The sequence below is a fragment of the Micromonospora sp. NPDC048887 genome, assembly GCF_040649715.1.
In the GTDB taxonomy this organism is placed as follows: domain Bacteria; phylum Actinomycetota; class Actinomycetes; order Mycobacteriales; family Micromonosporaceae; genus Micromonospora.
In genome coordinates, this window is the sequence record NZ_JBEZGA010000010.1 from 1 (window position 1) to 114192 (window position 114192).

Here is a 114192-nt window from a genome sequence, read left to right on the forward strand (position 1 = left end):
AGCTAAGCCCTCCAGCGCCGATGGTACTGCACTCGGGAGGGTGTGGGAGAGTAGGACACCGCCGGACAATCTTTCAATTCAGGGCCACCCCGCACAGGGTGGCCCTGAATTGCGTACTCCCCCGGAATCACCACGCCGGGCCGCCTCCGTCTCGTACCGTCGAGCCGGGACCGCCGACACACGTCGGCCCGCCCGCCGGCTCGGCGGCGCGAAACGTGACGTGCCGTACGCCGGGGCCGTGATGAGGTCCGACCGTACGGGGTACAGGAGTGGGCATGGAGATCGGAATCATCGGGTCAGGGCACATCGGGGGCACCCTCACCCGTCGTCTGCGTTCACTCGGTCACGACGTCGCGGTGGCCAACTCCCGCGGCCCACAGAGCCTGACCGACCTCGCCGCCGAGACCGGCGCCCGGGCCGTCTCCGTGGAGGAGGCCGTGCGGGATGCGGAACTGGTCGTCGTCGCGATCCCGCTGAAGGCGGTGCCGCAGCTCCCGGCGGCGCTTTTCGACGGCAAGCTGGTGGTCGACGCCAACAACTACTACCCCCAGCGCGACGGGGACATCCCCGAGCTGCTGGACCGCAGCCTCAGCTCCAGCCGCTGGACCGCCGACCACCTCAAGGGCGCGCGGGTGGTGAAGGTGTTCAACAACATCCAGGCCGCGCACCTGATGGACGAGGGCAAGCCGGCGGGTACGGCGGGCCGGATCGCGCTGCCGGTGGCCGGTGACGAGGCCGACGCCAAGCGGATCGTCATGGGGCTTGTGGACGAGCTGGGCTTCGACCCGGTCGACGCGGGCACTCTCGACGAGAGCTGGCGGCAGCAGCCGGACACGCCCGTCTACGGCACCGACCGCGACGCGGACGGCGTACGCGAAGGGCTGGCCGCGGCGCGGCCCTGAGAAGCATGAGAAGGCCCCGCCGGCGACATGCCGGCGGGGCCTTCTGCGTGAGCGGATCAGTCGTCGCCCGGCTTGGGGGCGCAGATGAAGCGGGGCTCGGCGTCGTAGCGCCAGCTGAACTTCTCCCGCTTGACCACCTTGCCGTCCTTCTTGATGACCCGGTACGCGTCCTGGGCGAACCCGACACTGCCGGCGGCGGCGATGCAGGTCGGCCCGGGCGTCAGGTAGACCGTCTTCGGCTGGGTGATGTCGCGGCGGGGGCCGTACTCGGTCTTCACACTGTCGTAGATCTTCGTGCTCCAGATCGAGACGGTGATCGAGCTGGACGTGTACGAGGTGTCGATCAGCACCCCGTAGGGCGTGTTGTTGCGGAACTTGAAGTCGAGCTGCGGCCAGTAGATGGTCGACTCGATCACCGCCGGGTAGCGGCTGAAGTAGAACGAGTGCGGCTTGTGCTCGACGTCCTCCAGCCCGGCGTAGTAGGTGGCGTTGAACAGCGTGGTGGTGAACTGGGAGACACCACCGCCGACACCCGGCACGAGTTTCCCGCCGACGATCGTCGGCGCGTCCTTGTATCCCTGGTCGTAGCCGCGTTCGCCGGTGTGCCCGTTGAGCGAGAACGTCTCGCCCGGCTTCACCAGCGCACCGTCCACGTCCTTCGCGGCCCGCACGATGTTCTGGCTGCGCGGCGAGGAGAGACCGCCGGTGAACTGGGTGGTGAAGCTCGACACCCGTTCCTTGATGCCGAGCTTCGCCAGTTCCGCCTCGGTCAGCTCGGGGGCGGCAGGCTTCAGCTCGGCGGTGACCGTACGGCCCTCGGTCTTCGGAAGCACCGCGAGCAGGGCCGGGCCGAGCGCGGCGGCGTCGACCTGGCGCCCGGCCTTGCTGGGCACCACCTTCGGCTTGCCGCCGCTGATGGTCAGGCCGGCGTCCTTCGGCTCCACCTCGAGCTTCGTGAGCCGGTCGCCGAGCGCGGCACGCAGCCGCTTGACGTCGACCTTCGGGGTGAGCGTGCCCGCGTCGTCGGCGGAGAAGCGCAGCGACCGGGCGATGGCGGCGGGCGGGATGGTGACCGAGCCGCCGTCGGTGGTGAGCGTGACAGGCGCGGCCACCGCGGGCCGGGCCAGCTCGGCGACGAGGCGATCCACCTCCTCGCGGGTGGTGGCCGGCCACTTCTCGACCAGCGGCACGGTGACCGGCTCGGCGGCCAGCCAGCCGGCCTTCACCACGGCGGTGGCCCCGTCCGTGTCGATCGTCAGCGCCGGCTTCGGGTAGACCGGCTTCGGTGTGGTGCCGGTCCAGATGATCGCCGGCATGGTCATCTCACGCCCCTGCGGGCCCATCACCTTGCGCAGGGCCGCCCCCAGCTTGGCCTGGTCGACGGTGACCACCGGCTCGACCGTACGGGAGCCGACGAGCCGGCTCACCGCGTGCGCGTCGGCCTCGGCCGCCGCTGCCACTGTCGCGTCCACGTCGATGGCGAGCCCCACGTCGGAGGGCTTCAGTTCGGCCTTGTTCTCACCCACAGTGACCGCGAGCGGGGCGTTGAGCTTCTCGGCCCGGCGTTCCAGCTCGGCGCGCAGCGTCTGGGCCGCCTCCGCGCGGCTGCGCCCGCCCAGCTCGGTGCCGAGCACCGTGGTGCCGCGGGGCACGTCACCGGCGTACGCGTAGGCGCCAAGGCCGACGCCGCCCGCCAGGACGGCCGCGACGATCCCCCCGGCCAGCAGCAGCCGGGTCCGTCGCGAGCGTGTGGGCTTGGCCGCGTCGCCCCCGGGCGGTGTGGCGACCGGCTCGATCTCGACGCCGGGCCAGCTCACCGCCGCCACCTTGATGGTGGGTCGGTCGTCGGCAGCCGGCATCTTCTCGCCGTACATCGTCACTGCAACCTCGATCGGAAGTACACGCGGGGACCGCTTCCCCCACGGGAGACACCTACGGTAACCAACGCTCGGGCCCACCGGGAGTGTCCGGCCCGGAGGTCGTGTCGGGTGACCGCCGGTGTCGCACCGATCACCCGTTTCGGGGTCGCGCCGCGGTGGGCAGCGTCGCACGGACAGCGGCGGGCGGAGGTCCGGCCGTGCGCCGGCGCGCCGGTACGGCCATCAGCGCCGTGGTGACCGCGGCAGTGACGAGGGCCGCGACGACCAGGCCGCCGACGGTGCGCGGGCGCACGGCGGCGGCGACAGTCACCAGCGCGGCGGTGCCCAACCACAGCGGTGCCGCCGCCCACCTGACGCCCCCGGCGAGACGGTCGTTGAGCAGCACGAACGTGACCGCGTAGAGCGCGCCGACGGCGGCGAACAGCGGCGCGTACCGGCCCAGCGCCGTGTAGTCGGGTCCGCCGACGAGCCGGAAGGCCAGCCCGCCGGCCATCGCCGACGCGCCCACCAGGACCAGACCGCAGGCGCCGGTCACCGCGAGCGCGACGGTGCGGCTGCGGCGGTCCCCTCGGGCCAGGCGCGGCAGGGCCAGGACGGCGGCGACCTGCGGCGCCCAGAGCGCGCCCTTGGTCAGGACAGTCCCCACCGAGTACGCGCCGGAGCCCGAGGGCGGCAACAGCTGGCGGGCCAGCAGCAGGTCGGCGTAGGAGACGACGAGCATCGCCAGCGTCGCCCCGCATCCGGCGGTCACCTGCGCGACGGTCAGGCGCGGGGCGGCAGAGGGACGCCGGGGCGTGCCGGTGAGCCAGGCCAGCGCCGGGGGCGCCAGCGCGGCGGTGAGCGCCCCGGCGCCGAGCGCGCCGGTCAGGCCCGCGCCGAGCAGCAGCCCGACGATCACCCCGCCGTAGCGGGCGGCGGCGAGCAGCGCCATCGCGGTGGCGAGCCGCAGGAAGCGCTGGCCGCCCTGCAGCTCGCCGAGCGAGCGCGACGAGAGCACCACCGAGGCCGTGGTGACGGCCAGCAGCGCGGGCACCACGACCGGCAGGTCCAGCGCGGCGACCAGCACCGGCGTCGCCAGCACCAGCGCGCCCGCGCACAGGGCGGCGGTCAGCACGGTGAGCCGCCGGGTGTCGGACGGGCCGTGCCGGGCGTGGTGCACGGCAACGGCGAGTTGCAGGCCGAGCCCGGGCACACCGGCGATGGCGACCAGCCCGAGGGCGGTGGCGAGCGCGCCGAGGTCGTCCGCGTCGAGCTTGCGGGCGGCGAGGACCGGCACCAGGTAGGCCAGGCCGTTCACCAGGACACCGGCGAGGGTGACGGCGACGCCCGCCGCGCCCAGCCCGCTCCGGCGGCCGTCCGCCGGCTCGGGCGCGGGGTCCGGCCGCCCGTCGCTCACGTGATCTCCGAGACGCGGGACACCGGGGCGGCGTCCGGCGCCGGTCGCCCGTCCGGCTCGGCGCGATCGTCGCGGTCCGCCTCCCGATCCGGAACCGGCGCGGCGTCGTGTTCCGGCTCGCGGGGTGCCGGCACGGCCGGGGTCGCCGCCGGGCGGATCCGGCGTACGGGCCGCCGCCGGGCGGTGGTGGAGAGCCAGAGCGCGCCGAGGGCGGCGACCGTCACGAGCTGCGGCAGCGCGTCGGTGTGCCGGTCGGCCGACTCCAGGTAGATCCATCCGGCGAGCACCACGAGCGCCCCGGGAAGCCACGTCTCGGCGGCCCGGACGAGCCGCCTGACCCGCCGGGGGTCGCTGCCCCAGGGCAGGCGACGCGGTCCGGGTACGGCGAGCATGAAGCCCGCCGCGACCAGCAGGCCGCCGAGCAGGCCGCTGTGGAGCACGAGCGCGGCGGCGCCGACGGCGAGCAGCGGCAGCGAGCGGGTGAGCCGGCGCCGGGTAGCCGGCACGGCGGCGACCGCGCGATCCCCGGCGGGGCGGCGATCAGGCAGCACCGCGAGCAGGACCACCACCACCAGCAGGACGCCGCCGAGCAGCAGGCCCATCCGGTACGGGGTGTCCGGCGTGAAGCGCAGCACCACCTCCCCGGAGACACCCGCGGGCAGGATCCAGCCCTGCTGCCAGCCGTCCACCACGAGCGGGGTGAGCGTCTTCCCGCCGATGGTGGCCTGCCAGCCGGTGTTCGTGTTCTCCCGGACCGCGAGCACCCGGTCGCCGGAGTGCTCGGCCACGCGTACCCGCCGCTCGGTGGCCGACCAGGAACGCACCTCGATGTCGCCGGCGGTGGCCGCCGCGGCGGGCGTCGCGGTCCGTGGCGTCAGCGCGACCCGGGTGGCGGTGGCGAGCGTGCTCGCGGTGGTGACGACGCGGTGCTCCCCGCTGCCCAGGTCGAGCTGCTTGGGCGTGGTCCGGCCGCAGGCCGTCACCGGCATCTCGCGTAGTTCCAGCAGGTCACGGACCGTGCCGGTGAGCGTGGTGGTGATCCGGGACGGGCCGACCTGAAGCGTCGGACCCGAGCCGCAGGCCAGCTTCAGCGGCGTTTCCGGACGGGGTGCGACTGTGGTGCCGAGGGGCAGCACCGTCACCTCGCCGACGGCGATGGGCAGTGGCTCGGGCAGCCGCAGGCCGTACGGGTCGGTGCTGGTGGCGGACGGCTTGTCCAGGAACTGGATGGTGATCGAGTCGGTTCGCATCGGCGGGTCGAGCGTGAGCACACCGTCGTTCGTGAGCAGGTTGCTGCGGAACCCGTCGTTGCCGACCACCCGTACGCTGCCGAGCCGGGTGGCGGCGGTCCCCTCCTCGACGGTGAACCGGATCCGGCTGATGACCTGCGGTTCGAGCCAGGTGAGGCGCAGGATCGGCGCCTCGTCGTTGAGCGCCGGTGACCAGCTCGTGGCCGGGTTGCCGTCGAGGACCGCGCCGGGCCGGCCGGCCGGGTCGGGTACCGCCGTCGACGACGCGGTGACCTGCGGCGCGAGGCGCAGCGGCTGGGCCTCGGCGACCAGCTTGTCCAGGGCGGCGTTCAGTTCGGGGCCGGGTGTCGGCCGCGCCCACAGCTTCGCGTCGTACGTCCCGGCAACCGGCAGGGTGAAGGTGCGGTCGATGGTGGAGGCGTCCTCCGAGCCGCGGACCGCGTCGGTGGAGCAGCGCGGGCGGCCGTCGACGGTGAAGCAGGCGGGCGTGGTCGGGGCCGCCGACACGACGACGCCGGCCGGCTGGTCGGTGGCGGGTGCGGCGGGCAGTTGGAGGGTCCGGCTGGTCTGGATGCCGGGGATCTTGATCTCGGTGATGCCGACCGTCTTGTCGCCGAACGGGCGCAGGTCGAACGCGGCGTCGACGGAGACCTCGACCTTGCGGGTGGCGTGCACGCCCTGCAGCTCGAAGACCATGTGGTCGCCGAACTGCTCGACGGTGCGGCTCTCGTACCCGGCGGTCACGGTGACCGTGGTGGGCAGGGCGTCGGCCTTCAGGTCGAACCACACCTCCACCCGGGTGACCCGGGTCGGGTTCGCCAGGTTCACCTCGATCCACTGCCTGTCGCTGCGGGAGTGCGGCGCCGACCGCCAGGACGTGGTGGTGTTCCCGTCCATCGCCGCGTACGGCTGGTATTCGGGCCGGGTGCCGCCGGTGGCGTCGATCTGGGAGCGGGCGGTCGAGGCGCGGATCCCGCTGATGCCCTCGAAGCGGGCGACAGTCGACCACTCCGGCCCCCAGTCGGGCAGGTAGTCGTGCGCGGGCGCGGACACCGCGAAGGTGTCGTCGGCGGTGAGTGTCTGCGAGGAGTTGTCGCGCAGCCGGCCGAACGACACGTCGCGCCGGCGCAGCCCGTCGGTCAGCACGACCCGCCCGGTGGACTCGCCGGCCTTCGCGTCGCCGGCCAGGACCGTGGGCGCGGGGCCGAGCTGGCCCGAGGCGGCCAGGTCGAGCAGCGACTCGGGACCGCCGACGACAGTGGTCACGTCGTCGCGGTCGTACGCGACCACCGGCTGGACGGGCCGGTCCACCCGGTACACCTCAAGTGCCCGTCCGGGCACGTCCAGGCCCTGGTCGCGGAACTCGTCGGGGGTGTCGGAGCCGCCGCGTACCGGGCCGAAGGACGCGACGCGGCTCAGGCCGGGCGAGCGTTCCAGCGCCTGCCGGACGACCGCCGGGCGGGCCGTGTCCGAGCGGCCGTGGTCGAGGTCGGCGCGGAACAGGACGTGGCTGATCCCGGAGCGGGCGAGCAGGTCGGCCAGGCCGGCCGAACCGGCGCCGGTGGCGAGCGTCGACTCGATCGCGTCCAGCAGCCGGATCGTGGCGGGCGGGGTGAACGGGATGGCGTTGCGCACCGCCCACCGACTGTCCAGCAGCGGCTGGGCGATCTCGTCGGTGGTGCTGCCCCAGTCGTACGCGGGGAAGCGCGCGCCGGGGACGACGAGCACCCGCCCACGGCCGGTGTTCGCGTCCAGCCAGTCGGTGGCCTCGTGCCAGTAGCCGGGCACGTCCTTCACCGCGCCCGGCGTGGCGAGGCCACCGGCGAGCGCCGGTGAGGCGACGCCCGCGACCGCGACCATGGCTGTGCCGGCGGTGAGCCAGGCGCGGGCCGTGGCCCGGCCACGGCGTTGCTCGGGGGCGGTCCGGGCGGCGCGTACCGCGAGGCTGACCAGGTGGGCCAGGCCGAGCGCCAGCGGCAGGCGGAGCAGCACGTCGAACTTGTGCACGTTGCGCAGCGGGGCGCCGATGCCGTCGAGGAACTGCTGCTGCGGCCCGGCGAGGATGTTCGGCAGGTCGCCAGTGTGCCCGAGGCCGACGAGCGCGACGCCGAGCAGCAGGCCGGTGATGAGGAACCGGCGGTGCGGCATTCCGCGCCGGGACAGGCCGAGCACCCCGAGCGCGGCGACCGCCAGGGTGGCCACGACGAGCAGCGTGTCGTTCGCCAGCCGGGCGCCGGCCGGGATGGTCGCGCCGAACGGGGAGGCCAGGTAGGCGACCCAGTAGGACGTGCCGCGCAGCGTGGTCACCCCGTCGGTGACGCTCGTGGTGTTGCGGGCGGTCTCGATGTAGTCCAGGAAGGGCGGGCTGTAGCGGCCGAGCACCAGCAGCGGGATCAGCCACCACGCGGTGGCCAGGGCGACCGCCCCGCACCAGGCCGCGAGGGCGGTGACGCGGCGGCGCAGCGGTTTGAGCGTGGCGAGCCAGAGCAGGGCGAGCGGCACCACGGCGGCGACGGCGGTGGCGTTGACACCGCCCGCGCAGGCGACGGCCACCGCCGATCCGGCGACCGCGCGGCGCAGCCGGGCGCCCCGGGCGAGGCCCACGAGCGGGATGAGCACCCACGGCGCGACGGCGCTGGGCCAGGACTCCACCGACGACCAGCCGAGCTGGGTGAGGATGCGCGGGGACAACGCGAACGCGACACCGGCGATCATCCGGCCGGCGGGGCTGCCGATGCCGAGCCGGCCCGCCAGCCGCACCACACCGAGGTACGCGACGCAGAACAGCAGCGCCCACCAGAGCCGCTGGACGATCCACGGCGCGACACCCAGTTCCGTCCCGAGCAGGAAGAACGGGCCCATCGGCCAGAGATATCCGTACGCCTGGTTCTGGAGCTGCCCGAACGTGCCGGTGGGATCCCACAGGTGCAGCGAGCGCAGCAGCCACCCGGCCGGATTGACGTTCAGGTCGACCTTGGTGTCCGGGACCACCTGCCCGGGCGCCTGCTGGAAGGCGAGGGCGGTGAGTGCGAGACAGATCGTCAGGTGCCGGAACCGCCGTGCCGTCTGCCGGGCACGGCCGGTCTCCCGGACGGGGGCATCCGTCCCCGTCGGCGGCGTTGTCGTCCCGTCCGCCCGCATTTTCGGCTCCTGTCTCCGCCGGCCGTACGCGTACCCGCACATGACGCGTGTCGCGCGACGTTATCCGGAACCGGCCCGCAGCGGCGACCGGGGGCCGGTGCTGGGCGTTATCGGCGGAACGGCCGTCCCCACGGCAGGTAAGCGTGTGGCAGGCTGCCGACCATGTCAATGCCACAAGCAGCGGCCGAGACGCGTCCGGCAGCCGTCGGCGCGGAGGACGACGGACCCGGACCGATCGGTCGCTGGATAGCCGCCGACCGCGTCCGCGCGGTCGCGATCGCCCTCATCGTCGTGTCCGTCGCGTCGCGCGCCGGGCTGGCCGCCCGTGGCTGGTTCTCGCAGGACGAGTTCGTCATCGCCGCGCAGGTGCTGGACACCCGGCTGGACCCGGACTACCTCCTGGGCACCTTCAACAACCACCTCATGCCGGCCGGGCTGGCGGTCGCGTGGCTGATGGTCCGGGCGGCCGGTTTCGCCGGGTGGCCGTGGATCCTGCTGCTGGCGGCCGGGCAGGCGGCGGTCGGGATCGCCCTGTACCGGCTGCTCCGTGACCTGCTGCGGCCCGGCTGGGGGCTGCTGGTCCCGCTGAGCCTGTTCCTGTTCAGCCCGCTGACGCTCGAGGTGTCGTCGCTGTGGCTGGTCGGGCTGCTCGTGCTGCCGCCGCAGCTGGCGCTTGTCCTGGCGGTGGCGGCCCAGGTCCGGTACGTGCGCACCGGGCGGAAGCGGCACCTCGTCCTGGTCGCGCTCTGGGTCGTGTTCGGCCTGCTCTTCGACACCAAGGCGCTGCTGATCGTGCCGCTGCTGTTCCTGCTGACCGCGTTCCTGTTCACCAAGGGACGCGCGTGGCGCAGCCTCGTGAACACTGTCGTGCGGTTCTGGCCGGCGTGGCTGATGCTCACCGCGCTGTCCGGTGCGTACCTGGCGTACTACCTGACCCGCCCGGCCCGGGGGCTGGACGAGCCCACCTCGGTCGGGCAGGTCTTCACCTTCCTCGGCGACCTGATCGGCGACACGGTGGTGCCGGGCCTGCTCGGCGGGCCGTGGCGCTGGACGTACGCCGGTGACGGGCCGCCGCTGTCCGACCCGTACGACATCGCGAAGTGGCTGTCCTGGGCGGTGCTCGCGGCGCTGATCGTGGTCACCGTGCGGCGGCGGCCGTCCGCCGGGCGGGCCTGGCTGCTGCTCGCCTGCTACCTGGGCCTGGTCGCGGCGCTGTTCGCGGTGACCCGGCTCGGCGGGCCGCTCGGGCCGCTGGTCGGCGTCGTCCCCCGGTACGTCGCGGACGTGGTGCTGGTGGCCGCGATCTGCGTCGGGGTGGCGCTGCTCGGGATGAAGGACAGCGACGAGGACGACGTCTCCGCGTGGCCGCTGCCGACGGTGCTGCGGGAGCCGGGGGCCTTCGCGGTCGGTCTGGTCTCCATGGTGGTGCTGCTGGCCACCATCGGCGTGGGCACGCTGTGGAGCACCGCGCGCTTCGGCGACAACTGGAGCACCAAGCACGGGCGGGACTACCTGGCCACGACGCAGGCCGAGCTGGCCGCAGCGCCGCCGGGCACCGTCTTCTTCGACACCACCGTGCCGGACCGGGTGGTGGCCGGGTACTTCTGGCCGGACAATCTCCAGTCCCACTTCTTCCGGCCGGCGCCGCGCAAGCCGACGTTCGTGACGATGAGCGAGAAGCCGTCGACGTTCGACGAGAACGGCCGGATCCGTCCGGTCGTGGTCGAGGGGCGCAAGGTCGCGCCCGGGCCCGTGGAGGGCTGCGGGCACCTGGCCGAGGGCGGCCGGACCGTCCGGATCCCGATGGACGGCTACCTGGTGGAGTGGCCGTACGTGGTGCACTTCGGCTACGTCGGCTCCGGCGACTCGACAGCGGTGTTCAACCTCGGCGACGCCACCCGCGAGATCACGCTGAAGAGCGGGCTGAACGACGTGTTCTTCATGCTGGAGGGCGCCGGGTCCGCCGTCGAGCTGACGGTGAACACCCCCGGGGTCAGGTTGTGCACCAACCTCATCACCATCGGCAAGGCGGTGCCGAAGCCGCAATGACCGGACGTACCGCCGAGGGCGGCGGCCCCGCGGTCCGGCGGTGGCGGGAGTCGCTTCCGCTGTACCTCGTGGCGGTCGCCGCCACCGCGTTGATCCTGGCCCCGCTCGCGGCGCCGGGCTACGCGCTGCGGTACGACATGGTGTTCGTGCCCCGGCAGCCGCTGAGCTGGGATCTGGTGGCCCCGGCGCAGAGCCTGCCCCGGGCGGTGCCGATGGACGCGCTGGTCTCGCTGGTGACCCAGCTCGTGCCGGGCTGGGTGGTGCAGCGGGTGGCGCTGGCCGGGGCGGTCCTGTTCGCCGCGGTGGGCGCCGGACGGCTGGTGCCGACCGAGCGGCGTGCGGTGCGACTCGTCGCCGCCGTGGCGTACGCGTGGACGCCGTACCTGGCCGAGCGGCTGCTGATCGGCCAGTGGGGGCTGCTGCTGGCGTACGCCGCACTGCCCTGGCTGGCGCGGGCGGCGCTGAACCTGCGGGCGGGCCGCGACGGCGCGCTCGCCCGGGTGGTGCTGCTCGCCGCGCCCGCCGCGATCACCCCGACCGGCGGCCTGATCGCGCTGGCGACGGTGCTGGTGCTGGCGGCGGATCGCCGGCTCCGGCGGTCGGCGCTTGCGGTGGGCGGTGTCGCGCTGCTGAACGCTCCGTGGATCGTGGCGGCCCTGGTCACCGGCGCGGGCGGCACGTCCGATCCGGCCGGCGTGGCGGCGTTCGCGGCGCGCGCGGAGAACTGGGCCGGCCCGCTGGTGGCGCTCGCGGGCACCGGCGGCATCTGGAGCGCGCAGGCCACCCCGTCCAGCCGGTCCGCCGCGCTGGCTCCGCTGGCGACAGTGGTGCTCGTGGTCCTGGCCGTGGTGGGCGCCGGCCTGTTGCGACGCCGGCTGCCGGCGGGCGCGGCGGTACGGCTGGGTGTGCTGGCCGGTGGCGGGTACCTGCTGGCCGCCCTCGCCGTGCTGCCCGGTGGGCAGGGCGCGTTGAGCTGGGCGGTGGCGCACGTGCCGGGGGCGGGGCTGCTCCGCGACGGGCAGAAGTTCCTCGCGCCGTACGCCCTCGTGCTGGTGGTGTGCGCGGCGCTGGGCGCCGAGCGACTGGTGGCCCGGATCGACCGGGAGGTCGGCGGGATCGTGCTGGCCGGGCTGCTGCTCCTGCCGGTGGCCGCGATGCCGGACCTGGCGTTCGGCGGGGCCGGCCGGATCAGTCCGGTGCGTTACCCGGCGGACTGGCGGGCGGTCGCCGAGCGCCTGCCCGACGACCCGGGTGAGGTCCTCGCGCTGCCGCTGACCGCCTACCGGGCCTATCCGTGGAACCCGGGCCGGGTGGTGCTGGACCCGGCGCCCCGCTACCTGCCCGGAACCGTGCTCACCGACGACACGCTGGTGGTCGACGACGTCGCGGTGGCCGGGGAGAATCCGCGGCTGCGCGAGGTGCGCCGGATGCTCGCCGAGGGGCGGCCGGTCTCGGCCACCGGGGTGGGCTGGGTGGTGGTGCAGCACGGCACGCCGAGCACAGTGGACCCGGCCGTGCTGGCCGGTCTCGACCTCCGGTACGAGGGGGAGTCGCTGAGCCTCTACCGGAACCCGGCCGCGTCGGGCGCGCCGCAGCGGGCCGGGGCGGGCCGCTGGCTTGTCGTGTTCGTGTGCGGAACTGCCGTTCTGGCGGTCATGGCTGCCGCCTTTTCGACCCTACGCCGGCGAGCTACTGCGTGGTAACGTCCGCTCGCACGTCTCACCACTGGAGGAATGGCATGCGTAGAGCTTTGACCCTTGTCGTGTCCGGCCTGGTGGCGGCGTTGCTGGGGATCCTGGCCCTCGGCGGGATCTCGGCCGCCGCGACCGCCACGGCGGAGGAGGCCGCGTCCGAGGCTCGCAGCGCCTCGGAGGCGGCCAAGCGGGCCGGGAAGCAGGACCCGTACGCCCCTGAGGTCTACGGCAACAGGTAGGACGGATCGCCCCGCCGCTGCACCCGGCGGGGCGAGTCCGCGGTCTCCAGCAGGGTCGCGAAGCGTTCCCCCGCCACCGGCCACGTGAAGTTCGCCGCGTGCCGCCGGGCCTGGGCGCCCATCTCCTGACGCATCTCGTCGTCGTGCAGCAGCGTGCGCACCTTGGCCAGGTAGTCGTCGATGTCGTCGGCCAGCAGGCCGGTACGCCCGTCGACCACCGCCTCCGCGACGCCGCCCGCCTCCCGGAACGCCACTGTCGGCGTGCCCGCCGCGCCGGCCTCCACGATCGTCAGCCCCCAGCCCTCCTTCAGCGACGGCGTCAGGGCGACCCAGGCCGAGGCGAGCAGCGCGGCCTTCTCCTCCTCCGTGACGAAGCCCCGGAAGTCGACCCGGTCGGTGATGTCCAGCTCGGCGGCGACCTCGCGCAGGTGCGACTCCCACCAGCCCTGCCCGGCGACCACCAGCCGCAGCTGGGGCAGCTCGTCGGCGAGCGCCGCGACCGCGCGCAGCGCCACCTCCACCCGCTTGTGCGGCACCAGGCGGTTGAGCGTCACGAGCAGCGGGAACGGGGCGCGCTCGGCGTCGGTGCGGGGCATCTCCGGCGTGCCGTTGTAGACCACCGAGACCTGCTCCGGCGGTACGCCGAGGGTGCCGAGTTCACGCCGGGTCGCCTCGGACACGGTGACGTACCGGCACCGCCGGTAGACGCGTACCGCGAGCGACGACTCGACCCACCAGCCGAACCGGGCGGCCCATTTCGGCAGGACCACCGGCCACTGCTCGCGGTGCACGTGGTGGATCAGCTTGACCACCGGGCGCCGGGCCCAGAGGGGCGCGAGGAACGGCAGGCCGTTGCAGACGTCGACCAGGATGTCCGGCCGGCCGCCCCGGCGTGCGGCGAGCGGGCCCAGGCCGACTGCTCCGGCCAGGTAGCAGAGCGCCGCCCACAGGTAGACGGTGTGCCGGCCGCCGCGCCGGATGAATCGGATGCCCGCCTCGTTGACCTCGTCGGCGGGAGCCTCGCGGTGCGCCGCGCAGAACAGGGTGGCGCGGAATCCGCGCGACACCAGCTCGGCGGCGATCCGTTCCACGTACACCTCGGAACCGCCGCCCTCGGGGTTGCGAGTGTCTCGCCAGTTGAGGAACAGCACGTGTCCGGGCATGCCGAAGCGACGCTCCACGCGAACCCTACTCTCAAGTAATTTAGCGGTGCGCGTCACATTAAGGGCTGGGCTCCCCGCCCGGCAATGCCCCGACCGGCGGCGTTGGGCCGACGGCCGTCGTCAGGTCACCTGACGTGATCGAGGAGTTACTGTCAGGCCGGTGCCGCGACGTCCGGATTGGTGGCGGCGACGGCTGGCGTCTCCGGTGCCGGCCCGCGTCCGGCCGGCCGGCGGCGGCGCTGCGTGCCGAGCGTCTGGAGAGGGCGCTCGACGCCGTAGTAGCTGAGCGCGGCGTACACCAGGCCGAAGAGCATGGTCAGGGCGAAGGTGCTGAGGAACCCGCCGGTGAACAGCGGTCGGTCGTCGAGCAGGTAGATCAGCTCGATGACCAGCGGGTGCCACAGGAACAGCCCGTACGACACGAGGCCCATCCACCGTGCCGACCCGCTGCTGAAGACCTCCTTGGCCCGGGTCCGCCCGCCGAACGCCACCGGGATCGTGATGAGGACGGCGATCAGGAGGTAGAGCGCCATCTTGGTGCCGAACTCGACGGCGGTCGGGCTGGTCAGGTCGCGCGGCCCGGCGATCGGCGTCGTCGCGATCGCCATCACCGCGACCGCCGCCCCCCAGCAGGCGAGCGGCGCCGAGGCGAGGTCGTCGAGCAGGCGGAAGGCGGCCGGCGCGGTGCCGGTACGCAGGGCCACGTGCGCCGCGGCCAGCGCCATGCCGCCGCCGAACCAGGCGCCGTACGACGGGAACCACATCGTGTGCAGCGCCCCGTCGAGCCAGCCGGCGCCCATCATGGCGACCCACGCGACGGTCAGCAGCGCGCCGGAGGAGGCGAGCAGGACGGTGCGGACGGGACGCCAGGTCCGGCCCACGGCGAGCACCGCGAGCAGCGGCAGGAGCAGGTAGAACACGACCTCGGTGGCGAGGCTCCAGGTCTGGCTGAGGCCGTGCCGGAGCTGGCCCGGGCCGTAGATCTGGGTGAGCGTGAGATGGCGCAGCCAGTCACCGGCCGACACCGGGTGGTTGCCGGGCAGGACGACGAAGCAGACCACCACCGCAAGCCAGTACGCGGGCAGGATCCGCCACGCGCGGCGCCAGAAGTACCGCTTGGTGCGGGGCCGGGGGCGCCCGGTCGCGACGGTGAGCGCCCACGGGCGGAACAGCAGGAAACCGGAGAGCACGAAGAAGATCGCGACGCCCACGTCCAGGCGCGCCAACCAGCCGCCCCACGCGGTGTTCATGGTGACGGCGGTCTGGAAGCCGACGTGGTGGCCGACGACCGCCACCGCGCCGATCGCTCGCAGCGCGTCGAGGGCGGGAAGGCGGCCGGTCACCGCAGGCTCCGGCGTTGTTGGCGTGGTGGCTGTGGACATCTGGACATCCAGGGGGTCGCTTTTGCAGGTGACTGGGGAGTAACCTCCCGCCAATGCTAAGGATCGGGTGCCCCGGACGACAGACCGTAGGGCGGCAGGTTACAGGAGGATGAGTGAAGCTTCGCGTGGGCGCCGCGCTCTTCGGGCTAGGTGTCTTGTTGCTGGTCTTCGCGGCTGGGCTGCCGTTCTACGTGGCCCCCGCCGTGACCAAGCTGCCCTATGACCTGGAACCAACGACGTCCGTCGCCGAGGCGAAGGGCGCGAAGTTCCTACAGATCAAGTCGGAGAACGGCGCGGTAAGCATCGACGTGCCGCAGGCCGATCTCGTGTCCAGCATCGAGGTCATCCCGCAGCCGGAGGACACCAAGGACCGCGTGCCCAAGGAGCTGAAGGGCGACGCGGTCATCTGGAACGTCTACCAGACGGTCAAGCGCAGCGACAACCAGGACGTGATCAGCCAGTACAGCACCGAGCTGGCGCTGTACCGGATCTCGGGTGCGGCGGCGCCGTGGGACGAGCAGTGGCTCAACGAGTCCGGGGCGGAGCAGGCCCCGGTCGGCAACGTGCGTTACTCCGGCCAGATCTACAAGTTCCCGTTCGGCACCGGCAAGCGTGACTACCAGGTGTTCGACCGCGACCTGAAGAAGACGTACCCGGCGCGGTTCACCGGTACGGAGAAGATCAAGGGCGTCGAGACGTACCGCTTCGTGCAGCGGATCGAGAACGAGCCGCTGAACACCCCGGCGGACAGCGTCAAGACCCTGCTGGGCAAGTTCGCGCCCAGCGCGACCAGTGGGCAGGTCGTCTACAGCAACACCCGGACGCTCTGGGTCGACCCGGTGACCGGCGCCTACATCAAGGTGCGTGAGCAGCAGTACAAGGAGCTGCGCCCGGACACCGGCACCCCGACCGTGCTGCTGGACGCGGACTTCAACTACAACGACGCCACGATCAGCCGCAGCGTCGAGACGGTGAAGGACAACCGTTTCAAGATCGGCATGATCAGCCTCTGGGGCCCGATCATCGCCGGTGTGCTCGGCCTGATCGCCCTCATCGCGGGCGTGTGGCTGGTGACGCGGCCCAAGAGCGACGGCAGCGCCCGGCACCGGGCGGACCCGCCGACCTCCGACCCGACGGCGACGCGGGTGGACCAGCAGCCCGTGGGTGGCCCGCTCGACGACGAGATCCCGCCGGCGTCGACGAACTGGCGGTCCGACGAGGTGCCGGCCCAGCGTTCGGGCGCCGGCGACGTGGAGCGCCGCTGACCGGTACGCCGGAAGCACGACGGAGGGGTGGGCCGCACAGCGGCCCACCCCTCCGTCGTGGAGATCTCCCATGCGGGCGAAGCTACTTTACATTTGTTACTCGATTGTAACTGGCGGATGTCCGGTAACTTTCCGTCGCTTTCACCATCATCTATGCCGGTTTTGAGACGAGATGCCGCCCTGGGCATCCCGCCTGGGCTGGCGTTTCGTGACACCGGGTCACCTCGCACTCCCGCCCTCGTATTACCGCCCGGTAATCGGGGGGTTGTGAGCTACACCGCATCGGGTGCACGATCAGGCTCGATCGTTACCCGTCGGTAACAGAGGGGCGGGTCCAGCGCGTGCCACCGGTTCCCCACCGGCCGCCGCGCACATTCGTTCGAGGAGGAACCCGTGCAGAATCGGCTCGACAACCAGGGTCGTACCCGGTGGCGGCGCTTCGCCGCCATGATCGTGCCCACCACGGCCGCCGCCGGTGCCATCCTGTTCGGCATGTCGACCGGCGCCATCGCCTCCGACATCACCGTGTCCGGGCAGACGTTCAAGATCGGCGCCGACCGCCTGGAGGGTGAGGGCTTCAAGCAGTACGGCGGCATCGTCCGCGAGAAGGGCGAGAACGGCAAGGCCGGCGCGACGCACCCGGTCGCGATGGCCGAGATCAGCAGCGCCGAGCTGTACAAGCTCTGCCAGTCCGTCCGCGCCGACCTGCCCGGCCTGCCGGTGGTGCTCACCATCAACGCCGGTGACGGCAAGGACCCGGCCCGGGCCAAGGACCTCGTGATCGCGATGGACTCGCTCGAGGGCAACGCGACCTTCACGAACATCCAGATCGGCCGCGACGCCAGCGACCTCAACCCGACGGCGCAGCGGGGCTCCTTCGGCCAGAACTCCGACCGGGTGACCATCCGCGACCTGAAGCAGGTCTCCCGCTACACCACCTCCTCGACGTTCAACCTGGTCGGGCTCCGGCTCAAGGTCAACGTGGGTGACGACGCCAAGGGCAAGGAGTGCTTCTGAGCTGAGCACGGCCCGCGGTGGCCGACCACCGCGGGCCCGCCCCACCGTTCCCGTTCCCGCTCCGCCAGGAGGAGTACGTGACAACCGTCGACCCGTCCCACACCCGGACCGGCACCGCGGCCCGGGCGTGGCGGACCTTCCGCCGCTGGCAGCGGAGCCGGCCGTTCTGGGGTGGCCTGTTCATCATCCTGGCCGGGGTGGAGATGCTCGCCTCAACCCGGTTGACCCTCAACGGCCTGAGCTTCAGCAGCGGAGCCACCGGCCTGCTCGCCCTGCTGATCCCGGCCATCCTGGTGACCTGCGGCGTGCTGCTCTGGCTCAGCCCGGCGCAGCGGCTGTTCTACTCGATCGTCGCCGCGATCACCACCATCTACTCGCTGATCGGGCTCAACCTCGGCGGCTTCTTCCTCGGCCTGCTGTTCGGCATCGTGGGCAGCGCCCTCGCCTTCGCCTGGGTGCCGGCCCGTCCGGCCGCCCCCGGCGCGGAGGAGTCCGCCGCCAGCGCGGAGGAGTCCGCCGCCGAGACCGACGCCGAGCGCGCCGCCGGAACCGACGCCGAGCCCGACACCGTCGTGGACGCGCAGCCGGTGGACGAACCAGCCGCGGACGAGCGGCCGACAGTCGAGGTGCCGGCCGGAGTGCGACCGGCCGTCGAGCAGCCGACTGCCGAGTGGCCGGGCGGGGAGCGGCCGGTCCCTCGGCAGTCGGTGAACGGGAAGCCCGCCGGATCCGACGGCGGTCCGCCGGAGTGGGCGGGCCGCTCTGCGGACCCGCGCGCCTTCGGCATCGTCCTCGTGGTGCTCGGCCTCGCCACCGCCGGCCTGGCCGTACAGCCGAGGGCGGTGCAGGCCGCCCCGAACAAGCCCGCCGCGAGCGCCTGCCCGTCGAAGCCCGCCACGCCGGCGCCCGGCGCGAGCGCGCCCACGGCGACGCCCACCCCGTCGCCGAGCGCGAGCCCGACGCGGGAGGGCAACATCATCACCGACTTCTTCGACGGGATCGGTGACCTGTTCAAGGGCAGCAAGAAGAGCGAGACGCCCTCGCCCACACCGACCGCGAACGGATCGGCGGCCCCGACGAGCAAGCCGTCGACCCGGCCCGGATCGGCCGACTGCCCGGCGCCGGACAAGCCCGGCAAGGTGGACCCGGCGAAGCCCGGCAAAGTGGAACCGGGCAAGCCGCTGCCGCGGATCGCCGCCGACCCGAGCCTGCCGAAGGTGGCCCAGACGCCGTCGAAGCTCACCGGCACCAAGGTGACGATGACCGGGCTGCGGTTCGAGGGGATCACCGACCTGCAGACCGAGCGGGGCGCGCTCAAGGTGCTGAAGTTCAGCATGAAGGAAGCCGTGACCGACGACTTCCTGCTGGTCGCCGACGGCCCGCGCGGCCGCACCCAGCGGTACGCGACCGACCGGCTCACGGTCCGCGACGACGTCGCGTTCTACTGCACCCGGTTCGTCGGCAAGCTCGCCGGCATCAAGCTGACGCTCACCCCGGACCTGCCGCTCCCGGACGGCCTGCCGGTCACGCTGCCCATCCCGGTGACGTTCACCGACCCGGTCATCGACCTGGCGTACGTCACCAGCGACACGCTCACCGGCCGGCCCACGCTGCGGCTGACGCTCGGCGCCTGACCGGACGGGTGCCGGCGAAAGTCATCGCCGGCACCCGCCACCGGCTCAGAGCCGGGCCAGCGCCTTGCGCAGCGGGTCCAGCCCCAGCGAGCCCAGGTCGAGCGCCTGGCGGTGGAACTCCTTGAGATCGAAGTCGGCGCCCTTGCGCGCCTTCGCGTCCTCCCGGGCCTGCAACCAGATCCGCTCGCCCACCTTGTACGACGGCGCCTGACCGGGCCAGCCCAGGTAGCGGTTCAGCTCGAAGCGCAGGTTCTCGTCCGGCACCCGGCAGTGCGCCCGCATGAACTCCCAGCCCAGTTCCGGCGTCCACCGCTCGCCCGGGTGGAAGCCGAACGGGTTGTCCTTCGGGATCTCCAGCTCCAGGTGCATGCCGATGTCCACGATGACCCGGGCCGCGCGCAGCGCCTGCCCGTCGAGCATGCCGAGCCGGTCACCGGGGTCGGCGAGGTAGCCCAGCTCGTCCATCAGCCGCTCGGAGTAGAGCGCCCAGCCCTCGCCGTGCCCGGAGACCCAGCACAGCAGCCGCTGCCAGCGGTTGAGCAGGTCGGCCCGGACGGCCGTCTGGGCGACCTGGAGGTGGTGACCCGGCACGCCCTCGTGGTAGACGGTGGTCACCTCGCGCCAGGTGGAGAAGTCGGTGATGCCCTGCGGCACCGCCCACCACATCCGCCCCGGCCGGGAGAAGTCCTCGCTCGGCCCGGTGTAGTAGATCGCGCCGTCGCTCGTCGGCGCGAGGCAGCACTCGATCCGGCGTACCTGCTCGGGGATGTCGAAGTGGGTGCCGTTCAGGTCGTTGACCGCCTGGTCGGCGAGCGCCTGCATCCAGTCCCGGAACGCCTCCTTGCCGCGTACCGTCCGCGCCGGGTCGGCGTCGAGCACGCGTACCGCGTCGTCGATCGACGCGCCGCGACCGGCGATGCGCGCGGCCACCGCCCGCATCTCGGCCTCCAGCCGGGCCAGCTCCGCGAAGCCCCAGGCGTACGTCTCGTCCAGATCGACCTTCGCGCCGAGGAAGTACTGCGAGGCCAGTTCGTAGCGTTCCCGCCCGGCGGCCTGCTTCTCCCGCCCGGCCGGCGCCAGCTCGGTGCGCAGGAACTGCCCGAACTCGGCGGTGGCGGCGGTCGCGGCGGCGGCGCCCTTGCGCAGCTCCGCGCCGAGCGCGCCGTCGGCGTCGAGCCGCTCGACCAGCCCGTGGAAGAAGTTGTCGCCCTCCGGGTCGACCCACACGTCGCACTGCTTGGCGACCTCGACGAGCTGCACCTGTGAGCTGACCCGGCCCGCGGCGGCGGCCTCGCGCAGCGTGCGCTTGTAGCCGTCCAGTGCGGACGCGAAGCGGTTGAGCCGGGCGGCCACGTTCGCCCGGGCCTCCTCGCCGTCGGTCGGCATGAGGTCGAAGACCATCCGGATCTCGTGCAGGCCGCTGGAGATCACGTTGACCTCGCTGCCGGTCTCGCCCGCGTCGTGGCGGGCCAGCTCCAGGCCGAGGCGCTCCTGCATGGCCTCCTGGGCGGTCCGCTCCGCCTCGGTCTCCGGCTCGGTCACGTCGAGTTCGCCGAGCGTACGGCGGGCCAGCTCGGCGCGCGCCGCGTAGCCCTCGGGCGACAGGTCGTCGAGCTGGTCGTCGTAGCCGGCGATGCCGACGTAGGTGGCACCGGTCGGGCTCAGCGGGGCCCACTCGGCCACGTACCGGTTGGCGAGGTCATCGATTCGTCCCACGAGGCGACCCTACGTGACCGCGCATCCGGAATACCGCGCGACTTCGTCGTACCCCTGCGGCAGAGTGTCAGGGGTGAACGTCGAGATCACTCCTGACCGGGCACCGGTGCGGGCCTGGTTGCCCGGCTTCGTCGCGCTCGCCGCCATCTGGGGTTCCAGTTTCCTGTTCATCAAGGTCGGCGTGACCGAGCTGCACCCCGTGCACCTCACCCTCTACCGGGTGGCCACCGGCGCGCTGACGCTGCTCGTGGTGCTGGCCATGCTGCGCGACCGGCTGCCCCGCGACCTCCGGGTCTGGGCGCACATGCTCGTGGTGGCCGCGTTCGGCGTCGCCGTGCCGTTCACGCTGTTCGGCTACGGCGAGCAGCGGGTCGAGTCGATGCTCGCCGGCATCTGGAACGCCACCACACCGCTGATCGTGCTGCCGCTGGCGGTGCTGGTGTTCCGCACCGAGCGGCTCACCACCCGGCGGGCGGTCGGGCTGGGGCTGGGCTTCGCCGGTGTGCTCGTGGTGCTCGGCGTCTGGGAGGGCGTCGGCGGCGCCCACTTCGTCGGCCAGCTCATGTGCTTCGGCGCGGCGGCCTGTTACGGGCTGGCCATTCCTTACCAGAAGAGGTTCGTCGCGGGTAGTGCGTACTCCGGGCTGTCGCTGTCGGCGGCCCAGCTGCTGGTGGCTACCGCGCAGCTCGCGCTGGTCGCGCCGTTCGCCGGGACGCCGCCGTCACCGACCGGCCTCTCCCCGCGCGTGGTCGCGAGCGTGCTGGCGCTCGGCGCGCTCGGCACCGGCCTCGCCTTCGTCATCAACATGCGCAACATCCGGCTGGCCGGGGCGAGCACGGCGTCCACAGTGACATACCTGGTCCCGGTGTTCGCGGTGCTCGTCGGCGCGGTGGTGCTGGGCGAGCGGATGAACTGGCACCAGCCTGTGGGCGCGTTCGTGGTGCTCGTCGGCGTGGCTGTCGCGCAGGGCCTGTTCGGGCGGCGCCGCCGTCGCCCGGAGGCGGTGGCGCCCGCCGTCCCCGCCGCCGAACCGGCCACCCGGGGCTGACCCTCAGCTCCGGCCGGCGGTCCACTTCACCAGGCGGTCGGCGGTCCAGGTGTTCACCACCCGCTTCGCCGGTACGCCGCACAGCGCGGCCCGCTCGCAGCCGAAACGCTGCCAGTCGAGCTGACCCGGGGCGTGCGCGTCGGTGTCGATGGCGAACCGGCACCCGGCCTCCAGCGCGAGGCGGATCAGCCGCTTCGGCGGGTCCTGCCGCTCCGGCCGGGAGTTGATCTCGACGGCCACGTCGTGCTCTGCGCAGGCGGCGAAGACGGCGTCCGCGTCGAAGTCGCTCTCCTTGCGGGTACGCGCCCGGTGCCCCCGGTCGCCGGGCCCGGTCACCCCGGCGGGCCGGGAGGAGACCATCCGGCCGGTGCAGTGACCGAGGATGTCCAGGTGCGGGTTCGCGATCGCGGTCAGCATCCGGCGGGTCATCTTCGCCCGGTCGTCGTTCAGGCCGCTGTGCACCGAGCCGACCACCACGTCCAGGCGGGCCAGCAGCTCCTCGTCCTGGTCGAGCGAGCCGTCGGCGAGGATGTCCACCTCGATGCCGGTGAGGATGCGGAAGCCCTTCGGCAGCGCCTCGTTGACGGCGGCGACGTGGTCGAGCTGCTTGCGCAGCCGCTCGGCGGTCAGGCCCCGGGCCACTGTGAGCCGGGGCGAGTGGTCGGTGAGCACCATGTACTCGTGGCCCAGCTCGACCGCGGCCAGCGCCATCTCCTCGATCGGTGAGCCGCCGTCGGACCAGTCCGAGTGGGTGTGGCAGTCGCCGCGCAGCGCGTCCCGCAGCTTCGCCGCCGCCTCGTCCAGGTCGGTGCCCTCGGTCGCCATCAGCCGGCGCAGATAGACCGGTTCCTCGCCGGCCAGCGACTCGGCCACGCAGCGGGCGGTGACGTCACCGACGCCGGACAGCTCGGTCAGCTTGCCGGTGCGGGCCCGCTCGGCCACCTCCGTGGCGGGCAGCGCGCCGAGCGTCTTGGCCGCCGACCGGAACGCCCGGACCCGGTATGTGGCCTCGTTGGCCCGTTCCAGCAGGAACGCGATCCGGCGCAGGTCGGCGAGGGGATCCCGGGCAGTCATGTCCTGGAACCTACGCGCTCACGCCGTCCGGCGGGTGGCCCCGCATCGTCAGCCGCCGCTGGTGGGCCGGCCGGGCGCGGCCGGGCAGCCGTGCTTGCGCTGCCAGGCGGTGATCTCGGCGACCGGCGAGCGGTTGCCGCCCTTGCGCCAGGAGTTCAGGTACGGCGCCGGCCAGACCACGCCCCGGCGGATCCACCAGTCGTCGGCGCCGGTGCACTTCGGGGAGAGCCCGAAGTGCAGGTGGCAGACGTTGTTCGCGTTGCCCGTACGGCCCACCTCGCCGAGCTGCTGCCCGGCACGCACCCGCACCCCGGCGTCCACGCCGACGGTGATCGCGCTCAGGTGCGAGCCGTAGTAGCGCACGCCGTCGTCGCCGAGCAGCGACACGGAGAGCCCGCCGTTGTTCGGGCCCAGCGGCCCGCGCCTGTCGAACCGGTCGACGCGGCTCACCTCCAGCACCACGCCGTCGGTGACCGCCACCACCGGTTCCCCGCAGTCGGCGAACACGTCGGTGCCCGGGTAGCCGCCGTGCGTCGGGTGGTAGTCGACGTCGCCGGCCCGTACCGGGAAGACCCGCTTCACGTCGGCGCGCGACGGCGACGGCGCGGCGGACGAGGAGCCGACCGGCGGCGCCGTCGGGTCGGCGGGCTGCGCGGCGGTCACCACCGGGCTCGGCTCCTGCCACCTGTCGGCACGCCCGGCCGGGGTGCCGCACCCGGCGGCGAGCGCCGCCACGAGCAGCACTACCGGGTACGCCGGCAGCGTGCGGCGTCCGATCGATGGCGAGCGCATCCGGTCATCCTGACAGACCACTACCGTAGGGACGAAAGCCGAACGCGGGACCGATGGTCCGGAGAGGGGGCGGCGGTGACGCACGGATGGCACGGCGGACCCGAGGGGACCGGTCCGGGGGCGTTCCCGCCACCGCGTACGCCCTCGGGGCTGTTCCCGTCGCACACGTCGATGCGGCCCAGCTACCGCGAGCCGTACCCGGTCACCGGCACCGGCGTGGCGGTCGGCGCGCTCGTCGCGTTCGCCTGGCTGCTGCTGTTCGGGCTGTTCGGCGGCGGCGTGGCCGGCTACGCCTGGTGGACGCTGCTGGCCGGCGGTCTGGCGTGGGTGGCCGCCGCGGTGCTGGTCCGTCACGGCGACCGGGGGGTGGCGACCGGCGTGGCGATCGTCACCGCGGGTGGCTGGAGCATCGCCGCGGCGATAGTCGTGACCAGGTGGGCGCAGACCGGAGACTGGCCGCTCTGGTGACCTTCGGTGCCGGTCTCGCTGCGTAGCGAAGGCCACCTTGACGTACGCACGAGGACGGTCCACCCTCGCGGTATGGCCTGGACCACACCGCCGCGGCTCGACCCCGATCGGAGCCGCCGTCGCCTGCAACTCCTCGCCGAGTTGGCCGGTGCCCGTGCGGTACAGCAGCGCCAGCGGCCGCAGCGGGCCCGCACCGAGCGGCTGCGCCAACTCATCGCCACCCGCCGGCGCGTCGTCGGCTGACCAGCTTTCTCTCTCAGAACGGCCGGTTCATCCGGGGCGTTGACCGCTCGCCCGCCGACCCGACCGGTTAACGTGCATCGCGTGACGTGTCGGCATGCTGCTGAGCCAATTTGGGGGGACCGTGTCGTACTTCGCTGCTGCCGTGGCGCGCGTCGACGGCGGCTGGACCGCCGGTGAGGTGAGCCTGCGGGGCGTCACCGACATCGAGGAGGTCGCCGACCGGCTGCGCGACGTCGAGCCGGACGCCGACCTGTCGCTGCTGTTCGTCGAGGCCGACGACACGTACCTGGTCCTCCTGCGCCTGGACGAGGGAGAGGACCTGCGGGTCTTCGGCTCGGACTCGGCGTACGCGGAGGAGTCCCGGCTGGGCGCGCTGCTCGTCGGTGACCTGAAGACCTCGGTGACCGGGCTGGAGGAGGTCGACGAGCCGCGCGCCTCCGGCGGCGACGACGAGACCGAACAACCCGCTGTGGACCCGGAGGCCGACCCGGTGGGCGACGCGGACCTCCTCGCCGACCTGGGCATCCCGGCGCAGAAGCTGCTGGCGCTCTGCGCGCACGAGGGCTCCATGCCGGCCGATGTGACATCCGAGATCTGCCAGGTACTGGGCTGTGTGGACGAGGTCGAGGAGCTGCGTGAGGTCTGAGCCCGGGGAGTCCCTGACGCCCGGCGCCGCCGAACCGGCCGACGCGACCGATCCGGCGCTGGAGACCGTACGCCCGGGGCAGCCCACCCCCGGCCGGGCCGGGCGTGCCGGTCCCGGCGCGGACGAGGCGCTCGCCGACCCGGGCGCGATCGGCCGCCGGCAGCGGCACGAGCTGTGGATGCGCCGTGCCCTTGAGATCGCGGTGACCGGCCCGGCGGCCGACCGCGACGCCGACGACGTGCCGGTCGGCGCGGTGCTCTACGGCCCCGACGGCGCCGAACTGGCGGTCGGCCGCAACGAGCGGGAGCTGACCGGCGACCCGACGGCGCACGCCGAGGTGCTGGCGTTGCGCCGGGCCGCGCGGCGGCTGGGCCGCTGGCGGCTGGACGACTGCACGCTCGTGGTGACGCTCGAACCGTGCACCATGTGCGCCGGGGCGATCGCGCTGGCCCGCGTCTCGACAGTGGTGTTCGGCGCCTGGGAACCCAAGACGGGCGCCGTCGGGTCGCTCTGGGACGTGTTGCGCGACCGCCGCGTCACGCACCGCCCCGAGGTGTACGGCGGCGTGCTGGAACGCGAGAGCGCGGCGTTGTTGCGCGCGTTCTTCCGCTGAGAGTTCTCGGCTCAGGCGCTTGCCGGCGCGGGGCGCAGCAGCGTCGCGGCCACCCCCTGGGCGACCTCGGTCCAGGCGGTCGGGCGCAGCGTGGCGGGGTCGAGCCGGACGATCGACCGGGTGCCGGTGGCGTGCACTGTGGCGCCGTCGGTCGAGCGGAACTCGAAGGCGTAGCGGGCGCTGCTGGCGCCGAAGTGCTCCAGCCAGAAGTGCACAGCCACCGCGCCGACGCCGATGACCGGCGCCCGATAGGTGATGGTGAACTCCCGGACGGCGTGGAACACGTCGGGTGTCGCGTGCACGTCGCCCCGGAAGGCGACGCCCCGCTCCGCCCAGTAGGGCGTCAGCGCGCGTTCCAGCAGCACGGCGTAGCGCGCGTTGTGCAGGATGCCCATCGCGTCCAGATCGTCGAAGTGCACCGGCACGTGCTCGACGTGCCCGAACTCGGCGACCGGCAGGTCGGCGGTGGTGTGGCTCATGACTGGCCTTCCGGTAGCAGGGCCGGATCCGGGCAGAGCGCCCGCAACCGGTTCAGCAGGCCCTGGCGGGCGTGCCGGTAGGAGGCGTCCGGGTCGAGCAGCCGGGACCGCATCACCGCGCTGATCCCCAGCGCGTCGATCTCGTACGCGAGCAGCGGCACGTCCAGGTCGGCGGGGAGCTCGCCGAGGTCGACCGCCTCCTGGACGAGGCGCTCCAGCAGTGCGGTCCACCGGGACAACGCGTCGGCGAGCCGGTCCCGGACCGGGCCGGGGCGGGCGTTGTACTCGAACTCGGTGTTGGCGAAGAAGCAGCCGCCGGGCAGCACCCGGGCGGCGTAGAACTCGATCCGGGCCTCGTGCAGCGCGTGCAGCCGGCGTACGCCCCGGGGTGCCCGCAGGGCGGGGGCGACGATCATCTCCTGCCACTGCGCCACGGCCCGGTCGACTGTGGCGAGTTGCAGCGCCTCCTTGGAGCGCCAGTGCGCGAAGAGGCCGGACTTGCTCACCTCCAGCCGGTCGGCGAGCTGGGCCAGGGACAGACCGTGCAGGCCGACCTCGGTCGCCAGCGCCACCGCGGTGTCCAGCACCGCGGTGCGGGTGCGGTCGCCACGGGCGACGCGGCCGTCGGAGGTCATGCGATCAGCCTAGAGGAAACAAGCACGACCGGTCGTATTTATTTTTGTGACGACGGTAACGCGCGACCGCCCCGCCACCTTGCGGCGACGGGGCGGTCCGGGGTCGATCAGGTCAGGCGATGATGGTGTCCAGCGCGATCTCGACCATCTGGCCGAACGTCTGCTCGCGCTCCTGCGACGTGGTCTTCTCGCCGGTCTTGATGTGGTCGCTGACGGTCAGGATGGTCAGCGCGCGGGCCTTGTAGCGCGCCGCGATCGTGTAGAGCGCCGCCGACTCCATCTCCACCGCCAGCACGCCGTAGTCGGCGAGCCGGTCGTACAGGTCCGGCCGGTCCGTGTAGAAGGCGTCCGCCGCCAGGATCGGCCCCACCCGCATGCTGATGCCGCGCCGCTCGGCCACCTCGACCGAGGTACGCAGCAACCCGAAGTCGGCCACCGGGGCGTAGTCGATCAGCCCGTCGAAGCGCATCCGGTTCATGTTCGAGTCGGTCGACGACCCGATCGCCGCCACCACGTCCCGCAGCTGCAGATCCTCGGTCAGGGCGCCACAGGAGCCGACCCGGATCAGCGACTTCACGCCGTACTCGTTTACCAGCTCGTGCGCGTAGATCGAGGCGGACGGCATGCCCATGCCGGAACCCTGGACGGACACGTCGACACCGTTCCACCGGCCGGTGAAGCCCAGCATGCCGCGCACCGTCGTGTAGCAGCGGGCCCCCTCCAGGTAGGTCTCCGCGATCCACTTGGCCCGCAGCGGGTCGCCCGGCATCAGGACCCGCTCGGCGATCTCTCCCGGCTCAGCGCCGATGTGCGTACTCATGGCAAAGATCCTGCCAGGCCGGGCCGAGGGATACCGGTTCGGCGTCCAACCCGGCGGTCCTGTACCCTCGTCGGCGGTGGCGTGTCCGAGTGGCCTAAGGAGCACGCCTCGAAAGCGTGTGAGGGTTTACGCCCTCCGCGGGTTCAAATCCCGCCGCCACCGCTCGTGAACAGCGAGAAAGCCCGGTCGATCCGCGAGGATCGCACCGGGCTTTCCGCGTTCCGGGTCAACTCCCGGTGAAGTCGTCGCCGAGCAACGCGCGGATCCGGCCCAACGCCCGGGCGTCGCGCATCTTCACCGCCGACGCGGAGATGCCGAGGATCTTGGCGACGGTGGCGACGCTCTGGTCCTCCCAGTGCCGCAGCACCACTATCGCCTGGTCCCGGATCGGCAGCGTCGCCAGTGCAGTCATCAACGCGACGTGCAGGTCCGTCGTCGCCGCCGGTTCCGGCCGCTCGGGCAGGTCGGCGCAGACCACCTCGGTGCCGCTGCGCCGGCTCCGCTGGTCGAAGACGGCGTTCATGAGCACCCGGCGGCTGTACGCGTCGAGGTTCGCGGTGTGCCGGATCCGGGTCCACGAGGCGTACATCCGGGTGAACGTGATCTGGGTCAGATCCTGGGCGAGGTGCCAGTCCCGGCACATGAGGTAGGCGATGCGTCTCAGCCGGGGTGCGGTCGCCGCGACGAACGCGCTGAAGTCGTCGTCCCGGGTGCTGCGCTCACGCCTGCGGGCGGCGCTCCACCGGGCCAGCGGACCGGCCGGGCGTTCGACGGACGGTGTCGCGCGTACGTCGATCTGCCCGCTGGTCACTCACCCTCCCCGGACCCGGAGCGCGCCGGGCACGGACCGCCCAGGATCTGATCGACGCCGTCCCGGTCGTGGAAGTTCGCCACCAGGCGGGAGTAGTCCCTCGCCCTCGTCACTGTGACCTCGAAGGACTCGGGCATCTGTTCCGGTGTGACCGCGTCGACCAGGTCCGGGCTGTTCCGGTACATCTCCTTGAATCTGGCGTACGCCTCGTCCCGGCTCTGGAACGTCACGCTCCGCACGATCGGATCCGATCGGAGCGCGTCACGCAGGTCGAGGCGCTGCCGATCGGTGATCTCCCGCCGCAGGAAGACGCGGATGTCGACCGGCTCGTCACCCCACTGCCGCTCACAGGTGGAGCCGGCGGAGGGCATCAGTGCGCCGGCCGCCACCACCGGCGGTGCCGGTTCCCTCGGTGCCGGCGTCAGGTTCAGCCCGACCACGACGGCGGCGACCGCGAGGAGACCGGTCGCCGCGCCTCCCGTGACCAGCCGGCGCCTGCGCCGCAGCGCGGTGCCCCCGGCCCTGGCCTCCCGGGCCAGTTCCCCGGTCAGGGGTGCGGGTTCCACCCCGAGTGCCCGCTCGAAGAGCACATGCAGTTTCTGGTCCACAGCTCGCTCCCGGTGTCCGACGACGTCCTCTCCAAGAGACCGGTCGAGTCGCCGTATCGGTCACACCGGAGTCCCGGCGGGTCGGGTCAGCAGGGGCCGTAGCCCTCGTCGAAGAGGCGGCGGGCCCAGTCCGCGTACCCGGCGATGATCTCCCGGACGGTGACGCCGTCGTGCAGGAACAGGTACGCGCGGTCGCCGTCGCGGGCGAGCAGCCCGGCGAAGCGGTGACTGCCGGGCGGCGCCGGCAGGTCGACGGCGCCGGGGTACGCGGCGCGGGCCTCGCCCACCGGGGAGCCGGCGCTGATGCCCTCGGGTGTGCTCATTGGGTCGTCGAGCCAGAGCAGGACGAGACGGTCGTCGACGAAGATCGGGCTGACCGAACCGTGCCCGACCAGCGCGGGCCCGCAGGCCGCCTCGTCGGCGCGCAGCACACCGCGCCGGGTCAGGTCCGCCTCGGTGTCGCCGAACCCGGCGTTGCGCAGTCCGTCCAGGCCGACCACCTGGGCCGCGCCGACCGGGCGGGTGGCCCACTGTGGATGAACGCCGCTGCCGGCTGCGGACGCGGCAACAAGCAGTGCGGCAATAAAGCCGAATTGTCGTAGTTTCATGCAATCCCCCAGTCACCAACGGGACCGGGGCGATGAGGTTGCTGGTGCTGGTCGGATTGGCGTAGTTCCCACTCCTCGGCCAGCTCGTCCCAGTAGTCGGCGGACAGTCCGCGGCGGCCGTGCGCCAGCCAGCCGTCCGTGTCACGCTCCAGATGCAGGCCCAGCTCGGCGAACGGGTCGATCCACGCGCCCGGCTCCGCGCCCAGCCGGGCCAGCGCGGTGTTGATCGGCCACTCGGTACGCGGCCGGTCCAGCGCGGCGTCGTATCGCGGACCCCAGCTCACCTCGCCACCCAGCCAGACCACCGCCGACTGGTGGCCGAGCCCGCCCGCGAACTCCGCCTCCAGGTACGCCACCGGGCCGCTCCTCGACCAGCGCGCAAGCACCTCCGCCAGTGGCGGCGAGAGCACCAGACGGAACGGACGCTCGGCGTGCGGCTCGTCGGTGGCGTAGTCCGGCAGGCCGCCGGTCAGTTCCTGCACCAGTTGCGGGGTGACAGGCAGCAGCGCGAAGTCCTGGCGGAGCGCGGCGAGCACCGCGTGGTCCAGGTCGGCGGTCTGCTCGCGCAGCAACTCGACGTCGGCGACCACGGCGCTGAGCTGGTAACTCATCCGGTCCTCTCGGCGTCCACAGGCTGTGGATGGAACATGTGTACGACGGCTTCAGGTGATTCCGTTGGTCAGGTACCTCGGGCGTCCGTCGCTCAGCGCGGCCACCGCGTGACGCAGCCGATGCCAAACGTACGGGCGAAGCAACGCCTGCGCATCAGCGAGCGCAACGAATCGAGCGTCGGCCAGTTCGCCGTCAGCCGGTTTCAACGGCTCGGCGGGCGGCAGTGCGCCGCCGTCGAAGATGAACATCAGGCTGTCGTCCCACGGGCCGTGCGGTGCCACCCAGTCCACCACCAGCAACGGTCCGACGCGCAGTTCGAGACCCAACTCCTCGCGTACCTCCCGCTCGGCGGCCAGGTGCGGCGGCTCGTTCGCCTCCGCCATGCCGCCCGGCAGGTCCCAGTCCGGCTTGTAGCGCGGATCCACCAACAGGACGTCGCCGTCACCGTTGCGCAGCAGTACGTCGGCTCCCACCCGCTTCCGGGGCTGCCGCGCGTTGCCCTCGGCGAGGTGGGCCTGCCAGGCTGCCGGATCTCGCTCGTACAGGGGACGCTCGTCGGCCATACCGACGATTGTCAGCCGTCCTCACCCCGTCGGCAGCGGCAGCGCCACCCATCTCCGCTCCCAGATGGCGTCGCGAAGCCGGTCCAGAAGCTGTGGCACGTCCGGGCACCGGACGGCATGCGACCGCAAAAGCAGTGCGAGATGTCTGAGCTGGTCGAGGACGACGGCCGAGCCCAGACCATGGGTGAGATCGACGGTCTGATGTGTCAGGTCGCACGCCTCCTCGATCCGGGCCTGCCCGACGAGCGCGGTGGCCAGGAGCATCCGGGCGAGCGCCTGACTCCGCACCCGGCCGCCCGGCCGCTCGGCGACGCTGCCGTTGAGGATGCGAAGAGCGGCCGTGACGTCACCGAGGCGAAGCAGGCAACGTGCCGACTCGATATCGAACGAGGTGCGGTCGAATGGACTCAGCCATTCGGTGGGTGCAGGTGCCGCCTCCGCGAAGGCGGACTCGGCCCGCTGAAGGGAAGCGTGGCAGTCGGCGGTGAGACCCGCTGCGGCGAGACCGCGCGCCTGCAAGGCAAGAAGACGGCGCGTATCAGAGCACCGGCGTCCTCTTGGGCGACGGCCGCGAGCCCGTCGCTGGCATGTGAGATCGCGGCCCCCGCGTTTCCACCGTGGCAGGCGAGGTGGCTCAGGCTTCCGTGCACCTGCGCCACCAGCAGCGCATCTCTGCTGTCGACGGCGAGCGCCAAGGCGTCAAGGAAGTGCCGTCTACTCGTCGTGCTGTCACGGAATCGTGTGCCATCCAACCGGCCATCTCGTGCAGGGCAGCGGTCGCCATGAGCACCTGCGAGGACATGGCAGGAGGACGACCTGTCGGCCTGGAGAAGGTGGCGAGGTGCGCCAGCACAGTGCTGTAGAGGTTCTTGCCGCCAACCTGACGATCTGCGGACCGGAGTGCGCGGATCAGTTGAGGACCCACCTCCACGACATCGGCTGGCACGGAGGTGTCGCCTGGCGCGGCCGGTAGTCGGAACCACAAGGTATGCGCGGGTATCCGCAGCACGCGGACCCAGTGCGCCAGTCGGTCGAGGTGCACCACCGCCGGTCCGTTCTCGATGCGGCTCAGTTGCGCCTGCGTAATCCCGAACCAGCCGGCGACCGTGGCCTGCGGCAGCGGCTGTCGCCCGTGATAGGGATGGTGACGGTAGGCGCGGACAACGCGACCGAGGTGCCGATCCGCAAGCGCATGGCGAAGCGGTTCATGGGACCAGAAGCTGGGTGGAACGTCGGGAGCAGCGACGATGCGGTCCCGCTCCGCTCGCTGACAGGGAGCGCACCGTCCCGAGTCGTTGTCGGCAGCCAGGTTGGCGCCGCAACGCGCACACCTGCTCGGCCTCGATGCCGCGATCATTCACTTATTCAACCCGCTCAGTGACTGTCGGTTATACATGCAACGCATAACCGGTTATGACTACGACGAAAGCTCTGACGTCCGCGTACGAGAATTGCGTGATCGACCTCGTCGGAGGCTGTCGGATCGGGGTGGCGGCGTTCGTAGCCGGGGTGACGGCGGCCCGGTCGGCGGCCGACCAGAGCGAAAGAGGAACCGATGGCGCAGTACCTGATCTCCGTACTCGACGACACGACCGGCTCGGCCACCGACGCGGAGATGGCCGCGATCGGTGAGTTCAACGAGCGGTTGCGAGCCGACGGCCACTGGGTCTTCGCCGGTGGGCTCGCGGCGCCGGAGACGGCCACCGTCGTTGATGCGCGGGGCGGGAGTCCGCTGCTCACCGACGGGCCGTACCTGGAGACGAAGGAGTACGTCGGCGGGTTCTGGATCATCGAGGCGCCGGACTTCGACGTGGCGCTGCCGCTCGCCGCGCTGGCCTCGGAGCGGTGCAACAGGCGGGTCGAGCTGCGGCCGTTCCTGGGCGCGTGACAGACGTCGGCGAGGCGCTCACCCGGGTCCACCGCGAGGAGTGGGCCCGGGTCGTCGCCACGCTCGCCCGGCGCATCGGTGACCTCGACGTCGCGGAGGAGATGACAGCCGAGGCGTTCGCCGCCGCCGTCGAGCGCTGGTCGGCCGACGGCGTACCGCCGAACCCCGGCGCGTGGCTCACCACCACCGCGTACCGGCGGGCCGTCGACCGGATCCGGCGCGAGAGCCGGCGGGAGGACAAGCACCGGGAGGCGCTGATGCTGGCCGACGCCCCGGAACCGCTCGGTGTGATCGACGACGACCGGCTCCGTCTGATCTTCACCTGCTGCCACCCGGCGCTGGCCATGGAGGCGCGGGTGGCGTTGACGCTGCGCCTGGTCGGCGGGCTGACAGTGCCGGAGATCGCGCGGGCCTATCTGGTCCAGGAGGCCGCCATGAGCAGGCGGATCACCAGGGCCAAGACGAAGATCAAGGCGGCCGGGATCCCGTACCGTGTGCCGTCGCGTGAGGACCTGCCGGCCCGGGTCACCGGCGTGCTCGCCGTGCTCTACCTGATCTTCAACGAGGGCTACCTCGCCTCCGACCCGGGCGAGGAGGCGGTGCGCGCCGACCTGACCGCCGAGGCGATCCGGCTCGCCCGGCTCGTCCGTACGCTGCTGCCCGACGACCACGAGGCCACCGGCCTCCTGGCGCTGATGCTGCTCACCGAGGCCCGCCGGCCCGCCCGGGTGTCCGCGACAGGCGAACTCGTCGTCCTCGCCGAGCAGGACCGCAGCGCGTGGGACCGCGACCTCATCGCCGAGGGCCACGCCCTGGTCCGCGCGTGCATCGCCGCCGGACGGCCGCCGGGCCGCTACCAGATCCTCGCCGCGATAAACGCCGTCCACACCGACGCCCGCGACACGCGGGACACCGACTGGGCGCAGGTCGCCGCGCTCTACGACCATTTGGTACGCGTCGACCCGTCACCGATCGTGCGGCTCAACCGGGCCGTGGCGATCGCCGAACTGGACGGGCCGCAGGTGGCGCTGGCGGAGGTGGACGGGCTTCCGCTGGACGGTTATCACGCGTACCACGCCACGCGCGCCGAGCTGCTGCGCCGGCTCGGCCGTGGCACCGAGGCGCGGGTGGCGTACGACCGGGCGATCGAGTCGGCGGGGAACAGCGCGGAGACGGCGTACCTGAGGCGGCGACGGGACCAGTTGGGCGGCAGCTGAGGCGCGCCGACGAGCTCCGGAAGGGCGGGACCACCCTGTCGTTGATCTTCACGGTTAGCGTCGTGTGCATCGGTGCGACCCGAGCCCGCCACCATGCCTACTTTAGGAGCTGATATGTCTCAGGGAGCTGCCGCGCCCCAGCCGGTACTCGTGCAGGTTCGCCAGAAGTCGCTGGGCCTCGCCTACCTGTTCTGGCTGCTGCTGGGCGTCTTCGGCGTTCACCAGTTCTACCTCGGAAAGACGGGCCGGGGCCTGCTCTACCTGTTCACCGGTGGCCTCCTGTTCGTCGGAGTGCTGGTTGACCTGTTCACGCTGCCGAGTCAGGTGCGTCAGGTCAACACGCAGCTCGCCGTCGGAATCCGCTGAAACGAAATCGATCGCAGACAGAACGGAAGGGCCGGTCCCTGACGGGACCGGCCCTTCCGTTCGTGCTGCTCAAGAGAGCGGAGGATACGAGATTCGAACTCGTGAGGGTGTGAACCCAACACGCTTTCCAAGCGTGCGCCCTAGGCCTCTAGGCGAATCCTCCGCGAGCCAGGATACAGGTCCCGCGACGACGGGCCACCCCACCCTCCCGGAAGATCCACAACCCTTCGGGTAGGCTTGGCGTCACCTCCCGTGCGGCGGTACCTCGTGAACCTCCCCAGGGCCGGAAGGCAGCAAGGATAAGCGAGCTCTGCCGGGTGCACGGGAGGCCTTTCTGTCTCCCGGGCCGGGTAACGTCGCTGCGGGTCGGGTCACGGGGTGGTGGGTGGTCACCCGGGGCCGACCGGCGCAGAATGGCTCGGTCGAGAGGAGGCGGGACGGGTGGCACTGGCCCTTTACCGCAAGTACCGGCCGCGGACGTTCGCCGAGATGATCGGCCAGGAGCAGGTCACCGAGCCGCTGTCGCAGGCGCTGCGCAGCGGGCGGCTCAACCACGCCTACCTCTTCTCCGGTCCGCGGGGCTGCGGCAAGACCTCCAGCGCCCGGATCCTGGCCCGCTCCCTCAACTGCGAGCAGGGCCCCACCCCCGAGCCGTGCGGGCAGTGTGACTCGTGCCGCGGGCTGGCTCCCGACGGTGGCGGCTCGATCGACGTGATCGAGATCGACGCGGCCAGCCACGGTGGTGTGGACGACGCCCGTGAGCTACGCGAGAAGGCGTTCTTCGCCCCGGCCCGCAGTCGCTTCAAGATCTACATCATCGACGAGGCGCACATGGTCTCGTCGGCCGGCTTCAACGCGCTGCTCAAGCTGGTCGAGGAGCCCCCGGAATACGTCAAGTTCATCTTCGCCACCACCGAACCGGAGAAGGTCCTCGGCACGATCAAGTCGCGGACCCACCACTACCCGTTCCGGCTGTTCCCGCCGAAGGTGGTCCGCCCCTATCTGGAGCAGCTCTGCGAGGCGGAGGGCGTCAAGGTCGAGCCGGCGGTCTTCCCGCTGGTGGTGCGCGCCGGCGGGGGCAGCATGCGCGACAGCCTCTCCGTGCTCGACCAGCTCATCGCGGGCGCCGGCCCGGAGGGCGTCGACTACGCCCGGGCCGCCGCGCTGCTCGGGGTCACCGACGCCGCGCTGATCGACGAGATGTGCGACGCGCTCGCCGCCGGTGACGGCGCCGCCGCGTACGCCACCGTCGACCGGGTCGCCGAGGCCGGGCACGACTCGCGCCGCTTCGCCTCCGACCTGCTGGAACGCCTCCGCGACCTGATCGTCCTGCAGCAGGTGCCGGACGCCGCCGCCAGGGGCCTCATCGACGGCCCGGCCGACCAGATCGAGCGGATGGCCGCCCAGGCGCAGCGCCTCGGCCCGGCGACGCTGTCCCGTTGCGCCGACATCGTGCACAACGGCCTGGTCGAGATGCGCGGCACCACGGCGCCCCGGCTGCTGCTGGAGCTGATCTGCGCGCGAATGCTCCTGCCCGGCGCTGACGACTCCTCCGGCGGCCTGCTCCAGCGCCTGGAACGGATGGAGCGTCGGCTGACGCTCGGGGGCGTCGAGCTGCCACCGGCCGCCGCCGACTCCGCGCACCCCACCCAGACCCCTGGGGTACGCCAAGCGGCTCCCGCCCCGGGCGCGGCTGCCGCCGCGATCCAGCCGGACACCGCCGGCACGCCGGCGGCTGCCGGTGCCCCGACCGGGGCCGCCGCCGCACGGGCCGCCGCCGCGGCTGCGGTAGGCGCCCGGAGCACCGCACCCGGTTCCCGCCCCGGCTCTGCCGCCGGGGCTACCGGCTCCCGTCCCGCCCCGGCCGGTGCGACAGCCGACTCCGGCACGGCCGCTGCCGGGTCCGGCCCGCGTCCCGCCCAGGCGACCGAAGCGCCCGCCGGAGTTCACCCCGGCACGGACGCCGGATTCCCGGCGCCGGCCGCCGCCGGCTCGACGACCTCCGGTCCGGCCGCTGCCCGACGCCCGGTACCGCCGTCCGCGGTGATGCCCGACCCGGCCACGCCCGAACCGCCCCGCCCCGGCGCGGCGAATCCCGGCGCGCTCGACGCGGTCGCCGTGCGCCGGGTCTGGTCCGAGGTGGTCGGCAAGGTCAACCGGAGCAACAAGCGGATCGCCGCGCTGATGCGTGACGCGGTGGTACGCGACCTGGACGGCGACACGCTGGTGCTGACCGTGAAGTCGACGGTGCTGGCGAAGATGATGGCCGACCACGCCGCAGTGCTGACCGACGCGCTCTACGAGGAGCTGGGCGGGCGCTGGCAGATCCGCTGCGAGGTGGCCGGCGAGCGCGGCGCGGCCTCGCTCGGTGGCCCGTCCCGCCCGTCCGGAGCGAGTCGCGCGCAGGCCGACGCCGCACCGGCCCGCAGCGCGTCCGACAGCGCCCCGACCCGCCCGGCGTCCGACACCGCGTCCGGTCGCCCGGACTCCGGGGCGGCAGGCACCGCTGACGGCCGCTCGGCCGTAGCCGACGCGGGACCGAACCGTCCCGGCTCCGACACCGGCCCGGGCCGCCCGGGTTCGGTCCACGCCGCGCCCGGTCGCCCGGACTCCAGCGTCGCCGGACGTGATGCGGCCGGTGGCGCCCCGGGACAGCCGGTGTCCGGCCCGGGCAGCACCACCGGTAGCCGAGACACAGGCGACCCGGCCACCGGCAACCGAGGTGCGGGAAGCCAGGCCGGGGGAGCGGCGGGTCGTGCCGGCGCGGGATCGCCTGATGCCTCGCCCCGGCCGATGGCGACCCCTGCCGTGGACCATGCCGGCGAGGACGACTGGCCGGAGCCGGCCCGCCCCGGCGGCACGGCCTCGACCACCGGCACCGCCTCGGCGAGCACCGGCGACGGGGGGGACTGGCCGGCGGCGGCCCGTCCGGGCGGGGGCACGGCGACCGCCACCGCGCCTGTCGTCGTACCCGAGCCGGCGGCACCCGCGACGGTGCCGGCACCCGCCGGTGGGCCGCGATCCGCGGGCGGTGGGGCGAAGAACAGCGCCATCGCGGCGGCGCGTGCGGCAGCGGCGGCGGCCGCCGCGGGCGGTGGTCCCGGCAAGGGACCGCGCGCGGCGCAGCCGGCGCGGAAGACGGCCGATGCCGAGTGGGCGGGCGAGCCGCCCTACGACCCGGACTTCGACGGCCCGGTGCGGGGCGGTGGCGCGGCGGTGGCGGCGCCCGCCTACGAGGGTTTCGATCCGGGTGACGAGCCGCTTGACGAAGTGATCGACGAGCGGACGGCACGGCAGTCGAGCGAGGAGCAGGCGGTGCAGCTGCTGCGCGAGACGTTCGGCGCGGAGAAGATCGACGAGGTGGACGCGCGCTGAGCGCGCGTCGACCGCGATTCAGCGGTGCCGTGGCCCGACTAGGCTGGGCGCGGCCGAGCAGACGAGTGGAAGAAGGAGCGGTCCGTGCGCCCAGGTGGACAGCCGAACATGCAGCAGATGCTGAAGCAGGCGCAGAAGATGCAGCAGCAGATCGCCAAGGCCCAGGCCGAGCTGGCCGAGGCGGAGCTGACCGGCACCGCCGGCGGCGGCCTGGTCACCGCGACGGTCGCCGGCACCGGTGAGCTGAAGGCGATCAGGATCGACCCGAAGGCGGTCGACCCGGAGGACGTCGAGACGCTGGAGGACCTGGTGGTCGCCGCGGTGCACAACGCCGCCGAGGCGGCCCGCGAGCTGACCGAGAAGAAGATGGGCCCGGTCGCGGGCGGCATGGGCGGCCTCGGCCTGTCCGGGTTCTGAGCCGGCAGATGTACGAGGGTGCCATCCAGGATCTGATCGACGAGCTGGGCCGGCTTCCGGGCGTGGGCCCGAAGAGTGCCCAGCGGATCGCGTTCCACGTGCTGTCGGCGGATCCGGCCGACGTCAACCGTCTGGCCGGCGCGCTGCGCAAGGTCAAGGACCTGGTCCGGTTCTGCACGACCTGCTACAACGTGGCGGAGTCGGAGCAGTGCCGGATCTGCCGCGACCCACGGCGCTCCGACGAGGTGCTCTGCGTGGTCGAGGAACCGAAGGACGTGGTGGCGATCGAGCGGACCGGCGAGTTCCGCGGGCGCTACCACGTGCTCGGCGGCGCGATCAATCCGCTGGAGGGCATCGGGCCGGACAACCTGCGGATCCGTGAGCTGATGACCCGCCTCGGCAGCGGGACGGTCCGCGAGCTGATCCTCGCCACCGACCCGAACACCGAGGGCGAGGCGACCGCCACCTACCTGGCGCTGATGGTCAAGCCGATGGGGATTGCGGTGACCCGGCTCGCGAGTGGACTGCCGGTCGGCGGCGATCTGGAGTACGCCGACGAGATCACGTTGGGCCGGGCCTTCGAGGGGCGCCGCGCGGTCTGATGCCGTGGCCTGGTGGTGGGCGGCGTCTCCTCCCACCACCGGGCTACCGCTCCCGTGCCGATGAGCGCCGGTCGATACCCCGCACCGTCCGGTGAGGAAACCATGCGAAGGTGTCGGCTTGATAGCGATTGCCCCTCGCCCGTTCCTCTTCTCTGTGACATGCCATAACCTCCCGCACACGGACTGAGTCACAGCTCGGCGTGTACACATGCGCATACACAGAGGTGAGAGATGCAGGCGAGCAGGCTGAAAACGGCCGTGGCCCTCGCGGCCGCGGCCGCCCTGGCGGTCGGTGCGTCCGGCTGCGCCAAGAGCGACCGGGAAGAAGGCGGTGGGGAGGCCAAGAGCGGCGGCACCTTCGTCTTCGCCGGTGCCGGGGACCCGAAGAACTTCGACCCGATCTTCAACGACGACGGCGAGACCTTCCGGCCGATCCGCCAGATGTACGACACCCTCGTGCAGAACAAGCCCGGCACCGCCGATCTGCAGGGTGCCCTGGCGGAGAGCTGGGAACACGACCCGGAGGGCAAGGTCTGGACCTTCAAGCTCCGCAAGGGAGTGAAGTTCCACGACGGCACCGACTTCAACGCCGCGGCGGTCTGCTTCAACTTCGACCGCTGGTTCAACATGAAGGGCGCTGCCGCCCAGTCGCAGATGATCTACTACTCGGACGTCTTCGGCGGCTTCGCCAAGAACGAGGCCGAGGGTACCGGCGACCCGATCTACAACAAGTGCGAGGCGAAGGACGAGGGCACCGCCGTCGTCACGATGAACAAGTACAAGGGTGCCTTCCCGGGCGCCTTCGCGCTCACCGCGCTCTCGATCGCCAGCCCTGACGCGCTGAAGAAGTACGACGCCGACACGGTCAAGCAGAACGGCGACTCCTTCGAGTACAGCGCGTTCGCCAGCGAGCACCCGGTCGGTACCGGCCCGTTCAAGTTCGTGGGCTGGGACAAGAGCAAGGGTGAGATCACCCTGGAGCGCAACGCCGACTACTGGGGCGAGAAGGCCAAGGTCGACAAGCTGATCATCAAGGTCATCAAGGACGAGAACACCCGCAAGCAGGAACTGCGGGCGGGCACCGTCCAGGGCATCGACTTCCCGGCCCCGGCCGACCGCAAGGCGCTGGCCGGCGAGGGCTTCCAGGTCCTCGACCGCCCGGCGTTCAACATCCTCTACCTCGGCTTCAACCAGAAGAACCCGAAGCTGAAGGACCTGCGGGTGCGGCAGGCGATCGCCCACGCCCTCAACCGTCAGCAGCTCGTCCAGACCAAGGGCCCGGGTGGCACCAAGGTCGCCGACGAGTTCATGCCGGAGAGCGTGCTCGGCTACGCGCCGGACGTGCAGAAGTACGACTACAACCCGGAGAAGGCCAAGCAGCTGCTCAAGGAGGCCGGCGCGGAGAAGTTGACGCTCAACTTCTACTACCCGACCGACGTGTCCCGGCCGTACATGCCGAACCCGCAGGAGATCTTCACCGTGCTCGCCAACGACCTGAAGGCCGTCGGCATCACGGTCAACGGTGTGGCCCGCCCGTGGAACGGTGGCTACAAGGACGACGTGCAGCAGTTCGGCAAGCACGACCTGCACCTGCTCGGCTGGACCGGTGACTACAACGACCCGGGCAACTTCGTCGGCACGTTCTTCGGCCGCGCGAAGGTCGAGTTCGGCGCCGCGGGCATGACCGACATGTTCGAGGCCATCGCCAAGGCCGACGGCACGGTCGACGAGACCGCCAAGAAGGCGGCCTGGGAGCAGGTCAACCGCGACATCGCCGCCAAGTGGCTGCCGGCCGTGCCGGTCTGGCACGCCCCGCCGGCCATCGTGGTCACCAAGGACGTCAAGGGTCTCGTCGCCAGCCCGCTGACCGACGAGCGGTTCAACACCGTCAGCGTCGGCTGACGCGACATCCACCGCTGACGTTCCACGCGGAATCGGCCCGGGCCGGGCGCTCGCTCCCGGCCCGGGCCGACCCGCTGTTCAACCGAGAATCTGGTGTGTGAGAGATGTTGCGAGTCATAGTTCGCCGCCTGCTCCAGCTGGTGGTGACCCTGATAGGGCTGTCCGCTCTGGTCTTCGTCTGGCTGCGGAATCTGCCCGGTGGCCCGGTCGAGGCGCTGCTCGGTGAGCGGGCCACGCCGGAGCGCCGCGCGCTGCTGATCAAGGCGCTGGGCTACGACCAGCCGGTCCTGGTGCAGTACGCGAAGTTCATGCAGCGGTTGATCACCGGCGACTTCGGCAACTCGATCCGGAGCGGTGACCCGGTCACCGAGGTGATCGGCCGTGCCTTCCCGGCGACCGTCGAGCTGGCCGCCGCCGCCATGATCATCGCGATCGGGCTCGGTGTGCCGCTCGGCTACCTCGCCGCCCGCCACCGCGGCCGGCTGCTCGACAACCTGAGCATCGGCGGCACCCTGCTCGGCATCTCGATCCCGATCTTCTTCCTGGGCTATCTGCTCAAGGACGTGTTCACCCAGAACATGCACATGTTCCCGCCGTCGGGCCGGATCAGCACCGGGTTGGACAACACCGACGTGACCGGCTTCTTCGTGCTGGACGGCCTGCTCACCCGGGAGTTCGACGCCGCCGGCGACGCGCTGTGGCACCTGATCCTGCCGGCGATCACGCTGGCCACCATCCCGCTCGCGGTCGTCGTCCGGATCACCCGGGCCAGCGTGCTCGACGTGCTCAACGAGGACTTCGTCCGCACCGCCGAGGCGAAGGGTCTGCGGCACCGTACGATCCGGGGCCGGCACATCCTGCGCAACGCGCTGCTGCCGGTGGTCACCACCATCGGCCTGCAGACCGGTGCGCTGCTCTCCGGCGCGGTGCTCACCGAGCGGGTCTACAACTGGGGCGGGCTCGGCACGCTGATCTACGACTCGATCAGCGGCGGCCGCGACTACCCGGTGCTGCAGGCGCTGATCCTGCTGGCCGCGCTGGTATTCGTGCTGGTCAACCTCCTGGTCGACCTCTCCTACGCCTTCATCGACCCCAGGGTGCGTGTGCGATGAGCGATCCGATCACCCGGCCCGTCGTGGGCACCCCGCGCGAGAGCGTGGACCCGTCGGCCGTCACCGAGAAGCCCGAGGGCAGCCTGCCCCGCGGCTTGGACCGGCTCGGCGAGCGCAAGCGCGCCCGGCTGGAGCAGCTGGCTCAGGCCACCGCCGAGAAGGGCGGGGTGAGCCTGGTCCGGGACGCGCTCCGCCGGCTGCGCCGCAACCCGACCGCGATGGTCGGCGCGGCGATCGTGGCGCTCTTCGTGCTCGTCGCGATCTTCGCGCCGCTGCTCGCACCACACGACCCGGCGCAGCGCTTCGACGAGCTGACCAAGAACCTGACCGTCGACAACATCCCCGGGGCCAGCAGCGATTTCCCGCTCGGCTCCGACCCGCTCGGCCGGGACTTCCTGTCCCGGATGATCCACGGCAGCCGGCAGACACTGTTCGTCGGCGTGCTCGCCACGCTGATCGGGCTGATCCTGGGTGTGCTGGTGGGTGCGATCGCCGGCGCGTTCGGCGGCTGGGTCGACAACATCCTCATGCGCTTCACCGACGTGATGCTGGCCCTGCCCGCCCTGCTGCTGGCGATCAGCCTGGTGGCCCTGGCCAGCCGGTCCAGCCAATGGACTGTCATCCTCGCGGTGGCCATCGTCAACGTGCCGATCTTCGCCCGGCTGCTACGCGGCTCGATGCTCGCCCAGCGGGAGAGCGACCACGTGCTGGCTGCCCGGGCACTGGGCGTCAAGCGTGGGGCGATCGTGCTGCGGCACATGCTGCCGAACGCGATGACGGCGGTGATCGTGCAGGCGACGCTGACGCTCTCCACCGCGATCCTGGAAGCCGCGTCGCTGTCCTTCCTCGGCCTCGGTGACCCCGACATCAACCGCGCGGAGTGGGGCCTGATGCTCGGTGTGGACGGTCAGCGCTACTTCGAGGTCCGGCCCGAGCTGGCCTACTTCCCGGCCGCCGCGATCATCGTGGTGGCGCTCGGCTTCACCCTGTTGGGCGAGGGCATGCGCGAGGCGATCGACCCGAAGAGCCGGCGGTGACGGCGATGTGGACATATGTGCGGCACGGTGAGGAAGTGACCCGATGAGCCTGCTCGACGTACGCGACCTGAGCGTCGTGTTCCAGCGCAAGGGTGAGCGGCCGTTCACCGCCGTCGACGAGGTCAGCTTCAGCGTGGAGCCGGGGCAGACGGTCGGCCTGGTGGGCGAGTCCGGCTGCGGCAAGAGCGTCACCAGCCTGGCGATCATGGGCCTGCTGCCGAAGCGCGGCAACAAGGTCACCGGCGAGGTCAACTTCGACGGCGCCGACCTGCTGAAGCTGCGGCCGGAGGACCTGCGGGACCGGCGTGGCCGGGACATCGGCATGATCTTCCAGGATCCGCTCTCCTCACTGAACCCGGTGATCCCGATCGGCATCCAGGTGGCCGAGGTGCTCGAACGGCACCGTGGCATGGACCACAAGGTGGCGCTCAAGGAGGCCCGGGAACTGCTCGACGCGGTCGGCATCCCGGACCCGATGCGGCGACTGAAGGAATACCCGCACCAGATCTCCGGCGGCATGCGCCAGCGCGCGCTGATCGCCATCGCGCTGGCCTGCAAGCCACGGCTGCTGATCGCGGACGAGCCGACCACCGCGCTGGACGTGACGATCCAGGCGCAGATCCTCACGTTGCTCAAGCAGCTGGTCGACGAGACCGGCACCGCGCTGATCATGATCACGCACGACCTGGGCGTGGTGGCCGGCCTCTGCGACACGGTGAACGTCCTCTACGGCGGCAAGATCGTCGAGCGGGCGGAGCGGCACGAGTTGTTCGCCCGGCCGCGGCACCCGTACACCCACGGGCTGCTCAACTCCGTGCCGAGGCTCGACTCGCCCCGCGGCGAGCGGCTGCACGCCATCCGTGGTTCGGTGGCCGACAACATTCCGTGGGTCGAGGGCTGCGCGTTCGCTCCCCGGTGCGACAACGTGGTGGACGCCTGCCTGGACGGGACCCCGCCGCTGGAGCCCACCGCGAACGGCGGCGACCTGCGCTGCAACAACCCCGTTTCCGAGGAGGTGGCGGTTCCGTGACCGAGCCGACCGAGTCGACCGGACCTCTGGTCGAACTGCGCGACGTCAAGGTCCACTTCCCGATCAAGAGCGGTGTCCTGTTCGACCGCACGATCGGGCAGGTCTACGCCGTCGACGGAGTCTCGCTCACCATCAACCGGGGCGAGACCTACGGGCTGGTGGGCGAGTCGGGTTGCGGCAAGTCCACGCTCGGCCGGGGCCTGCTGCGGCTGGTCGAGCCGACCGACGGCGAGATCGTCTTCGACGGTACGGACCTCCGCTCACTCAAGGACGAGCCGATGCGCCGGATCCGCCGCCGGATCCAGATGATCTTCCAGGATCCGCTGTCCAGCCTCGATCCCCGACAGTCGGTGGAGTCGCTGCTGGTCGAAGGGCTCAAGGCGCACGGCCTGGCGAAGGACAAGGCGGCCGTCGGCAAGCGGCTCCGCGAGGCGCTCTCCGCTGTCGGTCTGCCGGCGTCGGCGCTGAGCAAGTATCCGCACGAGTTCTCCGGCGGCCAGCGCCAGCGCATCGGTATCGCCCGCGCGCTCGTGCTCGAACCGGACCTGATCGTCGCCGACGAGCCGGTCTCCGCGCTGGACGTGTCGATTCAGGCCCAGGTGCTCAACCTGCTCGACGAGTTGCAGGAGGAGCGCGGTCTCACGTACCTGATCATCGCGCACGACCTGGCGGTGGTCCGGCACATCGCGGACACGGTCGGGGTGATGTACCTCGGCGGCCTGGTCGAGGAGGCGTCCAGCGACGACCTCTACCGGGCGCCGATGCACCCGTACACCCGGGCGCTCATGTCGGCGGTGCCGGTGCCCGACCCGCAGGTGGAGGACCGCCGGGAACGGATCCTGCTCGCCGGCGACCTCCCGTCACCGGCGAACCCGCCGGCCGGCTGCCGGTTCCACACCCGCTGCCCGTGGGCCCAGCCCACCCGCTGCGCCGAGGAGCGGCCCGCGCTGCGCGAGGTGCTCGACGGGCACCGGGTCGCCTGCCACTACGCGGAGGACATCGCCGACGGCCGGATCCGGCCGCACGAGGTCGAGCCGGAACTGGTCCGGCCGGACGACGGGGCGGCACCGGGCGAGACCGGCGAACTCATCCCCACCCCGTGACGCGTGGACGCGTCGGCCCATTCGATCGGAGGGCCGACGCGTCCGCCGGACTCAGCCCTCGGGGCGGTCGAGCAGACCCACCGCGATCGTGTGCACCGCGTCCAGCGCGGCCGGGTCGGCCAGCGGCGCTGACCCGCCGGTGACCGCGTACCACTCGTCGGCGTCCTTGTACTGCACCCGCAGCGTCACCCGGCCGTCGGCGTGCTCGGTGCGCAGCGTCAACTCGCCGGTCACCACGCCGACCTCGTCGGTCATCACCCCGCCCGGACCGGGGGTGATGTCAGTGGTGCGTTCCGCCGGTCCGCCCGGCGCGCCGCCGGCCGGCGCACCAGGCACCGCGTCGGCGGCCATGCCCGCCCCGGAGACGTCGGCGGGTTCGGGCTGCCTGCCGTCCGCCGTCATCCCGGCCGAGGCCGGGCCGGCGGGTTCCGTACCCGTCTGCGGGGTCGGTGTGGCGTCCGGCCCCGTCACGGCTTGCTCGCCCATGTGCAGCCCTCCAGCATGTCGGTGAGAGCGGCCTTCTCGGCGCTTGTCACAGTCAGCTTCCAGTAGTGCTTGACCGTCACCCAGTCCGCCGCGTACTGACACCAGGACGACCTGTTCGGCGGCTTCCACTGGGACGGATCCTGGTCACCCTTTGCCCGGTTGGACCGCGCCGAAACCGCGATGAGCTGTGGCCGGGTCAGGTCGTTCGCGAAGTCGCCGCGCTTCGAGTCGTCCCACTCGTCCGCGCCGGAGCGCCACGCGGCGGCCAGCGGCACGGTGTGGTCGATGTCCACGCCCGACGGATCGTTCAGGACCACACCGTCGTAGACGCTCTCCCACCGGCCACCCACCACGTTGCAGCCGGACAGCTTGATGCCCTCGCCGTCGCGTTGCAGCACGCTGTCGCGTACGTCGCAGTTCTTGCCGGTGTTCCGCCAGTGCGGGAAGCGGGAGCGACTGTAGCCCTTCATCGACCCGGCGGTGGCCACTGTCAGCTCACCGAGCTGCTTGTTCACGTTCCCGGAGGCGCTCGGCGGCGCCTCCGGCTCGCTGACCGACACGTCGCAGCCGGCCACGCCGAGGGCGAGCACCGCGCTCAGCGCGGCGGCCAGTCCGGCTCGGGCTCCTGATCTCGTACGCACAGACGACACCTCTCCAGCTTGCGTGCTCCGGGCGAGTCCGCACAGTACCCGGCGGCGGTTTCCGCGATTCGTGGCGTCGACGGTGGGCGGCGGGCAGAGTGGTGAGACGTGACAGCACCCGCTCCCGCGTTGCGTACCGGCACCACCGCCGGACGCGGCACGCTGCTCGCCGCGATCCTCGCCTCCGGCATGGTGTTCCTGGACAGCACTGTCGTCAACGTCGCGCTGCCGCGCCTCGGCGCCGAGCTGGACGCCACGGTCGCCGGTCTGCAGTGGACCGTGAACGGCTATCTGCTCATGCTCGCCGCGTTCGTGCTGCTCGGCGGCGCGCTCGGGGACCGGTTCGGGCGGCGGCGGGTCTTCCTGCTCGGCGTGGTCTGGTTCGCGGCGGCGTCGGTGCTCTGCGGGCTGGCGCAGGACACCGGCTGGCTCGTCGCCGCCCGGTTCCTCCAGGGCGCCAGCGGGGCGCTGCTCACCCCCGGGTCGCTGTCGGTGCTCCAGGCCAGCTTCCACCCGGACGACAGGGGCCGGGCCATCGGCACCTGGTCCGGTCTGTCCGGAGTGTCCACCGCGCTCGGTCCGCTGCTCGGCGGCTGGCTCATCGACACCCTCTCCTGGCGATGGATCTTCTTCGTCAACCTGCCGCTGGCCGTCGGCGTGGTGCTCGCCGCGCTGCGCTGGGTGCCGGAGAGCCGCGACGAGCAGGTGTCGCGTACCGGAGGCGGGCGACGGTTCGACGTGGCGGGCGCGCTGCTCGGCGCGCTGGCGCTCGGCGGTGTCACGTACGCGCTGATCGACGCCCCGGCGCGCGGCCTGGACTCCCCGGCGGTGCTGGTCTCGGCGGTGCTCGGAGTGGTCGCCGTGGTGGTCTTCGTGCTGGTCGAGCGGCGGCGCGGGGACACCGCGATGCTGCCCACCGGGCTGTTCTCCAGCCGGCTGTTCTCCGTACTGAACGTCTTCACGGTGGTGGTGTACGCCGCGCTCGGCGGGTTCACCTTCTTCCTCGCCGTCTACCTGCAGAACGTGGTCGGCTGGTCGGCGCTTCTCACCGGCCTGGCCACAGTGCCGATGACGGTGCTGCTGCTCGTCGGCTCGCCACGCGCGGGCGCGCTGTCGGCCCGCATCGGCCCCCGGCTGCCGCTCACCGTCGGCCCGGTGATCGCCGCTGTGGGCCTGCTGCTGCTGCGCCGGGTCGGGCCGGGTGCGTCGTACTGGGTGGACGTGCTGCCGGGCGTGGCGCTGTTCGGCGCCGGGCTCACGCTCGTGGTGGCGCCGCTGACCACGTCGGTGCTGGGCGCGGTCTCGGACCGGTTCGCCGGGGTGGCGAGCGGCTTCAACAACGCCGCCTCCCGGGCCGGTGGGCTGCTCGCGGTGGCCGCGCTGCCGCTGCTGGTCGGGCTCTCGGGCACCGGGTACGAGCAGAAGGGGGCGCTCGCTGGCGCGTACCGGGGGGCGTTGGCGTGGTGCGCGGGGCTGCTGCTCGCCGGCGCGGTGCTCGCCGCCGTGCTGATCCACCGCCCCCGGCGGGGGGAAGGAAGGGCCCCTTCTTAACGCCTCAGGCAGAGGAAGGGCCCCTTGTTAACACTCGGGCCATTCGGGCGCGGGCGTTAAGAAGGGCCCCCTCCTATGCAGAATGCGTTAAGAAGGGGCCCTTCCTTACACCTCAAGCACCTCAGGCGCGGGTGCGGTTCACCGCGCTCGTGACCGCCTTGATCGAGGCGGTGACGATGTTGGCGTCCACTCCGACGCCCCACACCGTGCGGCCGTCCACCTCGCACTCCACGTACGCGGCGGCCTGCGCGTCCCCACCGGAGGACAGCGCGTGCTCGTGGTAGTCGAGCACCCGTACCGCCACGCCCAGGGACTGCAACGCGTTGACGTACGCGTCGATCGGGCCGTTGCCGACGGCGGTGAGCGCGCGGGTCTCGCCGCCGAAGCCGACGCGGGCGTCGATCTCGACCTTGCCGTCGACGGTGCCGATCGTGTAGTCGGCCAGCTTCACGGCCGGGTCGACCTGGTGGTCGACCAGGTAGTTGCGGGCGAAGATGTCCCACATCGCGCCCGGCTCGACCTCGCCGCCGTCGTGGTCGGTGACGTGCTGCACCACGCCGGAGAACTCGATCTGGAGGCGGCGCGGCAGGTCGAGCTGGTGCTCGGTCTTCATGATGTACGCGACGCCGCCCTTGCCGGACTGCGAGTTGACCCGGATGACCGCCTCGTACGTGCGGCCCAGGTCCTTCGGGTCGATCGGCAGGTAGGGCACGGCCCAGGTGAAGTCGTCCACCGGCACCCCGGCCGCCGCCGCGTCGGCGTTCAGCGCGGCGAAGCCCTTGTTGATCGCGTCCTGGTGGGAGCCGGAGAACGCGGTGTAGACCAGGTCGCCCGCGTACGGGTGGCGCTCGTGCACCGGCAGCTGGTTGCAGTACTCGACGGCGCGCTTGATCTCGTCGATGTTCGAGAAGTCGATCATCGGGTCGATGCCCTGGGAGAACAGGTTCAGGCCCAGCGTCACCAGGTCGACGTTGCCGGTGCGCTCACCGTTGCCGAACAGGCAGCCCTCGATCCGGTCGGCGCCGGCCAGCAGGCCCAGCTCGGCGGCGGCCACGCCGGTGCCCCGGTCGTTGTGCGGGTGCAGGCTCAGCACCAGGCTGTCCCGCCGGGGCAGGCGCCGGTGCATCCACTCGATCGAGTCGGCGTAGACGTTCGGCATCGCCATCTCGACGGTGGCCGGCAGGTTGATGATCAGCTTGCGGTCCGGGGTCGGGTCGATCACGTCGATGACCGCCGAGCAGACCTCCAGCGCGTACTCCAGCTCGGTGCCCGTGTACGACTCCGGCGAGTACTCGTAGTGGATGTCGGTGTCCGGGGTGTGGATCTCCGCGTACTTCTGGCACAGCCGCGCGCCCTGGGTGGCGATGTCGGTGATGCCGTCGCGGTCCAGCCCGAAGACCACCCGGCGCTGCAGCGTCGAGGTGGAGTTGTAGAAGTGCACGATGGCCCGGCGGGCGCCGCGCAGGGACTCGAAGGTGCGCTCGATCAGGTGCTCCCGGCACTGCGTCAGCACCTGGATGGTGACGTCCTCGGGGATCAGATCCTGCTCGATCAGCTGCCGTACGAAGTCGTAGTCGGTCTGGCTCGCCGACGGGAAGCCGACCTCGATCTCCTTGTAGCCCATCTGCACCAGGAGCTGGAACATCCGCCGCTTACGCTCGGGCGACATCGGGTCGATCAGGGCCTGGTTGCCGTCGCGGAGGTCGACCGCGCACCAGCGGGGCGCGGCCTCGACGCGGCGGGTGGGCCAGGAGCGGTCCGGCAGGTCGACGCCGAACTCCCTGTCGTACGGGACGTAGCGGTGGACCGGCATCCGGCTGGGGCGCTGGCGGGCGAACGGATCGGTGGCGGTGACAGGTTGAGCCATCTCGGAGTGCTCCCTGGAACATGTGGCGTCAGCAGATCGGAAAGGTGTCGGCGGGATGCCGGGCGACGGTGCGCGGCGGTGCCGAGGAGAAGATCGGATGTGCTGGACGGCGCGTAGCGACTCCGCGACGAGGTGCCGGCCGGTCAGGCCTCGTCGCGGCAGCCAAGGAGAAGGTACGCGCGCCACATGACAAGGTCACCCTACGTGGTGGGACGGGTCGTGGGAAGGCTGGTCCGGACTATGGGATCAGAGTCACGGAGCCGGTGGACCTCGGCACGCCCGGTAGCCGGGGGGTCCGCTCCGCCCGGGTCACCGCCGGCACGATCACCAGCCCGACCAGGACGAACAGCGTCGCCGCCGGATACCAGCCCCAGCCGCCGGTGCTCACGCCGAGCGCGGTCAGCCCGGCCGGAGCGACCAGGAACTGCACCTGCGAGCCGAGCCCGAAAGCGCCGACGTACGCGCCGCGCCGGTCGGCGGGCGGCAGCGTGGCGGTGAGTCCCCAGGCGCCCGCCGCCTCGGTCAGCTCCGCCAGGATGAGCAGCATCGCGGCGGCCACCAGCGCCGCCACGGTGAGCCAGCCCCGGGTGACGCCGGAGACCGGCAGGACCACGCAGAACAGGGCGATCAGCAGCGCGCCCCGGCGGGACGCCCGGGCCGCGCCCGGCGCGGTGTCCGCGCCCCGGCTGGCCCGCACCTGGAGCAGCACGATCAGCACGGTGTTGAGCAGGACCAGCGCCGCGATGATCGTCTTCGGCGCATCGGTACGGGTGAGGATCCACAGCGGCAGCACCGTCAGGTAGAGCGTCTGGTGCGCGGTGAGCAGCCCGGACAGCAGCGCGACGGTCATGAACGGCCGGTCCCGCAGCACCGCGAGCCGGCTCGTCGGCTCCGCCGGGCGGGTCACCTCCGGCAGTCGCGGCAGCCGGTGCACGAAGACGGCTGTCACCAGGAAGACCACGGCGATGAACCAGACCATCCCGCGGTACGCCCAGATCGTGTCGACGGCCAGCACCAGGCCGCTGATCAGCGCGCCGAGGCCGAAGCCGACGTTCATCGAGGAGCGCTGGTAGGCCAGCGCGGTGACCCGTTCCTCCGGCCGCAGCACATTGATCGAGTAGACCTGGCGGGCGCTGCCGAGAGCGGTGCCGGCCACGCCCAGCGCGATCACCACGGCGAGGAACCCGGCGAAGCCGCCGACGAGCGGGTACGCCGCGAAGAGAGCCGCGTCGAGCAGCAGGCAGACGATCCACACCCGCTGCGGGCCGTACCGGTCGGTGAGCCCGCCGAGCGGGACGCTGCCGAGCAGGGACACCCCGGCGGCGAGCGACAGGCCGAGTCCCACCTGGGCCGGGCCGAGTCCCAGCGCCCGGGTGAAGAACACCGCGCTGCCGGCCTTGAACAGGCCGTTGCCGACGGCGTAGACCATGGCCTGTACGGCCAGGGCGCGGGTCAGCCCGGCCGGCGGTACGACGTCGCGGACGGCGGTGCGGATGCTCTCTCGTGCCCCCATGGCCGGTGAGCAGATCGCGCCCCCCACGCATCGGTCGAGCCTTTTAGGCTGGACCGAATCCGGGGGTGCGCATGTCCGAGTTGCGGTTCACTCCGGCCGATGTAGCCGGCGTGCGGTTCGGCGTGTCGCCGGCCAACGAGACGGTCATGAGCATGTGGGCGCTCGCCGACCCGGCCCGCTACCCGGTGCACCTGCGGTGGATCGACAGCGCCCGGACGACGTTGCGCCGCCCGGAGGTGGCCGAGCGGGTCCGTCCGCTCGTCGAGTTGACCCGGCCGCGGCGCTGGCTGCCCGACTTCCTCACCCCGGCGGCCCGGCCCGGGGCGGAGATGGACGGCCAGCTCGACCAGATCGCGTCGACGCCGCCCGACGTGGTGGTCCGGGACCTGCTGGCCACCACCCCGAGGCGGCCGCTGAACCCGTTCGGGCGGGCGTTGCTCGCCGATCCGGCGGGGCTGCTGCCGCAGCTCGTCGAGGCGGTACGGGTCTGGCACGAGGAGGCGATCGCCGCCGACTGGCCGCGGATGCGGGCACTGCTCGACGCCGACGTCGCGTACCGGGCGGCCCAGCTCGCCGAGGGCGGCGCCGGGCAGCTGTTCGAGCGGATCCATCCCAGCCTGCGGTGGCTCGGTGACCGCGTGGTCAGCGACGACCCGTTCGAGCGGGACTTCGACCTGCGCGGGCGGGGCCTGGCGCTGAACCCGAGCGTGTTCACCGACCGGCGGGTGCTGTGGAACCTGCTGGAGGATTCGCTCCCCGCCGGGGCGTACCCGGTGCGGGCGGTCGGGACGCTGTGGGAACGCGGACCCGAACCGGCCGGCGACGCGCTGGCCCGGGTGGTCGGCGGCGGCCGGGCCGCGTTGCTGCGCCTGCTCGACGCGGCGACGACCACCACGGACCTCGCCCGGCTCACCGGGCTGTCCGCCGGGAACGTCTCCCAGCACCTCTCCGCGCTGCACGCCGCCGGTCTCGTCACCCGGCACCGGGCCGGGCGGCACGTGCTCTACCGCAACACCGAGGTCGGTGCCGCGTTGCTCCGCGCGGCCCGGGGCGGCTGAGCGGGACGGGTCACGGCGTGCCCGGGCTCGGGGCGTCCCGGCCCACCGGCTCGCCCTCGGTCACCGCGCCGGCCAGCTCGACGGTGCCCGGCGCGGCGCCCGGCTCGCCGGTCAGCGTCAGGGTGCCGAACCCGGCCCGTACCGCCGCCGGGGTGCCGTCCGCCCGGAAGCAGTAGATGCCCACGTCCAGCGGCGCGTTCAGCGACGCCGAGGTGCTGTCGACCGTGTAGCACGGGCCGTCGGTGCCGGGCAGCGACTCGGCGGGGGAGACCGCGAGCGGCGCACGCCTGTCGGTGAGCACCTCCAGCCAGTCGGTGAACGGGTGCTGCACGCGGGGGTCGAGCCGGCGCGGCACCGCGTCGTCGGCGTCGCCGAGGCGGACGCAGGTCGCCGCCCGGGCCCAGCCGGCCGAGGGCAGCGCGCACTGGAACAGCCCGTCGGAGGTGGCGGCCAGCGAGACGTCCACGGTGCCGGCGTGCCCCCAGCCGGGCACGTCGACCCGCCAGCTCCCGTCGTTCGCGCTGGTGACCGATACCGTGCGGGGCGTGCCCTCGGCGGGCGTGAAGGCGTACGTGGCGGTGAGGTGCCGGTCCTGCGCGGCGGCGGCCAGCCCGGCCAGTTCCTCGCGGGCGGCGTCGACCTGCACCGGGACCGGGTCGGCGGTGCCGGTGGGCGCCGCCTCGGGGTGGGCGCCGCCGCAGGCGGCCAGCAATGCCGGCAGGGTGAGCGCGAGCACGCCGGTCAGCCGGCGGGCCGCACGTCGATGAGCGTGCACCGGGTCATTCTGCGTCGTGAGGGCGGTCGCGGTCAGCCCACCGTACGGCTGTACCGCTTGGCGTGTCGCGTAGTCCCCGGCTCGTGAGCCGCCCCACGCCCGGGCCGGATGGTGGGATCACCCGGCCCGGCGTCGCGGCCCGCCCGATAGGCTGAGGCGGTCTGACACGCGCCGCCGGACCGAGAAACCCGGCGGCGTCGGCACGCTCAGGGTCGTCGCTGGGAGGGAGTGCACGTCGTGGCACTCGTGGTGCAGAAGTACGGCGGGTCCTCCGTCGCCAACGCCGAGCGGATCAAGCGGGTGGCCGAGCGCATCGTGGCCGCGCGCAAGGCCGGCGACGACGTGGTGGTGGTGGTGTCCGCCATGGGCGACACCACCGACGAGCTGCTCGACCTGGCCAACCAGGTCAGCCCGCTGCCGCCGGGCCGCGAGCTGGACATGCTGCTCACCGCCGGGGAGCGGATCTCCATGGCGCTGCTCGCCATGGCCATCCACAACCTGGGGTACGAGGCCCGTTCGTTCACCGGTTCGCAGGCGGGCGTGATCACGACCTCGGTGCACGGCCGGGCCCGGATCATCGACGTGACCCCGGGGCGCCTCAAGGGCGCGCTGGACGAGGGCGCGGTGGTCATCGTGGCCGGCTTCCAGGGCGTCTCGCAGGACACCAAGGACGTGACCACGCTCGGCCGGGGCGGCTCGGACACCACAGCCGTCGCGCTCGCCGCCGCGCTGGAGGCGGACGTCTGCGAGATCTACACCGACGTGGACGGCATCTTCTCGGCCGACCCGCGGATCGTGCCGAACGCCCGGCACATCAAGCAGATCACCTACGAGGAGATGCTGGAACTGGCGGCCTGCGGCGCGAAGGTGCTGCATCTGCGCAGCGTCGAGTACGCGCGGCGCGCGGGCTTGCCGATCCACGTCCGTTCGTCATACTCGACAAACACCGGCACGATGGTCACCGGATCGATGGAGGACCTTCCCGTGGAACAGGCACTGATCACCGGGGTCGCCCACGACCGCAGCGAGGCGAAGATCACGATCGTCGGCGTGCCCGACGAGCCGGGCGCCGCGGCGTCGATCTTCGACACCGTGGCTGGCGCGGAGATCAACATCGACATGATCGTGCAGAACGTGTCCACCGAGGGCACCGGCCGCACGGACATCTCGTTCACGCTGCCCAAGGCCGACGGCCCGACCGCGATGACCGCGCTCAGCAAGATCCAGGAGACGGTCAAGTTCAAGGGCCTGCTCTACGACGACCACGTCGGCAAGGTCTCGCTGATCGGCGCGGGCATGCGCTCGCACCCGGGTGTGGCGGCCGGCTTCTTCGCCGCCCTCGGCGCGGCCGGCGTGAACATCGAGATGATCTCCACCTCGGAGATCCGGGTCTCCGTGGTCTGCCGGGACACCGACCTGGACAAGGCGGTCCGCGCCATCCACGACGCCTTCGAGCTGGGTGGTGACACCGAAGCCGTCGTCTACGCCGGCACCGGGCGGTAACGCGCCGTGGCGTCGCTGCCCACCCTCGCCGTGGTCGGGGCGACAGGTGCCGTCGGTACGGTGATGTGCCAGATCCTCTCCTCCCGGCGCAACGTGTGGGGCGAGATCCGGCTGCTCGCCTCGGAGCGGTCGGCCGGCCGGCGCGTGCAGTGCCGGGGCGAGGAGCTGACCGTCCAGGCGCTCACCGCCGACGCGCTCGACGGCGTCGACGTGGCGATGTTCGACGTACCGGACGAGGTCTCCGCGCAGTGGGCCCCGGTCGCCGTCGCGCGCGGCGCTGTCGTGGTGGACAACTCCGGCGCGTTCCGGATGGACCGCGACGTGCCGCTCGTGGTGCCCGAGATCAACCCTGAGCAGGTACGCAACCGGCCCAAGGGCATCATCGCCAACGCCAACTGCACCACGCTGGCGATGATCGTGGCGGTCGCGCCACTGCACCGCGAGTACGGCCTGCGCGAGCTGGTGCTCGCGTCGTACCAGGCGGTCTCCGGGGCGGGTCAGGCCGGCGTGGACGCGCTGCACCTCCAGCTCGGCAAGATCGCCGGGGATCGGGTGCTCGGTTCCCGCGCCGGTGACGTGCGCCAGGCGGTGGGCGACGAGCTGGGTCCGTTCCCGGCGCCGCTGGCGCTCAACGTCGTGCCGTGGGCGGGGTCGCTGGCCGACGGCGGCTGGTCCTCCGAGGAGATGAAGCTGCGCAACGAGTCGCGCAAGATCCTCGGACTGCCCGACCTCAAGGTCTCCGCCACCTGCGTACGGGTGCCGGTGGTGACCGGTCACTCGGTCGCCGTGCACGCGGTCTTCGCCACCGAGGTGGCCGCCGAGGGCGCCCGTGAGGTGCTGCGCAACGCGCCCGGCGTGATCCTGGTCGACGACCCGGCGGCCGGGGAGTTCCCGATGCCGATCGACGCGGTCGGCACCGACCCGTCGTGGGTGGGCCGGATCCGCCGCGCGGTCGACGACCCCCGCGCCCTGGACCTCTTCGTCACGGGCGACAACCTCCGCAAGGGCGCCGCCCTCAACACGGCCCAGATAGCCGAACTCCTCGCCAAGGACCTGACCCGCCCCTGAGCGGTGTCCGCTCGCCGCGCCCGGTGTCTATGCGTTGTCAGGCGGCGGAGAGGTGGACGCCGTCTCGGCCGTGGCGCTTGACCGCGTACAGGGCCTGGTCGGCTCGGTGCAGGGTGCGTTCGGGGGACTCGCCGGGTCTGGGCAGGGCCACGCCGACGCTGATCGTCCGGCCGGTACGGCGGGCCGCCTCGGTGAGCCGTTCGGCGATCCGGACGGCCTCCTCCGGGCGGCTCACCTCGATCACCGCCACGAACTCGTCGCCGCCGGTCCGGTACAACTCGTCGCCCTGGCGCAGCGCGCCCTCCAGCGCCCGGGCCAGCCCCACCAGCAGCCGGTCGCCGGCCTGGTGGCCGTACGTGTCGTTGACGTCCTTGAACCCGTCCACGTCGATCGCCAGCAGCGCGGTACGCCCCGGCGTGGCGGTGGCGATCCGCTTCCCGAACGGGCCGGTGTGCCGTAGCCCGGTGAGCGGGTCGGAGCTGGCCTGCTCGCGGAGCCGGGCGAGCGTACGCAACCGGTCCAGGCAGGTCCACGCCTGCCCGGCGAGCAGCTCGATCAGGTTGACAGTGGTCGGGTCGGGACGCAGGCGCTGCTCGTCGGCGACCAGCAGCACGCCACCGGCGGCCGGTGTGCCGACCGGCACCGCCACCAGCGTGCGCGCGCCGGCCCGGGTCAGCGGCAGGTACTCCTCGGTGGGCGGGTGGCCCGCCTCGCCCAGCGTGTACGCCGAGCCGTACCGGTGGGCCCGGTCGATCATGCGATCGAGCGCGGCCGGTCCGGCCTCGTCCAGCTCGGCCCGGATCCTTGCCTCCAACTCGCCGGGTGTGCCGGTGGGCGCACCGAGGCGCGGGCCCTGCCGCCCGGTGAGCACCAGCACCGCGGCGGAGAGCGCCGACACGTCCCGGGCCGCGGCGAGCGCGGCGGTCATCAGGTCCCAGTCGGTCGGCGCTGCGGTGAACGCGGCGGCGTGCCGGAGCAGCTTCTCGCTGCGGCTCTCGGCCGGTGGCCCGCCCAGCGCGGCGATCCGCCCGCCGAGGCGGTCGGCCACCAGCTCGGCGGCCTCCCGCCACGCCGTGAGCACTACCGGCTCGCTCCACTGGAGGTCGAGCACCCCGATCGGACGGCCGTCCGGGTCGCGTACCGGCACGCAGAGTTCGGCGGTGACGTCCGGGCGGACCTCGAGGTAGTCGGGGTCGGCGCCGACGTCGGGCACGGCGGCGGTGAGGCCGGAGGCGTATACCCGCCGCACCACCGACGGTTCGGGCCGGTGGCGACCCGGCGGGGTGCCGTCGGCGGTGGCCGGTACGTGCGAGAAGACCTGCCAGGCGCCGGTGGCGGCGACGCAGCGCAGGCGGTCGTGGACGCGGAGCAGGACGGTGGCGGTCGCCGGCGTGTGCCGGGCGAGCGCGGCGACGGTCCACTGGCACGCCTCCGGGACGGTTGACGCCGTGGGGAGGCGCACCGTGACGTCGCGGAGAACTCGCTCGTGATCCACGTCGTTCCTGCTCGGAGGGGGGTCGGGTCGCGATCAAGGGTACTCAGCGCGACCGCCGCCGGCCTTCGTACACATGTGCTATCCACAGGCTGTGGACGCAGCCTGTGGGCGGAATCGGGCCTGCGCGAGGAGGGCGTACGGCGATAGCGTGAGGGCCCGGGCACCCGAGGAGGCCGCCGATGCTCATCGCCCAGCTCAGCGACCCGCATGTGACCACCGGCCCGCTCGCGGCCGATCCGGCGTCCGGGCTGCACCGGGCGCTCGGCGCGGTGCTCGCCCTGCGCCCGCGGCCCGACTGCGTGGTGATCACCGGTGACCTGACCGCCAACGGGCGCCCCGACGAATACCTCGCGCTGCGCGAGATCGTCGGCGCGTTCCCGCTGCCGGTGCACCTGGCGACGGGCAACCACGACGACCGCGAGTCGCTGCTCGACACGTTCGGCGGCACCCCCTACCTGGCCGGTGGCTTCTCGGCGCACTACCACGTCGACCTGCCGGACGCGACGCTCGTGGTGCTCGACTCGCTCACCCCGGGCGGCACCGGCGGCCGGCTCGGCGACGAGCAGCTCGCCTGGCTGGACGGGGTGCTCGCCGGGCGTACCGACGTGCCCGCCGTCGTGTGCCTGCACCATCCGCCGGTCGCGGTGGGCGTACCCGGCATGGACGCCGTCGGGCTCGCCGACGCCGAAGGGCTCGCCGCCGTGGTCGGCCGGCACCCCCATGTCGTACGCGTCACCGCGGGGCACCTGCACCGCCAGGTGACCAGCGCGTTCGCCGGTACGGTGCTGACCGTCGCGCCGAGCACCTGGATCCAGGTGAGCCTGGCCATGACCGACGAGGAGGTGCTCGGCTTCGTCGCCGAGCCGACCGCCTTCCTGCTCCACCTGATCGCCGACGGCGGCTGCGTGACGCACACCGTCCAGGTCAGCCACGCCGCCGGGCGCACCTGCTGGTTCTGACGCCGATGCTCTGGTATGTCGCGTACGGGTCCAATCTGCACGCCGCACGGCTCGACTGGTATCTGCGTGGCGGGTGTCCACCCGGCGGGCTGCGCACGTACCCCGGCTGCCGGGACCGCCGGCCACCGCGCCGGACGGTCCCGGTGCTGATCCCCGGCGGCGTCTACTTCGCCGGGGAGTCGCGGGCCTGGACCGGCGGCATGGCGTTCTACGACCCGCTGCTGCCCGGCCGGGCGGCAGCGCGCGGCTACCTGGTGACCGTCGAGCAGTTCGCGGACATCGCCGCGCAGGAGATGTACCGGCCGCTCGGCGCCGACCTGGCCGGGATCCGCGTGGCGGTCGAGACCGGCCGGGCGAGGCTCGGGCCGGGCCGCTACGAGACGCTGCTGCGCGTCGGTGTCCACGAGGGCCTGCCGATGCTCACGTTCACCGCGCCGCACCGGGCGGTGGAGGTGCCCTGGACCCGGCCCGCACCGGTCTACCTCGGCCTGCTGGCGCGCGGGCTGCGCGAGGCGCACGGATGGGACGCCGCGCGCACCGTCGGCTACCTGGCGGGCCGGCCGGGGGTCGCCGGGCGGTGGACCCGGTCCGCGTTGCGCGCGCTCGTCGGCGCCGCCTACAGCGGACCGCCGGACCGGCCCTCCGGGGCGTCAGTCGAGTTCGGACAGTTTGCTCGATATGCCGGGCCGTCGAAGATGAACGACCGTTCGGTCGGCGATGGGTGTCCGGCAGGAGGTGATTCGGGCGAAGACGGTTGCCAGCGCAAGGAATTCCGCGTGACATGAGCGTCGGCGCCGGCTCCCTGTCCCTGGGAGCCGGCGCCTTCGACGACGGCCGGCGCCGACAGCGTGCGCCGCGCGGAATTTCATCTGACCGTCATGTCCGACTCGTCCGGCAGACCGGTACCCGCCGTCCGAGACAGCGACGATTCCTGATGCCGCCCCGTTCGACCTGGCGGCTGGTGGATGAGAAGCTACCCCGGCGGGGTGGCGTTCCCCCGAGTACCGCTCTCCGCGATCGACACCTGTCACGGCACGGATAAGGGTCGCCGGGCGAACCATCGTCCGGACGCCACATACCTGCATCTCACGAGGAGTTCCATGTCCGTCACCGGGATGCGACGCCGGGCCGCCGTCGGCCTGGCCGCACTCGCCGCGACCGCGTTCACCGCGGTCGCCGTCACCCCCGACCAGGCCGAGGCCCGCCCGAAGCCGGTCGACGTCCAGTTGCTCGCGCTCAACGACTTCCACGGCAACCTGGAGCCGCCGAGCGGGTCCAGCGGCACCATCGACGGTCAGCCGGCCGGTGGTGCGGAATACCTGGCCAGCCACCTGAAGTCGATGCGCGCCGCCGCGAAGCAGCAGGGCAAGGGCACCGTCACCGTCGCCGCCGGTGACCTGATCGGCGCCTCGCCGCTGCTGTCCGCCGCGTTCCACGACGAGCCCACCATCGAGGAGATGAACCTCGCCGGGCTGGAGTTCGCGAGCGTCGGCAACCACGAGTTCGACGAGGGCGCGGCCGAGCTGCTGCGCATGCAGCGCGGTGGCTGCCACCCGGTCGACGGCTGCGCCGACGGCACGCCGTTCGGCGGCGCCAAGTTCACGTACCTCTCGGCGAACGCGTTCAAGACCTCCACCGGCCTGCCGCTGATGCAGCCGTTCGGCATCAAGATCGTCAAGGGTGTCCCGATCGGTTTCATCGGGATGACCCTGGAGGGCACCCCGAACATCGTCAGCCAGCAGGGCGTCGCCGGCCTGCGGTTCACCGACGAGGCCGACACCGCCAACAAGTACGCCAAGATCCTGCGCCTGCTCGGGGTCAAGAGCATCGTCGTGCTGCTGCACGAGGGTGGTGTGCAGAACGGCGGCGGCATCAACGACTGCACCGGGTTCAGCGGCCCGATCGTCGACATCGCCAACCGGATGGACCCGTCGATCGACGTGATCGTCAGCGGGCACACTCACGCCGCGTACAACTGCAACATCAACGGCAAGCTGGTCACCAGCGCCAGCTCGTTCGGCCGCCTGGTCACCCAGATCGACCTGAAGATCGACCCACGTACCCGCGACGTGGTGAGCGCGTCCGCGAACAACGTGGTGGTCACCCGGGACGTGAAGCCGGACCAGCCCTCGACCGACCTGATCAACAGGTACAAGACCGCGCTCGGCCCGGTGGCCGACCGGGTGGTCGGCGAGACCACCGCCGCGATCACCAAGACCCAGGAGAACCTGTACCAGACCGGGGTCGACGTCAACGGCAAGCCGACGTACCAGACCGGTGAGTCGCCGCTGGGCAACCTGATCGCCGACGCCCAGCTCGCCGCCACCGACACCGAGCAGAACGCGGTCGCCGCGTTCATGAACCCCGGTGGCGTACGCGCCGACCTCGACGCCGGCCCGGTCACCTACGCCGAGGCGTTCACCGTGCAGCCGTTCGCCAACAACCTGGTGACGCTCGACCTGACCGGCGCGCAGCTCTACTGCATGCTGGAGCAGCAGTTCACAGTGGCGCGTGTGCTCTACGCGTCCTCGACCGTCAACTACGTCGTGGACGTCAACGGCACCACCGCGCCGGCCGGCACGCCGTGCGCGGGCACCCGGGTGGTCCGGGGCAGCCTGACCATCAACGGCGCCCCGGTGGCGGACACCGCCACCTACCGGGTCACCGTGAACAACTTCCTCGCCGGTGGCGGCGACGGCTTCAGCGTCCTGACCGGCGGCACCAACGCGGTGACCGGCCAGATCGACCTGGACGCCTTCACCGCGTACCTGACCGAGAAGTCGCCGGTCTCCCCGCCGGCGCTGGACCGGATCCGCACGACCACCGAGGTCGCGGCCGGCTGACGGCCGACCGCACCGCCGACGGGCCCCGGAGCGTTCGCTCCGGGGCCCGTTCGCGTGTCAGGCTGCGCGCTTCGTCGCAGGCCGCCGGCTTCGTGTCAGGTCGCCCGCGCGGGCTCGGGCTCCGGCGTCGCGGCGGCCGTCGGACGGCCGTCCTGCGCGGCGGTGAGCAGCGGACGCAGCGACAGCGCGAGCAGCGAGGCGGCCAGGCAGCCGCCCACCACCACCGCCACCCAGACCCGCCCGTCGGCCGCACCGATCAGCGGGCCGGCGGTGACCGGACCGACCACGCCGCTGATCCCGAAGATCATCGAACTCATGGCGTTGTACCGGCCGCGCAACTCGTCCGTGGCCAGCGCGTTCGTGAGCGCCGGCATGACCGGCGACAGCATCGTCTCGCCGAACCCGAAGATCGCCGAGCAGGCCACCACGCCGAGCGCCGCGAGCACCGCGTTGCCGCCGCCCACCACGCCCGCCGCGCCGAGCACCAGCCACGCGCCGGCGAAGACCGCGCCGACTGTGGCGAGTGCCCGGGTGCGGCTGCGTCCCTCCAGCCGCCGGATCACCAGCAACTGCGAGAGCACGATCATGACGGTGTTCGCGGCGAGCGCCCACGCCACCACCCGGGGCGTCACCTCCACCACCCGGACCGAGTACGCCGCGAAGCCCACCTCGATCTGCGCGTACCCGCAGGTGGTGAGCACCAGGCCGAAGAGGACCAGGCGGCGGAACGGCCGGTCCCGCAGCACCGTCAGGTAGCCGCCGGTGCTCCGGCCGGCGGACTTCGCATCCGCGGCCACCGCCGGCCGGCGCCCGACCCGCGGCAGGCTCAGCAGGATCAGCGCCGGGATCAGGTAGCTCACCGCGTCCAGCAGGTAGATCACCTCGAAGGTGAACGGACGGGCCACGTCGACCACCGCGCCGGAGATCAGACCGCCCGTGCCGATACCGAGGTTGAGCAGCGCGAAGTTGAGCCCGAAGACGCGTTGCCGCTCGCCGTCGTCGGTCAGCGACGCCAGGATCGTGTTCTGCCCGGCCCAGATCGCCGAGCTGCCCACGGCGACAAGCGTCATCACGCCGAACGCCGACGCGGTCGAGTCGACGAGCGCCAGCGAGCCGGTGCCGATCGCCTCGATCACCAGGCAGGGCAGCACCACCCGGCGTGCACCGAACCGGTCGATGAACGTGCCGGCCAGCGGCGAGAGCGCCAGCGTGACAGCGCCGAACCAGCCGATCACCAGACCGGCCCGGGTGTCGGTCAGGCCGCGTACGTCGGTGAGGTAGATGAACAGGAACGGCAGGGTGAGGCCGCGCCCGACGGCGGAGAAGAGCGTGCCGAGCAGGATCCGGCGGGCTTCGGGACGGGCGGGCAGGGCGCGGCGCAGCATGGCAGGGATTCTGTTCGGCGGGTACGACGACCGCGACCCGTTTACTCCTTACACCCGCCGTCGCCGGGCCGGAAGGTGAGCGAGCACACGTGCTCTGCCATGCTGACCCGGTGACGACGACCTGGCGGCACCTGCCCGCACCGGCCCGCGAGATCGCCGAGACGGCCACCGACGCGGTGGGCGCCGCGCAGGCCCGCGACACCGAGGCGTACGCCCCGGCCGTCGAGCGGCTGGCCGCCGCCGACCGGGCCGGGCTGGTGCTGGGCGGCGTGGTCCGGCTGCTGCTGGAGGAGGGGCACCCGGACGGGCTGGACGGCGACGACGTACGGCAGGTGCTGGAACAGTGCGTCAGGTCGGCGGCGCCGTGGTGGCCCGACGTCGACCCGCACGTGTTGCTGGTGCTGCTGGCCGGCGCGCTCGGCGTCTACGACCCCGGCGACGACGACAGCCCGCCCGACCCGGCGGCGGTCGCCCGGCACGCGCCGCTGCTCGTGGCCGATCTGCTCGCGGTCACCGGACGGCCGTTCGCCGGTTACCTGACCGCCGCGTTCGCCGAGGTGGCGCGCACGGAGACGCACGACTGACGGTTCTGTCGACCCTCCTCTTCGGCGGGCTTGATCACGGCCTGGCCTGTTCACGGCCTGGCGGCTGCCGGCTTACGGGCTGGCGGCCAGGAAGACGAACGCGGCGAGCAGGACCAGGTGCACCCCGCCCTGGAGCACAGTCGCCCGGCCCGGCACGACGGTGAGCACCGCTGTCACGGCGGTCAGCGCCAGCAGCGTCATCTGGGTGCCGCCCAGGCCCAGCACCAGCGGCCCGTCCAGCCAGATCGAGGCGATCGCGATGGCCGGGATGGTCAGGCCGATGCTGGCCATGGCCGAGCCGAGCGCGAGATTGAGGCTGATCTGCACCCGGTCCCGCCGGGCCGCCCGGGCGGCGGCGAGCGTCTCCGGCAGCAGCACCAGCAGCGCGATGACCACGCCGACGAACGCCTGCGGCAGGTTGGCCGCGCTGACCGCCGTCTCGATCGCCGGGGAGATCGTCTTCGCGTCACCGACCACCGCTACCAGCGCCACCACCAGCAGGGCCAGGCTGGCCAGCGCGGTACGCGTGGACGGCGGCTCGGCGTGCCCGTCTCCGGTCTTGTCCTCGGCGAGGATGCTGCCCTCCTGGGTCACCGGGAGGAAGTAGTCGCGGTGCCGACCGGTCTGCACCATCACGAACAGCAGGTAGAGCGCCAGCGAGGCGACCGCCGCGAAGGCGAGCTGCGCGGGGGAGAACTCCGGCCCCGGCCGGCTGGTGGTGAACGTCGGCACCACCATGCTGAGCGTGGCCAGCGTCGCCACTGTGGCGAGCGCCCCGCCGGTGCCCTCCGGATTGAACACCGCGACCTTTCGCCGCAGCGCGCCGAGCAGCAGCGACAGGCCGAGGATGCCGTTGCAGGTGATCATGACGGCGGCGAAGACGGTGTCCCGCGCCAGCGCCTGCGTCTTGTCGCCGCCGCTGATCATCAGCGTGACGATCAGACCGACTTCGATCACGGTGACAGCCACCGCGAGCACGAGTGACCCGTACGGCTCACCGACCTTGTGCGCGACCACCTCGGCGTGGTGCACAGCGGCGAGCACAGCCGCCGCGAGCAGGGCCGCCACCACGAAGATGAGCGGGCCGGGCAGCTCCCGTCCCCAGGTCATCACGAGCACGAGCACGGCGACCAGGGGCGCGACGGTGGTCCAATCGGTGAGTCGGGATCGGATCATCGGCGGCATGCGGATACTTTGCCAGGAGGCACTGTCAACCCCGAGTGGCGGGGTGGCTTCGCGTAGTCGTGTCGATCTCGTCCGATCCCGTCAGGACCGGCTCCACGAGCCGAGCGGGTAGGTCACGGAGGTTCGCGATCACGGTTCCGATCCAGCCCGGGTCGGTGTCCTGGTGCTCGATGGTGCGCAGCACCATCATGCCGGTCGCCGCCGCCCCCGCCAGCTCGCCGTCCGCGCCGTCACCCACGTACACGCAGTCGGCGGGCGTGACGTCCAGCCGCTGCGCGGCGGTGCGGTAGATCGCCGGATCCGGCTTGGCCAGCCCGACGGCACAGGAGAAGACCGCGACGTCGAAGCGCCGGGCCAGCGGGGCGTCCGCCCACGCCTCGGCCGTCTCCGAGGTGGCGTTGCTGATCAGCGCCAGCCGGTGCCCGCGCTCGCGCAGCGCGTCGAGCACGTCCAGCGTGGCGGGCGAGACGCGGCCGAGCACGCGACGGGCGAGCGCGCGCCGGTGTGCCGCGGCCTCAGCCACCTGCTCGTCGGTCGGCGTACCGCCGAGCCGCCCGGCGAGGATGCGGACGGTCTCCTCCGCATCCCACCGGACCAGCCGGTCCCGCCAGGTCGCGTGGTACGCGGCGACGAGCGCCGCCGGATCCACCCCGACGATCGGAGCCATCTCGCCGACCACCCGGTCCCGCTCGTCGTCGGCGCCGTGGACCAGAGTGTGGAAGAGGTCGAAGACGACCGGCCGTGGCATGGCGGGATCCTACTGCGACGGTGGGCGGGGCCGGGAAACGCAGAGGGCACATCCGATCATCGGATGTGCCCTCTTACCTCTGGTCGGGGTGGCCGGATTCGAACCGACGACCTCTTCGTCCCGAACGAAGCGCGCTACCAAGCTGCGCCACACCCCGAGGCGTGCCGACAAATAGTAGCCCACCCGCCCGCACGGTCAAACTCGGTACCCCCCGCCCCGCGTACCCGGCAGATCTTGGTACGGATCGGCCCCCGGAGGGGCGGGCGCGTACCAAGATCTGAAGGGCGGCGGGGCGGGGAACCGTCAGCGGGGGATCAGCGTCAGGATGCTGGCCTCCGGGGGGCAGGCGAAGCGGATGGGGGCGGTGGGGTGGGTGCCGAGGCCGGCGGAGACGTGCAGCCAGGAGTCCGAGCCGGGCCAGCGGTGCAGTCCGCGCGCCATCGAGCGGGGCAGCCCGCAGTTGGTCACCAGGGCGCCGTACCCGGGCACGCATACCTGGCCGCCGTGGGTGTGCCCGGCGAGCAGCAGGCCGAAGCCGTCGGCCGCCATCCGGTCCAGCACCACGGGCTCGGGGGAGTGGGACACCGCGATTGACAGCGCCGCGTCGCCGCTGACCGGGCCGGCCACGGCGTCGTAGTCGTCCCGTTCGATGTGCGGATCGTCGACGCCGACGAGTTCGATCTCCCGCCCGCCGGCCTTGAGCGTGGTGCGGGCGTTGTTCAGGTCGGCCCAGCCCGCGCCGGTGAGGATGTCGCGCAGCTCCTCGTACGGCAGCGGCACGCCCTCGGTGTACTCCCGGTCGGGCAGGAAGTAGGTGAAGGGGTTCTTGAAGACCGGCCCGGTGTAGTCGTTGGAGCCGAAGACGAACGCGCCGGGCAGGTCGAGCAGCGGTTGCAGGGCGCGCAGCACGCCCGGCACGGACTCCGGGTGCGCCATGTTGTCGCCGGTGACCACCACCAAATCGGGGTCGAGCGCGGCCAGCGAGGCCACCCAGTCCTGCTTGCGTCGCTGGTCGGGCGTCATGTGCAGGTCGGACAGGTGCAGTACCCGCAGCGGTTCGGCGTCGGTCGGGAGGACCGGTACGTCGTACCGGCGGAGGGTGAACATGTTGCGCTCGATGAGCGACGCGTACGCCAGGGTGGCCGCACCGGCGGCGACGGTTCCGGCCGCGAGCCGGAATAGTGTGCGCTTTCGCATGGCGTTCAGGGTAGTTTCACCGTCCATGAGCACGCTGAAGGACCGTCTCACCGCCGACATGCGCGCCGCTCTCAAGGCGCGCGACGAGCTGACCACCTCCACGCTGCGGATGGCCCTGGCCGCCGTGGGCAACGCCGAGGTCGCCGGCCGGGAAAAGCGCGAGCTCAGCGACGACGAGGTGCTCGCCGTGCTGACCAAGGAGGCGAAGAAGCGCCGGGAGGCGGCGGTGGCTTTCGCCGACGCCGGGCGCGCCGAGCAGGCCGGCAAGGAGACCGCCGAGGGTGAGGTGCTGGAGCGCTACCTGCCCAGGCAGCTCCCCGACGAGGAGCTGGCCGAGCTGGTCTCGGGGGCGCTCGCCGCGGGTGGCTTCACCGGCAAGGCGCAGATGGGCCCGGCCATGAAGGCCGCCCAGGCCGCGGTGGCCGGCCGGGCCGAGGGTGGCCGGGTGGCCGCCGAGGTACGCCGCCAGCTCGGCCTCTGAGCCGGCGCTCCCGTAGTGCGGAAAGGACGACGGCCACCTCCCGTAGGAGGTGGCCGTCGCTGTCTGCTGTCTGGAATCAGTTCCCGGGTCGTCCCGGTCGGCCGTTACCTGGTCCGCCCGGGCCACCCGGCCGGTCCGGCGTCGCGCCGCCGCCCTGCTCCGGGGTGGTGCCCTTGCCGGAGCTGACCTCGATCATCACCACGCCGCCCTTGATGGTGCGCCCGTCCGGGCTGGTGCCGGCCGCGGTGCCGGCCGGGCACTCCGACGCCACCTTGTTGCTGGAGACCACCGGCTCGAAGCCGGCGCCCTTCAGCCGGGACTTCGCGGTCTCGATGGACTCGCACTTCACACCCGGGATGGAGCGCTGGTCGCCCAGGACGATCTTGCCGCTGGGCGGCGTGAAGTTCTTCCGCTCCTTGCCCCTCATGGCGTCGCGCAGCGTCTGGTAGACCGCCGGGTTGATGCCGGTGGGCACGTCGTGACCCATCTTCTGGGTGGTCTGCGGCCAGTCCGGGTCGGCCATGATGCCGGCCACCGCGTACTGCTTGGTCATCGCGACCAGCGCCGAGGTCTTCTCCGAGTCGGTGGTGCCGGACTTGCCGGCCACCGGAGCGTCGACGATGCCACGGACGTTGCCGGCGGTGGGGGTGCCGCACTTGGTGGTGGAGGAGCGGTCACCGACCGGGCAGCGGGCGGCGTCCACGGCGGCGCGGGCCACCTCGGTGCTGATCCGCTGCTCGCAGCGCGGGTTGGCGACGTCCAGCTTGTCGCCGTCCGGGCCACGGATCTCCTGCACCGGGATCGGCTCGCAGTACTTGCCGTCGGCGGCCAGCGTGGCGTACGCGTTCGCCAGCTCCAGCGGCGTGGTCTGGGAGACGCCGAGGCTGAACGCGCCCCACTGGTGCGGGTTGGCGGCGAGCTGCGCGTCGCTCGACGAGCGGAACGAGATGCCGAGCTTCTGTGCCGCCTTCACCACGTTCTCCGCGCCGACCCGCTGCTGCAGGTCGATGAAGAACGTGTTGACCGAGAAGCCGAAGCCGCTCCACATGTTGTGCATGCCGGCCATCGCGGGGTTGGCGTTCTTCGGGCAGTACTTGTTGGTGCCCGGGCAGGCGGCGGGCGAGTTGAACTCGACCGGGTAGTCGGACTTGAAGACCGGCCCCGCGTTGATGGGGTAGCTGAGCGGGTAGCCCTTCTCCAGCGCCGCCACCAGCGTGAAGATCTTGAAGGTCGAGCCGGCCTGGTAGCCGGCGATGCCGGGACCACCAGTGACCAGCGGGTTCACCGTGTTGGGGTAGTTACCCCGGATCTTCTTCTTGGCCTTCTTCGGGTCGCTGGAGATCTTGTTCTGCGGGTCGGCCGGGTCGTCGAGCTTGAAGTTCCGGTTCACCGCCACGGCGCGGACCCGGCCGGTGCCCGGCTCGATGGCGGCCACCATGCGGGCCGCCTTGCTGCTCTCGCCGAGCTTGTTGCGGACTGCCTTGTCGGCGCCCTTCTGGGCCTGGACGTCCAGCGTGGAGATGATGGTGTAGCCGCCGCTCTTGAGCCGCCGCTCACGGTCGTACGAGGTGGCGCCGAACGTCTCCTGCTGGAGCCACCAGCGGTAGAGGTAGTCGCAGAAGAAGCCCCACGAGCGGGTGGTGGTCTGGGTGCAGCCGTTCGGGGTGCGCTTGCCCTTGACCACGAGCTTGATCTTCTTGGCGGCGTCGGCCTCCTGCTGGGTGATCGCGCCGATCTGCACCATGTTCTGGATGACGTAGTCGCGCCGGCCGGCCGCCTCCGGGTAGCCCGACTTGGTGGTCGGGTCGAACGAGGTGGGGGCCTTCACCATGCCGGCGAGCATCGCCGACTCCTGGATGTCGAGCTTGCTCGGCGGCTTGTTGAAGTAGACCTGGCTGGCCGCCCAGATGCCGTACGCGCCGTTGCCGAACGCGGCGATGTTCAGGTAGCGCCGGAGGATCTCGTCCTTGGAGAGTTCCTTGTCGACCTGGAGCGCCAGGCTCATCTCGCGCAGCTTGCGGCCGCTGGTGTCCTCGGTCGCGGCGACGACGTCGGCCGGGTGGGTGGCCGAGTAGGAGATGGCCAGCCGGACGTACTGCATGGTGAGCGTCGACGCGCCCTGCCGGGAGGAGCCGGCGGCCTGGTTGTTGACGAAGGCGCGCGCCACACCGTTGATGTCCACGCCGTTGTGCTTGTAGAAGTCGTGGTCCTCGGCCGCGATGATGGCCTGCCTCATGTACGGCGAGATGTCCTCGAACTTGACGTCCTTGCGGTTCTCGTCGTACATCGTGGCCAGCACGGTCTTGCCGTCGGACGCGAGCAGCTTGGTGATCTGCGGGGCGCGGGCGACTGTCAGCTCCTTGGGCAGCGCCTCGAACGTCTCCGCACCCGCCTTGGCGGCCAGTCCGGACATCGCCGCCACGGGGAAGGCCGCCGCGGCGACCACCACTCCGGCCAGTAGGCCGCAGATCAGCAGCGATGCGGCGTTGGTCAGCACGTTGTGGTCACGTTTCCGCATCCAGGTCACCTCGACAGGGTACGCGAGCAGGGAACGGCGGGCGCGCGGGGAACTTTCCCCATTTCCTGCACGCGCCGGCCTCGTTGTGCTAAACGCACGAGCCCTGGTCCGAGGTTGCGTGAGATCCGGCGGAAGTCTCGCCGAACTCCGGGAGCGGCGCAGCGTTTTCACGTAGTCGGGCCGGGTAGTCGCGGGGCGAAAGCCCGGGAAGCCGGGAGTGTCCGGAATGATGGATTTCGCCGACAACGTTGCGTAATCGGGCGACTACACAGCATGATGGTGGCGGCGACCGCAGCCATGTGTCGTTCGTGCCTCCCTGGGGAGGCCGGCGCGAACGACCGGGGGGATGTACGAGGGGCTGCTCGCGCGAAGTCGGTAGGTACTGCAAGGGGGGACGTGTACAGATGGGCATGATCACTGACTGGCCGTCACTGGCGGCGTGTCAGAACGGAGACCCGGACGCGTTGTTCGTACAGGGCGCCGAACAGAACGTGGCGAAGAGGATCTGCCGGAGCTGCCCAGTTCGGTACGAGTGCCTGGCCGACGCGCTCGACAACCGGATCGAGTTCGGCGTGTGGGGTGGCATGACCGAGCGCGAGCGCCGGGCGTTGCTGCGCCGTCACCCGCAGGTGACCAGCTGGCGCAAGATGTTCGAGGCGGCCATGAAGAAGAACGCCAAGGAGAAGGCCGGCAAGGACAAGGTCCTGGTCACCACGGCCACCTGACCGGCCCGGTCAGCTCCGGCTGATCGCCTCGCCGATCGTCCGCAGCCCGTCGACGTCGTGCACGTCGGCGGGCTGCGCGGTCACCGACACCGCCGGCACCGCCGGGAACGCCTCGGTGAACCGGGCCGCCACCCGCTCCTCGCGTACCGCCTGCTGGGCCAGCGCGGCGTGCGCGCGCAACACCTCGGCGGCGCCCTCGTGCCCGCCCATGCCGGCCAGCCGCTCCGCGGCGGCCAGGCTCTCCGCCGCGGACAGGTCCGCCGCCGGCCGGTGCACCCGGTTGAGCACCAGCCCGGCCAGCGGCATCCGCTCTTCGCGCAGGCGGCCGGCGAAGTAGGCGGCCTCCCGGACCGCGTCCGGCTCCGGCGCCGCGACCAGCAGGAACGCCGTCTCCCGGGCCTGCAGGATCCGGTACGTCTGCTCGGCGCGCTGCCGGAACCCGCCGAACATCGAGTCGAGGGCGGCCACGAAGCCGGACAGGTCGGTGAGCAGCTGGGCGCCGATCACCTTCTGCACCACCTTGGAGAACATCCCGAAGCTCGCCGTGACCAGGCTGAACATGCTCCGCCCGCCGCTGCGCGCGGGGGCCAGCAGCAGCCGCAGCATCCGGCCGTCGAGGAACCGGGAGAGCCGGGCCGGCGCGTCAAGGAAGTCGAGCGCGGACCGCGACGGCGGCGTGTCCACCACGATCAGGTCCCACTCGCCCCGGGCGTGCAACTGGCCCAGCTTCTCCATCGCCATGTATTCCTGCGTGCCGGCGAAGGTGGAGCTCATGGCCTGGTAGAAGGGGTTGGCGAAGATCTCCGCCGCCTTCGCCGGGTCGGTGTGCTGAAGCACCACGTCGTCGAACGTGCGCTTCATGTCCAGCATCATGGCGTGCAGTTCGCCGCCGCTGGCCTCGACGTCGATGCCCTTGACCTGGCGGGGTGTGTTGTCCAGCTCGGTCAGGCCGAGCGACTGCGCCAGCCGGCGGGCCGGGTCGATGGTGAGCACCACCGTCCGCCGGCCGTGCCGCTCGGCGGCCCGCAACGCCAGCGCCGCGGCGGTGGTCGTCTTGCCCACTCCGCCCGCCCCGCAGCAGACCACGATCCGTACGCCGTCGTCGGCGAGGATCTGGTCGACGTCGAGCGGAGGCGCCGCGTCTTCGGAAGGCACCAATCGAGCGTATCGGTCCCGAGGGGCACTCTGCTCCGTGCCGGCCGCAGGTGTGAGTCAATCCGCCCGGACGAGGGCCTCGGCGAGCGTCTCCAGCCCGGCCCGGTCGACCCCGTCGGGCAGCAGCGGCAACTCGACCAGGGGCAGGCCGAGATCCACCAGGTCACCGCGGAGCGAGTCCTCCAGCTCACGGCGTACCTGCTGGTCACGAGCCTCCTCGACGAGCCCGGCCACGGTCGGGCCGTCGGTCGGCAGGCCGGCGGCGGCCAGCCCGCGCTTCAGCTCGGCCGCCGTCACCGCCCGCCCGGCCGGCACCGGCGGGCGGACGCCGTTGACGATCACCCGGCCGACCGGGAAACCGAGCTGGGTCAGCTCCGCCACCGCGTCGAGCGTCTCCTGGACCGGCATCTCCTCCAGCAGCGTGACCACGTGCACGGCGGTCATCGGCGACCGGAGCAGCGCGGAGACACCGTCGCTCTGGGTCTTGATCGGGCCGACCTTGGCCAGCCGGGCGGTCTCCGCCGTCACGTTGAGGAAGCGGCCGATCCGCCCGGTCGGCGGCGCGTCCAGCACCACCGCGTCGTACGTCCGGCGCGACCCGCTGGTCCGGGTGGTCGCCTCCTTGACCTTGCCGGTGAGCAGCACGTCGCGCAGGCCCGGCGCGATGGTGGTGGCGAAGTCGATCGCGCCGAGCTTGCGCAGCGCCCGGCCGGCGGCGCCGAGCTTGTAGAACATGTCCAGGTATTCGAGGAGCGCCTCCTCGGCGTCGACCGCCAGCGCCCGCACCTCACCGCCGCCTGGCGCGTCGGCGAGGTGCCGTTCCTCGTACGGCAGCGGGTCGGTGCCGAACAACTGGGCGATGCCCTGCCGGCCCTCCACCTCGACGAGCAGGGTGCGCCGGCCCCCGGCGGCCAGGCCGAGGGCCAGCGCGGCGGCCACGCTCGTCTTACCCGTGCCGCCCTTGCCGGTCACCACGTGCAGGCGGGCCGGCCATCTGCCGGCGGACTCGGCCGGCTGCTCACTAGCTGCCACCCGTCGAGCCTAACCAGCCGTTGGGACCAGCTCTGTCCGGCCGGTGGGATCAGCCGACCTCGCAGACCCACCAACCCGTCTTCCGCATCACGGTGAAGCGCAGCGCCTGCTCGGCGACCTTCTCGTCGGCGGTGGTCATGGTCACCCGGGCGGAGACGGTGGCCCGGTCGCCGGTCTGGTTGTCGACTGTCGGGGTGGCCCAGCGGAACCGGGGGTTCTGGTACTGCGCGACGTACTCCCGCACCTCGGCGACCTTGGTGGCGATCCTCTCGTCGTCGCGGGCCGCCGAGCAGACGAACGCGGCCGCCTTCTCGGCGTCGCGCTCCTGGTAGACGGCCTTGAGGAAGCCGTCCACCGCGACCTGCGGCTCCTTCGCGCCCTGGCCGTCCTCGCTGTCGCGCAGCGCGAGGAACGCGGCAGTGCCCCCACCGCCGCAGAGCAGGACGGCGGCGGCCAGCACCAGCGAAGCGATCAGCGCGGCCGGTCGCTTGCGCGGCTGCGTGCCGCCGGACGGGTACGCCGGCGGACCGGCTGTGGGAGGGGATCCCGGCGGCGTGCCGCCGGGAGGCGGCGGTTGCGGATTCGGGTCGCCGGGCGTGCCGGCGTCGCCACCGGCGGGTGGTTGGGTCATCTGTCTCCCCCGGGTTGCGGCTCCCGTCGCCGCCCCAGGCGACGGGCACGGGTCGAGGTGTGCGGGCGCGCGTCGGCGCGCGTCCAGCCGGAAGGGTAACGGTCGGCGAGGCGCTTGCCAGCCCCGCGTACACGCCCCATCGGACGGAAACCGGCTATCGCCTTCCCGACCAGCCTTGTGTCGTAAATGTGACTCGACGTGACCAGGCGTGCGCGTCCCGTTGCCGGGAGTTGGTGGAGGCTCTACGTTCGTCCAGACGCGGAGAGCCGGACCGGGGACGGTTCCGAGCCGAATGGCGGTTTTGGTGAACAGGTACGACGCCCGGAGGCGACGGATGCGCGACGCGGAGAACAGTCCCCGAGCCCAGTTTCCGGGCGACTGGGCCGGGCGGCCGGGGGAGGCGGAGCTGCCGTTCAACGAGCGGTCCTACGGCCTTCCCGCCGAGGTGGTCCGGACGCTTCCCCGCCCCGGCGGGAAGGGGCGGGACGAGGACGAGCCCGGCTACGTCATCCACCTGCCGGTCCGGGTATCCGACCTGGCGGCGGCCACCGCGCTCGCCGGCACCGTGGCGACCTCGCTCGGCTTCCTCGTGGAGCTGGACGCGGGCGAGACCACCGTCTCCACCGCCGACGACCAGAACAACAGGCACCGGGTCTTCTGCGACCTGCTGCTGCCCGACCGCAGCCGGTGTCCGCAGCCCTTCGAGCACGAGGGCCCGTGCGGCGAGCCGCCACTGCCGCCGGAGCCGCGTCCCGCGTCCTGGTGACGGCGGCGGACCGTAGGCTGTGCCTGACCGAAGTCCAAGTCAGGCAAGGGAGCCCTCCTCCGATGCAGAAGTGGGAATACGCCACGGTGCCGCTGCTGGTCCACGCGACCAAGCAGATCCTCGACAACTGGGGCGAGGACGGCTGGGAACTGGTCTCCGTGGTCCCCGGCCCGAACCCGGAGCAGCTCGTCGCGTACCTGAAGCGTCCGAAGGGCTGACCCGGATGAGCAACGGACCCCACGCGAAGCTCGCCGAACTCGGCCTCGAACTGCCCGAGGTGGTGCCGCCGGTGGCCAGCTACGTGCCGGCCGTCCAGTCCGGGCAGCACGTCTACGTCTCCGGCCAGTTGCCGATGGCCGAGGGCAAGCTGCTCGCCACCGGGAAGGTCGGCAACGGCGTCTCGGCCGAGCAGGCGAAGGACCTGGCGCAGCGGTGCGCGCTCAACGCGCTCGCCGCGATCGACGCACTGGTCGGGCTGGAGAACGTGGTGAAGGTCGTGAAGCTGACCGGCTTCGTGGCCAGCGCACCGGGCTTCACCGGACAGCCCGGCGTGATCAACGGCGCCTCCGACCTGTTCGGCGCCGTGTTCGGCGAGGCCGGGCGCCACGCCCGCAGCGCCGTGGGCGTGGCCGAGCTGCCCCTCGACGCCCCGGTAGAGGTAGAGGTCATCGTCGAGGTCGCGTGACCCGGCCGTTCCCCCGCCCGCGATCTTGCGGTTGCCGCCCCGGCAGAAGCCCCAGACGGGGACAAAGCTCGGGCCGGTACCGCAAGATCGCGGGGAGCGGCGGGCGGAGTCGTACGATCGCAGCCATGGGTGGGCGGATGGCCGGGGCCGCGGGAGCGCTCGCGGAGGAGCTGCCGGCGTGGGTGACGTTGCTGCGTGCGCCGAACCCGGGGCCGATGACGCTCGACGGGACGAACACGTGGGTCCTGCGGGCCGGGCCGGACGCGCCGGCCGTCGTGGTCGACCCCGGGCCGGCCGACGAGGGTCATCTGGCCGCGATCGCGGCGCAGGGGCCGATCGGGCTCGTGCTGATCACGCACGGGCACGCGGACCACACCGAGGGCGCGCCCCGGCTGCGCGAACTGCTCGACGGCGTGCCGGTGCTCGCCGCCGACCCGGCGCACACCGCCGGAGGCGAGCCGCTCACCGCCGACACCACCCTCGACCTGGGGCTGGACCTGCGGCTGCTGCCCACCCCCGGGCACACCGCCGACTCGGTCTGCCTGCTCGCCGCGCACGACGGCGACCGCGTCGTGCTGACCGGTGACACCATCCTCGGCCGGGGCACCACAGTGGTCGCCCACCCGGACGGGCACCTCGGCGACTACCTGTCGAGCCTTGAACTGCTCTCCGCGTACCGGGAGATCCCGGCGCTGCCGGGCCACGGCCCGGCGCTCGCCGACTGCGGTGTGGCGGCCGACTTCTACCTGGCCCACCGGCGGGCCCGGCTGGACCAGGTGCGCGCGGCCGTCGCCGCGGGCGCCACCACCGCGGCCGAGGTGGTGGCGGTGGTCTACGCCGACGTCGACAGGTCGCTGTGGTGGGCCGCCGAGTGGTCGGTCCGGGCCCAGCTCGAACACCTCGGAGTGGAGCAGCCGTGACCTGCCCGGTGTGCGGAACCGTTGCCGTGCCCGGGGCGCGGTTCTGCCACAACTGCGGGGCGGCGCTGCCTGCCGCCGCCACACTGCCCGCCGCCGAGCGCCGTGTGGTGACAGTGCTCTTCGGCGACCTGTCCGACTTCACCTCCTGGTCGGAGGACCTGGACCCGGAACGGGTCGGCGCGGTCACCGACCGGGTGCTCGCCGCCCTCGCGGGTGCGGTGAAGACGTTCGGCGGGCACGTCGACAAGCTGACCGGCGACGGGATCATGGCGGTCTTCGGCGCCCCGGTCGCGCACGAGGACGACGCCGAGCGGGCGGTCCGCGCCGCGCTGTCCATGCAGCGCGCGGTGCGGCGGGTGCTCGACGACGAGCGCGGCGGCGGCGCACCGCTGGGCCTGCGTGTCGGCCTCAACACCGGGGACGTGATCGCGGGCATCCAGGCGGCGATCGAGTACACGGTCATCGGCGACACGGTGAACACCGCCGCCCGGCTGGCCGACGCCGCCGCCGTCGGCGCGGTCTACGCCGGGGCGCGCACCTCCGCCGCCACCCGGCACGTCGCGTCCTGGCGGGCGCTGCGCCCGCTGCGGCTCAAGGGCAAGCGGGAGCCGGTCGAGGCGTACGAGCTGCTGGGCCTGCTCGACGCGCCCGGCACCCGGTCCGGCCTCGGCGACGAGGCGCCGTTCGTGGGCCGGGAGACCGAGATCGGCCGGGTCGCCGGCCGGCTCGCCGAGGTGATCGACCGGGGCGAGCCCCGGGTGCTGCTGATGACCGCCGAGGCCGGGATCGGCAAGTCCCGGTTCGCTGCCGAGGTGGAACGCCTCGCCGCCGGCTACGACGTCGGCGCCGGGCGGTACGCGGCGCACACCGGCGCCCGGGTGCTGTCGGTGCGCTGCGCGGCGTTCGGCGAACGCCGCCGGCTGGCGCCGCTGGCCGACCTGGTCCGGGCCGCCGTCGGCCTGCCAGGTGACGCGGCCACGGCGGTGACGCGGGCGGCCGTCGAGGAGCGGCTGCGCCGCCTCGGCCAGCGCCTGTCCCGGCTGCCCGGCGACCCGCCGCCGATCGCCGTGGACCAGCTCCTGGCCCTGCTCGGGTACGCCGAACTCCCGCCCGCCACGGAGAACGGCGAGTGGAACGCGGCCGGGCCGCCACCCGACGACGAGGCGGTGCCGACCGCTGTCGCGGACCTGCTCAGCGCGCTCGCCGGTGAGGCGCCGCTGGTGATCGTGGTGGACGACCTGCACGACGCCACCGCCGAGACGCTCAAGGCGCTGGCGCTGACCCTCAACCGGCTCAGCGGGCCGGTGCTGGTGCTGCTGCTCGGCCGCCCCGAGCTGGTACGCACCGCCGGCGCGCTCACCCGCGTCGCGGACGCCGAGGTGCACGCGCTGCCGCCGCTGCGCGGCGCGGACGCCTCCCGGCTGCTCACCAGCTACCTGTCCGGTGGCCGCATGCCCCAGGCCGACACGGACCGGCTGCTCGCCACCGCGCAGGGCAATCCGTTCTACCTGGCCGAGCTGGTCACGTTGCTGATGGAGCGCGGAGCGCTCACCGCCGGGCCCGGCCGGGGCGTCGATGTCGGCTGGCGGCTCGCACCCGGTTCGCTCGGCAGCCGGCTGCTCTCCCGGGACCTGGCCGCAGTGCTCGCGGCGCGTATCGACGCGCTGCCGCCGAACGCCCGCTCGGCACTGCGCGACGCCGCGGTGGTGGGCGACACCGTACCGGCGGGCGCGCTGGAGGCGCTGCGAGAGCAGCGGGTCGGACGCGACGGGCGGCCCGCCGCGGTGGCCGCCGTCGAGGAGGACCGGGCGGTGGAGGAGCTGCTGCAACGGCGCATGCTGCACCGCACCCGCAGCGGGTTCGCCTTCGCCACCCCGCTGATGCGCGAGGCCGCGTACGCCGGGGTGAGCAAGGCCGAACTGGCCGAGCGGCACGCGGCGCTGGCCCGCTGGGCCGCGCCGGAGAGCGTCGACGGGACCGGTGCCGCTCCGGGTGGCACCTTCACCGAGGCCGCCCGGGACGACTTCGTCGCCGAGCACGTGGAGCGGGCCACAGTCCTCGCCGACGCGGTCAAGCTGCGCCCGGACGCACCGGCCCGGGCGGTCACCCCGCTGGGCGTGGCCGCGCTGGGCCGGGCCGCCCGCCGGTCGCTGCGGTCGGGGGAGCCGGCGCTGGCCGTCGAGTACGCCGAGCGCGCCGCCGAGCTGGCCCGCGACGGGGTGCCGGCGGCCGACCGGGTGACGCACGCCCGGGCACTGCTCCAGATCGGCCGCCCGGCCGACGCGCTCGCGTTCGCCGAGAAGATCGCCGCGAACACCGCCGACCCGGCCACCCGGACCGCCGCGCTGCTGCTCGCCGGGCAGGCCCAGCAGACCCTCGGTGACGCCGAGCGGGCCGAGTGCAACTGGCAGGAGGCGTTGCAGGTGGCCACCGAGGCCGGCCTGCCCACCCTGCGGGCGTCGGCGATGCGGCGGCTCGGCATGGCCGACTTCATCGCCGGCCGGCTCGGGCAGGCCAGCAGCCGGCTGGCCGCGTCCTATCAGGTCAGTCTCGCCGCGCGGGATCCCCGCGGCCAGGCGTGGTCGTTGCAGAACCTGGCCTGGGTGACCACCACCCGTGGCGACTTCGCCGGCACGGACGCGGTACTCGGCCGGGCCGCCCGGCTGTTCGCCGAGCTGAAGGACCCGTACGGGCGGGCCTGGCTGCGCGGCACCACGGCGTTCGCCCGGCTGCTCGCGGGCCGGCTGCGGGAGGCGTGCCGGATGGCGCGGGTGTTCCTGCCGTTCGGGGAGCGCGTCGGCGAGGCGTGGGCGGTGGGTACGTTGCGCGCGGTCGAGGCGTACGCCACCGCCGAGCTGGGCGACCTGGCCGAGGCGGACCGGGCCGCGCGCCGCGCGTACCGGGACTTCGCCGAGGTCGGCGACGACTGGGGGCAGGGCTTCGCGCTGGTGGTGCGTGGGGTGGTGGCGCGCGGGCTGGGCGAGCCGGAGCACGCCGGCGACCTGCTCACCGACGCGCTCGAATACGCCGACCGGACCACCCACCCGCTGCTCACCGGCATGGCCGGCACGCTGCGCGGCTTCGTGGCGCTGGACATGGGCGACCACGAGACCGCCGAGCGGGAGGCCCGGTCGGTGCTGACCCGGGTGGAGCCGCACAACCCGCAGGCGCCGGCCCAGGTCGCGCCGCGCGTGCTGCTCGCCATGGCCCGGCTCGCGGCGGGTGATCCGGGCACCGCCGTGGGGCTGCTCGCCCCGGTCGCCACCGGTGCGGCGAACGCGCCCTCGCTGCTGTTCTCCCGGCGGCAGACGATGGCCCGGTACGCCGCCGCGCTGCTCGCCCACGGCCAGCGCGAGCAGGCGCTCGACTGGGCCCAGCGGTCGATCACCGCGCCCGCCGAGGACGTGCGCAGTCAGGTGGTGGCGCGGCTGGTGCTGGCCGAGGCGCTCGACGCCTGCGGTCGCCGGGCCGAGGCGCTGACGAGCGCGGAGGAGGCGGTACGCCTCGCGTACGCCACCGAGCAGCGCAGTGAGCGGATGGTCGCGGACGCGTTGCGGGTGCGCCTCTCCGGCGGCTGATCGCCGCTTGTTCTGACGGTTCCGGGGATGTGTTCGGCCCGGTGGCCGGTTAGCGTGGGTCGGCGACAGTCGTGGATCGACTGTCGCCTCCCGGTGCGCGTACGTGTCACCGGCAGGACACGCTGGGGAGGAACGATGAGGCTGCCGCGCTCGGGCGCCGGCTGGACGATCGCCGTCTTCGGACTCCTCGCGCTGCTGCTCGGCGCGCTCGGTCTGATCTGGCCGGAGACGCAGCTGCGCCTGCTCGGCTTCGAGGTGCCGGCCGAGCGCGCTCCGGGTGACTACACCGGCACGTTCCTCACCGCGTCCTCGATGGCCTCGTTCAACATGGGGGTCTACTACCTGCTCGCCGTCGCCACCGAGTGGCGGCCGTTCTACCGGTTCACCGTGTGGTTCCGCCTGGTCACCTTCACCGTGTTCACCATCGCGGTGCTCTCCGACGTCGCGCCGGACCGCTTCTTCGCGGTCGCCGCGTGGGAGGGGCTGGGCGCGGTCGCGACAGCCGTCGGCCTGTGGTGGGACGCCCGGCGCGGGGCCGCCGTCACGCCCGACTCCGTCCCGGGTCCGGTGCCGGCCACCGACGCGGCGCGCTGACGGGCCCGGATCGTTGGGTATTTTCGAGCCGTGACCGAGACCCCGCCCGGCGCCGTACGGCTGCCCATCGTGCCCGGTCTGACCGACTTGCAGGTGTTCGCCCGGGGCGGCTACGCCACCATCTACCGGGCCACCCAGATCTCGGTGGGCCGCGAGGTCGCGGTGAAGATCGAGAACCGCACGCTGGACAGCGAGCGCGACCAGGCCCGCTTCCTGCGCGAGGCCCGCGCCGCCGGGCGGATGTCGTCACACCCGCACGTGGTCGACCTGTTCGACGTCGGGGTCACCGTCGACCAGCACCCCTACCTCATCATGGAGCTGTGCGACGGCTCGTACGCCGAGCGGATGCGCACCTCCCCGCTGGGCCCGGCGGAGACCCGCGACCTCGGCGTGAAGATCGCCGACGCGCTGGCGCACTCGCACGCGGCGGGCGTCCTGCACCGCGACGTCAAGCCGGCGAACATCCTGCACTCCGAGTTCAACTCGGCCGTACTCGCCGACTTCGGCCTGGCGGTGCTCGCCGAGTTCCGTGACTCCTCGGTCATGCTGGAGGCGCTCACCCCGGCGTACGCGCCGCCGGAGACGTTCAACCACAGCCCGCCCACGCCCGCCGTGGACGTCTACTCGCTGTGCGCCACACTCTATGCGCTGATGTACGGCCGCCCGCCGCGCTGGCACTCCGAACGCAACCCGAGCCTGGTCACCGTGCTGGAGATGTTCCAGCAGCCGATCCCGGGCCTGCCCGGCGTGCCCGGCGAGCTGATCGACGTACTCCGGTTGGGCATGTCGAACGACCCGGGCGCGCGGCCCTCGGCGGTCGAGCTGCGTGGCCTGCTCGCCTCGTTGCCGCTGGACGGCGCCCCGGCGACCGGCGGCCTGTACGACGGCGGCCGGTTCCACAGCGGCGGTGGGCCGAACCCGCGACCGCCCTCGGACGACGACCACCCGACGGTGGCCTCGCGTGGCCGCCGCTGGCCCCGGCGCTGGTTCCTCGGCGGTGCCGGGGTGCTCGCGCTCGCCGCCTCGGCCGGAGGCGGCTGGGTGGCCGCCGGCCACACGCCGGCCGCCGTGCCGACGCCGGCAACAAGCGGTGTGGCCGGGGCGGCGCCGGCACCGGGATGCGCGTCCGCCGACGTGCGGTTGCCCGCCGGGGCGCGCTGCGCGGACGAGCTGGAGTGCTTCGGTCCGGTACGGCTGCGCCGCGACCGCGCCGAGGCGAGCCGGGTGCCGTGCGACGGCCAGCACACCTGGGAGACCTACGCCGCCGGTGACCTGCCGGCGGGGCTCACCGGTGCCCGGCACGAGAAGGTCGCGGCCGACCCGGCCGTCGGCAAGGTGTGCAACGCCGACACGTTCCGGCTGGTCAGCGGCGGCAAGTCGGCGAGCGGGTGGAACCTGGAGGTGCTGCCGCCGGAGGCCGAGGCGGACCGCACCTACCGCTGCCTGGCGGGCCGGGGCGTCAACGCCCTCGCCGGCCCCACGCTCACCGGTCGCTGAGCCCGTTCACGGTCCGGCCCTGCCGCACCGACCTCGGGTCGAGCGTCTCCAGCGTGTCGGCGTCCACGGCTGCCGGCGTCCGCATGCCGCGTACCACCCGTGGGTCCAGCGTCTCCAGCGTGTCCGCGTCGATCGGCTGACCCGCCGGGGTGCGCAGGTTCCGTACCGCGCGCGGGTCGATCGCCTCGAGCGTGTCGGCGTCCACTCCATAGCCGGCGTGGGGGACCGGCCAGCTCTCCGACTGCGGAGCCGGCACGCCGGTGCCGCCGGGCTGGCGGGCGGCGGTGATCGTCACTCCCGCGATCATGGCGAGCAGGACGCAGGCCAGGGCCAGTACGACCGACAGGATGCCGGGCGGACGCCACACGGCGAGGGCCACCACCGCCGCCACCGTCGCCATGGACGCGACGACGGCCTTCACCCGCGCATCGGGCTTCGGGAACGATCTCACCCGACAAGCATGGCCCAGCACGTCGACCTGTCAACCGGCGGGATGAGACGGCTTCCCGTCAGCAACGCTCCACTTCGGAGCGGCGAGTAGCGACGATCGAGAAAAAATCGTTACATCCTTTGGTCGTTTGCCGTATCGATCCCCGTTTGGGGCCCACCAGCGTGCCTCCCGATCCCTAGAGTGACGAGGGTCGAGGTCTCCTCGACGCACTTGTTCCCCGACGGAAGGCAGCCTCATGCCCCGTACATTCCGATCCCTGGCCGCAACCGGGATCGCCGGCGTCCTCCTCGCCGGACCGGCCGTCGCGCCCGCCGCCGCGGCGACCCCGCAACCGCCCGCGTACGACAGGACCAGCGCCGCCGAGGCACGCCGTGTCGACCGCGTGCCGACGCCGAAGCTCGACTGGTACGCCTGCTACGACTACGCCGAGTGCGCCACGGTCCGGCTGCCGCTGGACTACGACAACCCGAAGGGCGCCACCACCGAGGTCGCCCTGCTGCGGGTCAAGGCCCGCGACCAGCAGCACAGGGTCGGCAGCCTCTTCCTCAACCCGGGCGGCCCGGGTGGCTCCGGCACCGGCATCGCGCTCGCCGCGCCCTACTTCCTCGGCGACGACCTGCTCGACCGCTTCGACATCGTCGGCGTCGACCCGCGCGGCGTCGAGGCGAGCGAGAACATCAAGTGCTTCCGCTCGGTGAAGGACCAGACCCGGGCGTACGCCGGGCTGAACGTCGCGTTCCCGTGGACCAAGGCGGAGGAGAAGGCGTACGTCGCCGCGTCCAAGGCGGTCGGCAAGGCGTGCTCCACCACCGGCAAGCCGCTGACCGGCGCGGCGTCCACCGCCGAGGTGGCCCGCGACATGGACGTGCTGCGCCGGGCCGTCGGCGACAAGTTGCTCAGCTACCTCGGCTTCAGCTACGGCACCGCGCTGGGCCAGTACTACGCCAACATGTTTCCGGACCGCTTCCGCGCCCTCGTCGTCGACGGCGTGCTCGACCCGAACGCCTGGGTCGGCCAGGGCAGCGCCCGCAACCAGCTCCAGGAGACGCGGCTGCGCAGCGCCGACGGCGCCTACCGGGCACTGCGCGAGATTCTCGTCCGGTGCGGCAAGGCCGGCGCCGATAAGTGCGAGGTGGCCGCCCACGGCAACCCGCTGGCCGTGTACGACACGGTGGCCAAGCGGCTGCGCAAGAAGCCGGTGGTGATCGACGACCCGGACTTCGGCTCGTTCACCGTCAGCTACGCCGACTTCGTCGGGGCCACGCTCGGTTCGCTCTACGACCCGTACGGCTGGCAGTCGGTGGTCGAGATCACCGTCGAGCTTCTGGCGCTGACCGACCCGGCCGCCGGCAAGGCCGCCACCGCGTCGGCCCGCAAGGCGCTCGCCGCCCGCGCCGCGCAGGCCCGGGAGCAGCGGGGGTACGACTTCCCGTACGACAACGGGCTGGAGACGTTCCTGACCGTCGACTGCACCGACGCGTACCACCCGAAGAACGCCGACGCCTGGCCGGCGCTGTCGGCGAAGGAGGACAAGCGTGCGCCGTACTTCGGTCGGGCGTGGGCCTGGGGCACCTCGCCCTGTGCCCGCAACACCTGGACGGTGCGGGACGAGGACGCCTGGACCGGGCCGTTCAACCGGGTGACCGCCGCTCCGGTGCTGGTGGTCGGCAACTACTGGGACCCGGCGACCAACTACCAGGGCGCGGTCAGCTCGGCGAAGCTGCTGCCGAACAGCCGTCTGCTGAGCAGCGACAGCTGGGGGCACACCGCGTACGGCACCTCGGCGTGCGCGACCGGCCGGATCGACGCCTACCTGCTCACCGGCAAGCTGCCGGCCAAGGGCACGCTCTGCGTCGGTGACGCGCAGCCGTTCCAGGAGGAGGCGTCGGCCGAGCGGGCGGACGCGTCGAAGAGCGAGCTGGCCCGGGCCGGCGAGCCGAGGCGGGGCGAGCCGAAGCGGCTGCCGCCGGTGGCGACGCCGCGTCCGGCGGTCGGCTCGCTGACCGTCCGCTGATGGACCCCCGGGGTACGGCGGGTGATCGGGCACCCGCCGTACCCCGGGCCCACCCGGCGCTCGCCGAGGCGAGGAACGTCATGGGTGTCAAAGCGGGCCGGAGACACCCATGACGTTCCACTCACCGGACGGGTGGGTCAGTAGGACTTGTCCTGACCGAGGACGTGCTGGGCGACGAAGTTGAGGATCATCTCCCGGCTCACCGGCGCGATCCGTCCGGCGCGTACCGCGCCGAGCAGCGTCGACACGCCGTACTCGGTGGTCATGCCGGCTCCACCGAGCGCCTGCACGGCGGTGTCGACGGCGAGTGCGGCGGCCTCGCCCGCCGCGTACTTGGCCATGTTGCCCGAGATGCCGGCTTCCAGGTCGCGGCCCGCGTCGTAGAGCGTGGCCGCCTTGTAGATCATCAGCCGGGCCAGCTCGACCTGGACGGCCGCGTGTGCCAGCGGGTGCGACACGCCCTGGTGGGAGCCGATCGAGTTCCCGCCCCACACCTTGCGGGTGGACGTGTAGTCGCTGGCCTTGTCGATCGCGTACCGGCCGGTGCCGGCACCCATCGCGGCCACCGTGATGCGCTCCGGGTTGAGCCCGGCGAACAGCGCCGGGAGGCCGGCGTCCAGCGACTCGCCGACGAGCGCGTCGGCGGGGAGCCGGACGTCGTCGAGGAAGAGCAGGAACTGGTTCTCCGGCGACAGGATCTCCATGTCCAGCTTGGACTTCTCGAAACCGGGCGCGTCGGTCGGCACGATGAACAGGGCCGGCTTGAGCTTGCCGGTGGACGCGTCCTCGGTGCGGGCGACCACGAGCACGTGCCCCGCCTCGTCCACCCCGGAGATGTAGATCTTCCGGCCGCTGAGCAGCCAGTCGTCGCCGTCACGGCGGGCCACTGTGGCGAGACGGTGGAAGTTCGAACCGGCGTCCGGCTCGGTGATCGCGAAGACGATCTTCTGGGAGCCGTCGGCGAGACCGGGGAGGTGCTTCTTGCGCTGCTCCTCCGTGCCGTGCCTGTGGATGATCGTGGCGGCGATGGCGGGGGAGACCACGAGCAGCAGCAGCGGGCAGCCCGCCGCCGCCAGTTCCTCGCAGACGAGCGTCAGGTCGGTGATGCCGCCGCCACCGCCGCCGTACTCGGTGGGGATGTTGACGCCCAGGTAGCCCAGCCGGCCGGCCTCGTGCCACAGCTCGGTGGTGTGCTCACCGGCCTTCGCTTTCGACACGAAGTAGGAGTGGCCGTACTTGCGGCCCAGCTCCCGCACCGCGTCGCGGAGCTGGTCCTGCTCGGGGGTCAGGTCGAAGTTCACTGCGGGTCCTCCTCGGGGTCCACCACGGCAAGTACGGCACCCGTCTCGACCTGGCCGCCGGCCGGTACCGGCAGCTCCGTCACCACGCCGTCGGCGGGGGCGAGCACGGGATGTTCGAGCTTCATCGCTTCCAGCGTCAGCAGCAGGTCACCGGCGGCGACCCGCTGACCGACCTCGACGTGCACCCGGGTCACCGCGCCGGGCAGCGGCGCGAGCAGCGACCCGGCCGCGAGTTCCGCGGTGGGCAGGGGCAGGCGGGGCAGCTCGGTGAGGCTCGCCGCCCCGTCCGGGCCGTCTACGAAGACCGACGACCCCGCCCGGTGTACGCGGAAGGCCAGCCGCACCCCGTCGACGTCGAGCACCACCCGGTCCGGGGCGGCCGCCACCAGCTCGACCACCGGCAGCTCGGTGTTAACAGGGGACCCTTCCTCTACCGGATCCGTTAAGAGGGGGCCCTTCCTTCCCCACTCGGCGAGGGCGCCGGTGCGGTCGAGGCGGTAGTGCACCTCGATCTCCTCGTCACCCGGGCCGGTGAAGCGGGTGACCTGCGGGAAGGACGGCACGTTGCGCCAGCCCGAGGGCAGACCGGCCAGCACCGGCGCGACCGCCCGGCGCGCGGCGGCCCCGGCGAGCGCCGCCGCGAGTGCCGCAACCGGAAGCTGCTCGGCGGGGAGCAGCGGCTCGAACACCTCCGGGTGCCGGTCCAGGAAGCCGGTGTCCAGGTCCACGGCGGCGAACTCCGGGCTGCGCAGCACGCGGACCAGCAGGTCCCGGTTGGTGGCCACGCCGTGCAGCTCGGCGCGGGCGAGTGCGCCGGCCAGCGCCCGGGCCGCCTCGGTGCGGGTGGGCGCCCAGGCGACGAGCTTCGCCAGCATCGAGTCGTAGTGCACGCTCACCGTCGAGCCGTCCACCACACCCGAGTCCAGGCGCAGCCCCCGGGCCGGGCCGAACTCGGCGGCCACCCCGGGGATCGCGAACCGGTGCAGCGTGCCGGTGGCCGGACGGAAACCCTGGGCCGGGTCCTCGGCGCACAGCCGTACCTCGATGGCGTGGCCGTCGGCCGGCGGTGTGGCGGTGACCGGCAGCGGCTCGCCCTCGGCGACGAGCAGTTGCAGCCGGACCAGGTCCAGCCCGGTGGTCAGCTCGGTGACCGGGTGCTCCACCTGGAGGCGGGTGTTCATCTCCAGGAAGTACACCTGACCGTCCGGCGCCAGCAGGAACTCCACCGTGCCGGCACCGACGTAGTCGACGGCCCGCCCGGCCGCCACCGCCGCCTCGTGCAGCGCCGCCCGCACGTCGTCGGGCAGCACGCCCGGCGCCTCCTCGACGATCTTCTGGTGGCGGCGCTGGATGGAGCAGTCGCGTACCCCGAGGGCCACGACGGTGCCGTGGGCGTCGCCGAAGATCTGCACCTCGACGTGCCGGCCGCGTTCCACGTACCGCTCGATGAAGACCGTGCCGTCACCGAACGCCGCCGCCGCCTCGCGGCGCGCGCCCGCGACGGCCTCGGCCAGCCCGGCCGCGTCGCGGACGATCCGCATGCCCCGGCCGCCGCCGCCGGCGGAGGCCTTGACCAGCACCGGGAAGGCGGTCACCTCGGCCGGGTCGGTCCAGGTGGGCAGCATCGGCACGCCCGCGTCGGCGAGCAGCGCCTTGGCGGCCATCTTGTCGCCCATCGCGGCGATCGCCTTCGCCGACGGGCCGACCCACGTCAGGCCCGCGTCGGTCACCGCCGCCGCGAACTCGGCGTTCTCGGCCAGGAAGCCGTAGCCGGGGTGGACGGCGTCAGCGCCGGAGCGCCGGGCCGCGTCCAGGATGGCGTCGATGCGCAGGTACGTCTCGGCCGGTGTGTTGCCTGGTAGCCGGACGGCCTGGTCGGCGTCGGCCACGAACGGCGCGTCGGCGTCCGCGTCGGAGTGCACGGCGACGGTGGCCACGCCGAGGGCGCGGCAGGTGGCGAAGACCCGGCGGGCGATCTCCCCCCGGTTCGCAACCAAGAGCTTCGTGATCAATTTGGGTACGCCCCCTACATCCGGAAGACGCCGAAACCGTCGGCGCCCTTCACCGGTCCGTTGTGGATCGCCGACAGGCACAACCCGAGGACGGTACGGGTGTCCCGGGGGTCGATCACGCCGTCGTCGTAGAGCCGCCCGGACAGGAACAGCGCCCCGGACTGCGACTCGATCTGCTGCTCGACCATCATCCGCATGGCGGCGTCGGTGTCCTCGTCGTACTCGCGTCCCCGGGCGGCGGCCGCCTGCCGGGCCACGATGGACAGCACACCGGCGAGCTGCGCCGGGCCCATCACCGCCGACTTCGCGTTCGGCCAGGTGAAGAGGAACCGCGGCTCGTACGCCCGGCCGCACATGCCGTAGTTGCCGGCGCCGTAGGAGGCGCCCAGGTTGACGGTCAGGTGCGGCACCTTCGAGTTCGACACCGCGTTGATCATCATGGCGCCGTGCTTGATGATGCCGCGCTGCTCGTACTCGGTGCCGACCATGTAGCCGGTGGTGTTCTGGAGGAAGATCAGCGGCGTGTCCGCCGCGTTGGCGAGCTGGATGAACTGGGCCGCCTTCTGCGCCTCCTGGCTGAACAGCACGCCCCGGGCGTTCGCCAGCACACCGACCGGGTAGCCGTGCAGCTCACCCCAGCCGGTGACGAGCGCGGTGCCGTAGCCGGGCTTGAACTCGTCGAACGCGCTGTCGTCGAGCACCCGGGCCAGCACGTCGCGCGGGTCGAACGGCACCTTCAGGTCGGCGCTGGCGATGCCGAGCAACTCCTCCGGGTCGTACCGGGGCGGCAACGGATCCGGGTTGCGCGGCGCCGGGCCCTGCTTACGCCAGTTGAGCCGGCGGACGCACTGCCGGGCCAGCCGGATGCCGTCGCGCTCGTCCTCGGCGAGAAAGTCGGCCAGGCCGGACGTGGTGGCGTGCATCGCCGCGCCGCCGAGCGACTCGTCGTCGGTGACCTCGCCGGTGGCCATCTTCACCAGCGGCGGTCCGGCCAGGTAGACCTGCGAGCGGTCGCGGATCATGATGGTGAAGTCCGACATGCCCGGCACGTACGCGCCGCCGGCGGTGGCGTTGCCGAAGACCACGCTCACTGTCGGGATCCGCTGCGCCGACAGCCGGGTCAGGTCACGGAACACCCGGCCGCCGGGAATGAAGATCTCCGCCTGGGTGGGCAGGTCCGCGCCGGCCGACTCGACCAGGTTCACCATCGGCAGCCGGTTGGCCGCCGCGATCTCACCCGCCCGCCGGGTCTTCGCCAGCGACCACGGGTTGATCGCGCCGCCGCGTACCGTCGGGTCGTTCGCCACGATGAGGCACTCGACGCCCTCGACCACGCCGATGCCGGTCACGGTGCTGGCGCCGACCGGGAAGTCGGTGCCGAACGCGGCCACCGACGACAGCTCCAGGAACGGGCTGTCCGGGTCGAGCAGCAGCTCGATGCGCTCCCGGGGCAGCAGCTTGCCGCGACCGTGATGGCGGGTCACGTACTTCTCGCCGCCACCGCCCCGGGCCTGGTCGAGTGCCTCCTCCAGCTCGGCGAGGCGTTCCAGCAGCGCCTCCCGGTTGGCGGTGAAGGCGGGCGCGGACGGGTCGATCGTGCTCTGCAGAACTGTCGTGCTCACAGGCCCATGCCCTTCGCGATGATCTCGTTCATGATCTCGGTGGCGCCACCGCCGATGCCGAGCAGCCGGGCGTCGCGGTAGTGCCGCTCCACCTCGGCGTCACGCATGTAGCCGAAACCGCCGTGCAGTTGCAGCGCCGCGTCGACGACGAAGTCGCACGCGGACACCGCCACGTTCTTCGCGACCGCCACCTCGGTCACCACCGGCTGCCCGGCGGCGACCCGCTCGGCGACCTCGTGCACGTACGCCCGCGCCGCCTCGGTACGGGAGTGCATCTCGGCCAGCCTGTGCCGGACGACCTGCCGCCCGACGAGCGGCCGGCCGAACGTCTGGCGGTCCCGGCACCACCGCACCGTCAGGTCCACGCAGCGCTGCGCGGTCGCGTACGCCTGGGTGGCGAGCGAGATCCGCTCGTTGGCGAACTGCTGCATGATGGCGAGGAAACCGGTGTCCTCCGGGCCGACCCGGTTCGTCACCGGGACCCGGACGTCGACGAAGGACAGCTCAGCGGTGTCGGAGCAGTGCCAGCCCAGCTTCTCCAGCCGCCGGCCCACCGTGAAGCCGGGCGTGCCCTTGTCGATCACCAGCAGGCTGACCGAGCCCGAGCCGGGGAAGTCGGTGCAGACAGCAGTGGTGACGAAGTCGGCGCGGACCCCGCTGGTGATGTACGTCTTGGACCCGTTGACGACGTAGTGGTCGCCGTCGCGGACCGCGCAGGTGCGGATGCCCGCCACGTCGGAGCCGCCGTCCGGTTCGGTGATCGCCAGCGCACCGATCATCGTCCCGGCGAGCGCCGGCCGGACGTACCTGTCGATCAGCCCTTCGTCCTGGGTCTCGACCATGTGCGGCAGCGCGATCCCGTGCGTGAACAACGCGGCGACCAGCCCGGACGACCCACCCGAGCGGATGATCTCCTCGGTGACCACCATCGAGTCGAGCAGGTCGCCGCCGCTGCCGCCGACGGACTCAGGGAAGCCGATGCCGAGCAGGCCGATCTTCGCGGCGGTCTCGTGCAGCGACCGGGGCAGCTCGCCGGCCCGCTCCCAGTCGGACAGGTGCGGCAGCACCTCCCGGGTGACGAACGAGCGGGTCAGCTCGCGCAGCTGCCGGCGTTCCGGCGTGTCAACGATGGTCATGCGGGTGCCTCCGTCGGTAGGTCGACCACCCGGGAGCGCAGCAGCTCCCCGAGGGCCTTGGCCTGGGGGTCGAACCGGGTGGAGGCGGCCACGCCCTGCCCGAGCAGGCCTCGGATCACGAAGTTGACAGCGCGCAGGTTCGCCAGCTCGTACCGCTCGACGGTGAGCGCGGCGGTCTCCGGCAGCAGCTCGGCCAGCCGTTCCACACTCAGCCAGTCGCGCAGCCAGGGCCAGGTCGCATCGGTACGCGCCCAGACGCCCAGGTTGGCGTCGCCGCCCTTGTCGCCCGACCGCGCGCCGACCAGCTCACCCAGCGCCCCCCGCCGGGTGTCGTGCAAGGAAGGGCCCCCTGTTAACGCCTCGTGTTGTATAAGGGCCCCCTGCAAACCGCTCGTCACCGTAGGCGGCGCGATCGGCACCCGCTCGCCGGAGGGCAGCACCGCCACGTGCTCGACCGCGTCCTGCGCGATCGTGTCGGCGGTGAACACGCCGTACGGCGTCGCGTCGCCGGGCAGCGTGGTGAGCGTGCAGCCCGGGTAGGAGGCCAGCGCCAGCTCCACCGCCGCCGCCGAGAACGCCCGCCCGGCCCGCGACTTGTCGCCGTCCCGCACGTGTACGTGCAGCAGCGCGCTCGCCGCCTCCGTGTCGCCGGTGTCCGGGTGGTCGGTGCGGGCCAGCGTGAACTCCAGCCCCTCCGTGCCGACCGACTCCTCGATCTGGCCCCGGACCAGCGCCGCCTTGGCCGGGATGTCCAGCCCGCACAGCACGAACGTCATCGAGTTGCGGAAGCCGCCCAGGTTGTTGACGCCCACCTTGAGCGTGTCCGGCGGCGGCGTGCCGCGTACCCCGGACACGCGTACCCGGTCCGGGCCCTCCTGCTCCAGCCGTACCGTGTCCAGCCGGGTCACCACGTCCGGCCCGAGGTAGTCCGGCCCGCCCACCTCGTACAACAGCTGGGCGGTGACCGTCTCGACGGTGACCGCGCCGCCGGTGCCGGCGTGCTTGGTGAGCACCGACGAGCCGTCCGGGTGCAGCTCGGCGATCGGGAAGCCGGGCCGGTGCCCGCCGTCCGGCAACTCGGTGAAGAAGCTGAAGTTGCCGCCGGTGACCTGCGCCCCGCACTCGATCAGGTGCCCGGCCACCGTGGCGCCGGCCAGCGCGTCCAGGTCGTCGCGGGTCCAGCCGAAGCGGGCGATCGCCGGGCCGACAGCCAGCGAGGCGTCGGTGACCCGCCCGGTGACCACCACGTCCGCGCCCGCGTCGAGGCAGGCCGCGATCCCGAACGCGCCCAGGTAGGCGTTGGCGGTCAGCGCGTCCGGCCGCTGGATCGCGTCGCCCTCGACGTACCCGACCCGGACCTGGAGGCCGAGCCGGTCGCCGAGCGACTTGATCGCGTCGGCCAGCCCCGCCGGGTTGAGGCCGCCCGCGTTCGTGACGAGCGTGACGCCGCGTTCCAGCGCGGTGCCGAGCACGCCCTCCAGCTGGCGCAGGAACGTCTTCGCGTAGCCCAGCGACGGGTCACGCATCCGGTCGCGGCCGAGGATGAGCATGGTCAGCTCGGCCAGGTAGTCACCGGTCAGCACGTCCAGCTCGCCGCCGTCGATCATCTCCCGCCAGGCGGCGAAGCGGTCGCCGTAGAAGCCCGACGCGTTCCCGATCCGCAGCACGCTCATGGCGGGCCGGTCGGGCATGCTCTCACGGCCCTCGCTTCGCTCGGTGCGTTCGCTCATGCCGGGCCCCCGTCCGCCGGCTCCCGCTTGTCGCCGGGCGGGCCGGCGAACGCCTGGGCCACGTCCAGCCACTCGTCGGCCACCGGCCCGGTGGCCGTCAGGGCCAGGTCGGCGCGGTGCCGGCGCTGGGTGACGAGCAGGCAGAAGTCGAGCGCCGGGCCGGTCACCCGGTCGGCCGCGTCGGCCGGACCGAACTCCCACACGTCGCCGCCCGTGGGCGCGGTCAGCTCGACCCGCACCGGCGCCGTGGGCACCTCGCGGCCGTGGGCTGCGAAGCCGTGCCCGAGGGTACGGAAGCCGAGGTGCGCGATGTGGCGCAGGCGCCCGGTCGGGGTACGGGTGACACCCAGCGCGTCGGCGACGTCCTCGCCGTGCGCCCACGTCTCCATCAGCCGGGCGGTCGCCATCGAGGTGGGCGACATGCTGGTGCCGTACCAGGGGATCTTCTGCCCGGCCGGGACGGCGGCGAGCGCCCCGGCGAGCGCCGACCGGCCGGCACGCCAGCGGGCCAGCAGCGCGGGCGCCGGTGCGAGGAAGGACTCGGCGCCGTCCTCGACCAGACGCGACGGGTCCGGCGCGGCCATGACCGAGGCGAAGAACGCCGACTCGTCGGTGGCCGCCAGGTAGGCGACGTGGTCGGTCCAGGCCAGGTGCGCGATCTGGTGCGCGACGGTCCAGCCCGGGGCCGGTGTCGGCCGCTCCCATCCCTCCGGCGGCAGGTCCGCGACGAGCGCGTCGAGTTGTTCGGACTCGGCGGCCAGGTCCGCGAGCAGGGCTGTCAGGTCGACCATTGTGCCTCCGGGCGGGGGTGGGGCGTCAGGTGATCAGTGCCGCCGGCTCTCGGGGGTGAGCAGCGCGGCGAGCTGGCGTTTCCAGGTGCTCAGCAGGGCGGAACGGCGGGGCGAGTCGTCGCTGAGCAGGTTGGCCACGCCGAGGCCGCGAAGCAGGTCGAGGGTGGCCTGCACCGACTCGCGCACCCCCGGCTGGCGCTCGTCCACGCCGAGCAGCTCGACGGTGAGCCGGTACATCTCGCGGCCGATCCGCGCCTCCAGCGGCACCAGCGCGGCGCGCAGCTCGGCGTCGGTGCGGGCGGCCACCCACAGCTCCAGCGCTGCCGCGAACAGCGGGCCGGTGAACGAGGCGGCGAGCAGGTCCACCACTCCGTCGAGGCGCTGCGGCCCGGACGGCAGGACCGCCGCCTCGGCGCGCAGCTCGGCCGCCCGGCGCTCGGTCAGGTGCGTGACGGCGGCGGTCACCAGCGCGGCCTTGGTGGGGTAGTGGTGCAACTGGGCGCCCCGGGAGACGCCGGCGTGGGCCGCCACCACAGTCGTCGTGGTGCCGGACCAGCCGTGCTCCACCAGGCACTCGACGGTCGCCTCCAGCAACCGGGCCTGGGTGGCCCGGCTGCGCTCCTGCTGTGGAACTCGGCTCGACACGCAGACAGCCTGCCCCGCCCAAAACAAACAGTCAAGCCTGACTTTTTTGGCCGTCCCCGACGTCGAACCCGGACCGCTATCCGACACCTCCGCGCGGCCGTCATCCGCGATATCGTGCTGGATCACGGGGAGGCACAACATGAATGAATTTGTGCTCGTCGGAGGGGCGGGTTTCCTGGGCACGGCTACCGCCGAGGTGCTGCTGGCCGCCGGCGCGCGAGTCACCACCGTGGACCGTCACCCACCCGCCGAGGCGAACACCGCCGCCGGCCTCGACTGGATCAGGGCGGACCTGCTCACCGCCGAACCACCCGAGTTGCCGCCCGGCATCGTCGTGGTGCTGCTCGGCGCGAGCCACCCCCGGCCCCGCCACCCCTGGACTCTGCCGCTGGACAACGCGGTCAGCACCGCCCGGCTCCTGCCCCGCCTGGCCGGACGCCAGGTGGTGCTCACCTCCTCCGTCGAGGTCTACGGCGCCGCGTCCGGCCCGCTCACCGAGGACACCACGCCCGACCTGCCGTGGTCCGCCGGGGAACTCGACAGCTGGTGCGCCCGCGTGCGCGACCTCGCCCGGGAACCCTGCCCGCCGTGGCGGGCCGCCCCACTGGCCCGGGCGATGGCCGACGCCGACCCCACAGGGCGGTGGACGTACGCGATGGCGAAGCTCGCGCAGGAACGACTCGTCGCGGACGCGATCCCGCCCGACCGGCTGACCGTGCTCCGGCTCGCGAACGTCTTCGGCCCGGGCCAGCACCGGGTGGCCACCCGGCTGGTCCGCCGGGCCCGCCAGGGACTGCCGCTGCCGGTCACCGCGGACACCGTACGCAGCTTCCTGCCCGCCGACACCCTCGCCCGGCTCCTCCTGCGCGGGATCGACCCCGGCGTATGGAACGTGGGCGGGGAACCGGTGCCGTTGACCGACCTCGCCACCTGGATCCGGGACCTGTGCGGCTCGTCGGCGCCGCTGCTGACCATGCCGCGCCCGGCGCCGGACAGCTCCGGCCTGGTGGTCACCGACAAGCTGACCGCCGCCGGCCACCGGGTCGAGCCGCTCCACCCGGCCCTGGCGAAGCTGGTGGCCGAGGTCGACGACGACCGGGCACCCCTGTTCCGGCCGCCGCTGCCGGTCGTCGTACCGCCCCCGCCGGCACACCCCGAGACGGTCGTCGCCCGCCAGCAGGAGGCGCTCGTCAGCGGGGAGGTCAAGCACGGCAACCGGTGGACGCGCGAGCTGACCGAACGCCTCGGCAAGGAGCTGCAACTCGACGACGACCATCGGGTGCTGGTCACCGCCTCGGGGACCGCCGCCCTGCGGATCATGGTGGCCGCCACCGTCGGCCCGGCCCGCCCCGGCGACGTGGCGGTGCTGCCGTCCTACACCTTCCCCGCGACCGCGGAGATCCTGGTCCAACTCGGCTACAGACTGCGCTTCGTCGACGTGGACGCCGCGACCTGGACGATCGACCCGGTGGCCGTCGCCGCCGCGATCGAGCGGGGCGGCGTACGAGTGGTGCTCTGCGTCGACACGTTCGGCAACCCGTGCGACTACCCGGCCCTGCGGGCGGTCTGCGACCCCGCCGGGGTGGCCCTGCTGGCCGACTCCGCCGCGGCCCTCGGCAGCCTGCACCAGGGGCGGCCGGTGGCACAGCAGGCGTTGTCGCACTCGTACTCGATGAGCTTCGCCAAGGTGGTGTCGGCCGGCGGCGCCGGCGGTGCGCTGGTGCTGCCCACCGACGCCGCCGAGGCGGTCCTCGCCGCACCGGCCGGCTGGACCCGCTCCGAGCTGATGAACGAGCTGCACGCCGTCGTCGCGGTCGACCAGCTCGCGGAGCTGGACACGCTGGTCCGGTGCCGGAGCGAGGTGGCCGAGGTCTACGCCGCCGCGGCGTCCGCCCTGCCGGTGGAGGTCCAGCGGGTACGCCCCGGGGACCGGCACTGCTGGGTGCACTGGGTTGGTCGCTTCGCCCGGCGCGACCGCGTGGCGACGCGGCTGGCCGCACTCGGCGTGCGGACCAAGCCCTACTTCGCGGCAATCCACAGTGGCCCACTCGGCGGCGGTGAGCGCCTACCGGTGACCGAACGGCTGGACGCTGAGGCGCTGGCCCTGCCGATGTCCTCGGAGCTCACAGTGGAACAGGCGGAACGGGTCGTCGCCGCGCTCCGCCGCTGCCTGGACTGAACCGGGACGGGCGGTCACCCCGGCGCGCGGCGACCGGTCACCAGGAGCTGCTTGCCGGCGTCGGCGAGGACCGGGGCGTCGCCCAGCCGTCGCTCCAGCTCCAACAGCGCGTCCCAGTCGGCGTCCAGCCGTCCGGCCAGCCCGGCCCGCCCCAGCGCGGCGGCGCTGACCAGCAGCCCGGCGCTGCGGATCTCGACCAGGCCGGCGGCGCGGAACGCGGCCTCCAACCGGGCCCGGTCCAGCAGGTGCAGGTCGGCGGCGTGCCCCTCGGCACGCCAGACACCCCGCCGGCGGGCCAGCCGGTCCACCGCCTCGTCATCCCGGCCCGCACCGACCAGCTCCAGGACCAGGCCCACCAGCGAGTCGACAAGCACGGCCAGCACCCCGCCCGGACGCAACCACCCGGCCAGGTGCCGGACCGCCCGCTCGGGATCGGCTGTGTACTGCAGGGAACCCATCGCCAGCACCGCGCCGGCCGTAGCCGGCAGCGTCACCTCCGTCATCGAACCCTCGACCAGTGTGAAGCCGGAACCGGGCGGCCGGCGGCGCAGCTCGGCCACCATCCCCGGCGCCTGTTCGACGCCGGTCACCGGATGGCCGAGGTCGAGCAGCCGCCGCGCCCACCGGCCCACGCCGCAACCGGCGTCCACCACCGGGGCGCCCGGCGGCACCAACGCGAGCACCCGCTCCCACGCCAGGTCGTCGTAGGCACGCCGGTGCGGCACCGCGAAGTGCTCCTCGTAGCCGGACGCCAGCGCGTCGTACAGCGGCTGGCTCGGGCGCATCGGCTCAGGCAAGACTGCGCCGCCCCCGCAGCCACTGCCGGTCGGCCAGGTAGGTGCCCGGCCGCCAGCGCAGGTTGAGGCTGTAGTTGCTGCCGCAGCCGACACACTCCTTGCGGAACAGCCGCGCGTGCTCGGCACGGTATTCCGGCGCGTCGACGATCTCGGCGATCGGGCGCTGCCGGACCGAGGCGGTCGGATCGTGGGCCCAGCAGCCGCCGATCTCCCCCCGGGAGTGCACCATCAACTTGAGCTGCGACTCGGCGCACGGCAGGTCGCGCTGGACGAGGTCGTCGAAGTGCCCACGCAGGTAACGCAGCTCCGAGTAACGCGGCAACCACCGCCGGTCGGCCCGGGCCATCGCCTCCAGCTCGGCCAGCGCCGCGTCGAGCCGGTCGCCCGCCACGTCGGTCTGGTCGGTGACCGCGTCGGTGCGGAACAGGAACGTCCGGTCGGTGACGAGGTTGAGATAGAGCGTCACGCCCAGCTCCTGGGCCAGCGCCGCGATGCCGGGCAGGCTGTCCACGTTGTCCCGCATGACGGTGAAGTTCATCCGTACCTTCAGACCGAGCCGGTCCCGGGCGGCGATCAGGTTCCGCAGGTGCCGGGTCGTCGTCTCGAACGCGCCGAGCCGCCCGCGGATCCGGTCGTGCACAAGCGCCGTCGGGCCGTCGACGGAGACGTTGAAGCTGCGTACGCCCGCGGCGAGCACCTCGTCCAGCACGGGCGGGGTGAGACGGATGCCGTTGGTGTTCAGATGCAGGTGGCGTACCCCCACCTCGCGGGCGTACGCCATCAGGGTCAGCGCGTCCGGCCGGATCAGCGGCTCGCCGCCGGTGAAGTTGACCTTGTGGATGCGCAGCGCGACGAGCTGACGCAGGACGTCGCGCCACTCGTCGGTGGAGAGTTCACCCTTGGTGTTCGTGGTCCAGCAGCCGCAGCTCGTGCAGCGCAGGTTGCAGTTGTCGGTGAGGAACAGCTCGGCGACCAGTGGCCGTACGTGCAGCCGGGGCGCGAACCGTTCCTTGACGGCGAGCCGGCCGAAGAACCAGGCGAGGCGGGCGGTGTCGGCGACGGTCACGGCAGTCTCCGGGCGATGACGAAGAGGTTGGCCGAGCGGAACAGCCGGCCGTCGAGGTGGATGCCGCGCTCCAGCAGGCGGCGCACCGGGCCGCCGGTGAGCAGCGCCGGGATCTGCAACCACCGCCAGAACAGGTTGGCGCCGGTCACAGTGGCCAGGGTGAAACCGGTCGCGCGCAGCAGGCCGAGCAGGTCTTCGGTGCGGTAGTTGGTGTGCCGGTCCCGGCCGACCGACATGTCGCCGCGCAGGTTGTCGGAGAGGTCGGCGAACCGACTGTGCCACACCTGCGACCCGAACCGCCACGAGTAGATCCGGCGGTGCAGCCGGGGGAAGTCGAACTTGGCGTTGTCGGGATCGAGGAAGGTGAAGACGTGCCGCCGGGGAACGGTGAGCACCAGCAGCCCGTCGGGGGCGAGCACCCGGTGCGTCTCGGCCAGCAGCGCGGTCTCGTCGGGCACGTGTTCCAGCACGTCGAGCAGGCTCACCGAGTCGAAGTGGCGGTCGGCGAACGGCAGCGGCTCGCCGACCCCGAGCCGGTGCAGCGGCAGATCCGGGTGGCGGGCCGCCAGCTCGGCGAGGTAGCCCGGGTGCGGGTCGGCGCCCTCGCAGGTCACGGTGCCGTGTTCGTGCAGCACGGCGAGGAAGTCTCCGGTGCCGCAGCCCAGATCGAGGTGCCGGCCGGTGCGGCCGGACAGCGCGTCCCAGGCGAACGCGTACCGGCGTAGCGGGTGGGTGGCGAAGGGCCGTACACCCGCCCGGTGCGTCGCCTCGTCGGCCCGGCTCATTTGACCAGCCGGGCGCAGAGCGCGTCCAGAGTGGCGGCCAGGCGTTCGCCGTCGACCGGGCCGGGCAACGGGCGTTCCGCGAGCAGCAGCTGTTGCCGTTGCGGATGCTCGGCCACCACGGCCGGCAGTTCGGCCACGTCCCACACCGCCACCACCCGGCCCGAGCGATCCTCCGCGCGCAGGTAGTCGACCTGGTGGTCGTTGCCCATCTCGCCCCGTGCCGCCTCCCGGGCCACCGCGACCGGCACCCGGCCGAGCCGCTGGACCAGCCGCACCGTGTTCCCGGCGTGGGTGATCACCACGTCGGCGGCGGCCAGCCGACTCCGCAGGTCGTCCAGGGGCAGGAACGGGGCGTGCGGGCACGGCGGGGTCACCGCCGACGTGCCGGTCTGGACGAACACCTCGTGCGCGGCACAGAGCGGTGCGACGGCCTCGACCAGGCGGTCGAACGGCCACGGGCCCATGCCGACGGTGACCAGGAGGCGGGCCATGACTAGTAGAGCTCCCCGATGAGGACCGCGCGGGGCCGGGACGCCAGCAGGGCGGGTCGCTGCACCAGCACTGCGGCGGCGAGGCGGGAGCAGAGCCGCGCGGCGGCCCCGGCGGGCCCGGTCATGTTGAACGTCTCCAGCCACAGCGACGGCACCCTGAGCAGGCGGGCGGCGAGGAAGACGCCGACGGCCACGCCGGTGCCGGCCGAGACCACCACGTCGGGTCGCTCCCGGCGCAGCAGCCGCAGGGCCCGCCAGGCCGCCGGCAGCACCTGCCACCGAGTGCGCGTCGACAGCTCGGGCTGCCAGTGCACCCGTTGCCCGGCCAGCGCCACCTCGGTGTCGGGGGCGCGGACCGCCACCCACACCGGGTCGTGCCGCTCCCACCACGGGCGGAGCGCGAGCAGATCGAGCAGGACCCCGCCGCTGCTGGAGACGAGGAGGATCCGATACCGCCGGTCCATCACCTCACGCTATCCCAGCGTCGCGGATCGCGATGTCCCGGTCCAGACAGGACGGTCGATCCCCGGGTGACCCGGGTCAGCGGCCGTCGCGCGGTGCGAAGACGGCCAGGGCGTCGGCGTCGGAGTGGCGGGAGCGGACGTACTCGTCGGCCCAGGCCTCGGCGTCCGGGAACGCCGAACCCGCGGCGACGGCGGCGCACGCAGCGTCCACGTCGAAGCGGGTCCGGCGTAACTGCACGCCCGGGCCGAGCAGCGCCCACCAGGCGCCGGCGCCCCCGTACGGCATGCCGACGCTGCCCGGGTTGACCACCAGGCGGCGGTCGACCAGCCGGGTGAACGGCATGTGCGTGTGCCCGCAGACCACCGTGCCGACCTCGGCCGGCAGGCCGGCGAAGACCTCTGCCCAGCGGTCGAGCCGGGAGTCGACGAGCACTACCTCCTCGTCGTCACGCGGGGTCGCGTGGCAGAACAGCACCTCGCCCAGCCCGGTGACCGGCACCGTGACGGACGGCGGCAGCGCGGCCAGCCGGGCCACCTGGTCGTCGCGCAGCTGCCCGGCGGCCCAGTTCGACACGGCGACGGGGGCCGGCCGGCCGGCCCGCGCCTGCACCAGCTCGCGGTCGGCGTTCCCGCCGACCCAGCACGCCCGGTCACCGAGCGCAGCCAACCGGTCCAGCACCTCGACCGGCTGCGGACCGGCCGCCAGGTCGCCGGTGAGGACGATCAGCTCGGCGGCGGCCACGTCCGGCTCGGCCAGGACGGCGTCCAGGGCGGGCAGCACACCGTGGATGTCGGAGAGGACGGCGACGCGATCAGGCATCGTCCCAGCCTGGCGTCACCGGTCCGGGAGGGCCAAACGATTCTGCGGCGGGCAGAGACGGCAGCGGCCCGGCTCCACGCTGAGGCGGGCCGGGCCGGGAAGCCGGTACGGAGGTCAGACCCGCGCGCGGCGGGCCAGGCGCTCCGGGTCGAGGATGATGATGCTCTTGCCGTCCAGCCGCAGCCAGCCGCGCGAGGCGAAGTCGGCCAGCGCCTTGTTGACGGTCTCCCGGGAGGCACCGACGAGCTGGGCGATCTCCTCCTGGGTGAGGTCGTGCGTCACGCGCAGCACGCCGCCGTCGCGGGTGCCGAACCGGCCGGCCATCTGGAGCAGGTTCTTGGCGACCCGCCCGGGCACGTCGGTGAAGATCAGGTCGGCGAGCGAGTCGTTCGTGCGGCGCAGCCGGCGGGCCAGCACCCGCAGCAGCTGCTCGGCGATCTCGGGCCGGTTGTTCAGCCACGGCCGCAGGGCCTGCTTGCGCAGCCGGACCAGGCGGGTGTCGGTGACCGCCGTGGCCGTCGCCGTACGCGGACCGGGGTCGAACAGCGACAGCTCGCCGACCATGTCCGACGGGCCCATCACGGCGATCAGGTTCTGCCGGCCGTCCGCCGCGCGGCGACCAACCTTGATCTTGCCGGACAGGAGGATGTAGAGACTGTCGCCGGGTTCGCCCTCGTTGAAGACGATTTCGCCCTTGCGGACCTCGATCGTCTCCATCTCCTTGGCGAGCGCCTCGGCAGCCTCCGGGTCGACACCCTGGAAGATCCCGCTGCGGGCCAGTACCTCGTCCATCGCGCACCTCCGCCTGCGCGTGCCGTCCGTCGGCCGGGTCCGCCGTCCGCTGATCCCTCGCGCGCCGCCAGTCTAGGCGCACATGAGTAGGAATCAGAGGTGCACCCCTGGAATCTTGATCGTTGGGCGTAACCCACCGGACCTGGTGAGCAGCTAAGATCCCGCACTCGGCCCGGCCCGGCGCCACCCGTTCCCACCTGTGATCGTAGGGTGACCGGCGTGCTGTGTGAGCCGTTCCTGACCAGCCGGTCCGAAACCGGGTGGGACATCCCGCTGCTGGTGTGGCGGGCCGAGAGGCCGCTGCTGGCGGTCGGCTCCGCGCCGCTGGGCGGGGGGATCGGCGTCCGCGGGTGGGTGCTCAACGCGACGGTGCCGATGTCGTACGACCGGGACGACCCCGCCGCCCACCTGGCCGACCTGGCGGACGGCCTCGGCCTGGACGGCCCCGGTGTGGGGCTGCTGACCGGCGTGGACGTGACCGAGATGGTGCGCCGCACCGACGGCGGCGTCCGGGTCTGGGCGACTGTGGGCCTGGGCACGCCGGTGTGGGCCGCCGCGCCCGAGCCGGCCCACGCCGCATCCGGCCCGGCCCCGCACGCCGCATCCGGCCCGGTCCGGCCCGCGCAGCACGTCGGTACCGTCAACATCGTCGCGTACGTGCCGGTGCGGCTGAGCGAGGCCGCACTGGTGAACGCCGTGGCCACCGCCACGGAGGCGAAGGCGCAGGCGATCTGGGAACTGGGACTGCCGGCCACCGGCACCCCCACCGACGCGGTGACTGTGCTCTGCCCGGCCGAGGGCGATCCGGCGGCTTACGGCGGCCCTCGCTCGGCCTGGGGCGCGCCGCTGGCCCGGGCCGTGCACGCCGCCGTGCGCTCCGGTGGCACCGGGACCGTGGTGCCGTGGTCCGACCGGCGGGCGGGCTGACGTGGGCTCGGCGTATTCGACACGCCGGGTTTTCCGACCGATCGGCCCTCGTCGCGGCGTTCCGGGGACGGTAGCGTCGCCGACGATGTACGCTCCCGCCCGTTCTGTGCCCCGTACCCTCCGTGCCGCCGTCGCCGGGACGCCCGCCGCCGCTCCCGGGCCGCGTCGCGCGGTGCTCGGCCGGCGCCTCGCCGCGTTCGCCGCGCTCGTCGCCGTCCTCTTCGTCGCCGGCTGCGGCGGTGAGGCCGGCGGGTCCGGCGATCCCAGGTGGCAGGCGGGCCAGGGCGGCGGGTCGACCGGCTCGGCCGGGCCCGCGACCGGCGACCAGCCGGCGGCGCCGGACGGCGCGAACGAGCCGTCGATCTCGCTCACCGCGACCGGTGACGTGATCATGGGGAACGCGCCGGACCGGCTGCCGCCCAACGGCGGCAAGGGCTTCTTCGACGACGTGAAGTCGGCGCTCAAGGGCGACCTGGTGATGGGCAACCTGGAGGAGCCGCTCACCGACGACACCGGCGCCGGCAAGTGCGGCCCGGAGCCGAAGAACTGCTACCAGTTCCGCGCGCCGCCCGGCTATGCCGCGCACCTGCGCTCGGCCGGGTTCCAGCTGCTCAACCAGGCCAACAACCACGGCTACGACTACGGCCGGCAGGGCTACGAGAACACCCAGTCGGCGCTTGAGGCGCACGGGCTCAAGCACACCGGCGCCCCGGGCGAGATCACCGTGGTGGACGTCAAGGGCGTCAAGGTCGCCGTGGTGGGCTTCTCGTCGTACCCCTGGTCGAACAGCCTGGTCGACCTCGACGCCGCCAAGCAGGTGATCGAGATGGCGAAGGAGTCGGCCCAGATCGTCGTGGTGCAGGTGCACATGGGCGCCGAGGGCGCGGACAAGACCCGGGTGAAGCCGGGTACCGAGATGTTCTTCGGCGAGAACCGCGGCGACCCGATCCGCTTCTCCCGGACCGTCATCGACGCGGGCGCCGACCTGGTCATCGGGCACGGCCCGCACGTGCTGCGCGGGATGGAGTTCTACAAGGGGCGGCTGATCGCGTACAGCCTGGGCAACTTCGCCGGCGGCGGGAAGTCGCTGAACAGCTCGGGGCGGCTCGGCTGGGGCGGGGTGCTCAAGGTGTCGCTCACCGCCGAGGGGAAGTTCGCCGGCGGCACGTTCACCTCCACTGTGATGAACGGTGTGGGCCGTCCGTCGGTCGACCGGCAGAACCGCGGCCTCGGGCTGGTCCGCGAGCTGAACCGGACCGACTTCCCGGACACCGGCGCGAAGCTCGACGGAACCGGCAAGATCACCGCACCGGCGGGTGGCTGAGCGCACGCCGGCCGCGCCGAGCCGCCGGAGCGTCGGCCCCGCGACGTAGGCTGGCCGACGTGACCACGCGCTCCCCCGAGACCGACCTCGGCCGTACGCGCCGTGCCCGGCGCATCGGCCGGGTGCTGACCGAGACGCACCCCGACGCGCACTGTGAGCTCGACCACTCCAACGCGCTGGAGCTCGCCGTCGCGACGATCCTGTCCGCCCAGTGCACCGACAAGAAGGTCAACGAGGTCACGCCGAAGCTGTTCGCCCGCTACCGCACCGCCGCCGACTACGCCGCGGCGGACCGCGCCGAGCTGGAGGAGCTGATCCGGCCCACCGGGTTCTACCGCAACAAGACCAGCTCCCTGATCAACCTCGGGCGGGCGCTCTGCGAGCGGTACGACGGCGAGGTGCCCGGCCGGCTCGACGACCTGGTGACCCTGCCCGGGATCGGCCGCAAGACCGCGAACGTCATCCTCGGCAACGCCTTCGGCGTCCCCGGCATCACCGTCGACACCCACTTCCAGCGGCTGGTGCAGCGGTGGCAGCTCACCACCGAGACCGACCCGGTGAAGATCGAGCACGCGATCGGCGCGCTCTACCCGAAGCGCGACTGGACGATGCTGTCGCACCGGGTGATCTTCCACGGCCGCCGCGTCTGCCACGCCCGCAAGCCCGCCTGCGGCGCGTGCACGCTGGCGAAGCTGTGCCCCGCGTACGGCACCGGGCCGACCGAGCCGGCCGCCGCGGCCAAGCTGCTGAAGGGCCCCCGGGCCCGTGACCTGGCGGTCGCCGTCGGCCTCGACCCCGACCTGGTGCCGCAGCAGGCCGCCGCGGCGGACGTGCCGTGATGCGCCGGCTCGCGTACCTGCTCGTCCCGCTGCTGCTGGCGGCGGCGGGCTGCACCGCCACGGCCGAGCAGCCGGAACGCCCGGCGCCCGCCACCCGGGCCGAGCGGCCCTCGCCGTTCGCCGACTGCACCCCGCTGACCGTCGCGCCCGCCGCCGCGTCCCCGGCGCCCGCCGGGAAGGCCGGGGAGCAGCTGCCCGACCTGACGCTCAACTGCTTCACCGGCGGCGCACCTGTGAATCTGCGCGACGTCAAGGGCCCGGCCGTGATCAACGTGTGGGCGTCCTGGTGCCCGCCCTGCCGCAAGGAGCTGCCCGCCTTCCAGCGGCTCAGCGAGCGGGCCGACGGCCGGTTCCAGGTGATCGGCGTGAACAGCCGGGACAGCCGCGGTGGTGCGCAGTCCATCGGCGAGGACTACGGCGTCGACTTCCCGATGCTGCTCGACCAGGGCGACGCGTTCCAGCGCGCGCTGGAACGCAACGCGTTCCCGCTGACCGTGCTGGTCGACGCCGACGGGCGGATCCGGCACACCGACGCGACCGGCGCGCTCGACGACGCCCGCCTCGCCGCTCTGCTCGAACGCCACCTCGGGGTGCGGGTATGACCCGACGCCCGCCGGGATGGTTCGACCCGTTGCTGGGCCGGCTCGGCACCGCGCGGGCGGAGGACTTCACCCGCATCGTCACGCCGGAGAGCGGCGGCCGGGAGAGTGCCGTGCTGGTGCTGCTCGGCGAGGAGCCCGGTGCCGGGCCGGACGTGCTGGTCCTCCAGCGCGCCGCGACGCTGCGCAACCACGCCGGGCAGCCGGCGTTCCCCGGCGGCGCGGCCGACCCGGAGGACGCCGACCTCCGCGCCACCGCGTTGCGCGAGGCCAACGAGGAGGTCGGCCTCGACCCGGGCAGCGTCACGGTGCTGGCCGAGCTGCCCCGGCTCTGGATCCCGGTCAGCGACTTCGTGGTCACCCCGGTGCTCGCCTGGTGGCACGACCCGCACCCGGTGCATCCGCGTGAGCCGGCCGAGGTCGCACACGTGGCCCGGCTGCCGGTGACCGAGCTGGTCGACCCGGACAACCGCATGCGGGTACGCCACCCGAGCGGCTGGATCGGCCCGGCCTTCTCGGTGCGCGGGATGCTCGTCTGGGGCTTCACCGCGGGCGTGATCGACCGGCTGCTGGAGATGGGCGGCTGGTCCCGGCCCTGGCCGCACTCCCGGGTGGTGGATCTGCCGCCGGTCGACGCCACGCCCGCTCCCTCGGCCGGCACCGAGACGGCCGACGAGAGCCCGGTGCGCTGATCACCCGTACGCATCCCCGGGTCACGTTCCGCGAGCGCTGAGCCGACCGCGGGCAGGGTGCCCGTACCCTTGGGGCGTGTCCGCCGTGGATCTCGTCCTTCTTCTGCTCATGCTCGTGTTCGCGATCAGCGGATACCGTCAGGGTTTCGTCATCGGGGCCCTGTCGTTCTCCGGCTTCTTCCTGGGTGCGCTGCTCGGCCTCCAGGTCGGGCCGCTGATCGCCCAGCAGTTCGAGGCCAGCGGCACCCGCGTGCTGATCTCCCTGGTGGCGATCTTCGGGCTCGCCGTGCTGGGGCAGGCGCTGGCCGGCTGGCTCGGCTCCAACCTGCGGGCCGCCATCACCGGGCGGACCGGCCGGAAGATCGACGACGTCGGCGGCGCGTTCATCTCGGTCGTCGCGGTCATGCTGGTGGCGTGGCTGGTGGCGGTGCCGCTGGGTTCCTCGTCGGTGCCCTGGCTGGCCGCCTCGGTCAAGAACAGCGCACTGCTCACCGTGGTGGACCGGGTGCTGCCCGACCGCGCCCAGGACCTGTCCACCGCCCTGCGGGACACCGTCGACACGAACGGCTTCCCCGACGTGTTCAACGGTCTGGGCAGGACCCCGGCCCGGCAGGTCGCACCGCCCGACCCGGCGCTGGCCAACTCCCAGGTCGTGCAGAACAGCAGGCGGTCGGTGGTCAAGGTGCTCGGCTCCGCGCCGAGCTGCTCGCGCCGCATCGAGGGCTCCGGCTTCGTGTACGCCGACGACCGGGTGATGACAAACGCGCACGTGGTGGCCGGCACCCGCTCGGTGGCGGTGGAGTTGCGCGGCGAGCGGTACGACGGCGAGGTCGTCGTCTACGACCCGGACCGGGACCTCGCCGTGCTCTACGTGCCGGGGCTGCCCGGACCGTCGCTGCGGTTCGCCGCCGGGCCGGCCGCCACCGGCGCGGACGCGATCGTGCTCGGCTTCCCGCTCGACGGCCCGTACGACGCCCGCCCGGCCCGGATCCGGGACGTCGACCGGATCACCGGACCGGACATCTACTCGGCCGGTGACGTCAACCGGGAGATCTACACGATCCGGGCGCTGGTGCGCAGCGGCAACTCCGGCGGCCCGCTGGTCTCCTCGAACGGTCTGGTGCTCGGCGTGATCTTCGCGGCGGCGGCGGACGACCCGAACACCGGCTTCGCGGTGACCGCGGCCGAGGCGCGACCGGTGGCGCTGGCGGGCGCGGAGCGTACCCGGGGAGTCGCCACCGGCGACTGCACCTGAGCTGGCCGGCGGCGCTCAGCCGCCCACCGGTGCTCCCGCCGGTGTCGCCTCGTCACCGGAGCGGGACAGCGGCAGATGGGCGCGGCCCCAGGTGAGCGTGCGGTCGAGGACCGCCCGCGCCATGATCGCCACGCAGGCGCCGCCGTTGAGGAACGAGGCGACCACGTCGCTGGGGTGGTGCATGCCCCGGTACATCCGGGTGAGCGCCACGCCGATCGGCACCAGCACCAGCAGCGTCCACCAGGTGGCCTTGGCCGGGGTGCTGCGTGCCCGCAGCGCCAGCAGCAGCGCCAGACCGACGTAGAGCGCGGTGGCCGCCGACGTGTGCCCGGACGGGAAGCTGGACGTGGGCGGGGAGGCGTCCATGTGTGCCACGGCCGGACGGTTCCGGTCGATGACCATCGTGGTGAACAGGAAGATCAGCGCCTGTGCGGTCACCGCCGCGCACAGGAACAACGGTTCCCGCCAGCGGTGCAGCACCAGCCGCAGCACCAGGGCCGCCAGCACCGTCACCACGACGATCATCTGGGTGCTGGCGAGCGTGCTGAACACCAGCGAGACGTCGTTCCAGCCCGGCGTCCGGTCGCCGGCCAGCTCACGGTTGACCGTGTCCTCCACTGTGAACGGCCACGTGTGGGCCAGCACCCGGGTCACCAGCAGGCCCAGGCCCACCATCAGCGCGAAGAGCAGGACCAGCGGCAGCAGGACACGCCGGGTGACTCGGATCACGACATCGGACATGGCATCGCCTGTACCCCGGCGCGGGTCCGGCTACGCCCGCCCGCCCTCCGGCCCCTGGTCGGCCAGCTCCGGCTCGACCCCCTCACGCAGCGGACGCGCGGACCGCCGCCCGGAGCCGCTGCGCCAGGTGGCGAAGCCGGCCGATGTCGCGGCCACCACGGCGGCCCCGAGCACCCAGCCACCCACCACGTCGCTGGTCCAGTGCACGCCCAGCGCGATCCGGCTGAGCCCGGTCACCACCGTGACCAGCACGGCGGCCGTCCACAACGCGACCCGGCCCCGGCGGCTGTCCCGTGCGAACGGCAGGAACACCAGCAGCAGCACGCCGGCGGCCAGCGTGGCGTTGAGCGCGTGCCCGGACGGGAACGAGTAACCGGCGGCCCGCGCCACCGGTTCGAGCAGATCCGGCCGGTCCCGGCCGACGAGCAGCTTGAGCAGCGCGCCGAGCAGCCCGCCGGTGACCATGGTGACGACCACCCACACCGCGAGCCGGGGCGCGCCGCGCCGGACCAGCCAGACCACCACCGCGACGGCGGCGACCCGCAGCGGGCCGGGTCCGAAGACGTGCGTCCAGACCGTCATCGCGTCGACCCAGACGGGATGGTCCTGCGCGTACCCGTGGAACGCGTCGGTGATCGAGGCGTCCAGCCGCAGCAGGGGCGGCCAGGCGCCGAGCACCAGCAGCGCGATCAGGGCGAACGGCACCAGCACCAGGAACGCCGCGACAGCGGCCACTGTGAGCCGCAGGCCGAGAGAGTGCTCGCGGTCGAGGCGGCGATCGCGCCACGACCGGTGCGTGACCGGCGCCCCGGTGGTCTCCATGGGGCTTCCCCTACCCACCTGAGGGCAGGGTCAGACTGGTTCAGCGGCGGGTCTGCCGGAACCGCCGCACCATCAACGCGGTGCCGGTGACGAGCGCGACGAACAGGGCCAGGCCGGTCCAGAGCCGCTCCGGGGCCCAGACCTCCGTCTGCCCCGCCGGCCGGGCGGTCCAGCCCTCCGCCGTACGCCCGACCGGATCGCCACCCCGGCCCGCCGCCGCGGCCCGGGTGTCCCGCCCCTCGCCGGGTGCCGGGCCGAAGCCCACCACGCCGGGGGAGGCGTTGTCGTCCAGCGGGTTGTGGCCCACCCCCGGCACGTCGCCGGTCAGCGCGGCCACCGGATCGACAAGGCCGTAGCCGAACCGGTCGTCCCGGCCGGTCGGCCCGAGGTCCCGGGCTGTGGTGATCAGCCGGTTGACCACGTCGCCGGCCGACATCTTCGGATAACGGGCGCGGACCAGGGCGGCGGTCGCGGCGACGAGCGGCGCGGCGAAGCTCGTCCCCTGCACCCGCCAGTAGCCGTCCGGCCGGGCGCCGTAGAGCCCGGTGGCCGGGGCGCTGAGCACCGTCTCGTGCCCGGTGATCGAGCCGGACCAGAGGTTCTCGCTGGTCCGCTCCAGGCCGGTGACCGCGAGCACACCCGGTTCCCGGGCCGGATACCAGACCTCGGTGGTCGTCGAGGTGGCCAGGTTGCCGGTGCAGGCCACCACCACCACGTCCCGCGCGAACGCGTAGTCGAGCGCCGCGGCCAGGGCCGGGTTGTCGATGCTGCCGCCGAGCGACAGGTTGACCACCCGGGCGCCGTTGTCGACCGCCCAGCGCACCGCCTTCGCGATGATCAGCGCGTCGTCGTAGCGGTTCTCGGCGTCGAGGACCCGGACCGGGAGGATCTTGGCATCCGGCGCGAGCCCCACCACGCCCCGGTCGTCGTCGGCCCGCCCGGCGATCAGCCCGGCGACGGTGGTGCCGTGCCCCACCGGGTCCGGGCCGTCCGAGCCGTCCGGCGTCACCAGATCCAGGCCGGGCAGCACCTGACCGACCAGGTCGGGGTGGGAGCCGTCCACACCGGAGTCGATCACCGCGACCACCACGCCGCGCCCGGTCGAGGTGCGCCACGCGGTCGTCGCCCGCAACTCCTCCAACTGCCACTGCTCGTCGCGTACCTGGTCGGTGCGCAGCAGGCCGCCGGGGGCCACCCAGGGCCGCGCCACAGTGGCCGGGGCGGCGGGCGCGGCGTGTGCCGGCGGCGCCAGCGGACCGGCCACGGTGACCAGTGCCGACGCGGCGGCGAGGAGCGCGCGTCCGGCGAGACGCCGGGGCGGCCCACCGGGCGGTCCCTGCCGATCCCCTGTCACATTCCCCAGCCGTTCGGTCGCGTCAGACACATGCTGCACGGAGATTACCGGTTGTCCCGCCCGTCACGGGGCAACTCGGCGAGCCCGATCACCCGGGCGGGAGATGCGCCAGCTGCACCAGGCGCACCCCCTCCCGGCGGGTGACCAGCCGCGCCCGCCCCGGGGGGAGCGGCCCGGCCTTCACCTGGCCGACGAGAGTGCCCTCCTCCGGCCCGCCCGACATCACCAGCCCGGCCGTGGACAGCTCGCGCAGCCGCTGCACGATCGGCTCGTACGCGGTCCGCCCGGCACCGCCGGTACGCCGCGCCAGCACCAGGTGCAGCCCGATGTCCCGTGCGTGCGGCAGGTGCTCCTCCAGCGCCCGCAACGGGTTCGTCGGGCCACCGGCCACCAGGTCGTAGTCGTCCACGAGCACGAACAGCTCCGGCCCCTTCCACCACGACCGGCTGCGCAACTGCGCCGGGGTCACCTCCGGCCCCGGCTGCCGCCCCTGGAGGTAGCCGGCGGCCGACTCGATCAGCTCGGCGGTGTGCGGCGCGGCGGTGCCGTACCCGATCAGGTGCGGAGTCTCGATCACGCCCATCAGGCTGCGCCGGTAGTCCACGAGCATCACCCGGGCCTGCTCCGGGGTGAACCGGTTGACGATCGAGGTGGCGAGCGCGCGCAGGAACGACGACTTGCCGCACTCGGCGTCGCCGAAGACCAGGAAGTTCGGCTCGGTGGTGAAGTCCAGCACCACCTGGGACAGGTCCGCCTCGGCCACGCCGATCGGGAACGCCAGCCCGCTCGTCGCGCTCTGGTCCAGCTCGGCGTACGGCAGCACCGGCGGAAGCAGCCGCACCCGTGGCGCGGGCGGACCGGTCCACGCGCCGGCCACCGCCTTGACCAGGTCGGCCGTCTCGGCCCCCAGCGCCTCGACGCGGGGCTCGGCGGTGAGGAAGTGCAGCCCGCCGGGCGTGATGCCGCGTCCCGGACGCTCCTCCGGCACGGTCGCCGCCAACGCGCGCTTGACCACCACCGAGTCGGCCGGGTCGCCCAGACGCAACTCCAGCCGGGAACCGAACAGGTCGCGGATCGCCGGGCGGAAGTCCGACCAGCGCAGGGCGCTCGCCACCACGTGCACCCCGTACGCCAGGCCCCGGGTGGCGAGCTCGGTGACCAGCGGTTCCAGGTCTTCGTACTCGCCGCGCAGCGTGTTCCACCCGTCCACCACCAGGAACACGTCCCCGAACGGGTCGGGCGCGCCCGCCGCCCGCCGCCGTCGCCACGCGGCCATCGACTCCACACCGGCCTCGGCGAACCGTCGCTCCCGCTCGGCCAGCAGCCCGGCGACCTCGCCGACGGTACGGCGCACGGCGGTGCCGTCGGAGCGCCCGCTGACGCCGCCCACGTGCGGCAGGTCGCGCAGCGCGCCGAGCGTCCCGCTGCCGAAGTCGAGGCAGTAGACCTGCACCTCGGCCGGGGTGTGGGTGAGCGCGAGCGCGCAGACCAGCGTGCGCAGCAGGCTGGACCGGCCGCTGCGGGTGGTGCCGACCACCGCGACGTGCCCGGCCGCGCCGTCCAGCGCCAGCCAGAGCAGGTCGCGCCGCTGCTCGAACGGCTTGTCCACCACCGCCACCGGCACCTGTAGCGCCCCGTGCAGCTCCGGATTGGCCACCGCGAGCCCGCGTACCGGGTCGGCGCCGACCGGGCCGAGCAGCTCGTCCAGGGCGGGCGACGCGTCCAGCGGCGGCAGCCACACCTGGTGCGCCGGCGGGCCCTGCCCGGCCAGCCGGTCCACGAGCAGATCCAGCAGCGTCTCGCCGCCGTCGTCCTCGGCCGGGAGGGCGGCGGGCACGGGCGGCTCGGGCACCGGGACCAGGTGGGTGGAGAAGGTGAGCACGCGCGCCTCACCGGCACCGGACGCGCCCGCCGCCCCGCCGCGCCGGCGGACCGCGCCGGAGACGTACGCGGCCTTGAACCGGACCAGCGGGTCGGTGCCCGAGCGCAGGTAACCGTGCCCCGGACTGCGCGGCAACTCGTGCGCGTCCGGCACGCCCAGCACCGTCCGGGACTCCAGCGCCGAGAACGTCCGCAACCCGATCCGGTACGACAGGTGCGTGTCCAGCCCGCGCAGTCGCCCCTCCTCCAGCCGCTGGCTCGCCAGCAGCAGGTGCACCCCGAGCGACCGCCCCAGCCGGCCGATCTGCACGAACAGGTCGATGAAGTCGGGCTTGGCGGACAGCAGCTCGGAGAACTCGTCGCAGATCAGCAGCAGCGACGGCAGCGGGGCCAGCGGCGAACCGGCCGTCCGGGCCCGCTCGTAGTCGCGCACGCTCGCGAAGTTGCCCGCCCGGCGCAACAGCTCCTGCCGGCGCATCAGCTCACCGTTTATCGCGTCCACCATCCGGTCCACAAGCGGCAGCGCGTCGGCCAGGTTGGTGATCACGGCGGCGGTGTGCGGCAGCCGCTCGAACGGCGCGAACGTGGCGCCGCCCTTGAAGTCGACGAGCACGAAGTTGAGCTGCTCCGAGCTGTGCGTGGCGGCCAGCCCGAGCACGAGCGTGCGCAGCAGCTCCGACTTGCCCGAGCCGGTAGCGCCGATCAGCAGGCCGTGCGGGCCCATCCCGTCCTGCGCCGACTCCTTCAGGTCGAGGTCGATCGCCCCGCCGTCGGCGCCCACCCCGATCGGCACCCGCAACCTGTCCCGCGCGGCCCGGGGCGCCCAGCCCTGCTCGGCGGTGAAGCTCTCCGGGTCACCCAGACCCAGCAGCTCGGGCAGGCCCAGCTCGGCGCCGGGCAGCGCGTCCGGCCCCCGTACCGTGCCGGCCAGCCGCAGCGGCGCGAGCCGCCGGGCCACCGCCTCGGCGTCGGCGGGCGCCAGCGCGTCGGCGGCACCCACCTCGGCGTGCCCCTCGGCGGAGTGCGAGTGCAGGCGGCCGTCGACCAGGTCGAGCAGGAGCGCGTACCGGTCGAGCAGCCGGGGCGGCGGGGTGTCCAGGTCGAGCACGGTGACCGCGTCGATGCCGCCGTCACCGGCCAGGTCGCTCGCGCCGGTCAGGTCACCGCCGTCGAGCACCACCACGACGTGCGGCCCGTCCGTGGCCGTGCCGTGCGGGCTGAACCGGGACCGGGCGCCGAGCACGTCGTCGAGCAGCCGTTCCAGGTCGGCGGCGGAGCTGGTGACCAGCCGCACCGGGCCCAGCGCGTCGGTACGCGCCGGATGATGGGCGTGCGGCAGCCACTTCACCCACTCCCAGACGGCCCGGCGTTCCGGCCCGGCGCAGACCGCGATCAGCAGCTCGTCCGGCGCGTGGAAGACGGCGAGCTGGGTGAGCACCGCCCGGGCCAGCGCCTGCGCGGCGGGCGAGCCGGCGCCGCGTACCGGGCCGGCCGGCCCGCGCACGAAGACCCGGGCGAAACTGCGCAGCGACAGCGCCACCGGCAGGTCCGGCACCACCGAGTACGCGTCCAGGAAGCGCCGCAGCGCCCCGGCCGTCATCGGCTCCAGCTCCTCCAGCGGGCGGGTGACCGGTGGGACCAGCGGGGTGGCCAGCGTCTGCGGCCCCGTACCGACCCGGACCACGGCGAAGTCCGGGTCGCCGGGCCGGCGTTCCCAGACCCGGTGACTGTCGACAGTCGACCAGAGCCGCCCCGGCTCGGGATGGCGGTAGGACAGCCCGGCCCGCTGGGCGCCGGCGGTCTCCCGCACCCGGCGCCGGAGCGTGCCCAGGTGGCGCAGGTATTCCCGGCGGGCGGCCATCAGCTCGGACTTCTTCGGCCCGGCGCTGCCCCAGGTGGTCACCAGCATCGCCACCGAGGAGAGGCCGAACATGCCGCCCACGACGTACGAGTAGGCGCCACCGCCGCGGCCGAACATCATCGCCATGGCCACCGTCCCGCCGAGCATCGGCAGCACCGTCAGCGCCTGCTGCCAGCGCCCACCGGCGGCGGCGGGGATCTCCGGCGGCGCCTCGACGGGCAGCTCGCCGACCGGGATCTCCGGGGCCGGGCGGCGTGGCGGCCGCTTGATGACGACAGTGGACACTCACCCTCCCCGAACGTGGCTCTGGGTAACCCGAGCCTGGCTCATCGTAGGTAAAGTCCTCTCGTCCGTCAGCCCACTCCCTCCGCGCGATATGGAGATGCCTCGATGACAAGCGGGCTCGCCCGGGTCACCATCAGCGCGCCCAGGCGGCGGGTCGACGTGGCCCTACCGGAGCAGGTCCCCCTGGCCGAGCTGCTGCCCGAGGTGCTCCGGCACGCCGGCGAGGGGCTGGCCGACGACGGGGAACGGCACGGCGGCTGGGTGCTGCGCCGCACCGACGGCGCGGTGCTCGCCACCGCCCAGGCGCTGCTGCCGCAGGGCGTCCGCGACGGCGAGGTGCTGCACCTGGTGCCGGCCCGCGCCGAGTGGCCCGAACTGGAGTACGACGACGTGGTCGAGGCGATAGTCGACGGCGCCCGGCGCCGGGGCGCCGCCTGGTCGGGTCACGCCACCCGGGCCGCCGCGCTGGCCGGTGCCGCCGTACCCCTGGCCGTCGGGCTGGTCGCGGTGGTCGCGGCCGGTCCGGGGGAGCACGGCTGGCCGGTCGCCGCGGCGGTCGCCCTGATCCTGGTGCTCACCGCCACCGCCGCGTCCCGGGCATACGGGGACGGCCCGGTCGGCGCCACCCTCGGCGGGTACGCGCTGCCCTGGGCGGCGGTGGCCGGAGCGCTCTCGGTCGCCTCCGGCGATCCGGTCGGCCCGATCGTGGGCCTGCGTTGGGTGGGCGCCCCCGAACTGCTCGTCGGCTCGGTGGCGCTGCTGCTGGTGGCGGTGCTCGGCCTGCTCGGCGTGGCCAGCCGGTCCCGCGTCTTCGTGGCCGGGGTGACTGTCGGCCTGGCAGGTGTGGCAGCCGCGCTCGGCGGGTTGCTGCTCCACCCGGACGGCACCGCCGCCGTACTGCTCGCCGTGCTGGTGTTCGCCCTCGGCGGGCTGCCGCTGCTGGCCATCCGGGTCGGCAAGCTGCCGCTGCCGCCGCTCACCCTGCCCAGCCCGGCCGGCACCCGGGACCTGCCGGACCGGGGTCGGGTGCACGCGGCGGTGGCCCGCGCGGAAGAGGTGCTGACCGGGATGCTGCTCGGCCACGCGGTGCTCGCGGTCGGCGCGGTCGCGGTGCTGGTCTCCGTCGGCCGGACCGCAGGGCTGCTGTTGGCGGCAGTCGCGTGCGGGGTGCTGCTGCTGCGTTCGCGCCTGTTCGTGGCGGTACGGCACCGGGTGCCGGCGATAGTCGCCGGGCTGACCGGGTTCGCCCTGCTCGGCGTGGTGCTGGCCGACCGGGCCGGTCCGGGTGGCCGGCTGGCGCTGACTGTGGGCGGGCTGGCCCTGGCCCTGGCGGCGGTCACCGCCGGCGCCACCTACGCCCGGCGCCCGGTCTCCCCGTACCTCGGGCGGCTGGCCGACCTGACCGACACCGCGCTGGTGGTCGCGGTCGTGCCGGTGGCCTGCGCGGTGCTGGGCCTCTACGACCGGGCCCGCGACCTGCTCACCTAAGACACGCGGAGGCCCGGGTCGCGCGTCGCGACCCGGGCCTCCGGCGAAAGCGTGGGTGTCAGTGCAGCGTCTCGCCGCGCTCCTCGGCCTCCTTGGCCCGCCGGTACGAGTTGGCGATCTCCGCCTCGGCCTCGACCCGGCCGACCCAGGTCGCGCCCTCGACCGACTTGCCCGGCTCCAGGTCCTTGTAGACCTCGAAGAAGTGCTGGATCTCCAGCCGGTCGAACTCGCCCAGGTGGTGGATGTCGCGCAGGTGCTCCTGGCGCGGGTCCTCGTAGGGCACGCAGAGGACCTTGTCGTCGCCGCCCTTCTCGTCCGTCATCCGGAACATGCCGATGGTGCGGCAGCGGATCAGGCAGCCCGGGAACGTCGGCTCGGGCACCAGCACCAGCGCGTCCAGCGGGTCGCCGTCCTCGCCCAGGGTGCCCTCGATGAACCCGTAGTCGGCCGGGTACTGCGTGGAGGTGAAGAGGGTGCGGTCCAGCCGGATACGGCCGGTCGCGTGGTCTACCTCGTACTTGTTGCGGTGACCCTTGGGGATCTCAACCGTGACGTCGAAATCCATCTTCCACGCTCCCTCGTTTGCCCACGCTGGCTAACGGAAACCAGCGGCTCACCCCCGGCGCGGGGTGAACGCCCCCCGTCGGCTCCGGCCGCCGCATAGTGTTCGGACCGAAGTAGTGTCGCCCAAGGCGATTTCGAGCGGGGGAGGAGGGGGCCGTGGGGAGGGAAGATTCACACTACCGCCCCGAGAGGGTTGACGGGCGCGGGTCCGCCGGTTCCGGTTCCGG

Annotated in this window: 100 protein-coding genes, 3 tRNA genes and 1 other RNA gene; 51 read left to right on the forward strand and 53 right to left on the reverse strand. The window is 72.9% G+C overall.

Annotation, left to right across the window (positions count from 1 at the left end):
- Positions 1-275: 275 nt before the first annotated feature.
- Positions 276-902 (forward strand): NAD(P)-binding domain-containing protein, encoded by a 627-nt coding sequence (locus AB0C17_RS16860; protein ID WP_357389577.1) that lies wholly within the window; start codon positions 276-278, stop codon positions 900-902.
- 56 nt (positions 903-958) lie between these two features.
- On the opposite strand, the gene AB0C17_RS16865 is transcribed toward AB0C17_RS16860, so the two are convergent.
- The 3 genes from AB0C17_RS16865 to AB0C17_RS16875 all read right to left on the reverse strand — a co-directional run bounded on the left by AB0C17_RS16865 (position 959) and on the right by AB0C17_RS16875 (position 8569).
- Positions 959-2776, reverse strand: a complete 1818-nt coding sequence (locus tag AB0C17_RS16865) for a VanW family protein (RefSeq protein ID WP_357389591.1) — start codon at positions 2774-2776, stop codon at positions 959-961.
- Positions 2777-2912: 136 nt separating this feature from the next.
- Positions 2913-4178 (reverse strand): polysaccharide biosynthesis protein, encoded by a 1266-nt coding sequence (locus tag AB0C17_RS16870; protein WP_357389575.1) that lies wholly within the window; start codon positions 4176-4178, stop codon positions 2913-2915.
- Entirely contained in the window at positions 4175-8569 is a 4395-nt protein-coding gene (locus tag AB0C17_RS16875; protein ID WP_357389573.1) for an alpha-(1->3)-arabinofuranosyltransferase, read from the reverse strand. Before AB0C17_RS16875 ends, AB0C17_RS16870 begins: the two co-directional genes overlap by 4 nt.
- A 162-nt stretch (positions 8570-8731) precedes the next feature.
- On the opposite strand from AB0C17_RS16875, the gene AB0C17_RS16880 reads away from it, so the two are divergent.
- Genes AB0C17_RS16880 through AB0C17_RS16890 form a run of 3 tightly spaced genes read left to right on the forward strand, consistent with a single transcriptional unit; the run spans position 8732 to position 12551 of the window.
- Positions 8732-10618: a hypothetical protein gene (locus AB0C17_RS16880; protein WP_357389571.1), complete on the forward strand. Its 1887-nt coding sequence runs from the start codon at positions 8732-8734 to the stop codon at positions 10616-10618.
- Entirely contained in the window at positions 10615-12321 is a 1707-nt protein-coding gene (locus AB0C17_RS16885; RefSeq protein ID WP_357479278.1) for a hypothetical protein, read from the forward strand. The genes AB0C17_RS16880 and AB0C17_RS16885 overlap by 4 nt, the downstream gene beginning before the upstream one ends.
- A 35-nt stretch (positions 12322-12356) precedes the next feature.
- The gene (locus AB0C17_RS16890; RefSeq protein ID WP_357479281.1) at positions 12357-12551 is read left to right on the forward strand and encodes a hypothetical protein; all 195 of its coding nucleotides are present in this window, start codon (positions 12357-12359) and stop codon (positions 12549-12551) included.
- Here the strand turns inward: AB0C17_RS16890 and AB0C17_RS16895 are convergent.
- Entirely contained in the window at positions 12536-13714 is a 1179-nt protein-coding gene (locus AB0C17_RS16895; RefSeq protein WP_357479457.1) for a glycosyltransferase family 4 protein, read from the reverse strand. The two genes, AB0C17_RS16890 and AB0C17_RS16895, sit on opposite strands and share 16 nt — an antisense overlap.
- Positions 13715-13866: 152 nt before the next feature.
- A complete protein-coding gene (locus tag AB0C17_RS16900) occupies positions 13867-15096 on the reverse strand; it encodes an acyltransferase (protein WP_357479284.1) in 1230 nt (409 codons plus the stop codon).
- A 113-nt stretch (positions 15097-15209) separates the two neighbouring features.
- On the opposite strand from AB0C17_RS16900, the gene AB0C17_RS16905 reads away from it, so the two are divergent.
- From AB0C17_RS16905 to AB0C17_RS16915, 3 genes are all read left to right on the forward strand, one after another.
- Positions 15210-16361 carry a porin PorA family protein gene (locus AB0C17_RS16905; protein ID WP_357389563.1) on the forward strand — a complete coding sequence of 384 codons (1152 nt, stop codon included), beginning with the start codon at positions 15210-15212 and terminating at the stop codon, positions 16359-16361.
- Positions 16362-16754: 393 nt separating this feature from the next.
- Positions 16755-17378, forward strand: coding sequence for a DUF6230 family protein (locus AB0C17_RS16910; protein ID WP_357389561.1), 624 nt, complete (start codon positions 16755-16757; stop codon positions 17376-17378).
- Between the two features lie 77 nt (positions 17379-17455).
- A complete protein-coding gene (locus tag AB0C17_RS16915) occupies positions 17456-19012 on the forward strand; it encodes a DUF6114 domain-containing protein (protein ID WP_357479287.1) in 1557 nt (518 codons plus the stop codon).
- Between the two features lie 45 nt (positions 19013-19057).
- Here AB0C17_RS16915 and AB0C17_RS16920 read toward each other — a convergent pair whose 3' ends face one another.
- Positions 19058-20728 carry a DUF885 domain-containing protein gene (locus tag AB0C17_RS16920; RefSeq protein WP_357389557.1) on the reverse strand — a complete coding sequence of 557 codons (1671 nt, stop codon included), beginning with the start codon at positions 20726-20728 and terminating at the stop codon, positions 19058-19060.
- 73 nt (positions 20729-20801) lie between these two features.
- Here AB0C17_RS16920 and AB0C17_RS16925 point away from each other — a divergent pair, with 73 nt between their 5' ends.
- On the forward strand, positions 20802-21776 hold the full coding sequence (locus tag AB0C17_RS16925) for a DMT family transporter (RefSeq protein ID WP_357389555.1): 975 nt from the start codon (positions 20802-20804) through the stop codon (positions 21774-21776).
- A gap of 3 nt (positions 21777-21779) precedes the next feature.
- Here AB0C17_RS16925 and AB0C17_RS16930 read toward each other — a convergent pair whose 3' ends face one another.
- Both AB0C17_RS16930 and AB0C17_RS16935 read right to left on the reverse strand, forming a co-directional pair.
- Positions 21780-22850 carry a PHP domain-containing protein gene (locus AB0C17_RS16930; protein WP_357479290.1) on the reverse strand — a complete coding sequence of 357 codons (1071 nt, stop codon included), beginning with the start codon at positions 22848-22850 and terminating at the stop codon, positions 21780-21782.
- Between the two features lie 48 nt (positions 22851-22898).
- Entirely contained in the window at positions 22899-23642 is a 744-nt protein-coding gene (locus tag AB0C17_RS16935; RefSeq protein WP_357389551.1) for a M23 family metallopeptidase, read from the reverse strand.
- 171 nt (positions 23643-23813) lie between these two features.
- Between AB0C17_RS16935 and AB0C17_RS16940 the strand changes: the two genes are divergently transcribed.
- From AB0C17_RS16940 to AB0C17_RS16955, 4 genes are all read left to right on the forward strand, one after another.
- Entirely contained in the window at positions 23814-24110 is a 297-nt protein-coding gene (locus AB0C17_RS16940) for a hypothetical protein (protein WP_357389587.1), read from the forward strand.
- 72 nt (positions 24111-24182) lie between these two features.
- Entirely contained in the window at positions 24183-24353 is a 171-nt protein-coding gene (locus AB0C17_RS16945) for a hypothetical protein (RefSeq protein WP_018786529.1), read from the forward strand.
- A gap of 121 nt (positions 24354-24474) precedes the next feature.
- Positions 24475-24999, forward strand: coding sequence for a tRNA adenosine deaminase-associated protein (locus AB0C17_RS16950; RefSeq protein WP_357389549.1), 525 nt, complete (start codon positions 24475-24477; stop codon positions 24997-24999).
- Between the two features lie 148 nt (positions 25000-25147).
- Entirely contained in the window at positions 25148-25612 is a 465-nt protein-coding gene (locus AB0C17_RS16955; protein ID WP_357389585.1) for a nucleoside deaminase, read from the forward strand.
- A gap of 11 nt (positions 25613-25623) precedes the next feature.
- Here the strand turns inward: AB0C17_RS16955 and AB0C17_RS16960 are convergent, their stop codons facing one another.
- From AB0C17_RS16960 to deoD, 3 genes are all read right to left on the reverse strand, one after another.
- Entirely contained in the window at positions 25624-26091 is a 468-nt protein-coding gene (locus AB0C17_RS16960) for a thioesterase family protein (protein WP_357389547.1), read from the reverse strand.
- Positions 26088-26726, reverse strand: a complete 639-nt coding sequence (locus tag AB0C17_RS16965; protein ID WP_357389545.1) for a TetR/AcrR family transcriptional regulator — start codon at positions 26724-26726, stop codon at positions 26088-26090. Before AB0C17_RS16965 ends, AB0C17_RS16960 begins: the two co-directional genes overlap by 4 nt.
- 112 nt (positions 26727-26838) lie before the next feature.
- Positions 26839-27546 carry a purine-nucleoside phosphorylase gene (gene deoD / locus AB0C17_RS16970; RefSeq protein ID WP_357389543.1) on the reverse strand — a complete coding sequence of 236 codons (708 nt, stop codon included), beginning with the start codon at positions 27544-27546 and terminating at the stop codon, positions 26839-26841.
- A 75-nt stretch (positions 27547-27621) separates the two neighbouring features.
- Here deoD and AB0C17_RS16975 point away from each other — a divergent pair.
- Positions 27622-27708 (forward strand) — tRNA-Ser (locus AB0C17_RS16975).
- Positions 27709-27772: 64 nt separating this feature from the next.
- Here the strand turns inward: AB0C17_RS16975 and AB0C17_RS16980 are convergent.
- The 6 genes from AB0C17_RS16980 to AB0C17_RS17005 form a co-directional block, all read right to left on the reverse strand.
- Positions 27773-28357 carry a SigE family RNA polymerase sigma factor gene (locus AB0C17_RS16980; protein ID WP_357389541.1) on the reverse strand — a complete coding sequence of 195 codons (585 nt, stop codon included), beginning with the start codon at positions 28355-28357 and terminating at the stop codon, positions 27773-27775.
- Complete coding sequence (locus tag AB0C17_RS16985) at positions 28354-28965, reverse strand: permease-like cell division protein FtsX (protein ID WP_357479294.1); 612 nt, start codon at positions 28963-28965, stop codon at positions 28354-28356. The genes AB0C17_RS16980 and AB0C17_RS16985 overlap by 4 nt, the downstream gene beginning before the upstream one ends.
- 86 nt (positions 28966-29051) lie before the next feature.
- Positions 29052-29573, reverse strand: coding sequence for a hypothetical protein (locus tag AB0C17_RS16990; protein WP_357474464.1), 522 nt, complete (start codon positions 29571-29573; stop codon positions 29052-29054).
- On the reverse strand, positions 29570-30184 hold the full coding sequence (locus AB0C17_RS16995; protein WP_357389535.1) for a hypothetical protein: 615 nt from the start codon (positions 30182-30184) through the stop codon (positions 29570-29572). The genes AB0C17_RS16990 and AB0C17_RS16995 overlap by 4 nt, the downstream gene beginning before the upstream one ends.
- Positions 30185-30235: 51 nt before the next feature.
- Positions 30236-30748: an NUDIX hydrolase gene (locus AB0C17_RS17000; protein ID WP_357389533.1), complete on the reverse strand. Its 513-nt coding sequence runs from the start codon at positions 30746-30748 to the stop codon at positions 30236-30238.
- A gap of 21 nt (positions 30749-30769) precedes the next feature.
- Complete coding sequence (locus tag AB0C17_RS17005) at positions 30770-31267, reverse strand: hypothetical protein (RefSeq protein WP_357479297.1); 498 nt, start codon at positions 31265-31267, stop codon at positions 30770-30772.
- Between the two features lie 1036 nt (positions 31268-32303).
- On the opposite strand from AB0C17_RS17005, the gene AB0C17_RS17010 reads away from it, so the two are divergent.
- From AB0C17_RS17010 to AB0C17_RS17020, 3 genes are all read left to right on the forward strand, one after another.
- Positions 32304-32636 (forward strand): YciI family protein, encoded by a 333-nt coding sequence (locus AB0C17_RS17010; protein WP_357389529.1) that lies wholly within the window; start codon positions 32304-32306, stop codon positions 32634-32636.
- Positions 32633-33853 carry an RNA polymerase sigma factor gene (locus tag AB0C17_RS17015; RefSeq protein WP_357479300.1) on the forward strand — a complete coding sequence of 407 codons (1221 nt, stop codon included), beginning with the start codon at positions 32633-32635 and terminating at the stop codon, positions 33851-33853. Before AB0C17_RS17010 ends, AB0C17_RS17015 begins: the two co-directional genes overlap by 4 nt.
- A gap of 114 nt (positions 33854-33967) precedes the next feature.
- Positions 33968-34219 (forward strand): TM2 domain-containing protein, encoded by a 252-nt coding sequence (locus tag AB0C17_RS17020; protein WP_357389525.1) that lies wholly within the window; start codon positions 33968-33970, stop codon positions 34217-34219.
- A gap of 78 nt (positions 34220-34297) precedes the next feature.
- Here AB0C17_RS17020 and AB0C17_RS17025 read toward each other — a convergent pair.
- Positions 34298-34382 (reverse strand) — tRNA-Ser (locus tag AB0C17_RS17025).
- Between the two features lie 81 nt (positions 34383-34463).
- On the opposite strand from AB0C17_RS17025, the gene ffs reads away from it, so the two are divergent.
- From ffs to AB0C17_RS17070, 9 genes are all read left to right on the forward strand, one after another.
- Positions 34464-34553, forward strand: an RNA gene (ffs, locus tag AB0C17_RS17030) — signal recognition particle sRNA small type.
- 107 nt (positions 34554-34660) lie between these two features.
- Positions 34661-37594, forward strand: a complete 2934-nt coding sequence (locus AB0C17_RS17035; protein ID WP_357479304.1) for a DNA polymerase III subunit gamma and tau — start codon at positions 34661-34663, stop codon at positions 37592-37594.
- Positions 37595-37702: 108 nt separating this feature from the next.
- On the forward strand, positions 37703-38011 hold the full coding sequence (locus AB0C17_RS17040; RefSeq protein WP_357389583.1) for a YbaB/EbfC family nucleoid-associated protein: 309 nt from the start codon (positions 37703-37705) through the stop codon (positions 38009-38011).
- A gap of 8 nt (positions 38012-38019) precedes the next feature.
- On the forward strand, positions 38020-38613 hold the full coding sequence (recR, locus tag AB0C17_RS17045; protein ID WP_357389521.1) for a recombination mediator RecR: 594 nt from the start codon (positions 38020-38022) through the stop codon (positions 38611-38613).
- Positions 38614-38844: 231 nt separating this feature from the next.
- On the forward strand, positions 38845-40515 hold the full coding sequence (locus tag AB0C17_RS17050) for an ABC transporter substrate-binding protein (RefSeq protein WP_357389519.1): 1671 nt from the start codon (positions 38845-38847) through the stop codon (positions 40513-40515).
- 104 nt (positions 40516-40619) lie between these two features.
- Positions 40620-41627, forward strand: a complete 1008-nt coding sequence (locus AB0C17_RS17055) for an ABC transporter permease (RefSeq protein ID WP_357389517.1) — start codon at positions 40620-40622, stop codon at positions 41625-41627.
- 95 nt (positions 41628-41722) lie between these two features.
- Positions 41723-42664, forward strand: coding sequence for an ABC transporter permease (locus AB0C17_RS17060; protein ID WP_357389581.1), 942 nt, complete (start codon positions 41723-41725; stop codon positions 42662-42664).
- Between the two features lie 43 nt (positions 42665-42707).
- Positions 42708-43694 (forward strand): ABC transporter ATP-binding protein, encoded by a 987-nt coding sequence (locus AB0C17_RS17065; RefSeq protein WP_357389515.1) that lies wholly within the window; start codon positions 42708-42710, stop codon positions 43692-43694.
- Positions 43691-44797, forward strand: coding sequence for an oligopeptide/dipeptide ABC transporter ATP-binding protein (locus AB0C17_RS17070; RefSeq protein WP_357389513.1), 1107 nt, complete (start codon positions 43691-43693; stop codon positions 44795-44797). Before AB0C17_RS17065 ends, AB0C17_RS17070 begins: the two co-directional genes overlap by 4 nt.
- 51 nt (positions 44798-44848) lie before the next feature.
- Here the strand turns inward: AB0C17_RS17070 and AB0C17_RS17075 are convergent, their stop codons facing one another.
- Positions 44849-45283, reverse strand: a complete 435-nt coding sequence (locus AB0C17_RS17075; RefSeq protein ID WP_357479307.1) for a hypothetical protein — start codon at positions 45281-45283, stop codon at positions 44849-44851.
- Complete coding sequence (locus AB0C17_RS17080; protein WP_357389509.1) at positions 45265-45924, reverse strand: HNH endonuclease family protein; 660 nt, start codon at positions 45922-45924, stop codon at positions 45265-45267. The genes AB0C17_RS17075 and AB0C17_RS17080 overlap by 19 nt, the downstream gene beginning before the upstream one ends.
- Before the next feature lie 108 nt (positions 45925-46032).
- Between AB0C17_RS17080 and AB0C17_RS17085 the strand changes: the two genes are divergently transcribed.
- Positions 46033-47475, forward strand: a complete 1443-nt coding sequence (locus tag AB0C17_RS17085) for an MFS transporter (RefSeq protein WP_357474429.1) — start codon at positions 46033-46035, stop codon at positions 47473-47475.
- A gap of 121 nt (positions 47476-47596) precedes the next feature.
- Here AB0C17_RS17085 and leuA read toward each other — a convergent pair whose 3' ends face one another.
- Both leuA and AB0C17_RS17095 read right to left on the reverse strand, forming a co-directional pair.
- A complete protein-coding gene (leuA, locus tag AB0C17_RS17090; protein WP_357385337.1) occupies positions 47597-49342 on the reverse strand; it encodes a 2-isopropylmalate synthase in 1746 nt (581 codons plus the stop codon).
- 238 nt (positions 49343-49580) lie between these two features.
- Positions 49581-50855: an MFS transporter gene (locus tag AB0C17_RS17095; protein WP_357385339.1), complete on the reverse strand. Its 1275-nt coding sequence runs from the start codon at positions 50853-50855 to the stop codon at positions 49581-49583.
- 71 nt (positions 50856-50926) lie between these two features.
- Between AB0C17_RS17095 and AB0C17_RS17100 the strand changes: the two genes are divergently transcribed.
- A complete protein-coding gene (locus AB0C17_RS17100) occupies positions 50927-51913 on the forward strand; it encodes a DUF5937 family protein (RefSeq protein ID WP_357468702.1) in 987 nt (328 codons plus the stop codon).
- A gap of 10 nt (positions 51914-51923) precedes the next feature.
- Here AB0C17_RS17100 and AB0C17_RS17105 read toward each other — a convergent pair whose 3' ends face one another.
- Complete coding sequence (locus AB0C17_RS17105; RefSeq protein WP_357468705.1) at positions 51924-52688, reverse strand: hypothetical protein; 765 nt, start codon at positions 52686-52688, stop codon at positions 51924-51926.
- Between the two features lie 237 nt (positions 52689-52925).
- Here AB0C17_RS17105 and AB0C17_RS17110 point away from each other — a divergent pair, with 237 nt between their 5' ends.
- Both AB0C17_RS17110 and AB0C17_RS17115 read left to right on the forward strand, forming a co-directional pair.
- Entirely contained in the window at positions 52926-54191 is a 1266-nt protein-coding gene (locus AB0C17_RS17110) for an aspartate kinase (protein WP_357385345.1), read from the forward strand.
- Positions 54192-54197: 6 nt separating this feature from the next.
- Positions 54198-55259, forward strand: coding sequence for an aspartate-semialdehyde dehydrogenase (locus AB0C17_RS17115; protein WP_357385347.1), 1062 nt, complete (start codon positions 54198-54200; stop codon positions 55257-55259).
- A gap of 37 nt (positions 55260-55296) precedes the next feature.
- Here the strand turns inward: AB0C17_RS17115 and AB0C17_RS17120 are convergent, their stop codons facing one another.
- Positions 55297-56754: a diguanylate cyclase gene (locus AB0C17_RS17120; RefSeq protein WP_357385349.1), complete on the reverse strand. Its 1458-nt coding sequence runs from the start codon at positions 56752-56754 to the stop codon at positions 55297-55299.
- A 179-nt stretch (positions 56755-56933) separates the two neighbouring features.
- On the opposite strand from AB0C17_RS17120, the gene AB0C17_RS17125 reads away from it, so the two are divergent.
- From AB0C17_RS17125 to AB0C17_RS17135, 3 genes are all read left to right on the forward strand, one after another.
- The gene (locus AB0C17_RS17125; RefSeq protein WP_357468714.1) at positions 56934-57713 is read left to right on the forward strand and encodes a phosphodiesterase; all 780 of its coding nucleotides are present in this window, start codon (positions 56934-56936) and stop codon (positions 57711-57713) included.
- A gap of 5 nt (positions 57714-57718) precedes the next feature.
- A complete protein-coding gene (locus AB0C17_RS17130) occupies positions 57719-58498 on the forward strand; it encodes a histone deacetylase (RefSeq protein ID WP_357385353.1) in 780 nt (259 codons plus the stop codon).
- A gap of 315 nt (positions 58499-58813) precedes the next feature.
- A complete protein-coding gene (locus AB0C17_RS17135) occupies positions 58814-60556 on the forward strand; it encodes a bifunctional metallophosphatase/5'-nucleotidase (protein ID WP_357468717.1) in 1743 nt (580 codons plus the stop codon).
- Positions 60557-60651: 95 nt separating this feature from the next.
- Here AB0C17_RS17135 and AB0C17_RS17140 read toward each other — a convergent pair whose 3' ends face one another.
- Positions 60652-61941: an MFS transporter gene (locus AB0C17_RS17140; RefSeq protein ID WP_357385357.1), complete on the reverse strand. Its 1290-nt coding sequence runs from the start codon at positions 61939-61941 to the stop codon at positions 60652-60654.
- Positions 61942-62051: 110 nt separating this feature from the next.
- Between AB0C17_RS17140 and AB0C17_RS17145 the strand changes: the two genes are divergently transcribed.
- Entirely contained in the window at positions 62052-62525 is a 474-nt protein-coding gene (locus AB0C17_RS17145) for a hypothetical protein (RefSeq protein WP_357479312.1), read from the forward strand.
- Positions 62526-62597: 72 nt separating this feature from the next.
- Here AB0C17_RS17145 and AB0C17_RS17150 read toward each other — a convergent pair whose 3' ends face one another.
- From AB0C17_RS17150 to AB0C17_RS17165, 4 genes are all read right to left on the reverse strand, one after another.
- A complete protein-coding gene (locus AB0C17_RS17150; protein ID WP_357468723.1) occupies positions 62598-63701 on the reverse strand; it encodes an ionic transporter y4hA in 1104 nt (367 codons plus the stop codon).
- A gap of 34 nt (positions 63702-63735) precedes the next feature.
- The gene (locus tag AB0C17_RS17155) at positions 63736-64458 is read right to left on the reverse strand and encodes an HAD family hydrolase (RefSeq protein ID WP_357385363.1); all 723 of its coding nucleotides are present in this window, start codon (positions 64456-64458) and stop codon (positions 63736-63738) included.
- An 80-nt stretch (positions 64459-64538) separates the two neighbouring features.
- Positions 64539-64615 (reverse strand) — tRNA-Pro (locus AB0C17_RS17160).
- A 146-nt stretch (positions 64616-64761) separates the two neighbouring features.
- Positions 64762-65655, reverse strand: coding sequence for a metallophosphoesterase (locus tag AB0C17_RS17165; protein WP_357385381.1), 894 nt, complete (start codon positions 65653-65655; stop codon positions 64762-64764).
- A 25-nt stretch (positions 65656-65680) separates the two neighbouring features.
- Between AB0C17_RS17165 and AB0C17_RS17170 the strand changes: the two genes are divergently transcribed.
- Positions 65681-66136: a GatB/YqeY domain-containing protein gene (locus tag AB0C17_RS17170; protein ID WP_357385383.1), complete on the forward strand. Its 456-nt coding sequence runs from the start codon at positions 65681-65683 to the stop codon at positions 66134-66136.
- A 76-nt stretch (positions 66137-66212) separates the two neighbouring features.
- On the opposite strand, the gene AB0C17_RS17175 is transcribed toward AB0C17_RS17170, so the two are convergent.
- Complete coding sequence (locus tag AB0C17_RS17175) at positions 66213-68654, reverse strand: transglycosylase domain-containing protein (protein WP_357468731.1); 2442 nt, start codon at positions 68652-68654, stop codon at positions 66213-66215.
- Positions 68655-69058: 404 nt separating this feature from the next.
- Between AB0C17_RS17175 and AB0C17_RS17180 the strand changes: the two genes are divergently transcribed.
- Entirely contained in the window at positions 69059-69379 is a 321-nt protein-coding gene (locus tag AB0C17_RS17180; protein ID WP_043327856.1) for a WhiB family transcriptional regulator, read from the forward strand.
- A gap of 9 nt (positions 69380-69388) precedes the next feature.
- Here AB0C17_RS17180 and AB0C17_RS17185 read toward each other — a convergent pair whose 3' ends face one another.
- The 3 genes from AB0C17_RS17185 to AB0C17_RS17195 are packed head-to-tail and all read right to left on the reverse strand — an operon-like array spanning position 69389 to position 72197.
- Positions 69389-70537: an ArsA-related P-loop ATPase gene (locus AB0C17_RS17185; RefSeq protein WP_357385387.1), complete on the reverse strand. Its 1149-nt coding sequence runs from the start codon at positions 70535-70537 to the stop codon at positions 69389-69391.
- A 54-nt stretch (positions 70538-70591) separates the two neighbouring features.
- A complete protein-coding gene (locus tag AB0C17_RS17190) occupies positions 70592-71566 on the reverse strand; it encodes an ArsA-related P-loop ATPase (RefSeq protein WP_357468734.1) in 975 nt (324 codons plus the stop codon).
- 49 nt (positions 71567-71615) lie between these two features.
- Entirely contained in the window at positions 71616-72197 is a 582-nt protein-coding gene (locus AB0C17_RS17195) for a hypothetical protein (protein ID WP_357479315.1), read from the reverse strand.
- A 334-nt stretch (positions 72198-72531) separates the two neighbouring features.
- On the opposite strand from AB0C17_RS17195, the gene AB0C17_RS17200 reads away from it, so the two are divergent.
- The 7 genes from AB0C17_RS17200 to AB0C17_RS17230 all read left to right on the forward strand — a co-directional run bounded on the left by AB0C17_RS17200 (position 72532) and on the right by AB0C17_RS17230 (position 80237).
- Complete coding sequence (locus AB0C17_RS17200) at positions 72532-72963, forward strand: hypothetical protein (protein WP_357385580.1); 432 nt, start codon at positions 72532-72534, stop codon at positions 72961-72963.
- Positions 72964-73025: 62 nt separating this feature from the next.
- Positions 73026-73181, forward strand: a complete 156-nt coding sequence (locus AB0C17_RS17205; protein ID WP_013289021.1) for a DUF4177 domain-containing protein — start codon at positions 73026-73028, stop codon at positions 73179-73181.
- A gap of 5 nt (positions 73182-73186) precedes the next feature.
- Positions 73187-73648, forward strand: coding sequence for a RidA family protein (locus AB0C17_RS17210; protein ID WP_174535414.1), 462 nt, complete (start codon positions 73187-73189; stop codon positions 73646-73648).
- Positions 73649-73785: 137 nt separating this feature from the next.
- On the forward strand, positions 73786-74568 hold the full coding sequence (locus AB0C17_RS17215) for an MBL fold metallo-hydrolase (RefSeq protein ID WP_357385582.1): 783 nt from the start codon (positions 73786-73788) through the stop codon (positions 74566-74568).
- Entirely contained in the window at positions 74565-78146 is a 3582-nt protein-coding gene (locus tag AB0C17_RS17220; protein ID WP_357385394.1) for an adenylate/guanylate cyclase domain-containing protein, read from the forward strand. Before AB0C17_RS17215 ends, AB0C17_RS17220 begins: the two co-directional genes overlap by 4 nt.
- A 135-nt stretch (positions 78147-78281) precedes the next feature.
- Positions 78282-78740 carry a hypothetical protein gene (locus tag AB0C17_RS17225; protein WP_357385396.1) on the forward strand — a complete coding sequence of 153 codons (459 nt, stop codon included), beginning with the start codon at positions 78282-78284 and terminating at the stop codon, positions 78738-78740.
- A 30-nt stretch (positions 78741-78770) separates the two neighbouring features.
- Positions 78771-80237, forward strand: a complete 1467-nt coding sequence (locus tag AB0C17_RS17230; protein ID WP_357385398.1) for a serine/threonine-protein kinase — start codon at positions 78771-78773, stop codon at positions 80235-80237.
- Here AB0C17_RS17230 and AB0C17_RS17235 read toward each other — a convergent pair.
- The gene (locus AB0C17_RS17235) at positions 80224-80688 is read right to left on the reverse strand and encodes a hypothetical protein (RefSeq protein ID WP_357385400.1); all 465 of its coding nucleotides are present in this window, start codon (positions 80686-80688) and stop codon (positions 80224-80226) included. The genes AB0C17_RS17230 and AB0C17_RS17235 overlap by 14 nt on opposite strands.
- A gap of 235 nt (positions 80689-80923) precedes the next feature.
- On the opposite strand from AB0C17_RS17235, the gene AB0C17_RS17240 reads away from it, so the two are divergent.
- Positions 80924-82702 (forward strand): alpha/beta hydrolase, encoded by a 1779-nt coding sequence (locus tag AB0C17_RS17240; protein WP_357479318.1) that lies wholly within the window; start codon positions 80924-80926, stop codon positions 82700-82702.
- Between the two features lie 137 nt (positions 82703-82839).
- On the opposite strand, the gene AB0C17_RS17245 is transcribed toward AB0C17_RS17240, so the two are convergent.
- From AB0C17_RS17245 to AB0C17_RS17275, 7 genes are read right to left on the reverse strand one after another with little or no spacing between them, the layout of a single operon-like run.
- A complete protein-coding gene (locus AB0C17_RS17245) occupies positions 82840-84003 on the reverse strand; it encodes an acyl-CoA dehydrogenase (RefSeq protein WP_357385404.1) in 1164 nt (387 codons plus the stop codon).
- Positions 84000-86015 carry a biotin carboxylase N-terminal domain-containing protein gene (locus AB0C17_RS17250; protein ID WP_357385406.1) on the reverse strand — a complete coding sequence of 672 codons (2016 nt, stop codon included), beginning with the start codon at positions 86013-86015 and terminating at the stop codon, positions 84000-84002. The genes AB0C17_RS17245 and AB0C17_RS17250 overlap by 4 nt, the downstream gene beginning before the upstream one ends.
- A 14-nt stretch (positions 86016-86029) precedes the next feature.
- Complete coding sequence (locus AB0C17_RS17255; protein ID WP_357385408.1) at positions 86030-87637, reverse strand: carboxyl transferase domain-containing protein; 1608 nt, start codon at positions 87635-87637, stop codon at positions 86030-86032.
- A complete protein-coding gene (locus AB0C17_RS17260) occupies positions 87634-88773 on the reverse strand; it encodes an acyl-CoA dehydrogenase family protein (RefSeq protein ID WP_357385409.1) in 1140 nt (379 codons plus the stop codon). The genes AB0C17_RS17255 and AB0C17_RS17260 overlap by 4 nt, the downstream gene beginning before the upstream one ends.
- Positions 88770-90446: an acyclic terpene utilization AtuA family protein gene (locus AB0C17_RS17265; RefSeq protein ID WP_357479460.1), complete on the reverse strand. Its 1677-nt coding sequence runs from the start codon at positions 90444-90446 to the stop codon at positions 88770-88772. The genes AB0C17_RS17260 and AB0C17_RS17265 overlap by 4 nt, the downstream gene beginning before the upstream one ends.
- Positions 90447-90499: 53 nt before the next feature.
- Positions 90500-91294, reverse strand: a complete 795-nt coding sequence (locus AB0C17_RS17270) for a TIGR03084 family metal-binding protein (RefSeq protein ID WP_357468752.1) — start codon at positions 91292-91294, stop codon at positions 90500-90502.
- A 33-nt stretch (positions 91295-91327) separates the two neighbouring features.
- A complete protein-coding gene (locus tag AB0C17_RS17275) occupies positions 91328-91939 on the reverse strand; it encodes a TetR/AcrR family transcriptional regulator (protein WP_357385413.1) in 612 nt (203 codons plus the stop codon).
- Positions 91940-92078: 139 nt separating this feature from the next.
- Between AB0C17_RS17275 and AB0C17_RS17280 the strand changes: the two genes are divergently transcribed.
- Positions 92079-94118 carry an aminotransferase class I/II-fold pyridoxal phosphate-dependent enzyme gene (locus tag AB0C17_RS17280; RefSeq protein ID WP_357385415.1) on the forward strand — a complete coding sequence of 680 codons (2040 nt, stop codon included), beginning with the start codon at positions 92079-92081 and terminating at the stop codon, positions 94116-94118.
- A 14-nt stretch (positions 94119-94132) separates the two neighbouring features.
- On the opposite strand, the gene AB0C17_RS17285 is transcribed toward AB0C17_RS17280, so the two are convergent.
- The 7 genes from AB0C17_RS17285 to AB0C17_RS17315 form a co-directional block, all read right to left on the reverse strand.
- Complete coding sequence (locus AB0C17_RS17285; RefSeq protein WP_357385416.1) at positions 94133-94903, reverse strand: class I SAM-dependent methyltransferase; 771 nt, start codon at positions 94901-94903, stop codon at positions 94133-94135.
- Positions 94904-94907: 4 nt separating this feature from the next.
- Positions 94908-95981 carry a radical SAM protein gene (locus AB0C17_RS17290; RefSeq protein ID WP_357385418.1) on the reverse strand — a complete coding sequence of 358 codons (1074 nt, stop codon included), beginning with the start codon at positions 95979-95981 and terminating at the stop codon, positions 94908-94910.
- Positions 95978-96766: a methyltransferase domain-containing protein gene (locus tag AB0C17_RS17295; protein ID WP_357479322.1), complete on the reverse strand. Its 789-nt coding sequence runs from the start codon at positions 96764-96766 to the stop codon at positions 95978-95980. Before AB0C17_RS17295 ends, AB0C17_RS17290 begins: the two co-directional genes overlap by 4 nt.
- The gene (locus AB0C17_RS17300) at positions 96763-97257 is read right to left on the reverse strand and encodes a hypothetical protein (RefSeq protein WP_357479325.1); all 495 of its coding nucleotides are present in this window, start codon (positions 97255-97257) and stop codon (positions 96763-96765) included. The genes AB0C17_RS17295 and AB0C17_RS17300 overlap by 4 nt, the downstream gene beginning before the upstream one ends.
- 2 nt (positions 97258-97259) lie before the next feature.
- On the reverse strand, positions 97260-97721 hold the full coding sequence (locus AB0C17_RS17305; RefSeq protein ID WP_357385424.1) for a glycosyltransferase: 462 nt from the start codon (positions 97719-97721) through the stop codon (positions 97260-97262).
- A gap of 76 nt (positions 97722-97797) precedes the next feature.
- On the reverse strand, positions 97798-98541 hold the full coding sequence (locus AB0C17_RS17310; RefSeq protein WP_357468771.1) for a metallophosphoesterase family protein: 744 nt from the start codon (positions 98539-98541) through the stop codon (positions 97798-97800).
- Positions 98542-98655: 114 nt separating this feature from the next.
- Positions 98656-99333: a Crp/Fnr family transcriptional regulator gene (locus AB0C17_RS17315; protein WP_007466162.1), complete on the reverse strand. Its 678-nt coding sequence runs from the start codon at positions 99331-99333 to the stop codon at positions 98656-98658.
- A 219-nt stretch (positions 99334-99552) separates the two neighbouring features.
- On the opposite strand from AB0C17_RS17315, the gene AB0C17_RS17320 reads away from it, so the two are divergent.
- The 6 genes from AB0C17_RS17320 to AB0C17_RS17345 all read left to right on the forward strand — a co-directional run bounded on the left by AB0C17_RS17320 (position 99553) and on the right by AB0C17_RS17345 (position 104969).
- Positions 99553-100260: an adenosylcobinamide amidohydrolase gene (locus AB0C17_RS17320; RefSeq protein ID WP_357469060.1), complete on the forward strand. Its 708-nt coding sequence runs from the start codon at positions 99553-99555 to the stop codon at positions 100258-100260.
- A 106-nt stretch (positions 100261-100366) separates the two neighbouring features.
- Positions 100367-101584 carry a CapA family protein gene (locus AB0C17_RS17325; RefSeq protein WP_357479328.1) on the forward strand — a complete coding sequence of 406 codons (1218 nt, stop codon included), beginning with the start codon at positions 100367-100369 and terminating at the stop codon, positions 101582-101584.
- A 59-nt stretch (positions 101585-101643) separates the two neighbouring features.
- The gene (gene nth, locus AB0C17_RS17330; RefSeq protein WP_357479331.1) at positions 101644-102423 is read left to right on the forward strand and encodes an endonuclease III; all 780 of its coding nucleotides are present in this window, start codon (positions 101644-101646) and stop codon (positions 102421-102423) included.
- The gene (locus AB0C17_RS17335; protein ID WP_357479334.1) at positions 102420-103025 is read left to right on the forward strand and encodes a TlpA disulfide reductase family protein; all 606 of its coding nucleotides are present in this window, start codon (positions 102420-102422) and stop codon (positions 103023-103025) included. The genes nth and AB0C17_RS17335 overlap by 4 nt, the downstream gene beginning before the upstream one ends.
- Positions 103022-103714: a CoA pyrophosphatase gene (locus tag AB0C17_RS17340; RefSeq protein WP_357385435.1), complete on the forward strand. Its 693-nt coding sequence runs from the start codon at positions 103022-103024 to the stop codon at positions 103712-103714. The genes AB0C17_RS17335 and AB0C17_RS17340 overlap by 4 nt, the downstream gene beginning before the upstream one ends.
- Positions 103715-103790: 76 nt before the next feature.
- The gene (locus AB0C17_RS17345; protein ID WP_357468780.1) at positions 103791-104969 is read left to right on the forward strand and encodes a MarP family serine protease; all 1179 of its coding nucleotides are present in this window, start codon (positions 103791-103793) and stop codon (positions 104967-104969) included.
- A 15-nt stretch (positions 104970-104984) separates the two neighbouring features.
- Here AB0C17_RS17345 and AB0C17_RS17350 read toward each other — a convergent pair whose 3' ends face one another.
- The 4 genes from AB0C17_RS17350 to eccCa all read right to left on the reverse strand — a co-directional run bounded on the left by AB0C17_RS17350 (position 104985) and on the right by eccCa (position 111913).
- Positions 104985-105710 (reverse strand): phosphatase PAP2 family protein, encoded by a 726-nt coding sequence (locus tag AB0C17_RS17350; protein ID WP_357468783.1) that lies wholly within the window; start codon positions 105708-105710, stop codon positions 104985-104987.
- Positions 105711-105740: 30 nt separating this feature from the next.
- Positions 105741-106532, reverse strand: coding sequence for a phosphatase PAP2 family protein (locus AB0C17_RS17355; protein WP_357479337.1), 792 nt, complete (start codon positions 106530-106532; stop codon positions 105741-105743).
- A 40-nt stretch (positions 106533-106572) separates the two neighbouring features.
- The gene (gene mycP, locus AB0C17_RS17360; protein ID WP_357479339.1) at positions 106573-107886 is read right to left on the reverse strand and encodes a type VII secretion-associated serine protease mycosin; all 1314 of its coding nucleotides are present in this window, start codon (positions 107884-107886) and stop codon (positions 106573-106575) included.
- Between the two features lie 88 nt (positions 107887-107974).
- Positions 107975-111913, reverse strand: a complete 3939-nt coding sequence (gene eccCa, locus AB0C17_RS17365) for a type VII secretion protein EccCa (RefSeq protein ID WP_357479342.1) — start codon at positions 111911-111913, stop codon at positions 107975-107977.
- Positions 111914-112018: 105 nt separating this feature from the next.
- Between eccCa and eccD the strand changes: the two genes are divergently transcribed.
- The gene (gene eccD / locus AB0C17_RS17370; RefSeq protein ID WP_357479345.1) at positions 112019-113401 is read left to right on the forward strand and encodes a type VII secretion integral membrane protein EccD; all 1383 of its coding nucleotides are present in this window, start codon (positions 112019-112021) and stop codon (positions 113399-113401) included.
- Positions 113402-113459: 58 nt separating this feature from the next.
- Here eccD and AB0C17_RS17375 read toward each other — a convergent pair whose 3' ends face one another.
- On the reverse strand, positions 113460-113966 hold the full coding sequence (locus AB0C17_RS17375) for an inorganic diphosphatase (protein ID WP_181570752.1): 507 nt from the start codon (positions 113964-113966) through the stop codon (positions 113460-113462).
- Between the last annotated feature and the right edge of the window lie 226 nt (positions 113967-114192).

Coding starts and splice junctions, on each gene's coding strand:
- AB0C17_RS17215 (WP_357385582.1), top strand. CDS start 73,786: ATGGCCGGGGCCGCGGGAGCGCTCGCGGAGGAGCTGCCGGCGTGGGTG.
- AB0C17_RS17055 (WP_357389517.1), top strand. CDS start 40,620: ATGTTGCGAGTCATAGTTCGCCGCCTGCTCCAGCTGGTGGTGACCCTG.
- AB0C17_RS17200 (WP_357385580.1), top strand. CDS start 72,532: ATGCGCGACGCGGAGAACAGTCCCCGAGCCCAGTTTCCGGGCGACTGG.
- AB0C17_RS17100 (WP_357468702.1), top strand. CDS start 50,927: ATGTCCGAGTTGCGGTTCACTCCGGCCGATGTAGCCGGCGTGCGGTTC.
- AB0C17_RS17010 (WP_357389529.1), top strand. CDS start 32,304: ATGGCGCAGTACCTGATCTCCGTACTCGACGACACGACCGGCTCGGCC.
- AB0C17_RS17155 (WP_357385363.1), bottom strand. CDS start 64,458: ATGCCACGGCCGGTCGTCTTCGACCTCTTCCACACTCTGGTCCACGGC.
- AB0C17_RS17125 (WP_357468714.1), top strand. CDS start 56,934: ATGCTCATCGCCCAGCTCAGCGACCCGCATGTGACCACCGGCCCGCTC.
- AB0C17_RS17075 (WP_357479307.1), bottom strand. CDS start 45,283: ATGGGCGAGCAAGCCGTGACGGGGCCGGACGCCACACCGACCCCGCAG.
- AB0C17_RS16965 (WP_357389545.1), bottom strand. CDS start 26,726: ATGACCTCCGACGGCCGCGTCGCCCGTGGCGACCGCACCCGCACCGCG.
- AB0C17_RS17355 (WP_357479337.1), bottom strand. CDS start 106,532: ATGGAGACCACCGGGGCGCCGGTCACGCACCGGTCGTGGCGCGATCGC.
- AB0C17_RS16880 (WP_357389571.1), top strand. CDS start 8,732: ATGTCAATGCCACAAGCAGCGGCCGAGACGCGTCCGGCAGCCGTCGGC.
- AB0C17_RS16995 (WP_357389535.1), bottom strand. CDS start 30,184: ATGAGTTACCAGCTCAGCGCCGTGGTCGCCGACGTCGAGTTGCTGCGC.
- AB0C17_RS17205 (WP_013289021.1), top strand. CDS start 73,026: ATGCAGAAGTGGGAATACGCCACGGTGCCGCTGCTGGTCCACGCGACC.
- AB0C17_RS17040 (WP_357389583.1), top strand. CDS start 37,703: ATGCAGCAGATGCTGAAGCAGGCGCAGAAGATGCAGCAGCAGATCGCC.
- AB0C17_RS17170 (WP_357385383.1), top strand. CDS start 65,681: ATGAGCACGCTGAAGGACCGTCTCACCGCCGACATGCGCGCCGCTCTC.
- AB0C17_RS16940 (WP_357389587.1), top strand. CDS start 23,814: ATGCGGCCCAGCTACCGCGAGCCGTACCCGGTCACCGGCACCGGCGTG.
- AB0C17_RS17285 (WP_357385416.1), bottom strand. CDS start 94,903: ATGCGCCCGAGCCAGCCGCTGTACGACGCGCTGGCGTCCGGCTACGAG.
- AB0C17_RS17375 (WP_181570752.1), bottom strand. CDS start 113,966: ATGGATTTCGACGTCACGGTTGAGATCCCCAAGGGTCACCGCAACAAG.
- AB0C17_RS17180 (WP_043327856.1), top strand. CDS start 69,059: ATGGGCATGATCACTGACTGGCCGTCACTGGCGGCGTGTCAGAACGGA.
- AB0C17_RS16890 (WP_357479281.1), top strand. CDS start 12,357: ATGCGTAGAGCTTTGACCCTTGTCGTGTCCGGCCTGGTGGCGGCGTTG.
- AB0C17_RS17210 (WP_174535414.1), top strand. CDS start 73,187: ATGAGCAACGGACCCCACGCGAAGCTCGCCGAACTCGGCCTCGAACTG.
- AB0C17_RS17350 (WP_357468783.1), bottom strand. CDS start 105,710: ATGTCCGATGTCGTGATCCGAGTCACCCGGCGTGTCCTGCTGCCGCTG.
- AB0C17_RS16860 (WP_357389577.1), top strand. CDS start 276: ATGGAGATCGGAATCATCGGGTCAGGGCACATCGGGGGCACCCTCACC.
- AB0C17_RS17175 (WP_357468731.1), bottom strand. CDS start 68,654: ATGCGGAAACGTGACCACAACGTGCTGACCAACGCCGCATCGCTGCTG.
- AB0C17_RS17195 (WP_357479315.1), bottom strand. CDS start 72,197: ATGACCCAACCACCCGCCGGTGGCGACGCCGGCACGCCCGGCGACCCG.
- AB0C17_RS16865 (WP_357389591.1), bottom strand. CDS start 2,776: ATGTACGGCGAGAAGATGCCGGCTGCCGACGACCGACCCACCATCAAG.
- AB0C17_RS17280 (WP_357385415.1), top strand. CDS start 92,079: ATGAATGAATTTGTGCTCGTCGGAGGGGCGGGTTTCCTGGGCACGGCT.
- AB0C17_RS17140 (WP_357385357.1), bottom strand. CDS start 61,941: ATGCTGCGCCGCGCCCTGCCCGCCCGTCCCGAAGCCCGCCGGATCCTG.
- AB0C17_RS17295 (WP_357479322.1), bottom strand. CDS start 96,766: ATGAGCCGGGCCGACGAGGCGACGCACCGGGCGGGTGTACGGCCCTTC.
- AB0C17_RS16895 (WP_357479457.1), bottom strand. CDS start 13,714: ATGCCCGGACACGTGCTGTTCCTCAACTGGCGAGACACTCGCAACCCC.
- AB0C17_RS16875 (WP_357389573.1), bottom strand. CDS start 8,569: ATGCGGGCGGACGGGACGACAACGCCGCCGACGGGGACGGATGCCCCC.
- AB0C17_RS17000 (WP_357389533.1), bottom strand. CDS start 30,748: ATGGCCGACGAGCGTCCCCTGTACGAGCGAGATCCGGCAGCCTGGCAG.
- AB0C17_RS16930 (WP_357479290.1), bottom strand. CDS start 22,850: ATGACTGCCCGGGATCCCCTCGCCGACCTGCGCCGGATCGCGTTCCTG.
- AB0C17_RS17065 (WP_357389515.1), top strand. CDS start 42,708: ATGAGCCTGCTCGACGTACGCGACCTGAGCGTCGTGTTCCAGCGCAAG.
- leuA (WP_357385337.1), bottom strand. CDS start 49,342: ATGGCTCAACCTGTCACCGCCACCGATCCGTTCGCCCGCCAGCGCCCC.
- deoD (WP_357389543.1), bottom strand. CDS start 27,546: ATGAGTACGCACATCGGCGCTGAGCCGGGAGAGATCGCCGAGCGGGTC.
- AB0C17_RS16885 (WP_357479278.1), top strand. CDS start 10,615: ATGACCGGACGTACCGCCGAGGGCGGCGGCCCCGCGGTCCGGCGGTGG.
- AB0C17_RS17165 (WP_357385381.1), bottom strand. CDS start 65,655: ATGCGAAAGCGCACACTATTCCGGCTCGCGGCCGGAACCGTCGCCGCC.
- AB0C17_RS17020 (WP_357389525.1), top strand. CDS start 33,968: ATGTCTCAGGGAGCTGCCGCGCCCCAGCCGGTACTCGTGCAGGTTCGC.
- AB0C17_RS16960 (WP_357389547.1), bottom strand. CDS start 26,091: ATGAGCCACACCACCGCCGACCTGCCGGTCGCCGAGTTCGGGCACGTC.
- AB0C17_RS17270 (WP_357468752.1), bottom strand. CDS start 91,294: ATGGTCGACCTGACAGCCCTGCTCGCGGACCTGGCCGCCGAGTCCGAA.
- AB0C17_RS17305 (WP_357385424.1), bottom strand. CDS start 97,721: ATGGACCGGCGGTATCGGATCCTCCTCGTCTCCAGCAGCGGCGGGGTC.
- AB0C17_RS16900 (WP_357479284.1), bottom strand. CDS start 15,096: ATGTCCACAGCCACCACGCCAACAACGCCGGAGCCTGCGGTGACCGGC.
- AB0C17_RS17135 (WP_357468717.1), top strand. CDS start 58,814: ATGTCCGTCACCGGGATGCGACGCCGGGCCGCCGTCGGCCTGGCCGCA.
- AB0C17_RS16990 (WP_357474464.1), bottom strand. CDS start 29,573: ATGAAACTACGACAATTCGGCTTTATTGCCGCACTGCTTGTTGCCGCG.
- AB0C17_RS17050 (WP_357389519.1), top strand. CDS start 38,845: ATGCAGGCGAGCAGGCTGAAAACGGCCGTGGCCCTCGCGGCCGCGGCC.
- AB0C17_RS17150 (WP_357468723.1), bottom strand. CDS start 63,701: ATGATCCGATCCCGACTCACCGATTGGACCACCGTCGCGCCCCTGGTC.
- AB0C17_RS16935 (WP_357389551.1), bottom strand. CDS start 23,642: ATGCGCTCGCCATCGATCGGACGCCGCACGCTGCCGGCGTACCCGGTA.
- AB0C17_RS17240 (WP_357479318.1), top strand. CDS start 80,924: ATGCCCCGTACATTCCGATCCCTGGCCGCAACCGGGATCGCCGGCGTC.
- AB0C17_RS17260 (WP_357385409.1), bottom strand. CDS start 88,773: ATGACCATCGTTGACACGCCGGAACGCCGGCAGCTGCGCGAGCTGACC.
- AB0C17_RS17130 (WP_357385353.1), top strand. CDS start 57,719: ATGCTCTGGTATGTCGCGTACGGGTCCAATCTGCACGCCGCACGGCTC.
- AB0C17_RS17095 (WP_357385339.1), bottom strand. CDS start 50,855: ATGGGGGCACGAGAGAGCATCCGCACCGCCGTCCGCGACGTCGTACCG.
- AB0C17_RS17315 (WP_007466162.1), bottom strand. CDS start 99,333: ATGGACGAGGTACTGGCCCGCAGCGGGATCTTCCAGGGTGTCGACCCG.
- AB0C17_RS17340 (WP_357385435.1), top strand. CDS start 103,022: ATGACCCGACGCCCGCCGGGATGGTTCGACCCGTTGCTGGGCCGGCTC.
- AB0C17_RS17265 (WP_357479460.1), bottom strand. CDS start 90,446: ATGAGCGTGCTGCGGATCGGGAACGCGTCGGGCTTCTACGGCGACCGC.
- eccD (WP_357479345.1), top strand. CDS start 112,019: ATGACAAGCGGGCTCGCCCGGGTCACCATCAGCGCGCCCAGGCGGCGG.
- AB0C17_RS17225 (WP_357385396.1), top strand. CDS start 78,282: ATGAGGCTGCCGCGCTCGGGCGCCGGCTGGACGATCGCCGTCTTCGGA.
- AB0C17_RS16945 (WP_018786529.1), top strand. CDS start 24,183: ATGGCCTGGACCACACCGCCGCGGCTCGACCCCGATCGGAGCCGCCGT.
- AB0C17_RS17310 (WP_357468771.1), bottom strand. CDS start 98,541: ATGCCTGATCGCGTCGCCGTCCTCTCCGACATCCACGGTGTGCTGCCC.
- recR (WP_357389521.1), top strand. CDS start 38,020: ATGTACGAGGGTGCCATCCAGGATCTGATCGACGAGCTGGGCCGGCTT.
- AB0C17_RS17300 (WP_357479325.1), bottom strand. CDS start 97,257: ATGGCCCGCCTCCTGGTCACCGTCGGCATGGGCCCGTGGCCGTTCGAC.